Genomic DNA, 110,568 nt, shown 5'->3' with positions numbered 1-110,568 from the left:
GCACCCGAACACCGTGGCTGTTCCACTCGACGGCGTCCCCGGTCGAGAACTCCTGATCGTCCTTCGCCATGAGGCCCCCATTCTCGCTCGGCTCAGCCCCGACTACCCGCCCGCTGCGCCGACAACCGTCCGCGCCACCAGGGGCAAGACGAGCCGACGCCACTCGCCCGCAACGCCGCGTCCAGCGCCGACACGCGGTCGGGCTCAGGTCGCCGACCGCCATCGTGCGGCGGGTTCGGGCGTTGGTCTCTGCATGCGGTGGACCTTCGTCCCTGCCGGGTGGTCGGTGTCCGGTGGTGCGCTGGACCCGACGACTTTGGAGATGATGTGAACGCTCTTGACCTGTCGCGGTGGCAGTTCGGGATCACGACGGTGTACCACTTCGTGTTCGTCCCGTTGACGATCGGCCTTTCGGTGCTGGTGGCCGGAATGCAGACGGCCTGGTACCGGACGCGCGACCCTGTGCATCTGCGGATGACGCGTTTCTTCGGAAAGCTCTTTCTGATCAATTTCGCGGTGGGCGTGGTCACCGGCATCGTGCAGGAATTCCAGTTCGGGATGAACTGGTCGGAGTACTCGCGGTTCGTCGGGGACGTGTTCGGCGCGCCACTGGCGATGGAAGGTCTCCTCGCGTTCTTCCTGGAGTCGACGTTCCTCGGGCTGTGGATCTTCGGCTGGGACCGGCTCTCGCCCCGGCTCCATCTCGCGACGATCTGGCTGGCGGCGATCGGAACGAACCTGTCGGCGTACTTCATCCTGGCGGCCAACTCCTGGATGCAGCACCCGGTGGGCTACCGGATCAACCCCGCCACGCACCGTGCCGAGCTGACGAGCATCGGGAAGGTCCTCACGAACTCGACGGCGCTCGTGACGTTCCCGCACGTGCTGTTCGGCGCGTTCCTCACCGGCGCGCTCTTCGTGGTCGGGATCAGCGCTGTGCATCTGAGCCGGGGCCGCGACACCGTCCTGTTCCGCCGCGCGCTGCGCGCCGGGCTCGTCGTGGGACTGGTGGCCGCCGTGGGCGTGACCGTGTCCGGCGACGTCCAGGCGCGCATCATGACCAAGCAGCAGCCCATGAAGATGGCCGCCGCCGAAGCGCTCTACGAGACGTCGGCGCCCGCGTCGTTCTCGCTGTTCACCATCGGCTCGCTGGACGGCTCGCAGGAGGTGTGGAGCCTGCGCGTCCCGCACGGCCTGTCCTTCATGGCGACCGAGAACCCGAACGGCAGGGTCGAAGGGATCAACGACGTCCAGCGCCGCTACGAGGCCGCGTACGGACCCGGCAGCTACAAGCCGGTCGTTCCCGTCACCTACTGGACGTTCCGGATGATGGTCGGGCTCGGGCTCGCGGCGGCCGTGCTCGCGCTCGCCGGACTGTGGGCGACGCGGCGCGGACGCGTCCCGGGCGGCCGCTGGTTCCCGCGCGTCGCGCTCGCCGCGATGACGCTGCCGTACCTGGCCGACACCGCGGGCTGGATCTTCACCGAGATGGGTCGGCAGCCGTGGGTCGTGGCCGGTTTGCTGCGGACGCGCGACGGCGTGTCGGCAGTCGGATCGGCATCGGTGATCACCTCGCTGGTCGCGTTCACCCTGCTCTACGGCGCCCTCGCCGTCATCGCGGGCGGGCTCATGGTCCGGTACGCGCGGCAGGGACCGCCGCCGGAGACCGAGACGCGCGACGGCGAACCCCTGCCCGCTTTCACGTACTGACCCCCGGGAGAACGACCGATGGAACTCACGACCGTCTGGTTCACGCTGATCGCGTTGCTGTGGACCGGCTACTTCGTGCTGGAGGGCTTCGACTTCGGCGTCGGCGTCCTGCTGCCGCTGCTCGCCCCCCGCCGCGACCCGCACGGCGAGACCGACCGCCGGGTGATGATCAACACGATCGGGCCGGTGTGGGACGGCAACGAGGTGTGGCTGCTGGTCGCGGGCGGCGCGACGTTCGCCGCGTTCCCCGAGTGGTATGCGACGCTGTTCAGCGGCTTCTACCTCCCGTTGCTGCTCATCCTGCTGGCGCTGATCGTCCGGGGCGTGGCGTTCGAGTTCCGCGGCAAGCTGGACGATCCCCGCTGGCGCCGCGCATGCGACCTGGCGATCTTCTGGGGGTCCGCGCTGCCCGCGTTCCTGTGGGGCGTGGCGTTCGCGAACATCGTCCGGGGCGTGCCGATGAACGCCGCGCACCACGTCACCGGGAACCTGTTCGGGATGCTGAACCCGTACGCGCTGCTCGGCGGCCTGGCGACGTTCGCGGTGTTCACGCTGCACGGCGCGGTGTTCCTCGCGCTGAAGGCCGACGGCGAGGTGCGGTACCGCGCGCGTGACCTGCTCACGCGCGCATGGGCACCGGTCGTGGCCGTCGCCGCGGGGTTCCTGCTGGTCAGTCAGATCGAGCACGGCAAGGCGTGGACCTCCGCGGTCGCGGTGGTCGCGGCCGTCGCGCTCGTCGGCGGCGTGGCGGCGGGGCTGCGCGGCCGTGAGGGCTGGGCGTTCGCGGGGACGGCCGTCGCGATCGCCGCGACCGTGACCACGCTGTTCGGCGACCTGTGGCCGCACGTGCTGCCGTCCACCACGTCGGACGCGTTCAGTTTGACCGTCCACAACGCGGCGTCGAGCCACTACACGCTCGGCGTGATGACGTGGGTCGCGGTGGTGTTCACGCCGGTCGTGCTCGCCTACCAGGCGTGGACGTACTGGGTGTTCCGGGCCCGGCTGACCCGCGAGACGGTCCTCGGGACCGCTCCGGGCGCCGGCGGCGTCGCGGGCGCGGAGCACGGGGCCGCGCGGTGAAACCCGTCGACCCCCGGCTGTGGCGCGAGGCGGGCGCGGCGCGCGCCTTCCTCGTGGGCACCTCCGTCCTCGGCGGCGTGACGACCGCCCTGGTGCTGGCGCAGGCGGTGCTGCTGGCGGACGTCCTCGCGGGCGCGTTCGCCGGCCGGACGGTCGGCGCGCTCGGTCCCGCGCTCGCCGCCCTGGCCGTCGTGGTCGCGGCGCGCTCGGCGTCCGCGTGGGCGGGCGAGACGCTGGCGCTGCGCGCGGCGGCGTCGGTGAAGTCGCGGCTGCGGGTGCGGCTGGTCGACCACGCGCTGCGGCTCGGCCCGGGAACGGCCGCCGAGGGGGAGCTGACCGTCCTCGCCACCCGGGGGCTGGACGCGCTCGACGCCTACTTCTCCCGGTACCTGCCGCAGCTCGTGCTGGCCGTCGTCGCGCCGTGCGCCGTCCTCGTCGTGGTCGGCGGCACGGACGTCCTGTCGGCGGTCGTCATCGCGGTGACCCTGCCGCTCATCCCGGTCTTCATGATCCTCGTCGGGCTGCACACGCGGGCCCGCACCGAACGGCAGTGGGCGCTGCTGGAACGGCTCGGCGGTCACTTCCTCGACGTCGTCCAGGGCCTGCCGACCCTGAAGGTCTTCGGGCGGGCGCGGGCGCAGGCCGCCGTGATCCGCGACGTCACCGACGCGCACCGGCGCGCGACGATGCGGACGCTGCGGGTGGCGTTCTTGTCGGCGCTCGTCCTGGAACTGCTGGCCACGCTCGCCGTGGCGCTCGTCGCGGTACAGATCGGCCTGCGGCTTCTGGACGGGGGCGTCTCCTACGAGACGGCCCTGCTCGTGCTGATCCTCGCCCCGGAGGCGTATCTGCCGCTGCGCAGGGTCGGCGAGCACTTCCACGCGAGCATGGAAGGCGTCACGGCCGCCGGGCGCGTCCTGGACGTCCTGGCGACCCCGCTCCCGGCCGTCCCCGAGACGCGCGCCCGCGTCCCGGCCGCCGAGCGGATGCGACTGGAGGACGTGACGGTGCGCCGACCCGGCCGGGACCGTCCCGCGCTGGACGCGGTCACGCTCACGGTGCGGCCCGGTGAACGGCTCGTCGTCGTGGGCCCGAGCGGTGCGGGCAAGAGCACGCTGCTGTCGGTGTTCCTGCGCTTCACCGAGCCCGCCGAGGGACGGACCGGCTTCGCCGACGTGCCACCGGACGAATGGCGGCGCTCGATCGCCTGGGTACCGCAGAATCCCCACCTGTTCGCCGGGACGGTCGCCGAGAACGTCCGGCTCGGCGCCCCGGACGCCGACGTGCCGCGCGCCCTTCGCCTCGCGGGTGCCGCGGAGTTCGTCGCGGCCCTTCCCCAGGGCGCCGACACGCCGATCGGGGAGCGCGGCGCGCGGCTGTCCAGCGGCCAGCGGCAGCGGATAGCGCTCGCCCGCGCGTTCGCGCGGGACGCCCCGATCCTGCTGCTCGACGAGCCGACCGCGCACCTGGACGCCGCGAGCGCCGCCGTCGTCCGCACAGCCGTGGAACGCTTGATGGAGGGCCGAACCGTGGTGCTCGTGACCCACGACCATGCCTGGACGCGCGCCGCCGACCGGATCGCCAAGATCGCCGACGGGCGGCTGACCGTCCGCGCGCCCCAGGCGATGTGGTCATGACCGCGGCGATGAGGCGGGCCCCGCTGCCGCGCCTGCTGGCGTTCGCGTGCCCGCTGCGCGCGGGACTGCTGGTCGCGGCGCTCGCGGGCGCGGCGACGACGGCGGCGGGAGTCGCCCTGCTCGGAACGTCCGGCTACCTGATCGCGCGGGCGGCCGAGCACCCGAGCGTCACCGCGCTCGCCGTCGTGGTCGTGACGGTCCGCGCCCTCGGGATCGGACGGGGCGTGCTCCGCTACGCCGAACGCCTCAAGGGCCACGACGTGGCGTTCCGCGTGCTCGGCGACGTGCGCGTCCGGCTGTACGAGCGGCTCGCGGCCATCGCGCCCGCGGGGCTGCGCGCGTTCCGCTCCGGGGACCTGCTGGCCCGTCTCGTCACGGACGTGGACGCGGTGCAGGACCTGTTCGTGCGCGGCGTGCTTCCCTACACGGCGGCGGTCCTGGCCGGTGCCGGGACCGTCACCGCCTGCGCGTTCCTGCTCGCTCCGGCCGCCGGTGCGCTCGCGGCCGGGCTTCTCGTAGCGGGAGCGGTCGTTCCCGTTCTGACCTGCGTCATCGTCCGCCGATCGGCGGTCCGGGGGGCGGCGGCGCGCGGAACCCTGACTTTGCGCATCGCGGACGCGCTCGTCGGCGCCCGCGACCTCGTCGCGTTCGGCGCGCGGGACGCCGCGGTCGGCGCGGTCCGCGCCGCGGACGCGGTCGCGGCCGCCGGAGAACGGCGGGCCGCCGTCGCATCGGCCCTCGGCGCGGGGCTCGGCACGGCGGTCAGCGGTTTGACCGTGTGGGCCGTGCTGCTGCTCGGCGTCGGCGCGGTCCGGGACGGGACGCTCGACAGCGTGTCCCTCGCCGTCCTCGTGCTCACCGCGCTGGCCGCGTTCGAGGTCGTCGCGCCCCTGCCCGCCGCCACCGCGAGGCTGGCCGAGACGGCCGCCGGGGCGCGCAGGATCGCCGCGGTCCTCGACGCGCCGGACCCGATTCGGATTCCCGCACGGCCGCTGCCCGCGCCGTCCCGGCCCGTCACGGTACGGATGCGCGGCGTCGGAGCCCGCTACGAACCGGACGGTCCCTGGGCGGTGCGCGGACTCGACCTGGAGTTCGTCCCCGGCCGCCGGGTCGCCCTCGTCGGGCCGAGCGGTTCGGGAAAGAGCACGGTCGCCGCGCTGCTGCTGCGGTTCCTGGACGCCGACGAGGGGGCGATCACCGTGAACGGGCACGACATCGCCGCCTACGAGCCGGACGACGTGCGACGCGTCATCGGCGGTTGCCCCCAGGACCCGCACCTGTTCGACAGCACGATCCGGGAGAATCTGCGGCTCGCGCGTTCCGGCGCCACCGACGCCGAACTGCTGGACGCGGCGGACGCCGCCCGGCTGCTCCCGTGGATCGCGGCACTGCCCGAAGGCCTGGACACCCCGGTCGGGGCGCACGGCACAGCCCTGTCGGGCGGGAGCGGGGCCGGCTCGCGCTCGCACGCGCCTTGCTGGCCGACCCCGCCCTGATGGTCCTGGACGAGCCCACCGCGCACCTGGACCCCGAGACCCGCGCCGGCCTGACCGCCGACCTGCTGCGGGCGACCCGGGGCCGCGCCACCCTGCTGATCACCCACGACCTGATCGGCCTCGAAGCGGTCGACGAGATCGTCATCCTGGACGGCGGCCGGGTCGCCGAACGCGGGACGCACGCCGAACTGGCGGCGGCGGGCGGGCCGTACGCGATCGCGCGATGTGACCGAGGCCCGACCGCGCCATGACCTGACGGCGCGCGGTACGGAAGCACCCGTCAGGCGCCCGGCACGGGGACGCAGCGGCCGAAGAACATCTGTCCGCTTCCGCCTCCGGCCGCCGCGCCTCCGCCTCCGTCTCCGGCCGCCGCGCCTCCGCCTCGGGCCGCCGCGCCTCCGCCTCGGGCCGCCGCGCTTCCGCCTCGGGCCGCCGCGCTTCCGTCTCGGGCGGCCGCGCCTCCGCTTCCGCTTCCGCCTCCGGCCGCCGGGCGCTCTGCCTGCCGCCCGCCGTCGCTCGCTTCACGCGCCCAGGACCTGCTGCGCGGCACGCCGACGGTCGAGGACGCGCTGGCGACCGGCGCCGTGGGACCGCATCGAACCACTCGGCGGGCCGTTGGCGCCCGCCGCGCCGTCGGACGGTTCGGCTGCCTCGCGCCGCCGGCTGCTCTGCCTGGCAGCGACCCGTCGGCTGCTCTGCCAACGCCGAACCGGCTGCGGCGACGATTCCGCGCGATGAGATCTTCTGAGATCTTCGCGGCGTTTCGCCGGCTCGGCGAGCACCGCGACGGCCGATTCGCGACGCTCGACGAGTTCGACGCCGAGGAGGCGCCGAACTTCTGCGGCGCATCCGATCGCCGTGTCGAGCGCATGACCGCGATCTGGGCCGCCCGCCCGGGTGTTACTTCGAGCGTTTCCAGAAGGGGCGCTTGGGTGGGTTGGCGGTCTTGTCGAGGTTCGTGATGGCCTTCGTCCACAGGTCGTCCGTGGCTGCGGTCGAGGGGTCGGTGCGGTAGGCGCGTAGGGCCGCTGTGAGGTCGGTCAGCGGCTTCGGGGCCTTGTCGCCCAGGCGTTGAAGGGTCATCTCCAGGAAGGGCAGCAGGTGGTAGAGGAGGTGGTCGCGGCGTTGTGACTCATCGCCGGTGAAGGTCTTCAGCGTCTCCAGTTCCGCGTTCAGCATCGTGCGTGTGGCGTCCTGGTCGGAGTCGCCTGGGCGTGGGGCCGGTACGGGGGTGCGTCGGCGGTCTGCGTTGTGGTTCCGGTCGGGTGTGGCCTTCGGTTTTGCGGAGGGCGGCGCGGATGCGGGCTGGATGTAGGGGGCCGGCGGGTGGGGTGCGGAGCCGGTCGGGGCGGAGGGCGCGCCGAAGGGGACGGGGGGTGCGCCGTACGGGGCGGGGTGGCTTGGGGCGGGTGGTGGGGCGGTCATGGGGGACGGGGGCGCTACCCGGGGTGCTGCCATGGGGTGGGCGGGGATCGGGTGGGCTCGGCGGTGCAGGTCGGCCGCGTGGGGGTTCTCTACGGGCTGGATCACCTGGTGCGGGCGTGTTCCGGTTTCGTTAGCGGTGACCGCGTCGGTGGCGACGAAGGCGGTGAAGCGGCACAGGACGTTGAAGCGCAGCGAGACGCGGACGATCTGTTGTTCCAGCTCGGGGCCGCCCTCGATGACGTAGCGGTCCTCCAGGTCGCGCAGGTGTGCGCGGGCCCAGATCGACGCGGCGGCGCGGGACGGAGCGACCGTCGGGGTCAGGCTGCGGTGCCAGGGGGAGCCGTCGGCGGCGGTTCCGCGCAGGGTCAGGTCGCCGGGCGAGGCGCCCGTGTAGCGGCCCGCGATGACCAGTGCCGCGCCCGGGTAGAGCGCGCCGAGGCGGCGTGGGGCCACGGTGGACGGGTCGATCTCCAGGCCCGCCGGGTCCAGGTGCAGGTCGGTGACCAGGGGCGCGCCGATCCGGTGGTGGACGGACTCCATCGCCTCGTCCAGCCGGTTCTCGGATTCGACCAGTTCGCAGCGTCCGCCGATCGCCAGGCGGTTGAGGAAGCCGGCGTTCACGGCGTGGTCGATCCCGACCGTGTGGACGCGCACGCCCGCCAGGCGCGGCAGCAGGTGGGCGAGGAGCTGGTCCTCGTTGGCGATCTGGCCGTCGGTGATGAGGACGAGCACCCGGTCGCGGGACGTGTCGGTGAGGAGCCCGGCCGCCTCGTCCAGCGGGGTGAGCATCTCGGTTCCGCCGCGTGCGTCCAGGGTCGCGAGGTGTTCCACCGCGCGGAAGCGGTTGCGGTCGGTCGCGGGGGACAGGCCGTGCGGCAGGTCGGGGCGTTCGACCACCGTGTCGAAGGACAGGACGGCGAACCGGTCGTCGGACGTCAGGGTGTCCACGATGCGGGCTGCGGCGCGGCGGGCGCAGACCATCTTCCAGCCCGTCATGCTGCCGGACCGGTCGATCGCCAGGACGACGTCGCGCGGGCGGAGCCGGTGCTCGCCGGACGGCAGGACGGTCAGGGTGAACGTGCCGCCGTCCGCGCCGTCCGCGCCGTCCGGGCTGACGGTGAGCGCCGTGACCTCGCGGGTTCCGTGGCCGAGGCGCAGGACGAAGTCGCGGTCGAGGCGTTCGCCCGGGTCCAGGCGCAGCCTGGTCCGGCCGGGGCCGGACTCCTCGGCGACGACGTGCAGCGCCGAGCGGATCTCGGTGAGCGGCAGCGCGGTCGTGTCCACGTCGACCGTGATGCCGAGCCGCACCGGGTTCGGGAAGCCGGGCAGCAGGACGGGCGGGCTGATCCGGGACGCGTCCGGCGCGGCGCCGGTGTCAGGGGCGGTGCCCTGGCCCGCCGGGTCGCCGGGCAGGGGCGTTCCGGGGACGTAGCGTTGCGCGACCACGAGCGGGAAGCGGAACGTCGTGACGCTTTCGGTCCCGGTCGTCTCGTAGGGGAGCGGCTGGTCCAGCGTGAGCCGGACGGTCACCCGTTCGCCCGGCGGGATGTTCCCGACCCGCAGCGTGAAGACGTCGGGCCGGTCCTCCTCGGCGATGGCGGCCCGCTTCCCGGCGGCGATCGCCGCGTCGTACTGTTGCCGGGCCTGGCCGCGTTCGGCGAGGACGCCGTCGACGACCCGGTCGGCGACCTCCATCCGCAGCGCCGTCACGGCCGCGCGGTCGGGCAGCGGGAAGACGTACGTCGCCTCCAGCGGGACGTCGAACGGGTTGCGGAACCCCTGGACGACCTCCACGCCGGCGGCGAGCCCGGTGATCGAGGCGTGGACGTCCACCCGGTCGAGCGGCAGGTTGCCCCGTTCGGTGGACAGGGCGCCGAGACCGCCGTCGGGGGACGGCTCGGCGGCGGGCAGCGGGACGATGCGCACGGTCACTGGGTACTCCCGGCGGGATGGTCGGACGTGCTGGGTTCAGGGAGCAGGCCGCGCCGGCGCAGCTCCTGGAGGAGGGGACCGGCCGCGGCCCGCAGGGCGTCGAGATCCTCGGCGTCGAGGTCCTCGACCTCCAGCAGGAGGGTGAGGCCGGGGACGAGCCGGACGCCGCGCACCAGCGCGGGCGAGGTGTCGAGCCGCGCCGGGACGTTGAAGGAGATGTCGGGCCGCGCGGCCCAGAACCGCTCCCGTTCCGATGACGCCGTCTCCGGTTCGGCGTCGGCGGCCTCGCCGGCGACGCGCTCCAGCGTCGCGTCGGTCGCGCCGGTGAGTTCGAGCTGGATCTCGGCGATCGTGCGGCCCTGGGCCTGGCGCCGCTTGACCGCCAGCAGCTGCAGGAGGTGGCGGCGCCCGTAGAGCGCGACGCGCCCCCGGCGCCCGAGCGGGGGGTCGAGCAGCCCGATCGTCGTGTACCAGCGGACGAGGCGTTCGTTCGGCAGGTCGCGCACCCGGCCGTTGACCTGCGCGGACGCGCTCGCGGCGAGCTTCGCCGCGGCGTGCTCCGCCAGCTCTCGGATCGTCCAGGTCTCGTCCATGCCGCCCACGATGACACTGTCATGATGACACTGTCAAATTGATCTTGGTTCCGGCGCGTCGCGCGTAATGGTTGACGCCGATTCCCGTAAAGCGCCCTGCATCTCGCGGACCAGGCTTTACCTTTCCCCTCATGGACGACCATCTCCTGGTCGAGGCCCTGCGGACGCACGAGCCCGACGCGCCCGCCGCGGTGTACGACGCGTACGGCGAAGCGCTCTACTCGTACTGCCGGTCGCGGCTGGGAGACGACGGGGCCGCGGCGGTCGCGGTCCGCGACGCGCTGATCGTCGCCGACACCCATGTGTGGCGGTTGCGCGAGCCCGCACGTCTGCGTCCCTGGCTGTACGCGCTGGCCGCCGCCGAGTGCGCCCGCGCGACCCCCGCCCCGCCGGAGCCGCCCGACGACGGCGAGCCGGGACCGCGCCGCGCCGCGCGCCGGGCGGTCGCCGCGCTGTCGGCCGAGGCGCGCGACGTCCTCGCGCTGAGGTACGTCCACGACGTCGAGCCGGGCGACCTCGCGGCGGTCACCGGCGGCGCCGACGGCGGTTTGGAGCGTGCCCACCGGGAGCTGGAGGCCGTCCTGACGGCCGAGATCCTCGCCGACACTCCCTGTCTCGACCGTGACAGTGTCACTCCGGACAAGCCGGGAAAGTATCTCCAGCACGTCCGCGACTGCGCGGTCTGCGCGCCGCGCGCCCCGCGCACGGTCGCCGCCGCGAAGGTGTTCGCGGCGCTGCCGAGGCCGCAGGTGCCGCGCACGCTACGCCCGGAGGTCATCGCGTGCTTCCGCGACCCGGAGATGGTGGGGCGCAGGCTGTTCGTCGCGGGCCGCGTCACCGAGTTCGGCCCGGACGGGTTCCCCGGCCCGTCCCGGCGCCCGTCCGGACGCGGTGGTCGGCGCGCGTTCGCCCTGGTGGCCGCCGCGGCGGCGCTGACGGCGGTCGCGGGCGGGGCGTCGCTGGTGTGGGGCGGCGGGAGCGGCGCGACGTCCGGGGTGGCGCGCAGCCCGGCGGCGGACGACCGCACCGAGTTCCCGGCGGAGAGCCCGCGCGTCCGGGTCGGGGAGCCGGTGCGAAGCCCGCGGACGTCGGCCTCACCGACCGCGCTGCCGGTCTCCGGGACGTTCAGCCAGGGGGCGCAGGCGACGCTGAGCGCGCCGTCCGGACGGTCCCGTCCCGTCCCGGCCCGGCCGCGTCAGCCGCACCGCTCCGTGCCGTCCGGCGGCCCGGTGGGGAGCCGGCCGGAGCCGCCGCCGGAGGACACACCGGTGCCCACGCCGCCGACGAGCGGCGAGCCGAGCGCGTCCGAGTCCCCGTCGGCGTCGACCGCGCCGCAGCGCTCGGCGGGCTGAAAACGGCGCGGGTCCCGCCGCGCCGGAAGCGCGGTGGGACCCGACGGCGGCCCGGGAGCGGTCGGACGGCTCAGTGCCCGCCCTGGTCCGCCCAGCGCTTGCGGGACTTCTCGATCTCCTGCTCGGCCTCGACCCGTCCGGTCCAGCTCGCGCCCTCGACGGACTTGCCGGGCTCCAGGTCCTTGTAGACCTCGAAGAAGTGCTGGATCTCCAGCCGGTCGAACTCGGCGACGTGGTGGATGTCGCGCAGGTGCTCCATGCGCGGGTCGGTCGCCGGGACGCACAGGACCTTGTCGTCGCCGCCCGCCTCGTCGGTCATCCGGAACATGCCGACGGCGCGGCAGCGGATGAGGCACCCGGGGAAGGTCGGCTCCTGGAGGATGACGAGGGCGTCGAGCGGGTCGCCGTCCTCGCCGAGGGTGTCCTCGATGAAGCCGTAGTCGGCCGGGTACTGGGTCGAGGTGAAGAGCATCCGGTCGAGGCGGATGCGACCGGTCTCGTGGTCCACCTCGTACTTGTTCCGCTGGCCCTTCGGAATCTCAATGGTGACGTCGAAATCCACGGTGTCCTCCGCTCCCTGCTGGCTCGCAGTGAATAGTCTTCCAGGAGTCTGTGCGCGCGGGACCGGTCACCTGGACGGGGGTCCCCGGTGACACGGCGGGCATCGCGGCCGTACGCCGCCGCTCCCGATACAAGGATGTCGCACGTTGGCGGGTGCCGAGCAGGAGAGGGGGGTGCAGGCGTCGATGCGGACCCGCACCCTTGCGTTGGCCACATTGTCCCTGCTGAATCTCTTCAGTGTGGGCGCGGGGGTCGCAGTGGCCGATTTCACACCCGGACGCAAGCTCGCGCCGCGTCCCCCCGCCGTCGCGGAGCGGCTGGTCGCGCAGACGTCCGGGACGATCGGGGCCGCCGACACCGCCGCCGCCCGGATGCCGGACGGCGCGACGCTCACCGGCCGCCTCAACGGGGTGCTCGGCACGACGAAGACACCGATCAAGGCCGTTGTCATCGACGCCGCCACGGGACGGGCGCTGTTCGCCAAGGACGCCGACAGCCCCGCGACTCCGGCGTCCACAACGAAGATCGTGACAACGACGGCGGCCCTCGCGTCCGCGGGCCCGGCCCACCGCATCACGACGCGCGCCGTGCGCGGCGACGGTGACAGTGTCGTCCTGGTGGGCGGCGGCGACCCCACCTTGACGGTCCAGCCCCCCGCGCCGGACGCCGGGCACCCGCCGTACGCGTCGCTCACCGATCTCGCCGCGCAGACGGCGACCGCGTTGAAAGCCCAGGGCCTCACACGCGTCCGCGTTGATTACGACGCCACTGCGTACCAGGGTCCGCGCACCGCGTACGGGTGGAAGCCGAACTATCTCCCGGACGGTGAAGTCGCCCCCGTCAGTGCCCTGACCGTGGACGAGGGCCGCGTCGCGCCCGGCGAGCGCGCCCGCGTCCAGGACCCGCCCGCCGCCGCTGCCGCCCAGTTCGCGACGCTGCTCAAGCGCGCCGGGATCCAGGCGGCGGCGGGCCGCCCGGCGCGGGCCGCCGCGACCGCGCCGAAGCTCGGGGCCGTGCAGTCCCCGCCGCTGTCGGCGCTGATCGAGCACCTGCTGACCGAGAGCGACAACGACGTGGCCGAGGCCGTCGCCCGCCAGGTCGCGCTGAGCCGGGGGGCGCCCGCGTCGTTCGCCGGCGCCGCCGCGGCCGTCCGGCAGGTCCTCGCGGGCCTCGGCGTCGCGGACGGCGTCGCGGTCAACGACGGCAGCGGCCTGTCGGCGGCCAACCGCATCACGCCGCACGCCCTGGCCCGCATCGCAGCCCTCGCGTCCTCACCGGAGCATCCAGAACTGCGCTCCGTCATTACCGGGATGCCCGTCGCCGGGTTCTCGGGCACGCTCCGTCCGCCGCGCTATACGACCGCGCAGAGTCTGGCCGGTGCCGGATACGTCCACGCGAAGACCGGCACCCTCGCGGGCGTCAGCACCCTCGCCGGAATAACCGCCGACGCCAATGGACGGCTGCTGGCGTTCGCGTTCATGGCGGGCGACGGTACGGCCCCGGTCGATCCGAGCGTTCTGGACCGCCTCGCGGCGACCGTCGCGGCCTGCGGCTGCTGACCGGGCATCGCCCGCCGGGTGTGGCGCCCCGCCCACGGGAGATAACTCAGGCGGTTGTTCGTTGAGCGACCGAACAGGGGCGCAGCGGCGCCGGGGCCGAGACGTACGGTGGTGTTCATGAGCGCCTCAATGATCGACTGGAACACGGCGGTCCAGGCCGGCACCCGGCTCGTCCGCCCGGGTCCGCAGGTCAGCCATGCCGAGGCCCGCGAAGTGGTGGCGGAACTGCGCGACCTGTCGGCCATCGCGCACGGCCACGTCCGCGAGTTCACCGGGATGGCGAGCGACCCCGATCCGGCGCCCGCGACCGTCGTGGACCGGCCCGGCTGGATCCGCGCGAACGTCGACGGGTTCCGCGTGGTGCTCGAACCGCTCATGGAGCGCATGCAGGAACGGCGCGGCTCCGGGATCCTCAGCGGCGGCCCCGGCGGCGTCATGGTGCAGGCGGTCGGCTCGCGCGTCACCGGGCTCCAGGTCGGCGGGCTGCTCGCGTACATGGCGTCCCGCGTGCTCGGACAGTACGAGCTGTTCCTGCCGCCGGACCCGTCCGGTAGGGCGCCGACGGGACGACTAACGCTCGTCGCACCGAACATCGTCCACGTCGAACGGGACCTCGAAGTGGACCCGCACGACTTCCGCCTGTGGGTGTGCCTGCACGAAGAGACGCACCGCGCACAGTTCACCGGTGTCCCGTGGCTGCGCGAGTACGTGCAGGACCAGATGACCGAGTTCCTGCTCGCGTCCGACCTGGACCCCGGCGCCATGCTCGACCGCATCCGCGACGCCGCCGACGTCGTGGCCGACGCGATCCGGGGCGGCGAGGGCAACCTCATCGACGCCATCCAGTCGCCCGAGCAGCGCGCGATCCTCGACCGGCTCACCGCCGTCATGACGCTCGCCGAAGGGCACGGCGACTACGTGATGGACGCCGTCGGACCCGAGGTCGTCCCGTCGGTGCAGCAGATCCGCGCCCGTTTCCAGGGCCGCCGCGACGGCGGCTCCCGGCTGGACCGGACGATCCGCCGCCTGCTCGGCCTCGACCTCAAGATGAAGCAGTACGCCGAGGGCGCCGCGTTCGTCCGCGCGGTCGTCGGCAGGGTCGGCATGGACGGGTTCAACGCCGTCTGGCGCTCGCCCGACACGCTGCCCACGCACGCCGAGATCGCCGCGCCGGACCGGTGGATCGAGCGCGTCCTCGGCCCGCGCGCGATCGAGCCCGCGCCGGAGCCGACGGACGTCCCGGATGGGTCCTGACCCGGCGGTCGCGGCCGTCCGCAGAGCGGTCCGCGCGGCGCTCGCCGGCCTGCCCGCCGACGTCCCGGTGCTCGCCGCGTGCAGCGGCGGCGCCGACTCCCTCGCGCTCGCCGGGGCGCTGGCGTTCGAGGCGCGGCGCGCGGGACGCCCCGCGGGCGGCGTGACGGTCGACCACGGGCTCCAGGACGGCTCGGCGGACCGCGCGGCGGGCGTCGTCAAGGTCCTCGCCGGGCTCGGGCTCGCGCCCGCCGAGAGCGTCGCCGTGACGGTCGGCGCCGCGGGCGGCCCGGAGAACGCCGCCCGCACCGCCCGCTATGCCGGGATCGACGCGGTCGCCGGACGGCACGGCGCCGCCGTCCTGCTCGGCCACACCCGCGACGACCAGGCCGAGACCGTCCTGCTGGGCCTCGCACGCGGCTCGGGCGCCCGCTCCCTCGCCGGGATGCCGCCCGCTTTCGCACGCGGCGCCGTGCGGTACCTGCGGCCACTGCTGGACATCGACCGATCCACCACCCGGCGTGCGTGCGCAGCCATGGACCTCGATCCATGGGACGACCCTCACAACGACGACCGTTCGTACACGCGGGTCCGCGTCCGGCACGACGCGCTCCCCGCCCTGGAACAGGCCCTGGGCCCGGGCATCGCCGAAGCCTTGGCCCGCACCGCGCGGCAGCTCCGCGACGACGCCGACCACCTCGACGCCCTCGCCGCCGCGGCCCTGCGCGAGCACGGGACGTCCGTCGACGCCCTGGCCCGGCTGCCCCGCGCCGTCCGCACCCGCGTCCTGCGGGACGCGATGATCCGCGCCGGCTGCCCACCGGGTACGCTCGCGGCGGTCCATGTCGACGCCGTGGAACGCCTGGTCACGGCCTGGCACGGGCAGGACCGCGTGGACCTGCCCGGCGGGGTCCGGGCGCTGCGGCGCCACGGCGTGCTGGAATTCCGGACGGGATGATCCCGTCCTCCCCGGGCGCGTTCCCCTGGCGCGCCCGTCTCCCGGGAAGGTGGGGTAGTGGACGAGAAGGACCTGGGTTCCGACCTGGCGAAGGTGCTGATCCCCGAGGATCGGCTCCAGGCCAAGGTCCGCGAGCTGGCGGCGCAGATCGACGCCGACTACGCGGACAAGGACCTCCTGCTCGTCGGCGTGCTCAAGGGCGCGGCGATGGTCATGGCGGACCTGGCGCGGGCGCTGCACAGCCCGGCGCGCATGGACTGGATGGCGGTGTCGTCGTACGGGTCGGGCACCAAGTCGTCCGGCGTCGTCCGGATCCTCAAGGACCTCGACACCGACATCAGCGGTCGGCACGTCCTCATCGTGGAGGACATCATCGACTCCGGCCTCACGCTCTCCTGGCTGGCCAGCAACCTGCGGTCGCGCGGCCCGGCGTCGCTGGAGATCTGCGCGCTGCTGCGCAAGCCCGAGGCGGTCCGCACCGAGATCGAGTGCCGCTACCTCGGCTTCGACATCCCCAACGAGTTCGTCGTCGGCTACGGGCTCGACTACGACGAGAAGTACCGCAACCTCCCGTTCGTCGGGACGCTCGCGCCGCACGTCTACGGCGGGACGACCGGCTGAACCGGCGCGTTCGCCCAGCGCGAACCCGTCCCGGCACCGCGCGAACCGGGCACAGGGAACAACAGGTCACCACGGATCGTTGCAAAGGTGGCCGATGGGTATATCCAACGGATCAGGGGATGGGCGCTGGCTGCGTCCTCTGTAGAAGGCGGTGTACCGTCGATATCCCGGGACGGCCCGGAAGCCACGCCGGAACCGGCAGGGAGCCGGACCGGGTTCGCGGCGTCCCCTCTCCCGCTCGCCGGGCGAGGGGCGCGACACACACGTTGGTCAGGAGGGACGGACCCCGTCAGGGGAGACCGGATACATGGACGTGAAGCGCTATTTTCGCGGGCCGCTGCTGTGGATCCTGCTGTTCGGCCTCATGGTCGCCCTCGTCATGTGGAGCGTCAATCCGGGTCGTTCGTACAGCCAGACCGACACCTCCAAGGTCGTCCAGGAGATCAACGCGGGGCAGGTGCACTCCGCCAAGGTCGTGGACAAGGACCAGAAGATCGAGGTCACGCTCAACAACGCCGACAAGACGCGCCAGCAGGCGTCGTGGGTCGACGGGCAGGGCGTCCAGCTCCAGCAGCAGCTCCAGCAGCAGTACAACCAGGGCAAGCTCCCCGGCGGTTACAACGTCGAGGTCCCCAAGCAGAGCGTCTTCATGAGCCTGCTGTTCAGCCTCCTTCCGATCGTCGTCATCGTGCTGATCTTCCTGTTCATCATGAACCAGATGCAGGGCGGCGGCTCACGGGTGATGAACTTCGGGAAGTCCAAGGCGAAGCTGATCACCAAGGACACCCCGAAGACCACGTTCGCCGACGTCGCGGGCGCGGACGAGGCGCTGGAGGAACTGGAGGAGATCAAGGACTTCCTGCAGAACCCCGCCAAGTTCCAGTCGATCGGCGCCAAGATCCCGAAGGGCGTGCTGCTGTTCGGCCCGCCCGGCACCGGCAAGACGCTGCTGGCCCGCGCGGTCGCGGGCGAGGCGGGCGTGCCGTTCTACTCGATCTCCGGCTCGGACTTCGTGGAGATGTTCGTCGGCGTGGGCGCCTCCCGCGTCCGCGACCTGTTCGAGCAGGCCAAGGCCAACGCCCCCTCGATCATCTTCATCGACGAGATCGACGCCGTCGGCCGGCACCGGGGCGCGGGCCTCGGCGGCGGGCACGACGAGCGCGAGCAGACGCTGAACCAGCTCCTGGTCGAGATGGACGGGTTCGACGTCAAGGGCGGCGTGATCCTCATCGCGGCGACCAACCGTCCCGACATCCTCGACCCGGCGCTGCTGCGGCCCGGCCGGTTCGACCGGCAGGTCACCGTGGACCGCCCGGACCTGGAGGGGCGCAAGGGCATCCTGCGCGTCCACGGCCGCGGCAAGCCGTTCGGCCCCGACGTCGACCTCGACGTCATCGCGCGCCGCACACCCGGCTTCACCGGCGCGGACCTCGCCAACGTCATCAACGAGGCCGCGCTGCTGACCGCCCGGTTCGACCGCAAGCTGATCGACATGGAGACGCTGGAAGAGTCGATCGACCGCGTCATGGCGGGGCCGGAGCGCAAGACCCGCGTCATGTCGGAGAAGGAAAAGAAGATCATCGCCTACCACGAGGGCGGTCACGCGCTCGTGGCGCACGCGCTGCCGAACTCCGACCCGGTGCACAAGGTGACGATCCTGCCGCGCGGACGTGCCCTCGGGTACACGATGACCCTCCCGATGGAGGACAAGTTCCTCACCACGCGGTCGGAGATGGCCGACCAGCTCGCCATGCTGCTCGGCGGGCGCACCGCCGAGGAGCTGGTGTTCCACGAGCCGACGACCGGCGCGGCCAACGACATCGAGAAGGCCACGTCGATCGCCCGCAACATGGTCACCGAGTACGGCATGAGCGAGCGGCTCGGCGCCCGCAAGTTCGGCACCGGGCAGGGCGAGGTGTTCCTCGGCCGTGAGATGGGTCACGAACGCGACTACTCCGAGGACATCGCGTCCGCGATCGACGACGAGGTCCGCCGCCTCATCGAGTCGGCGCACGACACCGCCTGGGAGATCCTGGTCGAGTACCGGGACGTCCTGGACGACCTGGTCGTCAACCTGATGGAGAAGGAGACCCTCTCCAAGGAGATGGTGCTGGAGATCTTCGCGCCGATCCGCAAGCGGCCCCACCAGAACTCCTACACCGGCTACGGCAAGCGCCTCCCGTCCGACCGTCCCCCCGTGCTGACGGCCAAGGAGATGGCGCTCCTCGGCCCGCAGGACGTCGCCGGCCTGAGCAAGAACAACGGGCAGGCGGCGGGCGACGGGGAGCCCGCGGGCGAGCCGTCCCCCGGCGAGAGCTGATCCTGTTGACGAACGAGCACGACGCACCGTCCGCGGCGGAGGCCCTTCCGGCCTCCGCCGCGAACGGCGTTCTCCCCCCGGCGTTCGACCACGCGCGCATCGAGCGCGCCGTGCGCGAGATTCTGCTCGCGATCGGCGAGGACCCCGAGCGCGACGGCCTGCGCGACACCCCCGCCCGCGTCGCCCGCGCCTACGCCGAGCAGTTCGCGGGGCTGCGGCAGGAGCCCGAGGACGTCCTGAACAAGGTGTTCGAGGCCGACCACGACGAAATGGTCCTGGTCAAGGACATCGAGCTGTATTCCGTCTGCGAACACCATCTGGTGCCGTTCCACGGAATGGCGCACGTGGGGTATACGCCGAACAAGAGCGGCCAGGTCACCGGCCTTTCCAAACTGGCGCGGCTGGTGGACGTCTACGCCCGCCGCCCGCAGGTGCAGGAGCGGCTGACCAGCCAGGTCGCGGACGCCGTCATGCGCATCCTGGAACCGCGCGGCGTCATCGTCGTCATCGAGGCCGAACATCTGTGCATGACGATGCGGGGCGTGCGCAAACCCGGGGCGCGGACCGTGACATCGGCCGTCCGGGGCGATTTCCGTGACCACGCCGAGACGCGCGCGGAGGCGATGGGCCTGATCCTCGGGCGGTGACCGGTCCGGCGGTCGCGCGGCGAGGCAATAGGCTGGATGACATGACCAGTGCCGTTGTTCCCGGGATGCCCGAGCCTGGGCGATGTCTCGTGATGGGCGTGGTCAACGTGACGCCCGATTCGTTCTCCGACGGCGGGGCCTGGTTCGACCACGACAAGGCGGTCGGGCACGGGCTCGACCTCGTCGCCGAGGGCGCGGACGTCGTGGACGTCGGCGGTGAGTCCACCCGGCCGGGCGCGCAGCGCGTGTCGCTGGAGGAGGAACTGCGGCGGGTCGTCCCGGTGGTGGCGGCGCTGGCCGGGGAGGGCATCGCGGTCAGCGTGGACACGATGCGGGCCGAGGTCGCGGAGGCGGCGGTGACGGCCGGCGCGCGGCTCGTCAACGACGTCAGCGGCGGGCTCGCCGATCCCGCGATGGCCCGCGTGGTCGCGGCGGCGCGCGTCCCCTATGTGGTGATGCACTGGCGCGGCCACAGCCACGACATGTACACCCGCGCTGTATACGACGACGTCGTCCGCGAGGTGCGCGACGAACTTCTGCAGCGCGTCGACGCGCTGCTCGCCGAGGGCGTGGACCCGTCGATGATCGTGCTGGACCCCGGGCTCGGGTTCGCCAAGCAGCCCACGACGCTCGACAACTGGGCGCTGATCGCCCGGCTGGACGCGCTGACCGCGACCGGTCACCCGGTGCTGGTCGGCGCGTCCCGCAAGCGGTTCCTCGGCAAGCTGCTGGCCGCGCCGGACGGCACCCCGCGCCCGTTCGCGGGCAGCGACGACGCGACCACGGCCGTCACCGCGCTCGCGGCGGCGGCCGGAGCCTGGTGCGTGCGCGTCCACCGGGTCGCGCCCAACGCCGACGCGGTGCGGATCGCGGCGGCCGTCCGGGCCGCGGCGGCCCGCGAGGAGGGGGACGCCCGTGGCTGACGGTCCGCAGGAGGCCAACGCCGAGTACTACGCGGCGTTCGAGGCGGGCGACCTCGACCGGATGGGCGACGTGTGGGCCGACGGCGCGTTCGCCGACGGCGTGAGCTGCGTCCATCCCGGCTGGCCGATGCTGCGGGGCCGCGACGAGGTGCTGCGGTCCTGGGCGCTGATCATGGCGAACACGACGTACATCCAGTTCGTCCTGACCGACACGACCTGCGACGTCTACGGCGACCACGCGATCGTGACCTGCAAGGAGAACACGCTCACCGCCGACGAGGAGGACTCGGGCGGCACCGGGTTCCTCGCCGGCGGAAGCATCGTCGCGACGAACGTGTTCGTACGGACGGACGGACGGTGGCGCCTGCTCGTCCACCACGGATCCCCGATCCTCGGCACCCCGGAGGACGAGTGAGCGACCGCATCGAGCTGCGCGGGCTCCGCGCGCGCGGACGGCACGGCGTGCTGCCCGCCGAACGCGAGCTGGGCCAGGAGTTCGTCGTGGACGTGTCGCTCGCGCTCGACACCCGTCCCGCCGCCGCGACCGACGACCTGGCGCGCACCGTCGACTACGGCACGCTCGCGGGACGGCTCGTCGCGGCCGTCGAGCAGGACCCGGTCGACCTCCTGGAGACGCTGGCGGAACGGCTCGCGGGCATCTGCCTGGCCGACCCGGTGGTGACGGAGGCGGAGGTCACCGTCCACAAGCCGAGCGCGCCCGTGCCGCACCCCTTCGCGGACGTCGCCGTGCGGATCACCAGGAGCCGCCCATGACCGCGCCCGCCCGGCAGCGCGTCGTGCTGTCCCTCGGCAGCAACCTCGGCGACCGGCTGGACAACCTCCAGGAGGCCGTGGACGCGCTGTTCGACGCCCCCGGGATGGAGTTCGTCGCGCTCTCCCCGGTGTACGAGACGGCCCCGTTCGCGCCGCCCGGCGAGACGCTGCCCGAGCAGGGCGACTACCTGAACCTCGTCGTCCTCGCCGACACGCGGCTGGCGCCCGAGACGCTGCTGGAACGGGTATTGAACATCGAGACCTCGCTGCGCCGCGTCCGGGAGGTGCGGTGGGGGCCGCGCACCCTGGACATCGACATCGTGGCGTTCGGTGACGTCACGTCCGACGATCCCCGGCTGACGCTGCCGCACCCGCGCGCCCACGAGCGCGCGTTCGTGCTGGTGCCGTGGGCCGACGTCGATCCGGACGGGCGCCTCGCCGGGCACGGCCGCGTCGGTGACCTCGCCGCGTCGGCCGGGGGCGGGGTCGCCCGCCGCGCCGACCTGACCCTCCAGCCGCCTGCATGAAGCCGACACGTCCCCTCTTCCTCGCCGGCCTGGTCCTCGTCGTCGGAGTGATCACCTGGGCGCTGGTGAGCAGTTCCTACACGACGCTCCCGCCGCTGCCGTGGACGGCCGTCCCGACGCTGCTGCTGCTCGCGCTCGGCGAGGGCTTCACGGGCTGGAACATCCTGCGCCGGATCCGCCGCAAGAAGGGCACGCGGCCGGTGGAGCCGCTGGTCGTGGCGCGGATGGCGGCGCTCGCCAAGGCCAGCGCGCACGCCGCGGCGGTGCTCGCCGGGATCTTCGGCGGGTTCGCGATCGTCCTCGCCGACTCCCTGGACAAGCCGACGCCCCGGCACGACTTCTCGGTCGGCGCGGGGACGGGCCTCGCCGCGCTCGTGCTGGCGGGCGCGGCGTACTTCCTGGAGTACGCGTGCCGCGTGCCGAAGGACCCCGACGAGGAACGCCGCGACCACGGGGCGTCCCGGGCCTAGCCCGCGGCGGCGCCGGACCGGGCGGGAGCCAGGCCGTCCAGGACGAGCGCGACGAGCTTGTCGCGGCGGTCGGACGCGCCGTCGAACGCCTGCTCCCCGGCCCACGCGGCGCCGTGCAGGAGCGCCAGGAACTCGGCGGTGTCGACGTCGGCGCGCACCCGGCCCGCCTCCTGCTCGCGCCGCAGCAGCGCCGCGCCGGTGCGGCGCATGGCCTCGCAGGACGCGTGCAGATCGGACTTCTCGTCCCGCAGCGTGCCCATCAGCGCGCCGGTGAGCCCGCGGTAGGTGGTCGCCATCTCGGCGAGCGACCGCGACCAGTCCAGCAGGACGGGTCGTTCCTCCGGCTCGCGCAGCAGAGCGCGGCCGTGCTCGGTGAGCGCGTCGAACCGGTCCCGCAGGACGGCCTCCAGCAGCGAGTCGCGCGCGGGGAAGTGCCGGTAGAGCGTGCCGATGCCGACTCCGGCGCGGCGGGCGACGTCCTCCAGGGACGTGTCGATGCCGTGCTCGTCGAAGGCGGCGCGGGCCTCCTTGAGCAGCCGTTCGTAGTTGCGCCGGGCGTCCGCGCGCCGGAAGCGGGGCGTCGGGGTTCCGTTCAGCCTTCCTCCCGAGGTTGCGAAGCGGAGCCTGCCTCCATTAGTGTAGCGGACAGATTCGGAGGGTGCCTCCGAATGTCCGAAAGGAGGCGCGATGTCCGTCGAGGACTACCGGCGCAGACTCGGCCCGTACGGCGTCTGGATCACTCCGCAGGCGCTGCTGGCCACACCGGTCGGCGTGCAGCGCGAGCAGTTCGCCCGGATCGAGAAGCTCGGCTACGGCTCGCTGTGGACCGGGGAACCGCCGGCCGGGGCGCCGCCGGGCCGCGAGACGTTCGTGCAGCACGGGCTGATGCTCGCCTCGACGGAGCGGATCGTCGTCGGGACGGGCATCGCCAACGTCACGACCCGTCCGCCGGTCGCCATGCACACGGGGGCGGCGACGCTCGCCGAGCTGTACCCGGGGCGGTTCATCCTGGGGCTCGGCGGGGCGGGGCCGGATCGTCCGCTGACCCGGCTCGCCGAGTATCTCGACGCGATGGACGAGGTGGCCAAGACCGCGCTGCCGCACGTCGAGTACCCGCGCGTCCTCGCGGCGCTCGGGCCGAAGGCGAACCGGCTCGCGGCCGAGCGCGCGCAGGGCGCCCATCCGTTCCTGCAGCCCGTCCGGCACACCGAGGTCGCGCGGGACCTGCTCGGCCCCGAGCCGCTGCTGATCCCGCAGCAGATGGTGGCGCTGGAGACCGACCCTGACAAGGCCCGCGACCCGCTGCGCCACCTCATGAAGGGCATGCCGGAGGGGCCGTACGAGCGCAACTACCGGCGGCTCGGCTACGGCGACGACGACCTCGGCGACGTCCGCAGCGACCGGATCGTGGACGCGACGCTCGCCTGGGGCGACGAGGCCGCGGTCGCCGAGCGGCTGCGCGCCCACCTGGACGCCGGGGCCGACCACGTGCTGCTGACGCCCCGCGCGCCCGACCTGACGTCCCTGGTGGACCGGCTCGAACGGCTGGCGCCGCTGCTGACGGCCTGACCCGGCTACTTGTCGATGTCGCCGACGACGAAGAACATCGACCCGAGGATCGCGACCATGTCGGCGACGAGCGTGCCCGGCAGCATCTCGGCGAGCACCTGGATGTTGTTGTAGGACGCCGAGCGCAGCTTCAGGCGCCACGGCGTCTTCTCGCCGCGCGAGACGAGGTAGTAGCCGTTCAGGCCGAGCGGGTTCTCGGTCCAGGCGTAGGTGTGCCCCTCGGGCACCTTGAGCACCTTCGGGAGGCGCTGGTTGATCGGTCCGGGCGGCAGCTCGGCGAGGCGGTCCAGGCAGGCGTCGGCCAGGTCCAGCGAGGCGTGCACCTGGTCGAGCAGGCACTCGAAGCGGGCGAGGCAGTCGCCCTCGTCGCGGGTCACGACGGGCACGTCGAGGTCGCCGTACGCGAGGTAGGGCTCGTCGCGGCGCAGGTCGAAGTCCACGCCGGACGCGCGGGCGATCGGCCCCGACACCCCGTACTGGAGGATCTGGTCGCGGGTGAGGACGCCGACGCCCCGGGTGCGGGCGCGGAAGATCTCGTTGCCCATGATGAGGTCGCCGATGTCGCCCATCCGGGCGCGGACGTCCGTGACGGCCTGGCGCGCGCGTCCCGTCCAGCCCGCGGGCAGCTCCTCCTTGAGGCCGCCGACGCGGTTGAACATGTAGTGCATCCGGCCGCCGGAGACCTCCTCCATCACGGCCTGGAGCGCCTCGCGCTCCCGGAACGCGTAGAAGATCGGGGTGATCGCACCGACCTCCAGGGGATACGACCCGAGGAACATCAGATGGTTGAGGACGCGGTTCAGCTCGGCCAGCAGCGTCCGGACCCACGTCGCCCGCTCGGGGACCTCCATCCCGAGCATCCGCTCCACCGCGAGCACGACGCCGAGTTCGCTGGAGAACGCCGACAGCCAGTCGTGCCGGTTGGCGAGGACGATGATCTGCCGGAAGTCGCGGGCCTCGAACAGCTTCTCCGCGCCCCGGTGCATGTAGCCGACGATCGGCTCGGCCGTGGTGATCCGTTCGCCGTCGAGCGTGAGCTTGAGCCTGAGCACGCCGTGCGTGGACGGGTGCTGCGGGCCGATGTTGAGGACCATGTCCTCGGTCGCCGGCGCGCCGGGCGTCCCGTCGGACGGCAGCTCCCGCGCGCCCGCGCCGATACCAACGATGCGTTCCGTCGTCATGGTCGAGACCTCATCGCACACCTCACCGCCTGGGCTTTCCGGATCAGCGCCCATCGTCGCATGGCGAGCCGAGCCGGTTTTCCGGTTGACTAGGGGGCAATGAACGCAACCCACGGCGAACCACCACAACTCCCGGCGACGGCCGCGCAGGGGACGGTACCGCACGCCCCGCCGCCGTCCGCCGCCGACTCGGCCTTCGCGCCCGGCGACGGACGGTCCTGGGCGCGCGTCTCCCGGCGCCACACGCTGTCGCGGGGGCTGGCGGCGACCTTCTGGGCGCTCCCGTGCGCCCTCGGCGGCGCGCTGGTCGGCTGGCGCAACGGCGGCGTGCCCGGCGCGGTGGTGCTCGTCTCCCTCGTGGTCGTGGCGCTGGCCGTGACGTGGATCGTGGCAGAACTCACCAGCCGGTCCTACGGGTACGCCGAGCGTGACGACGACCTGATCCTGACCTCCGGGGTGTTCGTCCGGCGGCTCGTCGTCGTGCCGTACGCGCGGATGGAGTTCGTGGACGTGACGTCCGGGCTCGTCGACCGCTGGCTGGGGCTCGCGACCGTCCGGCTGCACACGGCCGCCGCAGCGACCGACGCCCGCATCCCGTCGCTCCCGGTCCGCGAGGCGGGCGAACTGCGCGACCGCTTGGCCCACCACGGCGAACACCGGAGCACGCCGTGACCCAGAACCCCCGCCCCGACCCCCCGAACCAAGACCACCCCACCCCACCCCCCGCCCCGGGCACGGCGACACCGGACGCCGGACCACAAGGCGAGCCCGCTCCCCAAGGCACCCCGCCCGGCCAGAGCACGCCGCCCCAACTCCCACCGGACCAGCAGCAGCCAGGCCCGCCCACCTCAAGCCAGGGCGCGTCGCCCCAACCCCCGAATGGCGCGCCGAGCGCGCTTCCGCCGGGTTGGCAGGCGCCGGGCTCGCCCGTTCCGGGCCAGGGTGCGTCGCCCGAGCCCGCATACGGCGCGCCGAGCCCGTTCCCGTCCGATTGGCAGGCGCCGGGCCAGAGTGCGCCACCCCAGCCCGCGCAAGGCGCGCCGGGTCGGCTTCCTCCCGGCTGGCAGCCGGGCCCGTCGACGCCCGCAGGTCCCGCGCCGGGACAGCCCGCGCCGGGCCAAGCCGGACCGCCTGCGCCAGGACTCGCAGCGCCTGGCCAGAACGGGCAGGGTCAGCTCCCGCCGGGCTGGCAGCAGCCGGGCCAGGGCGCGCCGGGTCGGCCCGCGCCGGGTGCGTCCGGGTACGGCGCGCCGGGTCAGGTCCCGTACGGCGGTGGGGCGTTCGGCGCGGCGGGACTGCCCGCCGGTCCGTACCCGCCGGGGCAGGGCGGGTCTGCGGCGGGGACGTATCCGTCGGGGCGGCCTCCTCAGGCGCCGGGGTATCCCGCGCCGTATCCGGGACGTTCGGTGCCGCCGTCGTATGGGCGGTCGCCGTACGGTCCGCCGGGGTTGCCGTATCCGCCGGCGCCGCCGCCCGTCGGGCCGGACGGGCGGCCGTTCCATGGCGGGCCGCCTCCCATGGGCGCGGGGTACCGTCCGTACGCGCCGCTGTTCCAGCCGCCGTCCTATGGCCCGCAGCCGCAGTACTACATGCCGGGGCCGCCGCCGCGTCCGCCCGTTCGGTTCTCCGAGGGCACGCATCGGCTGCACTGGGCCACCGCGCCGCTGCGCGCGTTCGCGATCCTCATCGTGTACTTCGTCCTGCTCGGGATGCCGCTGCTGCTGACGCGGAGCGACGGCGGCGCGGCCGTGAACCTCGTCCGGTTCACGCTGGTGACGGTGCCGTTCGTGGTCGTCGCCGTCGCCGCGGGCGTCTGGGGCTGGCTGTCGGTGCGGTTCCGCGTCGAGAACGACGACCTCGTGGTCGTGACCGGCGTGCTGCGCAAACGGACGCGGAGCATTCCGCTGTCGCGCGTGCAGGCGATCGACGTCGTCCGTCCGCTGGTCACGCGGTTCTTCCGGCTCAGCGAGGTCCGCGTCGAGGCGGCGGGCGGCGAGCAGAGCGAGATCATCCTGCGCTACCTCGGCCGGGACGCCGGCCAGGCGCTGCGCGCGGAGCTGCTGGCGATCGCCGCCGGGCTGCCGGGCCAGACGCCCGAGGCGCCCGAGCGGCACTTCTGGAAGGTCCGCTACGGGCAGCTGCTCGGCTCGCTCGCGATGCGGCTGCCCGTCCTCGGGACGTTCCTGCTGCTCATCGGCTCGCTCATGTTCATGGTGATCTACGGCGAGCCGGCGATCCTCGCGGTGACCGTCCCGGCGCTGCTCGGCCTGATCCGCAGTGTCGTTGCACCGGCGGTCATGTACGCGGGGTTCCGCGTCGCGGTCTCGCCGGACGGTCTGCGCCTCCGCTACGGCATGCTGGAGACCCGGATGCAGACGCTGCCTCCGGGCCGCGTCCAAGCGGTCGGGATCGTCGAGCCCGCGTTGTGGCGCAGCGTCGGCTGGGCGCGGCTGGAGATCACCGTCGCCGGTTATGCCGGAGACCGCCAGGCCCTGTCGTCCGTGCTGCTCCCGGTCGCGCCGCGATCGGTGTGCATGGGACTCGTACGGCTGCTGTTCATGCTGCGGGACGTGGACGCCATCCCGCTCGTCCCACCCGCCCGGGTCTCCATCGCGCTGGACCATCCCGAGGGTGCGGGCGCCGACGACGTCCTGTTCGTGTCGCGGCACGGCTGGCCGGGACGCCGCACCGACGTGATCCCGGTCGTCCGGGCGCAGAGCGTGCGGATGACGGTCAACCCGCTGCAGAAGATGCTGGGGCTCGCGACCGTCCACGTGGACGCGCCGTCCGGGCCGATCCGCGTCCGGGCCGCCGACCGCGAGCTGGGCGAGGCGCGCGCGATGGTCGAGTCGATCGCGAAGCGGTCGGTGGATCCGCGCAACACCCCGTCGTTCGGCAATTAGGCCAGGTCGGCGAGGACGGACGGGATCGCGATCCCGACCGACTGCGCCAGCCACCCGAAGCCGCCGAGCCCGCCAGGATCGGTCAGTTCGGCGTCCTCTCCGGCCACCGACAGCGCCGCGAGGTAGCCGCGCGGGTCGCGGTGGGCGAGGTCCAGCGGCGGACGCGCGCCCGTGATCCCGAGGGCGCGCAGGGCCGCGCGCTGGGTCGTCAGCACCCCGGCCGTGGCGCCCGCCTGCTCGCCCGCGACCGCGCAGGCGTCCAGCGCGACGTGTGCGGTGACATCACATGATCCGTCCGGGATGGCCGGGACGGTCGAACCGTCCCGGTATCCGGTGATCGTGCCGTAGACGGGCCGCTCCCCGGCGCGGTGCGCGTAGTCGATCGCGACCGCCAGCCCCCGGTCCAGCCGCTCGATCACGCCCGACCACGCCGCGCAGCGCGGGCTCCCGACCTCGGCGCGGTCGCCGTTCTCGCGCAGCGGCCACCAGCGGTCCAGCCAGTCCAGGTCGTCCCGGGACGGCTCCGGGCCGCTGCGCTCGGCACCGCAGCCCGCCTCGACCAGGACCTTGCGCGGGCCCGCCGGGGTCAGTTCCACGACGTCCAGCGGGACGTTGTCCAGCCACTCGTTCGCAATGACGAGGCCCGTAATGTGCGCGGGGGGTTCGTCCCGCCACTCGACGCACGCGGGCACGCCGTCCGCACGCGGCGCCACCTCCACCGCGATCGGGACGACCCGCCGGGCGAGGTCGTCCGGGACGCGTTCCAGCAGGTTGACGAGCAGTTCGCCGCCGCCCGCGCCGATGTCCACGAGGTCGAGCCGGTCGGGACGGCCGAGCGCCGCGTCCACGTCCACGAGCAGCCGCGCCAGCGCGGCGGCGAAGCGCGGCGAGGCGTGGACCGATGTGCGGAAGTGCTCCCGGGGACGCTCGCCGCGCCGGTAGAAGCCGTCCGCGCCGTACAGCGCCCGTTCCATCGCGTCCCGCCACGTCTCCCAAACCGCCACGTCGAGGACGGTACCGCGACCGGGAAGGTCAGGCGGGTAATCCTTGCGGTGGATGCGGTTCCGACTTCCGGTCGATCCCAGGCTGAGCTGGCGGTACGTAGGGTGGCGGGCATGGTCGGACGGATCTGGGAGCGGTGGCGCGGGAACGCCGCGCGCGTCGACGCCGGCTTCCTCCTGCCGTTCGCGCTGCTGTCGGCGTTCCAGACGTCCGATCTGACGCGGAATCTCCCGGTTCCGGGGTACGCCGCGCTGACCATCGGGCTGCTGCTGCCGATGGTCTGGCGCCGCCGGTGGCCCGTCCCGACGTTCGGGATCGTCGCGCTGGTCAGCCTGGTGCAGTGGTGCTTCCATGTGACGCTGCTCCCGGCGAACGTCGCCGTGCTGATCGGGCTCTACACCGTCACCGCCTACACGACGCCGTGGTGGGGGCTGTCGGCGCTCGGCGTCGCGCAGCTCGGCGCGCTGATGGAAGTGATCCAGGTGTGGGCGGGGGGCTGGAAGGACATTGAGAACCCCTGGTTGTTCTTCGCCGTCATCATCTTCGGGGTGTGGATCCTCGGCCTGCACATCCGCACCCGCCGCGAATACCTGCGCTCGGTGGAAGACCGCGCCGAACGACTGGAACGGGAGCGGGAGAACGAGTTGCGGATGGCGCGGGCCGGTGAAAGATCCCGGATCGCCCGGGAACTGCACGACGTCGTGGCGCACAACGTCAGCGTGATCGTGGTGCAGGCCGACGGCGCGTCGTACGCCCTCGACACCGATCCGGTCCGCGCGCGGCAGGCGCTCACCGCGATCTCCGAGACGGGCCGGACGGCGCTCGGCGAGATGCGGCGGCTGCTCGGCGTCCTGCGGGCCGACGACGACGTGTCGGTCTACACGCCGCAGCCGGGGCTCGCGCAGCTCGGCGACCTCGTCGACCAGGTGCGCCACGCGGGGCTGCCGGTGGACGTGCAGGCGTCCGGCGACCCGCCGTCGCTCGCGGAGGGACGGCAGCTCACGATCTACCGCGTCGTCCAGGAGGCGCTGACCAACACGCTGAAACACGGCGGGCCGGAGGCGACGGCCCGGGTCCGGCTCGGCTACGGGCCGGACGAGGTGCGGGTGGAGATCCGCGACGACGGCCGGGGCGCCGCCGCGTCCGACGACGGGCGCGGGCACGGCCTGCCCGGCATGCGCGAGCGCGTCGGCGTCTACGGCGGCGAGGTGCGCGCCGGGCCGCGCGTCGGCGGCGGGTTCGAGGTGGTCGCGCGGATACCGGTGCGCGAGGGGGCGGCGATGAGCGGAGAGGGCGCCCGATGATCCGGGTGGTGCTGGTCGACGACCAGGAGCTGGTCCGGGCGGGGTTCCGCATGGTGCTCGACGCCCAGGACGACATCGAGGTCGTCGGCGAGGCCGGGGACGGTGAGCCCGCGCTGCGGCTGCTCGCCGCGACGCCCGCCGACGTCGTCCTGATGGACGTCCGGATGCCGCGGATGGACGGCATCGAGGCCACCCGCCGGATCACCGGCACCCGCGCCGGGCCGCGCGTGATCATCCTGACGACCTTCGACATGGACGAGTACGCCTTCGCGGCGATCAAGGCAGGTGCCGCCGGGTTCTTGCTGAAGGACGCGGGTCCGGCGCAGCTCATCGCGGCGATCCGGGCCGTCCATTCGGGCGACGCGGTGGTCGCGCCGAGCACGACGCGCCGCCTGCTGGACCGGTTCGCCGTCCACCTCCCCGGCAAGGAGGACAAGGCGCTGGACGCGGTGAAGGGGCTGACCGGGCGCGAACTCGACGTGCTGCTGCTGGTCGCGCGCGGGCTGTCGAACGCCGAGGTCGCCGCGCGGCTGCATCTGTCCGAGGCGACGGTGAAGACCCATCTCGGACGCCTGTTCACCAAGCTCGGGCTCCGCGACCGCGTGCAGGCCGTGGTGCTGGCGTACGAGACGGGCCTGGTGAAGACCGGGCAGCTCCAGCGGCCGGAGTAGCGCGGGCGGGACGGCCGGAAGGCTGACCCGGGGGTCAACCATAAGTCGTACCTCGGCCGCCGGTTGCGACGATCGGCGGACCCGAATCGAAGACGCGAGGTCGATGGCAGGGCGGCGGCGAGTTCCTAGCGTGGAGAACGTCCAGAACCCCCCTGCTAGGAGCCATCGTGACCAGCGCCTTCGCCAGTCCTCCCGGAGCGGCCCCGGCCGTGCCCGGCGCCCCCGCCGTCCGGGCCGAGCGCGTCTCCAAGGTGTACGGAACCGGGGACGCGGCCGTCCACGCCCTGCGGGACGTCGACGTCGCGTTCGCCGCCCGGGCGTTCACCGCGATCATGGGGCCGTCCGGGTCGGGCAAGTCGACGCTGCTGCACTGCCTGGCCGGTCTCGACACCGTCGGCGCGGGGCGGATCGTCCTCGGCGACACCGATCTCGGACAGCTGAACGACCGGCGGCTCACGCTGCTGCGGCGCGAACGGGTCGGGTTCGTCTTCCAGGCGTTCAACCTGCTGCCGACGCTCACCGCCGAGCAGAACATCCTGCTCCCGCTGCAGCTCGCGGGCCGCTCGGCCGACCGTGCGTGGTTCGACCGGGTCGTGGACGTCGTCGGCCTGCGGGACCGGCTCGGGCATCGTCCGTCCGAGCTGTCGGGCGGGCAGCAGCAGCGGGTCGCGTGCGCGCGGGCGCTGGTCTCCCGGCCCGAGGTCATCTTCGCGGACGAGCCGACCGGCAACCTCGACTCGGCGTCGGGCGCGGAGGTGCTGGCGTTCCTGCGCTCGTCGGTCCGCGAGATGGGGCAGACGATCGTCATGGTCACGCACGATCCGGTGGCCGCGTCCTACGCCGACCGGGTGGTGTTCCTGCGCGACGGCGCGATCGTCACCGAGCTGACGGACCCGACGCCGGCGTCCGTCCTCGACCGGCTCGCCGCGCTGGAGGGCTGACCGATGCTGCGGACCACGCTCGCGGGCCTGGTGGCCCATCGGCTCCGGCTGCTGTCCACGGTCGTGGCGATCACCCTCGGCGTCGGGTTCATCGCCGGGACGTTCGTGCTGACCGACATGATGAACCGGGGCATCACCGAGACGTTCGCGCGCTCGGCCGACCGGGTGGACGTCGCCGTCCTGCCGCCCCGGGGCAGCGACGCGGGGATTCCGGCGGCGCTGCTGGCGAAGGTGCGCGCCGCGCCGGGCGTCACCGAGGCGCAGGGGCTGGTGCGCGGCGACGCGCCGCTGCTCGGCGCGAACGGCCGCGTCGTCGGGGACGCGCCGACGGTCGGGCTCGCGGTGCCGTCCGGGCGCCTGCTGCGGTACCGGATGGAGAAGGGCCGGGCGCCGGCCGGGCCGCACGAGGTCGTCCTCGATCCGTGGACGTCGCGGCGCCAGCGCTTCGCGGTGGGGGACACCGTGACCGTCCTCGACGGTAAGAACCGGCCGCACCGCTTCACCGTCAGCGGGATCGTCGACGTCGGCATCGACTCCGAGGCCAGCGTGCGCGGCGCGGTCGGCTTCGCGCCGGCCACCGCGTCCGCGATGACCGGAACGTCCACCTACACCGAGATCGACACGGTGGGCGGCTCCACGGCGGGCGTCGCGGCGGCCGTGGGGTCCGGCTACCGGACGCTCACCGGGGACCGGCTCGCCGCCGAGATCTCCAAGGCCAACGGCGCCGACACCAAGCTGATCGGGGCGGGGCTGCTGCTGTTCGCGCTGGTCGCGATGCTGGTGTCCGCGCTCGTCATCTACAACACGTTCACGATCCTCATCGCCCAGCGGACTCGCGAGATGGCGACGCTGCGCTGCGTCGGCGCGACCCGCCGCCAGGTCTTCCGGGGCGTGCTGCTGGAGGCGGCCGTCGTCGGCCTCGTCGGCTCGCTGCTCGGGATCGCCGTCGGCGTGGGGCTCGGCGCGGGGGCGCTGGCACTGATCAGATCGGCGGGCGGTCAACTGCCGCCCGCGCAGGTGGTGCTGGCGCCGCGCACGGCACTGGTCGCGATCGCGGTCGGGCTGGTCGTGACGGTGCTGGCGGCGATCGTGCCCGCCCGCGCGGCGACGCGCATCGCGCCGGTCGCGGCCCTGCGCGACGAACGCGAGCCGGGCGGCGGACGCTTCCGTCCCGGCGCGTTCCGGATCGCGGCGACCGTCCTGTTCGGCGGAGCGGGCCTGCTGGCGGCCGTCGTCGGGGCGGTCGGGATGCCGAAGGGCGAGACGGCCATGTACGCGGTCGCGTGCGGCGGCGCGCTGGTCTTCCTCGCCGTGATCGCGCTGATGCCCGTGCTCGTCGGGCCGCTCGGCCGCGCGGTGGGCGCGCTGCCGGGCCGGTTCGGCGGCGTGCCCGGACGGCTCGCGGTCGCCAACGCGCGCCGGACCCCGCGCCGCACGGCGACCACGACGATCGCGCTGACCGTCGGCGTCGGCCTGATGAGCCTGTTCGCGGTCGTCGCCGCGGGCGGCAAGGCCGGAGCCGCCCGGCAGGTGGACGACCAGTTCCCGGTGGACTACCAGATCAGGGCGCAGTTCGACCGCGAGGCCGACCGCACGCTGCCCGCCGGGCTGACGGCGGCCCTGCGGGCGCGCCCGGAGTTCAGCGCCGTCCTGGAGGAGCGGTCGAAGGACGCCCGGCTCGGCAACGGCGACGAAACGACCGTCTCGACGCTCACCGCCTCGGCGTGGGGCACGATCATGAAACCGAAGTTCCGCTCGGGCTCGCTGGACGCCTTCGGCCCCGGCACCGCGATCCTGGACGAGGTCGTCGCCAAGAGCCTCGGCCTGCGGACGGGCTCGCGAACGACCATCGCCACCCGGACCGGCCCGACACCGGTACGCGTCGCGGGCGTCTTCGCCGCGGGCGGCCCGCTGTCGGGCTTCGTCCTGCCGGAGGCGGACTTCCGCCGCCACTTCGGCGCGGTCGCACCCGAGCACGTCTACGCGAAGGTCCGCGACGGCGTCGGCGCGGACGCCGGCCGGGCGGCCCTGGACGCGGCGACCCGCGCGTACCCGACCGTCCGCGTGCAGTCGGCGGCGGAATCCAAGGACCAGCTCACCAAGGCCATCGACACGGTCTTCATGATCTTCGGCGGCCTGCTGGGACTGGCCATCGTGATCGCTCTGTTCGGCATCGCGAACACGCTGTCCCTGTCGGTGGTGGAACGCACGCGCGAGTCGGCACTGCTCCGCGCGATCGGCCTGACCAAACGCCAGCTCCGCCGGATGCTCTCGGTGGAGGCGCTGGTGATGGCGGTGATGGGAGCCGTCACCGGAGTGGTGCTGGGCGTGGCGTTCGGCTTGGCGGCGACCGAGGCGATGACGGAGGACTCGATCCTCGCGGTGCCCTACGGCCAGATCATCGCGTTCGTCGCCCTGGCGGGCCTGGCCGGAGTTTTGGCGGCGATCCTCCCGTCCCGCCGAGCGGCGAAGACGTCGATCGTGGAGTCCCTCGCCCACGACTGATCGCCCCTGAGCAGGCGGCCTCCAGAACCCCGCGCTGGAGGCCGCCCCAACTCGACCCGCCATCGCCCGTACAAGCCGCCCGAAACACAACCCGCTCCCAGGCAACCGAACGCTCACACTGCCGCGGTTGCGGCACACTCGCCCCGAAGCAGCCGCACAAAACCCGAAGCCTGTTCAAAGCCGGGGCCAGGCCGAGTCGTCCGCCCTATGCTCGTGAAGGAGCCGGACGGTCGGACGGGGAGAGGCCGACGATGCTGCGGATCAACGCCGAGGTGTCGGTGACCTTCACGCATATCCTGCGCCGGATCTACGCTCCCGGATACGCCTATACGCGATACCAGTCGCATAAGCTGCAGTTCTCCCGACCGGCTTCCGGAAAGATCAAACGGCCAATTGTCTGCCCGGCCTGCGGTCGGACGTTGACCTGCACGATCCGCGATGCCACCGAAACCTTGCGGATCCGCCTGACCTTCGGCCTGATCGCCGTGGTAGCGCTGGTGGGCCTGGTACTAGCCTTCACGGTCGGGATGAGCTGGGCGACGAAGCAGGACGGCCCGGCTATGGCGTTCGCGCTGATCGCCGGATGCCTGGTGCTCTTCTTCACTCTTTTCCGCGCCGGACTATGGGCATTCTTCTACCCCGGCGTGGACCTGAAATATCCGCTGCTCTTCCTGCCGAAACGGCACGAGATCGGCGGCGGCTGACGCCGACGGACCGGCCGGGCCCCGCCCGGGCGCCTAGGGGCGGGACGCAGGAGCCGTGACGGCTCGTCCGTCAGCTCAGCAGCAGTCGGAGCAGCACGCGTCGTCACACGACGGGTTCTCGCAGCACGGGCACATCAGCGCATTCACCTCCCTCCGGCGTGGGCATGTCCGGCGGGCACCAGGTCCCGGGAACCGGATCCGGGCAGTCGGGCCCGGGCATCTGCGTCAGCATCCCGGTGAGCTCGGCCCGCAACGCCGCCAGCCGAGCCATCTCGGCATCGATCTCGGCGACATGACGATGAAGCAGACTCTCAGCCGGCTCACAGGCACAAGCGCCCGTTCAACCCCCACCACCAGATTTCTCCGCAACCCCGCCCACAACCCCGCGCGTTACACCCCCACGTACTCACGACCTACGAGTTAAAAGTCCGGAGCCGAGCCCGAGCACCTGACCACGTAAGCGACCCCAGAACAGCGCCGCGCGGCTGGCGAAGACTCGCCGACGCCACATCCGACGCCGAACATCCCAACCCGCGACAACCTCCGAACACGCTGCACGCGCCCTCACACCACCCGCCCGCGCGTTCCGCGCTCTGCGCCCGCGCGTTCCGCGCTCTGTGACTGTGGGAGGGGTTATTGGGGGTTGGGTTGGTTGTTTGTTAGGGATTGGGTGCCTATGACGTTGAGGAGGCGTAGGGATTCGTGGGACGGGGTGCCGGGGGCGGCTGTGTAGAGGATGATCCACTGGTCGCGGACGGGGTCGTGGAGGGCTTCGCAGTCCAGGTCAAGCCAGTCTACGGATGGGTGGTGCAGGCGTTTGTGGGTTGAGCGGCCGACCTCTACGTCGCCCTCGTTCCATAGGGCTTGGAATTCTGGGCTTGTTGTCAGTAGGCGGTTTATCAGGGATCGTACTGTCGGGGATTTTGGGTAGCGGGCCAGTGCTCTGCGTAGGTCGGCGACCGATTCGCGGGCGAACTGGTAGCCGGTCGCCGGGTCGTGGCGGTCGCGGGCGGCGGGGTCGGTGAAGAAGCGCCAGATCACGTTGCGTTCGTCGGCGGGTGCCGTGACGAGGCCGTGGAGCAGTGCGGCGGCCATCGGGTTCCAGGCGAGGATGTCGTAGACGGCCGAGCAGACGAGGGCGGGTGTGTCGTCCATCCGGTCGAGCAGGCGCAGGACGCCGGGGCGTACGTCGTTGATCGGGCCGGGCGGCGGGCCTGGCAGTTCGCCGACCAGGTGGAACAGGTAGGTGCGTTCGTCGTCCGAGAGTTGTAGGGCGCGGCTGATCGCCGTCGCCATCTGGCGGGACGGGCGTGGGCCCCGGCCCTGTTCCAGCCGGATGTAGTAGTCCACGGACATTCCGGCCAGTTGTGCGACCTCCTCGCGGCGGAGCCCTGGTACGCGTCGGCGCGGGCCGTCCTCCAGGCCGACGTCGGATGGGCGCACCCTTGCGCGTCGGCGGCGGAGGAAGGCGGCCAGTTCCGACCGGTCCGCGTCATTCATCCGTCCAGCATGCCGGGCGGTGTGCGGGCGTCACCATGGGACTCTCGATCCCAGCTTGACGGGTGCTCTCCCGGTTACGGGGCCGTACGCCGACGCTGAAAGGCATGAAGATTGTTCTGATCACGGGTGCCAACAAGGGCATCGGCTTTGCGACGGCGCGTGAGATCGCGCAGCGCGGCCATACGGTCCTGCTCGGCGCGCGCGACGAGGAGAAGGGCCGCGCGGCCGAGAAGGCGCTGGCCGGCGAAGGGGATGTTCGGTATATCCGCCTTGATGTCACTGAGCAGGCCACCATTGACGCCGCCGGCGCGCGGATCGAGGAGGAGCACGGCAGGCTCGACGTCCTCGTCAACAACGCGGCGATCACCAGGCCGCATCCGAAGTCGCCGATCGCGCTGCCCGTCGCGCAGCTCCGCGCGATCTACGAGACGAACGTGTTCGGCGTCGTCGCCGTCACGAACGCGATGCTCCCGCTGCTGCGCAGAGCGGACGGCGCCGTCATCGGCAACGTGTCCAGCGGCCTCGGCACGATGGCGTTCCTCACCGACCCGCCCGCGAACCTCAGGGCGTACGCGCAGCTCATCGGCTACAACTCGTCCAAATCCGCGCTGAACGCCCTCACGCTCATGTACGCCGACGCGCTCAAGGATGAGGGCATCCGCGTGAACGCGCTGTCCCCGGGCTTCTGCGCGACCGATCTGAACAACCATTCCGGCTGGTCCACGGCGGACGAGGGCGGGGAGAGGATCGCCCGGCAGGTCCTCGACGGCGACGCGACGGGCGTGTTCCTCAGCGAGTCCGGCGGCACCTACGACTGGTGAGGGCCGGGCGCCGTCCCGGCCGGGACGCCCGACCACTCCTGCAGCTGTGCGACGAACAGTTTCGCCTGGTCGGGCCAGTGGTAGCGCAGGCGGGCGGCGCGGTGGCCGGCGGTGCCGAACGTCCGCCGCAGGCCCGGGTCGTCGCGCAGCCGCAGCACGGCGGCCAGGGCGGCGGACGGGTCGCCGAACGGCACGACGATCCCGCACCCGTCCCGCTCCACGATCGTGCGGGCGGCCGGGAGCGGGGTCGTCACGACGGGCACGCCGCGCGCCATGTACTCGATGATCTTGGTGGGCACCGAGTGGCGGTAGTTCGGCTCGTCGTGCAGCAGCGACAGCCCGGCGAGCGCGCCCTCGACCAGCGCCAGCGCCGTGTCGTTGGACTGGTAGCCGTGCCAGCGCAGCACGCCGTCGCGCTGGGCGGCGCGCAGCCGCTCGCCGAGCTTGGGGTCCGCGCCGCCGACGAGGTCCGTCCGGATCCCGTGCGGGACGAGCGCGGCGGCGAGCGCGAGCAGGTCCTCCACCCCGCGCGCCGCCGACAGGTGCCCGACGTACACGACGCGGTCCGCGCCGGGCGGCGGCGGGCTCTGCGCGGGCACGTGCGTCGTGTTCGGGACGACCGGGTGCTCGCTGCGGAACCGCGGCCGGTAGCCCTCTTCGGCGAGCAGCAGCCGCAGCCGCCGCTCGGCGATCCGTTCCGCCCAGCGCACCGGACGCCGCAGCAGGGCCGCGAGGAAACCGGGCAGCCACGCCTTACCGGAGAGTGCGGCTGCGGTGTCCTCGTGGACGTCCCACACCGTCGGCGGACGACGCCGGATGAACGGCAGCAGCAGCAACAGTTCGGGGTCGTGCAGCAGCAGGACGTCCGCGTCGCGCGCGTGCCGGGACAGCGCGCGCCGCACGTGCCGCAGCGCGCGCAGCCGGCGCCGGCCCCGGGCGCGCGGGACGTCCACGCCGGTCAGCTCGGGCCACGGCGTCGCGCTGGACGCCGAGAACGGCGCGATGTAGGTGACCTCGTGCCCGGCGGCGAGCAGGGCGCGGATCTGCCGGTGCAGGATGCGGGCGTCCTCGGCATGGTGGACGACCGTGCACACGCACACCCTTAACCGATCGCGGACGACCATCTCAGAGCGCCTCCACGCCGGGCCGCGCCGGTACGGCTCCGCGGGTGTCGAGCAGGAGCCGCGCCCGGTCGGCCAGCAGGGACGTGTCGTAGGCGCGGTGGTGTTGCAGCAGGATCGTCAGATCGGCGTCCGCCAGACCGGCCTCCAAGGAGACGGAGGGCACCGAAGCACCGTCCACCGACCACGCCGTGACATACGGGTCGTGGAACGACAGCTCCGCGCCGAGCGCCAGCAGCCGCCGCGCGACGGGCAGCGCGGGCGATTCGCGCTGGTCGGCGATGTCGGCCTTGTACGTGACGCCGAGCAGGAGGACGCGGGAGCCGTTGACGGCCCGTCCCTCCCGATTCAGCAGCTGCTGCGCGCGGTCGGCGACGTACCGCGGCATCCGGTCGTTGATCTCCTGGGCCAGCTCCACGAACCGGAACGGGTAGCCCAGGGAGCGGACCTTGTACGACAGGTAGTTCGGGTCGATCGGGATGCAGTGTCCGCCGACGCCGGGACCCGGGCGGAACGCCTGGAATCCGAACGGCTTGGTCGAAGCGGCGTCGATGGCGTCCCACAGGTCGATGCCCAGCTCGTGGCAGAACACCGCCATCTCGTTCACGAGCGCGATATTGACGTGCCGATACGTGTTCTCCAGCAACTTGGCCATCTCGGCCTCACGGGTGCCCTTCGCGCGCACCACCTCGTCCACGAACGTCCCGTAGAACGCGGCGGCGGCCTCCGCGCACGCGGGCGTCAGCCCGCCGACGACCTTCGGCGTGTTCCGGACGCCGTAGACCTCGTTGCCCGGGTCGATGCGCTCCGGCGAGAACGCGAGATGGAAGTCGGTGCCCGCGACCAGGCCCGTCGCCTCCAGCAGCGGCTTGACGACCTCGTCGGTCGTCCCCGGGTACGTCGTCGACTCCAGCACGACGAGCGTCCCGGACCGCAGGTGCGACGCCACGGACCGCGTCGCACCGATCACGGCGGTCAGATCCGGGCCCTGGTCGTTGGACAGCGGGGTCGGCACGCAGATGACGACGGTCGAGGCGCCCGCGATGATTCCGGCGTCGTCCGTCGGGTGGAAACCGCGGGCCAGCATGTCCGCGACGTCGGCGGCCGGGACGTCGTCCACGTGGGAGCGGCCGGCGCGCAGCGCGGCGACGAGGCCCGCGTCGCGGTCGAGCCCCGCGACCGACAGCCCCGCCCGGACGGCCTCGCGGGCGAGCGGCAGCCCGACATAGCCCAGTCCGACGACGACGAGATCGACCTTCACCCCGGTTCCTTCCGGCTCAGCACGGGACGTCCAGCGCACGGTAGGCGTCGCGCAGGCGGTCCGTCCCAATGCGCCAGGTTCGTTCGGAATGGACCCAGGCGCGCGCGGCGTCCCGGATCCGATCCGTCCCGGCACCGTAGAGCGTCGAAGTGATCTCCTCCGCGAGGTCGTCGGGATCGCCCGCCAACGTTAGCCGTCCGGTGGCCTCCGGGTCGATGATCTCCCGCAAGGCGGGCAGGTCGCTGGCGATCACCGGCACGCCGCCCGCCATCGCCTCCAGCGGCTTCAGCGGCGTGACCAGGCGGCACACGCGCTCGTCGCGGCGCGGGACGACGAACGCGTCCAGCGCGGCGTGGTACAGCCGGACGTCGTCGGCCGGGACGCGGCCCGGGAACAGCGCGTCCAGGCCGAGGTCGGCGGCGCGGCGCTCCAGCGCGGCGCGCTCGGGGCCGTCCCCGACGAGCAGCAGCCGCACCGGGCGGCCCCGGTCGCGCAGCCGGGCGCCCGCCTCCAGCAGCGTGTCCAGGCCCTCGTAGCCGTAGAAGCTGGTCGTGGTGCCGACGACCTTCTCGTCCGGCGCGATGCCGAGCGACGCGCGCAGCCCGGACGCGTCCGGGAGCGGCTGCAGGAACACGTCGTCCACGCCGTTCGGGATCACGAGCACCTGCTCGGCGGGCACGCCGCGCGCCACGATCTCGTCCCGCATGGCTTCGCCGAGCGTGACGACGAGATCGGCGGCGGTCATGCACGCCGTCTCCAGCTCGCGGCTGAGCCGGTAGAAGTCGCGGCCGGTGTCGCGGCGGGGGTCGCGCGACAGCCACGACTCCTCCAGGAACCCGCGCACCTCGTAGACGACCGGGATGCCGTGCCGCGCCCGCAGCTCCAGCGCGATCTGCGCGTTGACGTGGTTGCTCGCGGCGTGCAGGACGGCGGGCCGCAGCCGTTCGACCAGCGCGGACGCGGCGTCCACGTTGGCGTCGAGCGCGGCGCGGGCGGTCGGCGGCAGCCGCCACGGGATGAGGCGGTGGTAGGGGATGCCGTCCACGTCCACCAGCGGACGGGGGTCGCGGGCGCCCTGTGCGACGGGGAAACCGAGCCGCGTCACCACATGCGGGTCGAGGCCCTGCGCGCGCTGCGCCGACACCAGACGATGGGTGCGGACCGTATAACCGGCGTTCGTCGTTGGCAGCGCATTCGTGACGATGTGCAGAACACGGCCCGGCGTGCCATCGGTGCGCTTGGCGGCGGGCGGCGGCGTCCAGGTGAGGGCGTCGAGACGTCCCGCGAGGTCGCGGCGCACGCGCGCGGGGGCGTGCTCGGACTTGGCGACGGCCTCGCGGAGCCGTCCGTCCTTGGCGGCCAGCAGCGCGCCGAGCCGCGCGCGGTCGCGTTCGGGGAGCGCGTCGAGCAGCGGGCGGGCCGCGTCCGGGCGCTCCACCGCGACCGTGAACGCCGCGAGCCGGCGCAGCCTGCGTGGCCGCGCGTCGGCCGCCGCGCGGGCGATGGTCGCGAGCGCGTCGTCGCGCCGTCCCTGGTCCCACTGGCCGTACGCACTCGGGACAGGTCCGGCACGCAGTAGCATTCCGCGCATCATGCGTCGAATCGGCGCCGGGAGCACGCGCAGCGCGAGGAGCGGCGTTCGGGCCGGTTCCGTGCGCACGTGCCGGACGGCGACCTGTGGCGCGAGGGAGACCGCCTTTGCCCAGGACATGGGCAACAAGTACACCAGACACCGGAGGCCCGATGGCATCGCTCGTCCTTCATGTCATGGGGGCTCGGCCTAATTTCATCAAAGCGGCTCCCGTCGTCGCCGCGCTGCGACGACGCGGATGTGAACAGCGGGTTGTCCACACGGGGCAGCACTATGACGAGCGGATGTCCGCGATCTTCTTCCGCGAGCTGGATCTGCCCGCGCCGGACGTCGACCTCGGCGTCGGATCGGGCACTCACGGGCACCAGACGGGCGCGCTGCTCGCCGCTCTGGAGGACGAGTTCGTCGCCTCCGCGCCGGATCTCGTCGTCGTTTACGGGGACGTGAACTCGACGTTGGCGGCGTCGCTCGCGGCGGCGAAGCTGTGCGTTCCGGTCGCCCATGTCGAGGCGGGCCTGCGCAGTTTCGACATGTCGATGCCGGAGGAGGTGAACCGGCGCGTCGTCGACCAGCTCGCGGACGTGTGCCTGGTCACGAGCCCGGAGGCGATCGGGCACCTCGCGAACGAGGGCGTCCCGGTGGACCGCGTGCATTTCGTGGGAAATCCCATGATCGACACGTTGCTGGCGCATCTCGACCGGTTCGATTCGGCCGCCGTCCGGGAAAAGCACGGACTTCCGGAGCGTTATGTCACGGCCACGCTGCACCGGCCCGCGAATGTCGACGACCCGGAGACCGCGGGCGTTCTCGTGGCCCGGCTGCACGAGGTCGCCGATCTCGTGGACGTCGCCATGCCCGTCCATCCGCGCAGCCGTCCGGCGCTCACCGCCGCCGGGCTCGGCGCGCATCCGAGAATTCACCTGATGGATCCCTTGGGTTACGTTGAGTTCGTCGGTCTGGTGCGCGGCGCGGTCGCCGCCGTGACCGATTCGGGCGGGGTCCAGGAGGAGACGACGATATTGCGCGTTCCGTGCCTGACGTTGCGCCCCAACACCGAACGGCCGATCACGATCACGCAGGGAACGAACCGGCTCGTGACGGCCGGGGAACTCGTCCCGTCCGTCCGGAAGCTCCTGGACGACGGGCCGCCACCGGAACGCGCCGCGCCGCCGCTGTGGGACGGGCGCGCGGGCGAACGCATCGCCGACGTCCTGCTGCGGAGCCTCGCATGACCGATGACGCCGAGATCAAACGACTGCAGGGCCGGTTGCGCAAGCGCGAACGGGAACTGCGCGAGCGCGACCGCCGGCTGCGCGAGACGCAGGCCCGGCTGGCGGCGCTGGAGGCGTCCACGGCGCTGGCGGTCGGCCGCCGGCTCGCCGCCGCCGCGCGCCGTCCCGGCCTCGGGCTGATCGCGCTGCCCCGCGACCTGTACCGGATGGCCAAGGGCCGCGCGCCCGGCGGCGGGACGGCGCAGACGACGCCGGGCCGCGCCGTGTCGAACTGGCCCGAGCTGCGCGGCGAGGTCGGCCAGGACGAACGGCTGCTGTTCGGTGCGTCGCTGCGTCCGTCCGGACGGCCCGTCGTGGCCGGGGTGTTCACCGCAACGACCCGCGAGGCACTGAGCGAGCACGCCCACGTCGTGGCGCTGCGCCCCTTCGATGCGGGGGTCGCCGTGGACCAGACTGATCCCGACGTCGTGCTCTTCGAAGCGGCGGCCTGTGCGGCCGGGCATCCGTGGGCCTACCTCGGCGACGCCGCCGCGGCCGACCGGCAGCGCGCGCTGCTCGCGGTGCGCGAGGCGGCCCGTCCGCTGGACCGGCCCGTCGTGCTCTGGCACAACGCGCGGCCGTCGCCCGGCCTGCCCGCGCTCGGCTGGGACGAGGTCGTGGCCGCGGCCCCCGGCGCCGTCCCGACCGCCGCCGACCTCGACAGGATGATCCGATGACCGAACAGCGGCTCCGCGCGCTCGTCTACGGCGACGTGGACCTCAACCTCATCGACGGGTCGGCGATCTGGGCGCAGTCGATGGTGCGGGCGCTGCGCGCGGCGGGCTGCCGGGTGACGCTGGTGCTCAAGGCGCCCGTCCGGACCGGACGGCTCGTGGACCCGCTCACCGAGCTGGACGGCGTGCTCGTCCGGCACCCGCACGCCGAGGGGCTGGTCGACGGGGACGCGCCGATGACCGTCCCGCAGGCCCACGCGGTGCTCGGCCGTGTGGACGGCGACCATCCGCACGACCTCGTCGTCGTGCGCGGGCGGGCGATCGCGGCGGCGCTGGCGGGCGACGGGGCGTTCCGGAACCGGCTGTGGCCGTATCTGACGGACGTCCCGCAGAACCTCGCCGGGTTCACCCCCGAGATCCACGGCGACCTGCGGCGCATCGCGCGCGCCGCGCGGACGTTGCTGTGCCAGACCGAGGAACTGCGCTGCTTCCTGGAGCAGACGGTGCCCGAGGCGTGCGGGAAGTCGGTGCTCTTTCCGCCGACCGTCGTTGTCCCGCCGGAACTTGCGGACCCCGCGCCGCGCACCGCGAACACCCCGTTGCGGCTCGTCTACACGGGCAAGTTCGCGCTGCGGTGGAACACCTTCGAGATGACCGGACTGCCGACGCGGCTCACCAACGCGGGCGTTCCCGCCGAACTGGACATGGTCGGCGACAAGATCCACGACGAGCGCGACGATCCGGACTTCGCGGACCGGATGCGGCGGGCGCTGGAGTCCGCGCCGGGCGTGCACTGGCACGGCGGGCATCCGCGCGAGAAGGCGATGGCCATCGCGGCGGGCGCCGACATCGGGCTGTCGTGGCGGGCGCCGGAGCTGGACGCGAGCCTGGAGCTGTCCACGAAGGTCCTGGAGTTCGGTGCGCTCGGGCTGCCCGTGCTGCTCAACCGAACGCCGATGCACGAGACGCTGCTCGGCGAGGACTATCCGCTGTTCGCCGCGTCCGAGGACGACGCCGTGGACGCCCTCCGCCGCGCCGCGCAGAACCCCGACCTGTACGCGCTGGCCGCCGCGCGCTGCCGGGCCGCCGCGGACGGCTTCACGCTGGAGCGGGCCGCCGAGCGGCTCCGGGCCGCGCTCGCCGAGGTTTATCCACAGCCTTCGGTCGCGGTTGCCGGGCCGCCGCTGAAGGTGGTCGTCTGTGGTCATGACCTCAAGTTCTTCACGCGCCTGCTGCAGCATCTGGCCGCCCTGCCCGGGCTCGACGTCCGCGTCGACCCCTGGCGCACCCTGTCCGAGCACGACGAGGAGCGCAGCAGGGAACTCGCCGCGTGGGCCGACGTCGTCATCTGCGAGTGGTGCGGGCCGAACGCGCTCTGGTACGCGCGGCACAAGAAGGCACGGCAGCGGCTGATCGTCCGGCTGCACCGGTTCGAGCTGGAGTCGGGCTGGCCGCAGAAGCTCGACATCGACCGCGTGGACCAGGTGGTCTGCGTCAGCCCGCACTACGCCGCGCTCACCGCCGAGGCGACCGGCTGGCCGACGGAGAAGATCACGGTCGTGCCGAACTGGGTGGACGTCGCCCAGCTCGACCGTCCGAAGCTCCCCGGCGCGCGGTTCCACCTCGGGTTCATCGGCGCCGCGCCGTCGCGCAAGCGCCTCGACCTCGCCGTGGACGTCGTCGAGGAGCTGCGCCGCCGCGACCCGCGCTTCACCCTGTTCGTGAAGTCCAAGCTGCCCTGGGAGTACTGGTGGATCTGGAAGCGCCCGGAGGAACGGGCGCATTACGAGGCGCTGTTCCGGCGGATCGCGGCGTCGCCCTCGCTGGCGGAGGGAGTCGTGTTCGACGGCTACGGCGGCGACGTCGCGGCGTGGCTGCGGCGGGTCGGGTTCGTGCTGTCCACGAGCGACGACGAGAGCTTCCATCTCGCGCCCGCCGAGGGGATGGCGTCGGGGGCGGTGCCGGTCGTGCGGAACTGGCCCGGCGCCGACACGATCTACGACCGCCGCTGGATCCACCGGGACGCGGGGGAGATGGCCGACGCGATCGAGGTGATCGTCAAGGGCGGGCGCTGGGACGAGGAGCGCCGCATCGGCCAGGGGCAGGTCCGCGACGGCTACGGGCTGCCGCGCGTGCGGGACGCGTGGGAGGAGATCGTCCGCGGCCGGTGACCGGATCCGGCCACCCGCCGGACCGGGTGTGCCCGATCTTTACCGCAGGTGAACTCGGTGACCGAATTGGCGGGCGCGGCGGCTGGGGACTGAACGCTTTCCAGGAACCGGGCGCGGCGCGCGGTGGACGTCTTTACCCTGTGCTGTATAGGACACCGGTATCCGTTTCCTCAGCATCCCGCACCACCCAGGGGTCTTACGACGTGACGGACATGGCAGGCGGACCGGGGCGGACGCGTCTCGTCCAGCCCGACCGCGTCTACGTGGGCTGGCGGTACGCGCAGGTCCACCCGGAGCCGGGGCCGCCGCCGCCCGCGCCCGAGCGGTCCGTGCCCGCCGCGCCGTCCCCGCCGCAGCGCCCGCGCGGCGAGCAGTTCGCCAACCACCAGCTCCGGATCACGGCGGGCGGGGCGTGCGCGTTCATCCTGCTGTTCCTGCTCTGCGCCGTGGTGGGCGTCCTGCCGTGGGCGTTCGCGGGGGTGGGCGTGCTCGCGTGCCTGATCGTCCTCGGGATCACCGGGTCGGCGCTGTGGCGCGACGAGCAGGCCGTCCGCGCCCGCATCGCCGCGCAGCGCGCCGGGGAGGAGGCCGAGCGCCGCGCCCGCGAACGGGCCGGGGCCGCCGCCGACCGCGCGCACGCCGACGCCTACCGCGCCTGGGACCGGCGCCGCCGCGCCTACGAGGAGCAGCGCGAGTGGTACCCGGTCGCGGTGCCGCCCGGCGTGGACCGGGTGGACGTCGTCGGCGGCACGCTCGCGGGCTGGTCGGCGTTCGTCACGACGATGGGCGCGGCCCGGCTCGCCGTCGGCGCGCGGCTCACCGTCGTGGACCTGTCCGAGGGCGCGGTCGCGCACGACCTGCTGCGGCTGGCGTCCGACCGGGGCGACGACCCGCTGGTCTGGGTGCTGCCCGCCGACCTGCCCCGGCTGGACGTGACGCGCGGCCTGTCCCCCGAGGCGCTCGCCGACGTGCTCTCGCTCGTCGTCGGCGCCGGGGAGGAGCAGGCGAGCACCCGTGATCTGTCCTTCGACAATTCGATCTTGGAACGCGTCATCGAGGTGCTCGGACCGGACGTGACGCTGCCCCGGATCACCGCGGCGCTGCGCGTCCTCGCCCAGGTCGGCGACCCGCGCGACGATCTGCGCCGGGGCCTGCTCACCGAGGAGCAGCTCGAACGCATCGCGACGCTGTTCGGCCGGGACGCGACCGGCCGCATCGTCGTCCGGCACGCGTGGGCGCTGGAGGCGCAGCTCCGCAAACTGGAGCAGATCGCGACCGAGCAGGTCGTGCTGCCGCCGTCGCGGCTGCGCGTCGTGTCGATGGACCGCCGCGCGGGCGTCCTGACGAACCGGGTGCTCGGCACGTACGTCACGACCGCGCTCACGCACCGGATCCGCGAGTCCCCGCCCGGCGGGCGCTGGGAGCACACGCTGCTGGTGTGCGGGGCGGAGAAGCTGCGCGGGGACGTCCTGGACCGGCTGATCGACGCCTGCGAGGCCACCGGGAACGGGCTGGTGCTGATGTACCGGTCGCTGCCGCCGCACGTCCGGGAACGGCTCGGCCGGCGCGGCCACGCCGCCGTCGGGTTCATGCGGCTCGGCAACCCCGAGGACGCCCGGATCGCCGCCGAGCACATCGGCACCGACCACCGCCTGCTCGTCGCCGAGATCACCGACACGGCGGGCGAGACGCCGTTCGACGTCGCCGGGGAGACCTACGCCTCCACCGTCGCCTACGCCCGGACGCGCGGCGACGGCCGCTCCGATCCGCTGACCGAACCCGTCTGGTCGCCGCTGCCCGCCCCGGCCGCCGACGACTCGGCGCTCGTCCAGGGCATCTCGTCCGCGACGGCGTGGGGCCGCACGATCCCACCGAACCTGTCCCGCCAGCGCGCCCGCGAACTCCTGATCGAACCGCCGCAGCTCCAGGAACTCCCGCCGACCGCGATGGTCTTCACCCACGCCGGCTCGACGGGCCGCCGGATCCTCATGGTGGACGCCAACCCCGGCATCATCACCCTGCCCACGGCCCACTCGATCGAGTTCGAGGAGTACATCCGCGAACAACAGGCCACCCTCGAAGAAACACCCCCACAACCGACCGACACCCCGACACCCACCCAGCCGCCCCTGGCAGCCCCCGTCCCCACAACACCCCGCCACGGCCGCCCCCGCGCCGGAACCCCCCGCCTCAGCGCCCCCCGCCGCACCGCCGGCCGCCACGCAGCAGGCCGCGACCGCCCCTGACCCAAACCACCCGACAAACCCGTCGCATCCAAGCGCCATCAGCGCCCCGAGGCACAGCACGCACCCGCAGCCCGCGCCAACCTGCACTAGCGGACGCGCTCGTCCTACGGGCGCTGCACGCACGTCCGCCTGGCACCGGTTCCAGCGAATGCGCCTAAGCGCTGCGCCCACTCAGGCTGGTCGCGGGGAGTGATTTGTGCGGGCGCGGTTGCGGGACTTTGCCGCGCATCGGTGGAGCGGCGCCTTGTTGTGCGGTGGCGGGTGCTTGTTGAGGGGAGTGCGCCCCGCGCGCACGTGGTCGGAGGGTCGTGGTGCTGGGTGTCCGGCCTGGTGCTTGCAAGGCGCGTTCGGGTGGGCGGGTTTAGCGGGTTGGGGGTGCGATGGTCTGGAACCAGCGGAGGGCTTCGGTCAGGCCGTGGCGGCCTGAGTCCATGTGGTGGAGGGCGCCCAGGTCGGTGAGGGTTGCGTTGGGGCCCAGTTGGCGGACGCAGTGCCTCGCGTTCGTGAAGGCGACCTGTTCGTCGGCGTGTGCTCCGATCACGTGGACGGGGATGGTGGTGTGCCAGCCCTTGCAGGTCCGGTCGTTGGTGGTCAGTGCTGCGGCCAGCCTTCCGGTGGGGTGCTGGATCATCGTCAGGGCTTTGGCGGTCAGGAGTTGCTGCGGTGAGTCGGGGAGGCGCGGGACGATCTCGTTCTCGTCGTGGCGGCCGTCGTACAGCGGGGCGACCGTGGTGTCGTAGGGCGTGCGGAAGACCTCGGCGTTGGTGCCGTACAGGTGGTAGAGGCGGTTCCAGGACGTCAGGAAGTACGCGAGGTAGTACGCCGACGCCTTCGGGTCCAGGGTGCCGTTGAAGATCGCCGGGACTTCGGCGCCGCGCAGGTCGTAGGGGCCGCTGACGGGTGCGGCGGCGGCCAGGCGGAAGCGTGGGTCGGCGCCGTTGAGCAGGGCCTTGCCGAAGGCCATGGCCGCCTGTCCGCCCTGGGAGAAGCCGGTGACGAGCAGGCGCGGGTCCAGCGCGCGGCCGGTTCGGGGGGCGAAGGTGAAGGACGCGCGGACGAGGTCCAGCGTCGCCGTCGCCTCGGAGTGCGCGTGCAGGTACGGGTGCGCGCCCGGGCCGACGCCCAGGCCGAGGTAGTCGGGCTCGATGGCCGCGTAGCCGGCGGACGCCAGGAGCAGGCCCTCACCGGAGCGTCCGCCGTCGTCCACGGACGGCGCGTCGGCCGCCGCCGCCATCGTGCCGTGCGCGTAGGTGACGGCGCGGAGCCGGTGCCGTCCGTCGCGCGGCAGGACGAGCAGGCCGCTGGCCGTGGTGGGCTTTCGCGCGGTGTCGATCGTCCGGTAGACGATGCGGTACGCGGTGACGCCGTGGCGGACGCGGGACGCGTCCAAGCCGTCCTTGCGCAGCGCCGTCCGGACGGCGCCCGCGTCGAGGTTCTGCACGCGCCGCGCCGACACGATGGCCCCGCGCCCGCCAACCCGCGCGTCCGCGAGCGCCGTGCCCGCGGGAGTCGGACCGCTCGACGGCGGGCCGTCCTGCGTCAGGTTGACGGGGGCTGTTCCGCGAGGCGTTGGGGTGGGGGTTGCTTGGGCGGGTGGGGTTGCGAGGGCGAGTGCCGTCAGGGTTCCGGCTGTCAGGACGGCTAGAGGTGATCTCATGCGTCGAACTTAGGAACGCGGGCGTGGCGGCACGATGGGTCTGTGGCCCGGTTCTGAGTGTCGGGTGTGGCACTTCGGGGGGTGGTGCTAGGGCCACCCGGGTGGGGTCAGCGGCGCCAGTACTGGGCTCTGATCGAGACGTTCGCTTCGCCGTCGGCGGCGGGGTGGAGTTCGACGTAGAGGTGCTGGTGGGCGCCGCAGACGCCGACGTAGGTGCCGGTGCCCGTGCGGAGCGGGTAGGTCTTGCTGGTGGCGTAGTTGTTGTCGGGGTCGGTCTCGATGAGGCGGAAGGGGTGGTCGCCCGAGACGTCCACCTCGATGACGAACTGGGTGCCCTTCGCGCCGCCGGACAGGATGCCGGGGTAGGCGCCGCCGTCCCCGTGGGCCTTGCCCGTGTCGGAGTACTCCTTGTCGAACTTGACGCGGGCGGTCTGGTCCTTCGTGACGGCCATCGGCTTGCTCAGGCCGAGGCTGACGTATTCCGGCATGTCGTCCTCCTCACCGGGGCCGGCGCCGACGCGCCACTGCCCGTAGTCGCTTTTCACGGCGCGGTCGTAGTCGAGGCCGACGCCGTTGATCGTGTGGTCGTTGGAGTACTGCTGGAGCTGGGCGCGGGCGTCCCATTTGCCGCCGGACCAGGCGTACGTCTGCCAGCCGTAGGTGATCTTGCCGGCGTCGAACGCGCGCCGCATCGGGCCGTAGCCCGCGTACAGGCCGACGCGGTCGCGGCCGAGGACGCTCGCGGCCCCGTCCAGGTAGGCGTTGATGGTGGACTGCTGCCCGGACGAGGCGTCGAAGTCCACCGCGAAGTAGATCGGCCGGTCGCCGGGCATGCCGCAGGCGGCGGCCTGCCGGGCGGCGTCCCGGGCGTCCGCGACGCCGCCGGAGCGGCCCGACAGCGCGCGGCTCGCGGTGCTCTCCCACACGACGACCAGCCACAGGCCCGCGTCGGAGAGCTGTTCCGCCTCGGCTCTCGTGAGGTTCTTGCCGGACGTGTCGTGCGAGAGGTAGCGGCACACGAACCGCACGCCGGCCTTCTTGAGCGCCGCCGGTCCCGGACGGCCCCAGGCGTAATCGACGCCGAACACGCTCATCCGCTCATCCATTTCCGTCCCGCTCGGGACGTCCCGGTCGCCGCCGGTAAATCGGACGAAATACCCCAAAGGTCCGGGGTGTTTCCTCCCGACTCGGCGGCATTCTCGGTGAATTTGCGGGTGACGGTACCAGTCACAGAACGGCACGTCCGGTGATTACGCGAACACCGTCGGCATTTCCGGTGAACTTCCCCCGGCTCAGCCCAGCCCGCCGGACGCGCGGACGTTCTGCCCCGTGATCCAGCGGGCGTCCGGCCCGGCGAGGAAGGCCACGACGGCGGCCACGTCGGGCGGCGTCCCGATCCGGCGCAGCGGCGTCCGCCCGGCGACCTGCTCGGCGGTCTCGGGCGAGGTGACGCTCCGGAACAGATCGGTGTCCGTCGCGCCCGGCGACACCGTGTTGACGGTGATGCCGCGCGGGCCCAGCTCCTGCGCCGCGGCGAGCGTCAGCTGCTCCACGGCGCCCTTGGCCGCCACGTACGGCGCGACGCCCGGCGTCGGCAGCACGGTGTTGATCGTGGAGATGTTGACGACGCGTCCGTCGTCGCGCATGTGCCGGGCCGCGTACCGGAGCGTCAGGAAGACGGCCTTCGCGCCGGCCGTGAGAACGGCGTCGAACACGTCCTCGCCCGTCTCGGCCAGCGGCGTCATGGTGAAGGACGGGACGGCGTTGTTCACCAGCACGTCCAGCCCGCCGAGCCGGTCGGAGGCCGTCTCCATCAGCCGCGAGGCCGCGCCGCGCTCGGTGAGGTCGGCCCGCACGGCGTGCGCGACGCCGCCCCCCGAGGCGACCGTGCGCACCACGTCGTCCGCTCCGGACGAGGAGTGCGCATAGCTGAACACGACCTCCGCCCCGTCGAACGCGAGCCGCTCAACGATCGCGCGCCCGATCCCGCGCGACCCCCCGGTCACCACGGCCGCCTTGCCCGTGAGAATCCCCATGGACGCGAGCCTACGACCGCGATGGATGACAGACCCGGTGCGGAGAGTGTGGTCAAGGACGCTGGCGCGGAGTCACGAGGGACGGTAAGGATGTCCCGTGACCCATCCCCCCGGGATTCCACAGGAGTACCCGCCGTCCGCGACATGGGGAAACCGCGCGGAGCCGGGACTGACCGGACCGTGGTACCGGATCCAGGCGATTCCGGCGCCGCGCCGGGCCGCGTCGGCGGAGGGCGACTTCGTGAGCGTCCTGCCCGCCGCGCTGTCGGCCGCGCGGCGCGGCGAGCCGTTCGTCGTCGGCTGGCTGTCGGCGGGCGGCGGCGCGCCGCTGGAGCTGATCACCAACGCCGGGCCGGTCGGCGAGGCGCGGCAGGCGCTGCTGTTCCCGAGCGGCGCGCGCGGCGTCCGCGTCGGCGAGGAGTGGCTGCGGCAGGCGCGCCGCATGGTCTGGACGCGCTGCGCCGGCCGGCTCGCCCCCGTCGCGCCCGCGCTCGCCGAGGGCGCGGGCCTGTTCGAGTCGACGCTCGTCACGCTGATGGAGCGGCCGTTCGGCTGGTTCGTCGTCGCCGAGCCGTGCGGCGAGCGCGTCCTGGACGACGAGATGCGCGAACTCCACCACGAGCTGCGGATGCTGCGGCGCGGCGAGGACGAGCAGTCCCGCCTCGCCGTCGCCCGCGCCGACGACCGCCTCGCCGAGCTGGACGCGTTCCGCGAGGCCGGGCTGTGGCAGGTCAAGGTCGTCGCGGGCGCCGAGACCGAGCAGGAGCTGTGGCAGATCGCGCCCGTCCTCGTCGGGTCGATGGACCTCGGCCACCACCCGTACCGGCTGCGGTCCGGGCACGGCGCGGGCTCGTTCGCCGAGGCGCTGCGGGCGCCCGCGACCCCGGCGCCGCGCCGGCCGCAGGCGCCGGACGAGCTGCGCTTCCCGTTCACCGCGACGGCGGGCGCGCTCGCGGCCCTCGCCGGGCTGCCGCGCCGCGAGGTGCCGGGGCTGCGGGTGCTGGACGCGGGGTACTTCGACGTCACGTCCGAGACCGACGACACCGCGTCCGGCACCGAGCCGCGCATCGAACTCGGCGCGATCCTGGACGCGCAGGACCGCCGCGTGGGCGCGTTCACCGTCCCGCGCTCGACGATCAACCGGCACGTGTTCGTCACGGGCGCGACGGGCGCGGGCAAGAGCCAGACCGTCCGGCACCTGCTGGAGCAGCTCACCCGCGCGGGCGTGCCGTGGCTGGCGATCGAGCCCGCCAAGTCCGAGTACGCGGCGATGGCCGGGCGGATCGCGGACCTCGGCGGGCCGGTGACGGTCGTGAACCCGTCCGACCCGGCGTCGGTGCCGCTGTCGGTGAACCCGCTCGCGCCCGAGCCCGGCTACCCGGTGCAGGCCCACATCGACATGGTGCGGGCGCTGTTCCAGGCCGCGTTCGACGCCGAGGAGCCGTTCCCGCAGATCATGGCGCAGGCGCTCCAGCGCGTCTACGAGACCAACGGCTGGGACGTCGTCACCGGCGGCGGCGTGCCCGGCTCGCTGATCGAACCGACCGTCCCGACGCTCGAACAGCTCCAGAACGCGGCGCTCCAGGTCATCACGGACGTCGGGTACGGGCGGGAGATGATGGCGGACGTCCAGGGCTTCGTGGACGTCCGGCTCCGCAGCCTGCGCATCGGCTCGGCCGGACGGTTCTTCGAGGGCGGCCACCCCGCCGACATCGGCGGCATGCTGCGCGACAACATCGTGCTCGCCATCGAGGACGTCGCCAACGACGAGGACAAGGCGTTCCTCATGGGCACGCTCATCATCCGCATCGTGGAGCACCTGCGGATGCGGTCGCGCGGCGCGTCCCGCGACGGCGCGCCCGCGCTGCGGCACGTGATCGTCATCGAGGAGGCGCACCGGCTGCTGCGCAACCGCCCGGAGCGGACGAGCTCGCACGCCGTCGAGCTGTTCGCCGGGATGCTCGCCGAGATCCGCGCGTACGGCGAGGGGATCATCGTGGCGGAGCAGATCCCGACCAAGCTCGTCCCGGACGTCATCAAGAACACGGCGCTGAAGGTCGTCCACCGGCTGCCCGCGCACGACGACCGGTTCCAGGTCGGCGCGGCGATGAACCTGGACACCGACCAGTCGCGCGAGGTCGTGTCGCTGCGGCCGGGCGTCGCGGCGGTGTTCGCGGACGGCATGGACCGTCCGCTGCGCGTGCGGATCCCGCTCGGCGAGGGCCGCGAGGAGGAGCTGCCAGGACCGCCGCCCCCGGTGGACGGGCGCCGGTCGGCCGCGTGCGGGCGCGAGTGCCAGTCCGGACGCGCCTGCACGCTGTACGAGCTGCGCGAGGCGGACCTGCTCGCGGGCGGCGTGGACTCGGCGTGGCTGCGGGTGTGGACGGAGACGCTCGTCCTCGCGCACGTCACGAACCGTCCGCTGCCCGCGGTGCCGCCCGAACTGGTCCGCGCCTGGTCGCGGCTGACCGCGCGGCTGCGCGAGTGCACGCTCGCGACGGTCGTGGAGCGGGCGGTGACGCGCCGGTCGTGGGCGCTGCGGACGCAGTACCCGCCCGCCGAGCTGACGGGCGTCGTCGCGGACGTCGCGCAGCGCCTGCTCGGCGGCGCGGGCGACCTCGCCGGGACGTCGCCCGGCCCGCACTGGGTGATCCCGCAGGTCCGCTGGGTGCACGAGCTGGACCGGATCTTCCCCTACGGCGGCGACGAACCCGATCCGCGCGACCCCGCCCCGCCGATGGACTACCAGCTCCCGGGCCTGCGGCAGCCGCCGGACGGGCTGCTCGGCCACCGGCTGCGCGCGTTGCGCCGCCATCCGCTGTCGCCGGAGCTGGCGCGCAACCGTCCGCTGGCGATCACCGCGCTGGCCGGGGACGACGAGAACGCGGCCTTCTTCGCCGACCTCGCCGTCGTCACGATCGGGCTGCCCGAGGACGAGCAGATCGCCGACGTCGCCGCGACCATGCGCGTCGCGGACTGGCTGGAGCCCGTCCTGAGCTGGCCCGAGGGCCTGATCAAACCGTTCGCCGATCCGGCCGGGGGCGTTCCGTTCACGTTGCCCTGAGTGTGGTGCGATGAGTTTCGGACGTGCCGCGGGTCTCTCCCTGTGCACACACGAACTGAAGGGGCATTTGCGATGCGGAAGATCACGGCCGGCCTGTTCATCTCGCTCGACGGCGTCGTCGAGGAGCCGGGGGACTGGCACTTCCCGTACTTCAACGAGGAGATGGGGCGGGCCGTCGACGCCCAGCTCGGCTCGGCCGACACGCTGCTGCTCGGGCGGAAGACCTACGACAGCTTCGCCGGGGCGTGGCCGGAGCGCGAGAAGGCCGGGGGCGACGACGCCGCGTTCGCCACGAAGCTCGGCGACGCCCGCAAGATCGTCGTGTCGCGGCAGGAGCTGACGTTCACGTGGCGCAACTCCGAGCAGCTCTCGGGGGACCTCGTCGAGGCCGTGAAAGCGCTGAAGAACGAGCCGTCCACGGCGGCCATCGGCATGAGCGGGTCGGTGTCGGTCGTGCGGGTGCTGCTGGAGGCCGGGCTGCTGGACGAGCTGCACCTGTTCGTCCACCCGATCGCCGTGCGCAAGGGCATGCGGCTGTTCGCGGAGGCGGACGCGCCGCTGCCGCTGGAACTCGTCGCGTCGACGACGTTCGCGACCGGGGTCGTGCACCTGGTCTACCGCCGGGACGAGGCCGCCCCGACGGGCGATTACGACACCGCCAAGGCGAGCCTGCCGTCCGACTAGATGTCGCCCTCGGCGCGGGACGGAAGGTTCTCCGCCGCGGCCACGGTGCTCCAGTAGCCGAGGAACTCGCGTTTCGCGGCGCTCGCGCGCTCGTTGGCCGCGGCGATGACCGGGTCGGAGTCGGTCGGGCAGCCGGGGGCCTGGTCGAGGTAGCGCGAGTTGGAGTCCACCGACGCCTGGAGCGCGCGGACGAGCGCGTCCCGCATCTCCGCGCCGTTCGTCAGCGCGCCGACGTCGAGGGACTGCGCCTTGGCGAGCTGGCTCTGCCGCGCGTCCCGGACGGCCTGCAGATCGCTGACGGTGCAGCCGTTCTCGATCGCCGAGCCCAGTTCACGGCGGGTGGAGCCCATCTCGGTGAGCAGCGCGTCCACGGCCTGCGCCTGGACGTGGACGTCGCCGTCCGGGGTCGGGCTCTCGGCGATCGTGCTCGCGCTCGGCCCGGCGCTGGTCGGCGCGGCCGTCGCGCCGCCCCGCCCGCCCGGCGACCCGGACGGCCACAGCACGATCCCCACCGCGACCACCGCCAGCACCACGATGCCCGCCGCGAGCGCGATCCACGGGACCGGGCTGCGGCGGCGCGGGGGCGGCGGCTGCCAGATCGGCGGGTGGTTCCACGGCTCGTCGGCGAGCGGGGTCGTCCGCTCCTCGGCGGGCGGGGGCGGCACCGGCACGTTCCACGGCTCGGGCGACAACGCCGTCGTCTCGTGCTTCGGCCCGGCGGGCGGCAACCCGAACCCGCCGCGCGCCCCCTCGTCCCGCGCCGTCGCCGACTCGTGGCCACCGGCCGCCGGATTGAACCCGCCGGCCGACGGTCCAGAATCCCCGGGCGGCGGCCCGTGGCCGCCGGCCGACGGGTTGAACCCGCCACCTGATGGCTCGTAGCCGCCGGGCGGCGGGTCGGTCGCCCAGGGCGGGCGGACGGGCTCGTCGCGCGCCGTCGCGTCGTCGGCCGCGTGCCGATTCGTGTCCAGCAGCGCGCCGCAGTGGGTGCAGCGCGGCAACGCCGGGGTCGTGTCACTGCCACAGACCGGACACCGCATAACCCCACCTCACCATGACGGCCCGCAGTGGAGCCACAACATAACCCCGCGGGGACGCCCCGCGCCGTTCCTTCAGGCGCTCACACCGTGTTCCAGGCGCGGGTGGGGTTCCCGGTCCTGCGCGCGACCGGGTTCCACAGCGCGACGAACCGCTGCTTGTTCTGCGTGGCGCGGCGCTCGGCGTCGGCGCGTCCGGGCGCGTGCGCGGCGTTCGGACGCGGCTTGCCCTTGCACTTGCGCTGGTTGCCCTGCGCCCAGCGCAGCAGCGCCTGGTCCACCTCCAGCGAGGACTGGAACGACTGCCGCAGGTAGCCGCGCATCCGCTCGCCGTTCGGCAGGTGGTCCACCTTGAGCGCCTCGGTGCGCTGGAGCTGCGCCTGACGCCGCTCGGCGACGCGCTGGTACGCGCCGATCGCGGCGGGCAGCGTCTTGCACTTGGCGCTCGCGGCGAGCGCGGCGGTCAGGTTGCGGCGCGCCTCGCCGCTGGTGTTCAGCAGCGCGTTGAGCTGCGCGGCCTGCTGCCGGGTCGGGCCGGAGATCGGCTTCTTCTCCGCGACCGGCGTGTTGGACGTGGACGCGGCGGGCCTGCCGTGCGCCCCCGACGGGTCCTTCTTGCCGTCCGGCCACACGACGACCGCGATCGCCACGACGGCCACGGCGACCAGCACGGCGACGCCGACGAGCAGCGGCTTCGGCGTCCCGCCCCCGCGTTTCCCGCCGCCCGGTGGGTTCGCGCCGCCGTACGGCGCGTTCGGCCCGTACGGATCGTTCGGCGGCCCGTAGGGCGCGTTCGGTTGCCCGAGCGGCGCGTTCGGCGGGCCGAAGCCCGCGCTCGGCTGCCCGTAAGGGCCGTTCGGCGGCCCGTACGGCTCGCCCGGGCCGTTCGGCGGCCCGTACCCCGGCTGCGGCCCGTGCGGCGGCCCGTGCGGCGGCCCGGGGGCGATCTGCGTCGCGTCCGCGCCGGACGCCCAGGGCGACGGCGCCGGGCTCGGCGGCAGCGCGCGGGTCGCGTCGGACTCGTCCTCGGGGGACGGACGGCGCGGCTTGGCGTACCACGACTCCGGCACGATCGACTCGGCCGGCCCGGCGTCGTCCTGCGCCTCGGCCCACGCGGGACGCGCGGGAGGCGCGGGAGGCGCGGGAGGCGCGGACGGCGGCGCCGCGCGGTGCGTGACGTCGTCGTCCTCGTCGTCGTAGGCGTCCGGGTCGAACGTCCACGCGGCCGTGGACTCCGGGTCCTGCGGCCCCCCGCCGAACGAGCCGGGCGCTCCGGCGAACGGCGCGCCCGCACCCGCGGACGCCGCGCCCGGCTGACCGAACGACGCGCCCGGCCCGTCCAGCGGCCCTGCGGGCGGCGCGCCCGCGCCGTTCAGCGGCGCGTGCGAAGGCGCGCCGGATCCGTTCAGCGGCGCGTGAGGAGCGCCCGGCCCGCCGAACGAGGCGCCGGATCCGTTCAGCGGCCCTGCGGGCGGCGCGCCCAGTCCGTTCGGCGGCCCTGCGGGCGGCGCGCCCAGTCCGTTCAGCGGCGCGCCTGGTTCGTGCGGTGGCTCGGACGGCGACGCGTGCGGTGCGGCGGGCGGGGCGTACAGGTCGTTCGGTGGGACGGGCGGTCCGGCGAACGACGCGCCTGCCGTCGCGGGCGTCGTGCCCCATCCGTTCGGTGGCGCGGACGGGCCCGTGGACGCGGTCGAGGCGGGTGAGCCGTTCGGGGGTGCGGCGAACGGTGAGGGCGGTGCGGCCGGGCCGTTGGCGTGGGCGTCGGGGGGAGCCGGCGCCCAGGACGGCGGCGGCGGGACGAGGACGGTGCCGTCGCCGAGTCCCGCGCCGTCCTCCGTGCCGGACGCGCCGCGCCCGTTCAGGACCGGCGCGCCGAGCGGCGCCCCCGCGAGCGGCGTGTTGCAGCGCGGGCACGCCCCGAGCGTCCCGGGCGTGCTCGTCCCGCACGTCGGACAGTGCATCAGCTCGAAACCTCGCTTGATCGCCGGTACGCCCACGTCGCGTGCCCCGGGTCCCGGCGGGGCGCGGGGCCGCTCCACCGGCCGATGGGGACATCCGACAAAGTAACGTGCGGGACCCCATCTCGGGCGCATCACCGGGAAACCGCGCCATGCGCGGACCAACCCGCCCCCGGGTCTGGCACCGAATCACGGGCCGCCGACGAAGGTCAAGAACCTCGACGCGGGTTTACCCCGTCCGGTGTGACGCTCGTCGCATTATCGCGCCCGCAGGAGAACGGCGGCGGAAGAAGAGGGAAATGTCCGTACGGGACCGGTCCGCGCGCTGCCGCGACGATGGAGCGTCCCGGCGACTAGGCTGCCCTCATCTGCGGGGCGGGCCAGTCGGACGCGCCCGGACGCACCACCGGAGAAGACGGAGTTCATGAGCGACCTTCCACTGCGTTCGCAGCTCGCCGTCGCGCTCGGCAAGACGGCCGCGCGGATGTCCCGGCTGGCGGGCAAGGGCGACGGTTCGGTGATCGGCGGGCGGATCGGCCTGCGCCTGGACCCCGAGCTGCTCACCCGGCTGGCCAAGGACCGCAAGCTCGTGCTCGTCAGCGCCACCAACGGCAAGACGACCACGACCCGGCTGATCACGTCGGCGATGACGCCGCTCGGCGAGATCGCCACCAACGCGTTCGGCGCGAACATGCCGACCGGCCACGTGTCCGCGCTGGCGTCCGCGCCGGACGCCCGGTACGGCGTGCTGGAGTGCGACGAGAAGTACGTCCCGATGGTGCTGAAGGAGACCGGCGCGAACGTCGTCGCGCTGATGAACCTCAGCCGGGACCAGATGGACCGCGCCGCCGAGATCTGGCTGCTGGCCGGGAAGTGGCGGCGGGCGCTGGAGGCGTCGCCGGAGAGCCACGTGGTCGCCAACTGCGACGACCCGCTCGTCACCTGGGGCGCGGCGACGGCCCGGAGCGTCACGTGGGTCGCGGCCGGGCAGCACTGGCGCGAGGACTCGTGGTGCTGCCCCGAGTGCGGCGGCCCGCTGGACCGGCAGGGCACCGAGGAGGACAGCGACTGGCGCTGCCGCCAGTGCCACTTCGCGCGGCCCAAGCCCGACTGGGTGCTGCGCGGCGACCACGTCCTCGGTCCGGACGGACGGGCGGTGCCGCTGTCGGACGTCCAGCTCCCCGGCCGGGCGAACCGGTCGAACGCGGCGATCGCGCTGGCCGTCGTCGCGCAGTTCGGCGTGCCGCCCGAGCAGGCGCTGCCGCTGCTGGCGCAGGTCAGGTCGGTCGCCGGACGGTACACGACCGTCGAGCACCAGGGCCGCGCGCTGCGGCTGCTGCTGTCGAAGAACCCGGCGGGCTGGCTGGAGGCGTTCGACGTCCTCGCGCCCGCGCCCGGCCCGGTCGCGCTGTCGATCAACGCGCAGGGCCCGGACGGACGCGACACGTCCTGGCTGTGGGACGTCGACTACCGCATCCTGCGCGGCCGTCCCGTCTGGGCGACCGGCGAGCGCCGCGTGGACCTCGCCGCCCGGCTGGAGGCCGCCGACGTGCAGTTCACCGTCGTGGACGACATCGAGCAGGCGGTCCTCGCGGTGCCGCCGGGACAGCTCGACGTGATCGCCAACTACACCGCCTTCCAGGACATCCGAACGAGGTACGGCCGTGTCGTCTGACCGCATCAAGATCGTCTGGATCTACCCCGACCTGCTGAGCACCTACGGGGACCAGGGCAACACGATCGTCCTGGAGCGCCGGGCGGCGCTGCGCGACATCCCGACCGAGACCGTCCACCTGCGGTCCGACGAGCCGGTGCCCGACGACGGCGACATCTACCTGCTCGGCGGCGGCGAGGACCGTCCGCAGATCCTCGCGGCGCAGCGCCTGCGCGCGGACGGCGGGCTGACGGCCGCCGTGCAGCGCAACGCCGTGATCTTCGCGGTGTGCGCGGGCTACCAGATCATCGGGCACGAGTTCGGCGGCGAGGAGGGCCAGCCGCTGCCCGGCCTCGGCATCCTCGACATCCGCAGCGGGCGCGGGGCGCAGCGCGCGGTCGGCGAGGTCGTCGGGGACGTCGCGGCGGAGCTGAACGTCCCGCGCATCACCGGCTTCGAGAACCACCAGGGCGCGACGACGATCGGGCCGAACGCGCGCCCGCTCGCCAAGGTCGTGTCGGGCGTCGGGAACGGCGACGGCCAGGGCTTCGAGGGCGCCTACGCGGGCCACACGCTCGGGACGTACATGCACGGCCCGGCGCTCGTCCGCAACCCGGCCCTCGCGGACCTGCTGCTGACGTGGGCGGTGGGCATGGAACTGCCGCCGCTGCAGCCGTCCTGGTCCGAGCGTCTGCGCGAGGAGCGCCTGAACGCCGTCCTGACCCCCCGCTGACCGTCAGCCGACGATCGCCGCGACGACCGCGCGGACGGCTTCGGAGTCCGGAGCGCGCTCGCGGTCGGCGAACAGCAGGTGCGCGGTGCCGACGACGGTCAGCGCGAGCGTGTCGACGTCGGCGCCGTCCGGCAGCCGGTCGCGTTCGGCCGCCAGGTACGCGCGGACCATGGCCATGGCCTCGGTGAGCAGCGGGACGCCGGTGGGCCAGGTGCGGCGGAGGCGGGCGCGCAGCTCGTCCCGGAAGGTGATGAGGCCGACCATCGCGACGGCCACCGCATCGAACACGTCCACCAGCGCGGCCGTGAGATTGTCGGCGACAGTGCCCGTCCCGGCCGTGGCGAGCAGCACGGCGGTCCGCGCGTCCAGGCGCGCGACGCTGTCGTGGACGAGGTCGGCCAGGAACGCGTCGAAGTCGGCGAAGTGCCGGTGCAGGACGCCCTTCGCGCAGCCCGCCTCGTCGGTCACGGCGCGGCTGGTCAGCGCGTTCGGGCCGTCCCGCAGCAGGACGCGCTCGGCGGCGGCGAAGAGCTGCTCGCGCGCGTCGCGCAGGGCCACGCCGGTGGGCATGGGACATCCTCTCGCTGGCTAAGTGGGCGCTTGCCCACTAGTGTGGGCGCATGCCCACTCTACCGTCGCGCCCGTCGCCGGACGAGCCGCACCGCGCCCGCCACGTCGCCGAATCGTTCGGCGCGGAGGCCGAGCGCTACGACCGGACCCGGCCGCGCTACCCCGGCGACCTCATCGCCCGCGTCGTCGCCGCGAGCCCCGGCCCGGACGTCCTGGACGTCGGCTGCGGCACCGGGATCGCGTCCCGCGCGTTCGCGGCGGCGGGCTGCCGCGTGCTCGGCGTGGACCCCGACGGGCGGATGGCCGCCTTCGCGCGGCGGCACGGCCTGCCCGTCGAGGTCGCGACGTTCGAGGACTGGGACCCGGCGGGCCGCGCGTTCGACGCCGTCGTCGCCGGGCAGTCCTGGCACTGGGTGGACACGGTCGCGGGCGCGGAGAAGGCGGCGAGCGTCCTGCGTCCCGGCGGACGGTTCGCGCCGTTCTGGTACGTCTTCGAGGCGCCGCCCGCCCTGGCCGAAGCCTTCTCCGCCGTCTACGCCCGCGTCCTGCCGGACTCGCCGTTCGCGCGCGGCGTGATGCCCGGCCTCACCGCCTACTCGGCGATCTTCGCCACGACCGCCGACGGGATTCGCGCCACCGGCGCCTTCTCCGAGCCCGAGGAATGGCGTTTCACCTGGCAGCGCCCCTACACGCGCGACGAGTGGCTGGACCAGGTGCCCAGCTTCGGCGGCCACGCGGACCTCCCGGCCGACACCCTGGACGCCCTGCTCGCCGGCGTCGGCGCCGCGATCGACGCCGTCGGCGGCACCTTCCCCGTCCACTACACCGCCGCCGTCGTCACCGCGTCCCGGAGCACCTAGTACCGGACGTCGCTCTCCACCAGCGGCGGGTACACGGTGGAGGTCTCACCGTCCACGGTGGCCCCGGCGAACTGCAGCATCGCGCGCAGGGAGCCGTTCAGGGCCGCCGGGTAGTTCAGGGCCGGGGCGGACACCTCGCCCAGAGTCCGGAGGTGCTCGGGAGTGAGCACCACGTCCAGCGCGGCGAGGTTGCCGGTCAACTGCTCCACGCGCCGCGCGCCGACGATGGGGACGACCGTGCCCGCGCGGGCGAGCAGCCAGGCCAGCGCGACCGCCGCCGACGTCGTGCCGAGGTCGGCGGCGACGGCGGCGACCGCGTCGATCACCGGGAAGTCGTCCTCGCCGGGGCCGCCGACGAACGCGGCGCGGGCGGACTCGGCCGCCGCCGCGCCGCGCCGGTACTTCCCGGACAGGAAGCCGTTCCGCAGCGGGCTCCACGGGACCAGCGCCAGGCCCTGGTCGCGGGCGAACGGCGCGAGTTCGCCCTCGACGGTGCGCGCGAGCAGCGAGTACTCGACCTGGAGCGCGACCAGCGGCGTCCAGCCCCGCAGCAGCGCCGTCGTCTGCGCCTGGGCGGTGATCCACGCGGGCGTGTTGGAGAACCCGATGTAGCGGATCTTCCCGGCGCGGACGAGGTCGTCCAGCGTGCGCAGCGTCTCCTCGATCGGTGTGTGCCGGTCCCAGTTGTGCAGCCAGTACAGGTCCAGGTAGTCGGTGCGCATCCGGCGCAGCGTCGCGTGGAGCTGGGCGACGATGGACGAGCGTCCGGCGCCGCCGCCGTTGGGGTCGCCGGGGTGGAGGTTGGCGAAGAACTTCGACGCGAGGACGACCCGGTCGCGCCGTCCGGGGCGGGCGGCGAACCAGTCGCCGAGGATCTTCTCCGAGTGCCCGTTGGTGTAGAGGTTCGCGGTGTCGACGAAGTTCCCGCCCCGGTCCAGGTACGTCGCGAGGATCCGTTCCGACTCGGCGACGTCGCATCCGGCGCCGCCGGGGTCCTCGCCGAACGTCATCGCGCCGAGCGCGAACGGGCTGACCCGCAGTCCGGACCTGCCGAGCGTGACGTAGTGGTCGAGTGGCATGAGCGTGGCTCCCGTGGCTCGCTGTTTCGGTGGTCCCATCGAAACGCGGGCGGTGGTCCGCACGGTAGACCGATCCGCGCGGGCTCTTGCACGATCCTGCCGATCTCGCGCGGATCGGGCTTACGCTGAACCGTGCGCACCGACCTTCTGGACGAGATCCGCGGCCTCGTCGCGTCCCATGCCCGGCCGGACCTGCGGACGCCGATCGACGGCCTGCTGCTGTCGCGCGTCGCCGACACCGCGCCGGAGTACTCGCTGACCGAGCCGCTGTTCGTCCTGATGGCGCAGGGCGCCAAGCGGCTCCTGCTCGGCGACCGGGTGTTCGAGTACAGGGCGGGCGAGTTCCTCCTGGTCACGGCCGAACTGCCCGTCACGGGCCACTTCCTCGACGCCGACGCGCGCGTCCCGGCGCTGGGCCTCGGCGTCGCGCTGCGCCCGTCCGCCATCGCGCCGCTGCTGCTGGAGGCGCCGCCGCGACGGTCCCGGGCGGAGGAGCGCCCGCCGACGCTCGCGACCGGCACGGCGTGGCCCGACCTGCTCGACGCTGTGGCCCGGCTGCTGCGCTTGCTCGATCGTCCCGGGGACGCGCCCGTGCTCGCCCCGCTGGTCGAGCGGGAGATCCTCTGGCGGCTGCTCACCGGCCCGCACGGCGCGATGGTCCGGGCGATCGGGCTCGCCGACAGCGGCCTGTCGCACGTCGGACGGGCCGTCCGGTGGATCCACGACCACTACGCCGAGCCGATGCGGGTCGAGGACCTCGCCCGGCTGGCCGGGATGAGCCCGTCGGCGTTCCACCGGCACTTCCGCGCCGTCACGGCGTTGAGCCCGCTCCAGTTCCAGAAGCGCATCCGGTTGCAGAAGGCGCGGTCGCTGCTCGTCACGTCCCCCAACGACGTCGCCGGGGTGGGGCACCTGGTCGGCTATGACAGCCCGTCCCAGTTCAGCCGGGAGTACCGCCGCCTGTTCGGCGCGCCCCCCGGCCACGACGCCGCCCGCCTCCGGGCCCCCGAACCCCGCCTGCCGTGACGGAACGACGGTGCAAAGATGACGTCGGCTGTCAGGTATTCGCGCCATGCTCGGTCGCATGACGAAATCGTTGCAGGGGAAGGTGGCGCTCGTTGCCGGCGGGACGCGCGGCGCCGGACGGGGCATCGCGGTCGAGCTGGGGGCGGCGGGCGCGACGGTCTACGTGACGGGACGCAGCACGCGCGCCCGGCGGTCGGAGATGGACCGGCCCGAGACCATCGAGGAGACCGCCGAGCTGGTGACGGCGGCCGGGGGCACGGGAATCGCCGTGGCCGTCGACCATCTGGAGAGCGCGCAGGTCCGGGCGCTGGTGGAGCGCATCGACGCCGAGCGGGGACGGCTGGACGTCCTCGTCAACGACATCTGGGGCGGCGAGCTGATGTTCAGCTGGGACGCCAAGCTCTGGGAGCACGACCTCGACAAGGGGCTGCGCATCCTGCGGCTCGCCGTCGACACCCACATCATCACCAGCCACCACGCGCTCCCGCTGCTGCTGCGCAACCCCGGCGGGCTGGTGGTCGAGATGACCGACGGCACCGCGCAGTACAACGCCGACAACTACCGGGTCTCGTTCTTCTACGACCTGGCCAAGACGTCCGTGCTGCGGATGGCGTACGCGCAGGCGCAGGAGCTCGGGCCGCTCGGCGCGACGGCCGTCGCGCTCACGCCGGGCTGGATGCGCTCGGAGATCATGCTGGAGACCTTCGGCGTCACCGAGGAGACCTGGCGCGACGCGCTGGCGAAGGAGCCGCACTTCGCGATCTCTGAGACGCCGCGCTTCACGGGACGGGCCGTCGCCGCCCTCGCCGCCGATCCGGACAAGGAGCGGTGGAACGGGCGGTCCCTGTCCAGCGGGGGGCTCGCGCAGGAGTACGGCTTCACCGACCTGGACGGCAGCCGTCCCGACGCGTGGCGCTACATCACCGAGGTGCAGGACGCCGGGAAGCCCGCCGACACGACCGGTTACCGCTGAGACGCAACTGATTTGTGTGTTCCCAGGGTGAGCGTCCCGTGACGAGGAGTAGCGTCCCGTCCATGACGGATCCGTTCCCGCTCTCGTCCGGCGGCGCGCCCCGCGACGTCGGCGACCTCACGATCGACGAACTCCGGGAGCGCACCGGCTGGCCCCCGAGCGTCTTCGACATGGTGCCGCGCGAGGACGTCGTGTCCTTCCTGCGGCGCGTGGAGGGCTCGGCGCCGCTGAACGAGGAGATCGGCGCGGCGCTGGAGTCCGCCGGAATGGACCGGCACGACACCGCGGGCGAGGGGTCCGGCGGATTCCACGTCGCGACCTGGCTGCGCGACGACGGCGTGGTCGTCTCGTGGGCGCTGCGGGGCCGGATGAACAGCGACGGCGACGCGTTCGAGAGCGCGGTCCACGCCGTCATGCACCCGGCCCTGGCCCGGATCCTGACCGCGGCGGGGTTCGACGCGCGGATCATCCCCGAGGACGAGGACGACGCCGGGTTCGTCCTGGTCACCGGCCGCGCGTGACCCCGGCGCGGTAGGCGGTCGGGGTCTCGCCCGTCCAGCGGCGGACGGCCCGGGTGAACGCCGCCGGGGTCGCGAAGCCGAGGCGCGCGGCGATCGCGGTGACGGGCAGCGTCGTCGCGGCGAGCAGGGCCAGCGCCCGGTCGCGGCGGAACGCGTCGGCGAGCGCCGCGTAGGACAGGCCCTCGGCGCGCAGCCGGAGCTGGAGCGTGCGGGGGCTGACCGCGAGCGCCCGCGCGACGTCCGGCAGGCGCGGCGGCGCGCCGTCCGACAGCCGCCGCATGACCGGCTCGATCGTCGCCGACCAGGGCGCCCGCGCCGCCGCGAGCCGCTGCTCGGCGTACGGTTCGAGCATCGCGAGGACGACCGGGTCCGCCTGCCGGATCCGCGCCGCGAGCGCGCCGGGGCCGAGGTCGCAGGCGTCGCGCGGCTGCCCGAACGCGACCGTCCCGAAGGCGGCGCGATGCGCGGCGGGATCGGCGGGCTCGGAACGCCGCAGCCGGACGCGGTCCGGACGCGCCGCGCCCCCCGTGAGCCGCGCGAGCACATGGCACATCACGCCGAAACAGGCGTCGACGGTGTCGGGATCGGCCGCGCCGCCGTCGGGGGACCGGAGCGTGAGCGTCGCGCCCGCCCCGGCGCGCTCGACCACCAGCTCGTTGCGGCCGAGCAGCGGGTGGTAGCGCTGGAGGACGGCGAGCAGCGCGCCGACGTCCGGGCTGTTGGCGAGGATCGGCGGGACGAGCCCGCCCAGCATCGCCGTCTCCGCCCACGCGGCGAACGCCAGCCCCGGCCGCGCGATCCCGGCGGCCCGCAGCGCCCGCCACAGCGGCGCCAGCCAGTCGGCGGCGCCGGCGCTGTCGGCGACGACGCCGTGCGCGTCCGCGAAGGCCCGGAGCTGCAGCTCGACGGGCGGTGCGGACGAAGGCAAAGGCGTTGCGTGCAAGGGGAAGCCCGCCCTCCCGACCCGCCGCGACCGTGGCGGCATGGAACTGCGAACACCGGCCCGGCCGGTCCTGACCTACGGTACCTATCCGTTCCTCGCCGCCCTCACCGGCGCCGTCGCGTGGGCCACGCTCACCCGCCGGGTGCCGCTCACGACGGACGCGGCGGTGGGGCTGCTCGCGCTGACGACCGTCGCCGTCGCCTTCGCGGTGGAGCGGGCGAACCCGCTGCTCGACCGCTGGCGGATGACGAAGGACAGCCTCGTCGGCCGCGATCTCCCGTTCATCGGGCTCTCGTTCGTCACCGAGCAGATCGCCGCGCTCGGCGTCGCGCTGGCGGCCGTCCGCCTGGTGCCGGACGGCGGGTTCGGCCCGGTCGCGGCGCTGCCGGTCGTCGCGCAGGCGGCCGTGGTGCTGCTCGCGCTCGACCTGCTCTGGTACGGCTACCACCGCGCGGCGCACACGCTGCCGCGCCTGTGGCGGGCGCACGGGGTGCACCACTCGCCGTCGCAGGTGTACGTGCTGATGCACCTGGTGTTCCACCCGATCGACCTGCTGGCGTCCCGGTTCCTGATGGCGCTGGTCGTCTTCCGGCTGAGCGGCGCGACGCCGGGGGCGGCGTTCCTGGCCGTGCTCGTCCTCAACCTCCAGCAGACGATCAGCCACGTGAACTCCGACATCCGCACCGGCCCGCTCAACTACCTGCTGGTCGGCGCGGAGACGCACCGCTGGCACCACGGCGCGGGCGAACGGGTCAACTACGGCTCGGTCGTCGCGGTGTGGGACCTCGTCTTCCGCACGTTCGTCCACACCCCGCGCCGCGTGCCGGACGCGCTCGGCCTGGACGACCCGGCGTCCTTCCCCGATCCGCGCGGCTTCCGCGCCGCGCTGGCCTGGCCGTTCCGCCGGGCCGTGGGTCAGCAGGTCGCTCAGTAGATGAGCGCCTGCGTCCCCTCGGCCAGGATCTCCTCGACGAACGTGGGGGCGCCCGCGATCCGGACGCCGTCGATGACGTCGTCGGCGCCGATGCCGCGCCGCGCCGCGCACTGCGTGCAGAGCGTCACCCGGCCGCCCGCGAGGACGGCCGCCAGCAGGTCGGGCAGCGGCGCGGCGTGCGGCAGTTCGAGGTCGGCGGCGCGGCCGGGCAGCGCGAACCAGGCGGACTCGCCGGTCAGCCACAGCGACACCGGCACGCCGCTCGCGACCGCCGCCGCCGCGACGGTGAACGCCTGGTTGCACCGCTCGGCGCCGTCCGCGCCCGCGGTCACCTTGATCACCAGAGACTTGGCCATGCCGGGCACTCTAGACCCGCCCGGTGCGCGCGCCCGGCGGGCGGTAGGGTCGGCGCGTGGGCATGGCGAACGCGATCATCCTCGTGCTGGCGTGCGGGCTCGTCGCGGCGGTGCTGACGCTGCTGGTCGTCCGGCTGAACCGGCTGCGCTAGCCGGACGTGCTAGCCGGACGCGGCGCCTTCGGGGTCCCGCTACGCTCGGACGCCATGGAGCCCGATCTTCATCCCGATCTGAAGCCGCTGGAATTCCTGCTCGGCACCTGGAAGGGCGCCGGGGTCGGCGACTACCCGACCATCGAGGAGTTCCGGTTCGGCCAGGAGGTCACGTTCGGCCACAACGGCAAGCCGTTCCTGATCTACGAGAGCAGGACGTGGCTCATCGAGGAGGACGGTTCGCTCGGCCGTCCGCTCGGCCGCGAGACCGGCTACTGGCGGCCCCGGCCGAACAACGAGGTCGAGGTGACGCTGGCGCACCCGACGGGGATCGTGGAGATCTACGTCGGGAACGTCGCGTTCCACCGCATCGAGCTGCAGACCGACGTCGTCGCGCGCACCGCCTCGGCGAAGGAGGTCACGGCCGGGACCCGGATGTACGGGCTCCTGCCGGAGAAGGACGGCGCGCGCGATCTCGGCTGGGTGTACGAGATGGCGGCGATGGGTCAGCCGCTCCAGGTGCACCTGTCGGCGCAGCTCAAGCGCGCCGGGTGAAGGTCATGTGCGTGACGCCCGCCGGGGACGTCACGGACTCGACATCGAAGCGCTCCTCCATGCCTTCGAGCCCGTCCCACAGCCGCACGCCCCGGCCGAGGATGATCGGCGAGATCACGACGTGCAGGTGGTCGATGAGGTCGGCCGCGAGGTAGGCGCGGACGGTGCTCGGCCCGCCGCCGATCCGCACGTCCAGCCCGCCGGCGGCCTCGCGCGCCTGCTTCAGGACGTCCTCGATCGGCGCGTCGACGAAGTGGAACGTCGTTCCGCCTTCCATCTCGACGGACGGCCGCGGGTGGTGCGTGAGGACGAACACGGGCGTGTGGAACGGCGGGTTGTCGCCCCACCAGCCGTTCCAGTCGTGGTTCTCCCAGGGGCCGCGCTGCGGGCCGAACTTGTTGCGGCCCATGATCTCCGCGCCGATGCCCGGCCCGAACTGGCTGGCGAACGTCTCGTCCACGCCGTGGCTGCCGTCGGACTTGCCCTGCATCGCGCGGAACGTCCGGGTGCCGAGGAACCACGTCATGAGCCGTCCGCCGGCGTGGCCGAACGGGGACTCCAGGGTCTGGCCCTCGCCGGTGGCGAAGCCGTCGAGCGAGACGCCGAAGTTGTGGACGCGTACACGGGACATGTCATCCTCCCTAGGTGATTGCGTTTCGCAATCGCTAAGAGGAGCGTAGACTAGGTGCTTGCGAGATGCAACCACTTGGAGGCGAGCATGGAACCGCGGTCGGGATGCGCGATCAACGCGGCGGTCGAGGCGCTGGGCGACCGGTGGAGCCTGATCGTGCTGCGCGACGTGATCTTCGGGAACCGGCGGCACTTCCGCGAACTGCTCACCCTGAACGACGAAGGGATCGCGTCCAACATCCTGAGCAGCCGACTGAAGGCGCTGGTGGCGGGCGGCCTGCTCACCCACGAGGACGCCGGGCGCGGACGGCGCGGAACCTACAGCCTCACCGAGGCGGGCATCGAGACGGTGCCGGTCATGGCGGCGCTCGGCACCTGGGGCCTCGCGCACCGGCCGACGTCCCACGAACTGGGCGTCCGGGCGAAGCTGCTGGAAGAGGGCGGGCCGGAGCTGTGGAACGACCTGATGGACGAGCTGCGCGAACTGCACCTCGGGGTACCGCGCCCGGACCCGGGCCGTCCGCGCGCGTCGGACCTGCTGCGCGCCGCCTACGAGCGGGCGGTCGCGGAAAAGGAAGAAGCCCCCGAACCTTCCCCGCGGGTGCGGGGGCGATGAGAGGACTGGCTCATCTGGTTCGGAGGCCCGGTGCCTGCCTGGAATTCGCCGGTCGCGTCCACGACCGGTGCCCGTGCCCCGACAGGCGGCTAGCTCGCCTGCAAGAGCGGTGGGTCCGAGGCGTGACGGCGACTAGCGGACAGCCACCTCGCAAGCCCTACTGTCACTCATACCTAGGACCACCTCCTTTCCTGCGTGGCTGCACGTTATGCGACCCGTGCGAGACGAGGCAAGCGTGTTTTCGGCGACATACACTCGGCGCATGGTGGACACGTGGCAGGAGGAGCTGCGGGCCAAGGGATACCGGATCACGCCCCAGCGGCAGCTCGTCCTGGAGGCCGTCGCGGCCCTTGAGCACGCGACCCCCGAGGAGATCTGCGCGCAGGTGCGGCGCACCGCGCAGGGCGTGAACATCTCCACCGTCTACCGGACGCTGGAGCTGCTGGAGGAACTCGGGCTCGTCAAGCACGCGCACCTCGGGCACGGCCCGCCGAACTACCACCTGGCGACCGAGGCCGAGCACATCCACCTCGTCTGCCGGGGCTGCGGACGGGCCGAGGACGCCGACCCGTCCGCCGCGTCCGGGCTGGCGGCGGAACTCGCCGAGCGGTTCGGATTCGTCACCGACGTGCATCACCTCACGGTCTACGGCGAGTGCCGCGACTGCCGGGAGTGAGCGCATAGTCTGGTGACCATGAGGAGTCCGCTGCTCGATCTGCACGGGGCCGTCGCCGCCGACGCGCCCGACCAGGACGTCGCCGCGCACTACGGCAAACCGGCGCAGGAACAGCGGGCGCTCGAAACCGGCGGCGCCTTCGTGGACCGGAGCAATCGCGGGGTCGTCCGCGTGTCCGGGCCGGACCGGCTGTCGTGGCTGCACAGCCTGCTCAGCCAGCGCCTCGACGCGCTCGCCCCGCACGAGCCGACGCAGGCGCTGCTGCTGGACGCCAACGGGCGCATCGAGCACCACCTGCACCTCGTGGACGACGGGGAGTCCGTCCTCGCGCACGTCGAGCCGGGTACCGCGCCCGCCCTCGTCGCCTTCCTGGACCGGATGCGGTTCATGCTCCGCGTCGAGGTCGCCGACGTCACCGCCGAGTACGCCGCCGTGACCGGTCCCGCGACGTTCGCGGGCGTCGCGTTCCCGGACGTCGCCGGGCTCACCACGACGCTGGTCCCGCGCGCCGCGCTCGGCGCGACCGACCTGCGCCCGGCGGGCCTGTGGGCGTACGAGGCGCTGCGCATCGAGGCGCACGTCCCCCGGTTCGGGCGCGACACCGACGAGCGCGCGATCCCGCACGAGATGGGCTGGATCGAGACGGCCGTCCACCTGCACAAGGGCTGCTACCGGGGCCAGGAGACGGTCGCGCGCGTGGAGAACCTCGGCCGTCCGCCGCGCCGCCTGACGTTCCTGCACCTGGACGGCAGCGTCGACCGGCTGCCCGCCCACGGCGACCCGGTCGAGGTCCCCGGCGGCCGGACGGTCGGGTTCGTCGGCTCGGCCGCGCGGCACCGCGAACTCGGCCCGATCGCGCTCGCGCTGGTCAAGCGGAACGTCCCGGTGGACGCCGAACTGCTGGCCGGGGGCGTCGCCGCCGCGCAGGCGGTCGTCGTCCCGCCGGACACCGGCGCCAACGCCGAGATCGCGCTGCGCCGGCAGCCCGCGCGCCGGGCGTAAACCGCCCCGAGTCCGGGCAGATCCCGGGGCACAGCGCGCCCCGGGAGAGGAAGGCACGGTCGTGGACCCCGACAACGAGCCGGCCGTCGGCCGCGCCCGGCCCGGCCGCCGTCGCCGGCGGCGGCGCGAGCCCGTCGCGGTGTGGTGGACGGTCTTCGCGGCCCTCGCGGTCGCGGCCGTCTGGACGGCGTCCTGGCGGCTCGCGCTGTTCGGCGTGCTGCTGTGGTGCGGGTACGAGTTCCTGTTCGTCCCGGCGGTGTGCCGGGTGATGACGCGGCAGGGGTTCTCGTGCCGCGAGCCCGTCCGGGGGCGGTTGTTCGCGTGCCGGGGCGAGCACCAGAAGCTGAAGAACGAGGCGCTGTGGCGGCTGGCGGGGCGCCGTCCGGCCGCGCCGGGCCCCTGGGTGGTGCGGGCGCGGCTCGCGCAGGCCGACCTGATCGCGCTGGTGTCCGCGGCGGCGGGCACGGTGGTGATCCTCGCCGGTACGGTCTACGGGCTCGTCCACTGACCCGTACGATGACGCTCCGTAAACGTCTCGATGAGGAGAGTCATGGGTAACCGGACCGACTATCTGTACCTGCACTCCGCGCCGGACCTCGGCGGCGACGAGCTGCTGGTGCCCGAGCAGGACGGGTGCGTGCCGCTGTCCGCGCCGTTCGTCACCGCGTCGGCCGTCAACCGCTCGCACACGCGCGACGTGCACCTCTTCACCGACGAGGCGTGCGCGGGCGCCCCCGCCGTCGTCGTGCCGCGCAAGACGAGGCTGGACGCGTTCGGCCCGGTCGCCGTCGCGGCGCTGCGCTTCGCCTGACGGGTGGCGCGGCGGCCCCCGGCCGCGAGACAGTCGAGGGCGAGACCGGGAGGCGATGATGCGGCGCGACGAACACGGACTGGAACTGCGGGGGACGGACGAGGCCGTCCGCCACTACGACCGGGCGCTCCACGAGCTGCTGCACTTCCGCGCGGCGGTGGACGCCGAGGCGAAGGCCGCGCTGGCGGCGGACCCGGGGTTCGTGCTCGGGCACGTCCTCGCGGCCTACCTGTCGGTGCTCACGACCGACGCGGCCGAGACGCGCGCGGGCCGCGACCGCTACGCCGCGTTCCGCGCGGAGCTGGACGTCTCCGGCCTGCTGCCGCGCGAGCGCGCCCACGTCGCGGCCGTCGAGGCGCTGCTCGGCGGCGACCTGCGGGCGTGCGGCGCGCTGCTCGCCCGGATCACCGAGGAGCATCCGCGCGACGTCCTCGCGCTCATCGCCGGGCACCAGATCGACTACCTGACCGGCGACGCCCGCGCGCTGCGCGACCGCGTCGGCGGCGCCCTGTCGGCCTGGCACGACGACGACCGGCACCGCGGCCACCTGCTCGGCATGTTCGCGTTCGGGCTGGAGGAGGCCGGGCACTACGACCGGTCCGAGGACGTGGGGCTGCGCGCGGTCGAGCTGAACCCGAAGGACGTGTGGGCGATCCACGCCGTCGCCCACACCTACGAGATGCAGGGCCGGTTCCGCACCGGGCTCGGGTATCTGGACGCGCGGCTCGGCGACTGGTCCACCGGGACGTTCTTCAACGTCCACACCTGGTGGCACTACGCCCTGTACGCGCTGGAGGCGGGCGATACGGCGCGGGCGCTGGAGATCTACGACGCCGTCCTGCACGGCCCGGACGCCGCCGGGATGCCGATGGACCTGCTCGACGCGTCCGCGCTGCTGTGGCGGCTCCTGCTGGAGGGCGACGACCGGACCGAGCGGTGGACCGCGCTCGCCGACGCGTGGGAACCGCTCACGACCGAGCCGTGCTCGGCGTTCAACGACATGCACGCGGTGATGGCGTTCGTCGGCGCGGGACGGTTCGCGGCGGCGGACGCGCTCGTGGCGAACCGCGTCGCGTATCTCGAACACGACCTGGGCGCCACGAACCAGGAGATGACGGCGCGCGTCGGGCTGCCGGTGTGCCGCGCGCTCATCGCCTACGGACGTGGCGACCACGAACGGGCCGTCGATCTACTGTGGCCGGTCCGGCACCGCCTCCACGAGTTCGGCGGCAGCCACGCGCAGCGCGACGTCGTCCTGAAGACGCTGCTGGAGGCCGCGCTGCGCGGCGGACGGCTCGGGCACGCGCGGGTGCTGACGAGCGAGCGGATCAACGTCCGGCCGTGCAGCCCGTTCAACTGGCTCAAGCACGCCGCCGTCGCCGACGGGCTCGGCGAGCGGGGCGCCGCCGCGCTGGCCCGCGCCCGCGCCGCCGACCTGCGGGGGGCGGTCGGAACCGGCTGAGACGCGGCTGCCTATATTGGCGCCATGGGCGTGAATCCGGTTCTGGTCGAGGTCGAGCGGTCCGGGTTCGTGGAGTCGCGGCACCGGGGGAGCGCGGTCGGGCTCGGCGCGGACGGCGGCGTCGCCGCGTCCGCCGGGGATCCGGACCAGCCCGTCTTCCCGCGCTCGGCGAACAAGCCGATGCAGGCCGTCGCGATGCTGCGGTCCGGGCTGGACCTGGACGGCGAGCTGCTGGCCCTCGCCGCCGGAAGCCACTCGGGCGAGGACTTCCACGTCGCGGGCGTCGAGCGGATCCTCGCGGGCGCCGGGCTGGGCGCCGACGATCTCCAGTGCCCCGCGTCGTGGCCGCTGGACCCGGCGGTGGAGCGGCAGGTCGTCCGGGACGGCGGGACGCGGTCCGCGCTGCGCATGAACTGCTCCGGCAAGCACGCCGGGATGCTCGCCGCGTGCGTCGCGGCGGGCTGGCCCACCGCGACCTACCTGGAGCCCGGCCACCCGCTCCAGCTCGCGGTGCGCGCGGCCGTCGCCGAGCTGACGGGCGAGAAGCCCGCCGCGACCGGCGTGGACGGCTGCGGCGCGCCGCTGTTCGCGGTGTCGGTGACGGGCGTCGCGCGGGCGTTCCGGCGGCTCGTCCTCGCCGCGCCGGGGACGCCCGAGCGCCGCGTCGCCGACGCGATGCGCGCCCATCCGCAGTGGACGTCCGGCACGCGCCGCGAGGAGAACACGCTGATGCGGGCCGTCCCCGGGCTGCTCGTGAAGTGCGGCGCCGAGGGCGTGGACGCGTTCGCGTGCGCCGACGGCCGGGCGGGCGCCGTCAAGATCGACGACGGCGCCATGCGCGCCCGGACGCCGGTGACGGTCGCGCTGCTGCGCGCCCTCGGCGTCGCCGGTCCGGACGACCTCGCGGAACTAGCCGCGCCGCTGCTTCACGGCGGTGCCGTACCGGTGGGAGCGATCCGGGTCGCTGCGGGCCTGTTCCTCGGGTGAGACCGGGATCTGGTCCGGCGCGTAGCTGTGCGAGAACATCCCGTGCGATGACTTCTGGAAGCCGCCCTTGACGGGTCCGCGCTCGGGCGCGGGCTCGTGGCCGGGCGAGACGTGACGGGTCCGGACCGCGCCGAGCGCCGTCAGGGCCAGCCAGCCGGCCAGGGCCAGGAACATGACGACCGGCCCGATCCAGAAGAGGGAGTTGAGCCCGAGGCGCCAGCCCTGGGCGTGCTGCGCGGCCATGAGTGCTGCGTTCATCGGTTCTACCTCCCTGCCTAGAACTCTGCCTTCTGCCGTAACCGGAGCGGACGGGCCCAAACGCGGTCGTCCGATTGACAGCGCATTGAGTCATAACCCTATAGTGCTACGACCCTAGATAAATAGAGGTGACCATGACCGCTGTGCTGCGGGCCGAAGGGCTCGGCAAGAGGTACGGGAAACGCTGGGCGCTGGCCGACTGCACGCTGGACGTCCCGTCCGGGCACGTCGTCGGGCTGGTCGGCCCGAACGGCGCCGGGAAGACGACGCTGCTCAGCCTGGCGAGCGGGCAGGCCGTCCCGAGCGCGGGGCGCGTCACCGTGCTCGGCGGCGGGCCGGGACGGCTGGCGCGCGTCGGGTTCGTCGCCCAGGACACCCCGACCTACGCCGGGCTGACCGTCGCCGAGCACCTGCGGCTCGGCGCCCGCCTCAACCCGCGCTGGGACGACGCGTTCGCCCGCGAGCGCGTCGCGCGCGTCGGCCTGGACCCCGCGCGGCGGGCCGGACGGCTGTCGGGCGGCCAGCGCGCGCAGCTCGCGCTGACGCTCGGTCTCGCCAAGCGGCCCGAGCTGCTGTTCCTGGACGAGCCCGTCGCCGCCCTCGACCCGCTCGCGCGGCGCGGGTTCGTCCAGGGCCTGATGGAGGCCGCCGCCGAGCAGGGGATCAGCGTGGTGCTGTCGTCCCATCTGGTGTCGGACGTGGAGCGGGCGTGCGACTACCTGGTCGTCCTCGTGGCGTCGCGGGTCCGGCTCGCGGGGGAGACCGACGCGCTGCTCGCCGCGCACCGCCGCCTCACCGGGCCGCCGGGCGCGCCGCCGCCCGGCTGGCATGTCGTCGCGGCCGTCCACGCCGAGCGGCAGAGCAGCTACATCGCCCGCGCCGACGACCCCGCGCCGGACCCGGCCTGGACGGTCGCCGAGGTCGGGCTGGAAGATCTCGTCCTCGCCTACATGTCGGAGGACCGATGATCTGGCTGACCTGGCGGCAGTTCCGGGCGTCCGCCGCGACGGCCGCCGCGCTGCTGGCCGCGCTCGCCGCCGTCCTCGCGCTCACCGGGCCCGGCATGGCGGACGACTACGCCGCGGGTGTCGCCGCGTGCAAACGCCGTCCGGGCGGATGCGGCAACTTCTACCAGGACTTCTACCACGCGCACATGGCGGCGTTCTTCGGCGTCACGGTCGTCGTGCTGCTGCTGCCCGCGCTGCTCGGCCTGTTCTGGGGCGCGCCGCTCATCACCCGCGAGCTGGAGACCGGCACGCACCGGCTCGTCTGGAACCAGAGCGTCACGCGGACGCGGTGGCTGACCGTCAAGCTCGTCCTCGTCGGGCTCGGCGCGACGGCCGCCGCCGGGATCGGCAGCCTCGCCGTCACGTGGTGGGCCGGGCCGGTGGACGGGAGCGCGGCGCGCAACATCCCGAGCTTCCCCCGGATGGGGCCGCTGCTGTTCGACGCGCGCGGGCTCGTCCCGGTCGCGTACGCGGCGTTCGCGTTCCTGCTCGGCGTCGCGGCCGGGACGGTCGTCCGCCGCACGCTGCCCGCGATGGCCGTCACGCTCGCGGTCTTCGTCGTCGTCCAGCTGGCGCTGCCGCTGCTGGTGCGCCCGCACTACGCCGCGCCGGTGCGGGCGTCGAGGACGATCAGCGAGGCGAATCTGGACGACTTCTTCGTCGGGCGGAACGGCGAGCCCGTCCAGCTCACCGTGCAGGCCCAGGCGCCCGGCGACCCGGACGCGTGGGTGCTGGAGAGCCGGCTCGTGGACGCGGCGGGGAAGCCCACCGGCGGGACGATCAACGTCTCCACGACGTCCGGGCCGTGCGCGCCGGAGCAGAACGCGCCGCCCGGCGGCAGCCGGTCCGCGCAGCCCCCGGAGGGGCGGTCGCCCATCGCCGCCTGCCTCGCCGAGATCAACCGGCTCGGCTACCGGCAGCGGCTCGTGTACCAGCCGTCTAGCCGCTACTGGGCGTTCCAGTGGGCCGAGACGGGGATCTTCGCGGTGCTGGCCGCCGGGCTCGCCGGGTTCTGCTTCTGGACGGTCCGCCGCCGACTGTCCTGACCCCTCACCCGGTCACCTTCGCGAGGAACTCGTCCAGGTTCGCGGTGGTGCGGGCGATCTGCTCCTCCAATGTCAGCGTCTCCTGGAGCCGGCCGCCCGCGCCCACGGTCTTCTTGCGGCGCACGTAGAGCGAGCAGGCCAGATCGGAGCAGAAGTAGGACCCGACCGAATCGCCCCCCTGGCCGCGCTGACCGGCCCGGCGGGCGGTCATCAGCGCGACGCCGCCGCCCGAGTGCGTGGTCAGGCACAGCGAGCACATGCTGCGTCGCAGATGCCCGGCGTGCGGGGACGCCAGCCGCAGCGCGACCCCCGTGAACCCGTCGCCGTTCTCGGCGACGAGGTAGGCGCGCTGCGGGGCGGCGGGGTCGCGCCAGCCGAGGAAGTCCAGGTCGTCCCACGGGCGTTCGGCCAGGTCGCGGGGGACGGCCAGCCGCTTGGCCTCGCCGCGCGTGCAGTTGACGAAGGACGTGCGGATGTCGCGCTCGGTGACGGGTCTCATGCCGTGCAGCGTAGGTCGCCTAAATGTATTAGGCAAACAATTAAAGTGTTTCGGCAGCGCGGGCGGCGGCCTCGACCAGCTCGTTCACCGCCGCCAGGCCGAGCGGGACGCCGAACGTCCGGAACTTCACCAGCGGCACCCCGCGCTGGAGCGCGAGCATCATCGGGGACGTCCGCTCCCCGGCGAGGTCGGGCGCGTCGGTGGCCAGCCGCGCCCGCAGCAGCGGGCCGCCGATCGGGTGGTCCAGCCATTCGCCGAGCGTGGACATGCCGGTGAGCGTCGGCAGATGGCCGTCGCCCGGGGTCGTCAGCTCGGCGGTCAGCCGGATGTCGCGGGACGACGCGCCGATCTCGACCGTGAAGCGGCCCGCCGAGACGGCCCAGGCGCCGCGGCCGGTGGACCACCACGCGAGGTCGCGGCCGGTGAGCGCGAACGTCACGCGCTGCGCCTCGCCCGGCGCGAGGAACACCTTGCGGAAGCCGCGCAGCTCATGGCGCGGACGGCTCGGAACGTCCTCCGCGAACGCCGTGTAGAGCTGGACGACCTCGGCGGCGGCGCGCTCGCCGGTGTTGGCGACGGTCAGCTCGACCGTCCAGGCGTTCTGCCCCGTCTCCGTCACCGCGAGGTCCGAATACTCGAACGTCGTGTACGTCAGACCGTGGCCGAACGGATAGGCGACCTCGGTGTCCAGCGTGTCGTGGTGCCGGTAGCCGACATAGCGGCCCTCGCCGTAGACGACGTGCCCGTCCGCGCCCGGAAAGTGCAGGTAGGACGGCACGTCGGCGAGCCGGAGCGGGATCGTCTCGGCGAGCCGCCCGGACGGGCTGTGCGCGCCGAACAGCAGGTCCGCGACGGCCGCGCCGCCCGCCTGGCCGAGCAGCCAGCCCTCCAGGACGGCCGCCGCCGCGTCCCGCCACTCCGCGACCGACACCACGCCCCCGTTGGCCAGCACCGCGATGACACGCGGGCAGACCTCCGCAACCGCACGGAGAAGGGCGATCTGGTCGGCGGGCAGGTCCAGGGTCGTCCGGTCGAAGCCCTCGGACTCGGCCTCCTCGGGCAGGCCGAGGAACAGCAGCGTCACGTCGGCGACCTCGGCGGCGGCGACCGCCTCGGCGCGCAGCCCCGCGTCCGGGACGCCGTCCAGCCGGTACCCGGCGGCGAAGTCCAGCGTGGCGGCGGTCCCGGCGGCCTGAAGCGCGGTCCACGCGTCGTCCAGCCGGGTCGGGACGACGTGGGAGCTGCCGTGGCCCTGGTAGCGCGGCGTCCGGGCCAGCTCGCCGACCACGGCCACCCGCTGGGACGCGCCGGGATCCAGCGGCAGCACGCCGTCGTTCTTCAGCAGCACGGCCGCGCCCCGCGCCGCCTCGCGGGCCAGCTCGTGGTGCGCGTCGACGTCCCAGCCGTCGAAGCGCTCGCGCCGGTCGACGCGGCGGACGAGCGCGCGCATCCGGTCGGCGGCGCGGGTGACGTCGGCCTCGTCCAGCCGGCCCGCGCGGACGGCGGCCACGATCTCGTCGTCCGTCCGGGACGGCGGCATCTCCAGGTCCAGCCCCGCGCGCAGCGCCTCCACACGGTCGTTGACCGCGCCCCAGTCGGACACGACGAGCCCGTCGAAGCCCCATTCACCGCGCAGCAGCTCGGTGAGCAGCCACCGGTTCTGGCTCGCGTAGACGCCGTTGATCTTGTTGTAGGAGCACATCACCGCGTACGGCCGCGCCTCGGTGACGATCTTCTCGAACGCGGGGAGGTAGATCTCGCGGAGCGTCCGCTCGTCCACGTCGGCGCTGACCCGCATCCGGTCGTGCTCCTGGTTGTTGACCGCGAAGTGCTTCACGCAGGCGCCGACCCCGAGCGACTGGATCCCGTCCACCAGGGCCGCGCCGAGCACGCCGGTGAGGTGCGGGTCCTCGGAGAAGTACTCGAAGTTGCGCCCGCACAGCGGCGACCGCTTGATGTTGACGCCCGGCCCGAGCACGACGTCCGCGCCGAGCGCCGCCGCCTCCCGCGCGAGCGCCGCGCCGACCCGCCGCACGAGCCCCGCGTCGAACGACGCGCCGAGCGCGACGGCGGGCGGGAAGCACGTCGCCGGAACGCTGTGCGTGAGCCCGAGCGCGTCGCCGTCGCGCCGCTCCTGCCGCCGGATCCCGTGCGGCCCGTCGGTGAAGGTGACGGCCCGGACGCCCTCCACCGCCGTGCTGTCCCACGTCGAACTCCCGGACGTGAGCGACGCCTTCTGCTCCAGGCTCAATTCGGACATGCGGCACCTCCGGGGACGTTCCTATCAGTCCCAGGGGGCGTTGTCCTCGCGGGCGAGCGAGCGGCGGGGCTCGGCGGGCTCCTCGGGCAGACCCTCGCGCCGCTCCCAGGCCGGGCCGCCGCGTCCCATGCCGCCGGTGATCGGCCCGCGGTGCGGGACCGTCCACGACGAGGCTTCGGGATAGCGCTTCTTCAGCCCGGCGAGCATCAGCAGGGCGAGCCAGAGGGCCAGCGCCAGGACGACCACGATCGGTCCCGCGACGGCGTACCAGGTCGGCCCGATCGGCGCGGCGGCGATCGGTTCGGTGGCGATCGGTGCGGTCATGCCCGACCCCTACCCCGCCGTCGCGGTCACAGCCCCCGCGACTGGGAGATGGACCCGGACGTCGCCAGCGTGAACACGCGCATCGACTCGGCGAAGTTCGTCAGGTCCCACTCCGCCGGACCTTCGTACCAGTACAGGTTGTCGGCGCGCTCGGCCTGCTCGCCCGCGTCCTTGACCGTCTCGGCCCAGCGCGGGACGACCCCGAACACCACCGCGTACGGCAGGAACCGCGAGAACAGCGCGATCCGCTGCCGGGGCGCGTCGGCCGCGCTCGCGGGGATCTCGCCGCGCTCCAGGAACGCGCGGAAGCCGATCATGTGGGCGAGGACGGTCGAGCCCTGCGCGGTCTTGGCGGGCATGTACTGGCCGCCGTACGCCATCGCCGCGCCCGCGATGATCACCGCGAGCCCGGCCAGCGCGAAGTCGGTGGTGAAGGCCAGCGCGGTCGTCCCGGCGATCCCGAGGACGGTCAGGACGAGCCCCGCGACCGTCCACCGCGACCGCGTCGTGTCCGGACGGCGCGCGAACCAGCCCTGCTCCACGACGTCCGCGTACATCGCCGACCGCACCCGCGCGAGCTGCGTCGCGAACGCGCCGCCCAGCTCCGACAGCTTCACGCTCTCGCGCGGCGTGCCGTCGGGGGCGGTGAACAGCGCGTCGCGCAGGATGCGCTCGTAGGTCAGCAGCTCGTCGTCGGGCCGGTCGAGGCGCCGCAGCGCCCAGTCGGTGCGGCCGGTGACGGCCCGGTCCTCTTCTTCGATGAGCAGGTAGCCGCGCACGGCGAGGTCCACGATCGTGGCGGTGACGTCGATGACGTCGGCCTGCTCGTCGATCAGCGTGCCGATCTGGCCGGGGCGGACGCCGTCCGGCGGCTCGAAGCCCTCGCCCGCGACCGGCGCCTGGTCGCCCTCGGCGGCCTTCTTGCCGACGACCCGGACGTCCCGGCCGCGCAGCAGGTACAGCACGAGGAACCCGCCCGCGAGCAGCACCAGCAGCCCGAGCAGCGCGCCCGCCGTGACCGCGTTGACGGAGAACGCCGTCGCCGCCGTGTGCCGCCGCTCGTAGATCGCCTTCCCGCCGGTCGTGCCGGGCGGCAGGCCCGCGACGACCGTCAGGTGCTCGCCGGGCAGCATCGTCTGCTGGTCGTACACGCCCTGGGTGTGCGTGTGGTTCGTGTAGTACTGCGTGCAGCCGATGACGCTCTCGATCGGCCCGGCGAAGCAGTTGACGTTGCGGATCATGGCGTCGGCGTCCACGGTGACGCGCGCCTCGTCCAGCCGCACCGGCCAGCCGCCGACGGCGGGCCAGCGCAGCTCCTCCAGCCCGCCCGCCGGCGCGACGATCCCGCTCACGTCGTACTGAAGTGTGACGGTGTGCGCGCCGGTCAGCTTCCGGCTGTTCCTGATCTTGACGACGGTGCTGTCGCCGTGGCGGGACCGTCCGGCGAAGCTGAACCCGTCCGCCGCGCCGACGGTGACGTTCGTGATCCGGTACACGCGGTCCTGCGTGACGCTGTGGTGCTGCCGGGTGACGAACCGGCGCTCCAGCCGGTCATTCCCGGTGAACCAGTAGGTGATCGTCTCGCGGACCTTCGCGGTGCCGTGCGCGCCGACCGTCAGGGCCACCTCGTCCTTGACGACGCGCTGCTCGCCCGACGCGGTCGCGACGGCGGCGGACGCGGAGACGGCGGGGGAGACCGTGAGAACGCCCGCAAGGACGGCGACGAGCGTCTTCCGCAAGCGACCCGGGGTCGCGATACCGGACATGGCAGCGAATCGTAGCGGGAAGGCGTGCGATGATTTCGCGCTATGGCAGGCCATCGTCCACCGCAGCCGCCCTACCTCCTGCCGGAGCGTCCGGGCGGCCAGGTCCGGACGTACGCGCACGTGCCGCGCCGCCGTCCGCCGCGCCGCTCGGCGGGCGGGACGATCGCCGGGCTCGTGGGCGGGCTGGCGGCGGTGCTCGTCCTCGGCGCGCTGGGGTTCGCGGGCTACGGCGCGCTGACGCGGGCGTCGTCGGCGGGGGTCGCGGCGGGCGCGCCCGTGCCGCGCCGGGTCGCCACGGGGAACACGCTGTACGCCTCGGGGCGGCTGGTGCCCGTCCGGTGCGCGCTGCCCCGGCTGACGGACGAGGGCCCGTCGATGCGCCGCTTCATGGAGACGCTGAGCGACTGCCTGGACGCGTCCTGGACCGGCCAGTTCCGCCGGAGCGGGATGAAGTACGCCGTCCCGCGCCGCGTGTTCTGGGACCAGCCCGGCCGCAGCCCGTGCGGTTCGTATCCGAGCCCCGGGTCGTCGGCGTTCTACTGCCCGGCCAACAACACGATGTACGTGGGGCTGCGGCACATTGTGGAGACGTCCGGCGGGGAGCCGCTGGAGCACTACGCGGTGTTCGCGCGGGTGATCGCGCACGAGTACGGGCATCACGTCCAGGACAGCGCGGGGATCCTCGCCTACGGGCAGCAGGAGATGGAGAAGGGCGACGACCTCGCCCGCACCGAGGCCAGCCGCCGGATCGAGCTGCAGGCGCAGTGCCTGGCCGGGGCGTGGCTCGGCGCCGAGCGGGGGACGCTGCCGATGACGCGGCTCCAGTACGAGGCGATGGTGAACGACGTCCGGCACCGGGGCGACGACGGCCAGCCGGCCGACCGGCGCGACCACGGGTCCGGACGGCACTACGCGGGCTGGCTGGTCCGCGGCTACCGGGGCGACGGCCCGGCGGTCTGCAACACGTGGACGGCGCCCGCCGACGAGGTTTCCTGACCCGTTTGTGACGGTTTTCACCGCCGGGTGCTAGCTGGAGTGCTTGCAATAGCAAGCACCATGACGCAGGGTGGGGACATGGCAAGTTCCAAGGTCGGCTCGATCGGGGAGTACATCCGGGAGCAGCGCACGCGGGCGAAGATCTCGCTGCGCCAGCTCGCGGACGTCTCGGGGATCTCCAACCCGTACCTGAGCCAGATCGAGCGCGGCCTGCGCAAGCCGAGCGCGGAGATCCTCGCGCAGATCGCCAAGGGTCTGCGCATCTCCGCCGAGGCGCTGTACGTGCAGGCCGGGATCCTCGAGGACCGCGCGGCCGACACGGACGTGCAGGCCTCGATCCGGGCCGACCTGCTGCTCTCCGAGCGGCAGAAGCAGGTGCTGCTGGACATCTACGACTCGTTCCGCCGCGAGAACGAGGCGGACGGATCCGATGTCGGCGCGCCGGACGATCCGAGAGAGGACGAGGTCGAATGACCCTCGCAAGCACCCTCCGAGAGAACAAGGCCGTCTACACCGTCGCGGGCGCGGGCGACCTGGCCGTCGAGAAGATCCGCGAGGTGCCGGGCGCGGTCGGCAAGTACCGCGTCGAGGCCCGCAAGAACGTCGAGAAGTACCGCGGGAGCGTCCGCGAGGCGGTCGAGAAGTACCGCGCCGAGGCCGCGAAGAACGTGGAGAAGTACCGCGCCGAGGTTCGCAAGAACGTCGACAGGTACCGCGAGGAGGCGTCCGGGAACGTCTCCAAGCTCCAGGAGCGGGTGGAGGTCAAGGAACTCCCGAACACCGCCGCCACCTACGTCTCGGGGCTGGGCAACCGGACGGTCTCGTTCATCGACGAGCTGGCCGAGCGCGGCAAGAAGGTCGTCCACCGGACGGCCGCCGAGGTCACGGTGACGGCCGAGGCCGTCGCCGAGGTCGCGGCCGAGGACGCCGGGCAGCCGGCCGCCGCCGAGAAGGCCGCGACGACGCGCAAGACGGCGAAGTCGCAGACGCGCTCCGCCGCGAGCAAGCCCAAGTCGTGACGCGCGACACGCCGGGCGGGGGCGTTCCAGGCCTCCGTCCGGCGTGCGGCGGCGGGGAACAACGGGACGGGTCCGGTCGTCTTCTCCACAGCGGCCCCGTGATCTCGCGGGACGGCACCCGCGCCGCGTAGGGTCGTGGCGGAAGCGATGGACCGGCGGCGTTCGCGCCGCCCGAGACCAGGCAGGAGCGTTGATCGCCGGTGACCGGCTTCGGCGTACTGGACTACTTCTTCTGGCTGCTCCTGATCATCGCGTTCGTGACGGAGGGGTTCGCCCTCGTGGACTCGCTGCTCGTCCCGTCGAACGCCTATCTCGCCGCGGGCAAGCAGAACAAGAAGCTGTGGACGATCCTGCTGGCCGTGGCCACGGTGATCGGGCTGGCGCTGGTCGTGCTGCCGACCCAGGGCGCGTCCCCGATCGCGCTGCTGCTCGGCATCCTGCCCGTCGCGGCGTTCATCGCGGCGGCGGTCTACCTCGCCGACGTCCGTCCGGCCGTGAAGCCGTACAAGGGCAACAAGGGCGGCGGACGCAGCGGCATGGGCCCCTACGGCCCCTGGTGACGCGCGGTCACGCGAGGTGGACCAGGCGCGGCTTCGGGTGCATCAGGAAGTCGTGGTGGGAGATGTTCCAGGCGTAGGCGCCCGCCATCGTGAAGGCGACGACGTCGCCGACGCCCAGCGAACCCGCGTCCGCCCGGCGGGCGAAGACGTCCTTGGGCGTGCAGAGCTGGCCGACCAGCGTGACGGGCTCGGTCGTGCGCGGCTCGGCCGCGGTGCGGCGCAGGACGGTGAACGGCTGGTCGTGGTTCTTCGTCACCGGCGTGCGCAGGTGCATCGTGCCGCCGCGCAGGACGGCGTACCACGCGTCGTGGGCGCGCTTCACGTCCAGCACGTCGGTGACGTACCAGCCGCAGTAGACGGTCAGCGCGCGGCCCGGCTCGATGCGCAGCGTCTCGCCGGGCCGGGCCAGTTTCCGCAGGCCCGCCGCGTATCCCGCCCAGTCGAAGCGGCGTGACGGGTCGGCGTAGTCGACGGCCATGCCGCCGCCCAGATTGATCTCGGGGTCCGGGACGCCGGTCAGCCACGGGCGCGCCCAGGCCAGGACGGCGGCGGACTGGTCGAGCAGCGCCGGGGCGTCCAGGCCGGACGCCAGATGCGCATGGATCCCGCGCAGCCGCAGATGGGGCGCGGCGGCCAGGAGCGGGCGGCATTCCTCGATCGCCGCCGGGTCCATGCCGAACGGGCCGGACATCGCGAGCGCGGCTTTCGATCGGTCGACCGAGAGATTCACGCGCAGCAGGACGTCCAACGGGCGCCCGAGGGCCGCCAGGCGGCGCAGCTCGTGCGGGCTCTCCACATGGACGCGGTGGACGCCGCGCTCCAGGGCCGCGCGAAGCTCGGCATCGGTCTTGCCGGGGCCGCCGAACGCCAGCCGCACGTCCGGCAGGACGGCCCGGACGTGCTCCAGCTCGCCGCCGGACGCGACCTCGACGCCGTCCACCAGCGGCGCCAGCGTCCGCAGGATCGGCGCCTCGGGGTTGGCCTTGGCGGCGTAGTACAGCTCCGCCGCGCCGTCCAGCGCGGCGCGGACCGCCGCCACGTGGATGCGCAGGCCCGCCAGGTCGTAGACGAAGGCGGGCAGGCCGTTCGCGGCCTCCGCCAGCACGCGCTCGCCGAACAACGGTGTCCTTTCCCGGGGAGGCCCTCAGGCTACGACCGCGTATTAAAGAGCCGGCGGGGGCGCCGGTGGTGGCTATGACACCGGCGCCCCCGCCGCAATGCGAGGCGCGTCCCCCGAAAGGTTGCCGACCGTGTGAGGGACGGCCCCGCAGGTCAATGCGCGTCCGCCTCCGTGGACCGCTGGAACAGGACGAACAGCCAGATCATCGACGGAACCAGCACCAGCGCGCCGATGCCGAGGGCGAAGAACACGAACTGGAGCACGGTGTCCTGCGCGGCGGCGGCGTCCAGGTCCAGCCCGGCCCGCTCGACCGCCCCCCACAGCACCGACACGACGGCCAGCGCCCCCGTCGCCCGCACCGCGAGCAGCCGGTGCCGCGCCACGAGCACGAGCGACACCAGCCCCGCGACCGCCGACACGATGATCAGCGGCGACCGGACGTCGATCAGCGCGGCCCCCGGCAGCGCCAGCACGCCGACGACGATCCCCGACAGCAGCGCATAGCCCCGGAAGCGCAGGGCGGCGTCGGCGTCGGCGAGCCGCCGCGCGTCCCAGATCAGGTAGACCGCCGCGAGGTAGGCGCACAGGGCGGTGGTGAGCGCGCCGCCGTAGAGCCCGGCGGGGCTGAGCCACGTGCCGTCCCCGGTCGTGATCGCGGTGGCGACCGCGCCGAAGCAGAACGGCGTGAGCAGCGACGACACCCCGAACACCACCCCGTAGCGGACGTGGTGGTCCGGGACGGCCTTGGCGAACACGAACGTGCTGCCCCGCGCCACGATCCCGAGCGCCGCGAGCGACAGCGGCACCCAGTGCTCGGTCATGACGGACGCGAAGATCGGCGGGAAGGCCGTCCACGTCATGACCATGACGAAGATCAGCCAGACGTGGTTGGCCTCCCACAGCGGCCCCATCGCGTGCTCGATGACCTCGCGGTCCGTGCGGCGGCGGGCGAACAGATGCCACAGGCCCGCCCCGAAGTCCGCGCCGCCGAACAGGAGGTAGGCGGACAGGCCGAGGACGATCAGGCCGAGCGCGACGTCGGCGTAGCTCATCGGGCGCTCCCCACGGGGACGGGACCGGACTGGGGCGTGCCGGCGTCGGGCCGGCGCCGGATCCGCCGCAGGACGCTGATCGTCGCGGCGGCGAGCACGGCGTACACGGCGAGCACCGCGTAGAGGCCGTAGCGCAGGTTGGAGCTGGGGTTGACGGCCTCGGTCGTCCGCATGACGCCGTAGACGATCCACGGCTGCCGGCCGACCTCGGTGGTCGTCCAGCCCGCCTCCATCGCGAGGATCGCGGCGCCCCCGGCGGTCAGCGCGAGCCGCAGGAACCACGGCTTCCAGGGCAGGTCGACGCGGGTGGCGAGCCGTCCGGCCCGGCCCAGCGCGCGCCGCCGGACGAACCAGGCGAACCCCCACCAGGCGGCCAGCGCCAGCAGGAACATGCCCAGCGTGATCATGATCTCGAAGGACGTCTTGACGACCTCGGCGGGCGGCCGGGCGTCGGCCGGGATCGAGTCCATGCCGCGCAGCGTCGCGTGCGCGTCGAACTTGACCATCAGCGACAGCATGTTCGGGATCTCGATCGTCGCGAACTTGAACGGCACCCCGGCCTGGGTGTGCTCGATTCCCTCCATGGCGGCGAACTTGGCGGGCTGGTGGCTCGCTACGAACCGGGACGCGAAGTCGCCCACGATCACCTGGAGCGGAGCGCAGACGGCGCCGAGCGTGAAGGGGATCGCGAACCCGAGCCGGTGGTAGCGGTCGACGCGTCCGGCCCGCGCGTCCCGCAGCAGCGCCACCGCGTAGACGGACGCGACGAGGAACCCGCAGACCATCAGCGAGGCGAGGATCAGGTGCGTCGCCTCGGTCGGCGTCGCGGGGTTGAGCATGGCCTTCAGCGGGCTGACGTCGGTGACCTGACCGTTGACGAGGTTGAACCCGCGCGGCTGGTTCATCCAGGAGTTGACCGTCACGACGAACGTCGCCGACAGGATGCCCGCCACGACGACCGGGATGCCGGTGAGGAAGTGGGCGCGCGGCGACAGTCGGTCCCAGCCGTACAGGTAGATCCCCATGAAGATCGCCTCGATGAAGAAGGCGATGCCCTCCAGCGCGAACGCGCCGCCGAAGACCTGGCCGTACTTGTCCATGAAGCCGGGCCAGAGCGTCCCCATCTCGAAGGACAGGACCGTTCCCGACACGGCGCCGACCGCGAACAGCACGCCCGCGGCCTTCATCCAGCGCCGCGCCAGCTCGGCGTAGACCCGGTCGCCGGTGCGCAGCGAGCGCCACTCGGCGAGCAGGGTGAGCGCCGGCAGTCCGATCCCGATGGACGCCAGCACGATGTGGAACCCCAAGGTGAACGCCATCTGCTGACGCGCGGCCACGAAGTCGGCCGGTGTCGCGGCGCCCTCGGCGAGGAACTGCACTGTGCTCATGCCACGCAATGTAGTACTACGAGCCGTAGTACTAAAGCCGGTAGTACTACCCGCCGTGGTGACTTGCCTCTCAGTGGGTTAGCCTTGACGTCGTGAAGGGTCTTGGAGAGCTTGAACGCACGGTCATGGAAGTCGTCTGGGACTGGGAGGACTCCGGCCGCGGAGCCCCCACCGCGCGTGACGTCAGCCGCGCGCTCGCCGGTGACCGCGACCTCGCCCACACCACCGTCATGACCGTTCTCGACCGGCTCGCGAAGAAGGGCTTCCTGCGCCGCCGCCGCGACGGCCGCGCCTGGCGGTACAGTCCCGCCGAGAGCCGGGAGAGCTATGTGACGGAGCTGATGCTCGGCGCGCTGAACGAAACCGGGGACAGGGACGCCGCGCTCGCCCATTTCGTCCGGTCGGTGTCCCGTGATGAGATGGACGTCATACGTCAGGCCCTGGCCGACCTGACGGCCGACCGCACCCCACCCAAGGAGCCACCGGCATGACCGGAACGGCGCTGCTCGCCCTCATCGCGCTCGCGACGATCGGCGGCGCGCACGCGCTGTCGCGGGCGCGCTGGACCTGGCGCGCGCCGCGCCTCGGCATCGCGCTGTGGCAGGCCCTCGGGCTGAGCTGGGGCGTCGCGACGATCGGCGCCCTGCTCGGCCTGGCCCTGCTGCCCTACCGCAAGGGCATCGCGGGCGGCCTGCCCGGGATGCTCGCCGACCAGGCGGCCCGGATGGACGGGGTCCATCTGGCGGCGCTGCTGGCGGCGGTCGGGCTGACCGGCGTGCTGCTGGCCATGCTGATGGGCGCGGTCGTCCGCGTCGTCCGCGCCCGGCGGCGGCACCGGGCCGTGCTCGCCCTGGTGTCCCGCCGCGACTCCGCCGTCCCCGGCACGCTGGTCCTGGACCACCCGGGCGCGGCGGCGTACTGCGTCCCGGGCGTCCGCTCGGCGAAGGTCGTGATCAGCGCCGGGACGCTCGAACTCCTCGACCCCGACGAGCTGGCCGCCGTCCTCGCCCACGAGCGCGCCCACGCCCGCGAGCGCCACGACCTCGTGCTGCTGCCCTTCACCTCGCTGCGCCAGGTCTTCCCGCAGATCCGGCTGGTCGGCCGCTGTCTGGACGCCGTCGAACTGCTCATCGAGATGGCCGCCGACGACCGCGCCCGGCGGCACCGCTCGGCCCGCGAACTCGCGACGGCGCTGCTCCGGTTCGCCGCCGCCCGGCCCGCCGCCGCGCCGCGCGGCGCGCTCGGCGTCGCCACCGCCGACGACATCCCGGTCATGGCCCGGGTGAACCGGCTGCTGGAGCCCCGGCCCGTCCGGCGCTCGACCCGGCTGGCGACGTTGCTCGCGATCCCGGCCATCGCGATCGTCCCGGTCCTGCTCTACGCGCTGCCGCACTAGACGTTCCACACCGCCGCGACGCGCGGCGCGTCCGCCGCCGCCTGCTCCCGGCCCGCCGCGAACGCCGCCGCCCAGGCGCCCGGGTCGCTCGGATCGGCCAGCAGGGCGCGGGACGGGCCGTCCGGGACGATCCGCCACGGTTCTTCGCCGGGCGGGCCGCCGAACGGGCCGCCGGCGCCCGGTTCCACCACGATCTTGACGTCCGCGCCGTCCGCCAGGTCCTCGTTCGCGCCCCCGCGCAGCGCGCCGTCCATGTACCGGCGGCCGTCGATCGTGACCGCCGGGGCCGTGCCCGGCATCGCGGTCGCCGCCGCGACGGCCGTGGCGAGCGGTGCCGGGTCGGACGCATCCAGGATGCGCGGGACGCCCGTCGCCACGTCCACGACCGGGACCACCAGCCGCTCCGGCCAGCGCTCCGCGCCGATCAGCGCGGCCATCCGGGCGATGACCTCGCTTTCCCGATCGACCTCGCCCGCCGCCTCCGCCGCGAGCCCGAGCCGTCCCGCCCGGCACAGCCGCTCGGCGGGGGGCGCGGCCGGGTCCTGGAGCGCCGTGATGATCTCCTGCATCCGCGCCGGGCTGGGACGGCGTCCGTTGCGGCGGGGGGCGACCGCGCCGAGGCGGGCGGGATCGTCCCCCGAGGCGAGCAGCGCGCCGACGATCGCGCCCGCCGACGTGCCGATGATCCGGTCGGCGGTGCCGAGGTCGACGCCCGCCTCGCGCAGCCCGGCGAGCAGGCCCGCCGTCCACGCCGTCGCCGGGATGCCGCCCGGCCCGAGTACCAGTGCCTTCATGGCGCCCAGTCTCGGACCTCAACTTTCCTTGAGGTCAAGGCCCGTGCCGTGGAGGCGGGTGATGTGCAGGCGGATGACGAGGCGGCGGTCCTTGACGACCTGCTCCAGGAACGCCCGCTCGTCCTCCGGGGAGAACGGCGGTTGCAGCGCCAGGAGTTCGCGGCCGACCGCGTCGCCCGGCTCGCTCGTGACCGCGGACAGCTCCGCGTCGGCCTCCACGATCGCGAACGCCAGGTGGTCGGGCGTGCTGACGTGCAGGACGGCGCGCGGGTCGCGGCGGAGCTGGCGCACCTTCAGCCGGTCCTCGGTCGTGCTGATCCGGATCAGGCCGGCGTCGGCGTCGAACGCCTGGGCGACCGTGGAGAGCTGCGGACGGCCGTCGCGGCGCGTCGTCGCGAGCACGGCGAACGGGTTCTCGCGCAGGATCGTCGCCAGCGCGGCGTCGTTCAGCGGGGCGGGGCCAGGTCCCTGGCCGGGTCCGTAGGCGGTCATCGCACGGTCTCCTTGGTGAGAGCGGGTTCGGTGGTGACAGAGGGGCGCACGCGGCGCTGGACGGCCAGCGCGACGGCGAGGGCCGCGACCAGCAGCACCGCGCCGACGCCGAACGCGGCGCGGTAGCCGTCGTTGAGCGCGTCCGGCGCGGTCCCGGGCGTGCGGCCCGCGACCGTGGACGCGACGGCGACGCCGAGCGCCGCGCCGATCTGCTGGGAGGTGTTGAACAGCCCGGACGCGATCCCGGCGTCCTCGGGACGCGCCCCGGACATGCCGAGCCCGGTCAGCGCGGGCATCGCGAGCCCCGCGCCGAAGCACAGGACCATGAGCGGCAGGACGTCGGCGGCATAGGAGCCGTCCACCGGCAGGACGAGCAGGAAGTACCGCGACGCGAGCAGCAGCACGAGCCCCGCGACGAGCACCGCCCGCTCCCCGAACCGCGCCGAGAGCCGCGCGGACAGCAGCAGCGACGCCGCACCGATCGCGACGGCCGCGGGCAGCATCGCGAACCCCGTCGCGGTGGCGCCGTAACCGAGCACGCGCTGCATGTACAGCGCGATGAAGAACTGGAAGCCGAACATCGCCCCGATCAGCAGCAACTGGGCGAGGTTGGCCCCCCACACATTGCGCGAGCGGAACATCCGCAGCGGCAGCAGCGGGGTCGCGGCGGTGGCCTGCCGGACGACGAACCCCGCGAGCAGCAGCGCCGCGACGCCGCCGAGCGCCAAGGTCCGCGCCGACGTCCAGCCGTGCCCGCCGGTCTGCACGATCGCGTAGACGGCGAGCATCAGCCCGGACGTCGCGAGGACGGCCCCGAGCGCGTCCGCGCCCGCCCGCAGCCCGAGCCCGGCGTCGGCGGGCAGCACGCGCAGCGCGAGGACGATCGCCGCCGCACCGATCGGCAGGTTGACCAGGAAGATCCAGTGCCAGCCGAGCCGGTCGGCGAGCACGCCGCCGAGCACCTGCCCGATCGACGCGCCCGCCGCGCCGACGAACGCGTACGCGCCGAGCGCCCGGCCCCGCTCGCGCGGCCCGGTGAAGATCGTGACGAGCATCCCGAGCGCGACGGCCGAGGCCAGCGCGCCCCCGGCGCCCTGGACGAACCGCGCCGCGACGAGCGCGGCCGGGCTCGCGGCGACGCCGCACAGCAGCGAGGCGAGGGTGAAGACGGCGAGCCCGGCGACGAAGACCGTCCGGCGGCCGAGCAGGTCGCCGAGCCGTCCGGACAGCAGCAGCAGGCCGCCGAACGCGATCATGTAGGCGTTGACGGTCCAGGTCAGGCCGCCGTCGGTGAAGCCGAGGCCGTCCTGGATCGCGGGCAGCGCCACGCTGACGACGCTGCCGTCCAGGATGATCATCAGCATGCTCGCGCAGAGGACGGCGAGCGCGAGCCCCCGGGCGCGGGGCTGGGAAAGGTCCATCGGTCTCTCCTTCGGGAACGACAAGAGAGACCGTAACAGATAGTTCGGTAATAGACGATCTAAAACCGGATCAGGTGCTGCGCTCCCGTGCCCGGCGCGTCGCGGGCGCGGGCGCGGGCACGGCCAGATGCCCGTCCACCAGCCGGTTCAGGGCGCGCACGAACACCGCGCGCTCGTCCTCGGGCAGCGCGTCCAGCACCGCGCCGTGGACGCGGTCCACGATCTCCTGGCTGCGCGCCGCCGCCGCCGCGCCCGCCGGCGTCACCCAGATCACGCGCGCCCGCCGGTCCCGGCTGGACGGCCGCCGCTCGGCCAGGCCCGCCTTCTCCAGCGCGTCCACGGTCGCGACCATCGTCGTCTTGTCCATGTCGCCGATCTCGGCGAGCTGGATCTGCGTGCGCTCCTCCTCCAGCGCGTGGACGAGCACGCAGTGCATCCGCGACGTCAGCCCGACCTCGGCCAGCGCCGCCGCCATCTGCGTCCGCAGGACGTGCGCGGCGTGGTTGAACAGGAAGGACAGGTCCGGCAGCGCCCGGACCGGGGCCGGTGTGGTCATGCCTCCAGCGTAACCGGGACGATCCCGTCCCGGACGATCCGCTTCGGAACGGGCTATCCTGAGCGCATGCAACGCCACGCGTGCCCGACCTGGTGGCCGTCCTAGCGACGGCCACCGATCTCCGCACGCACGGCGGGCCGTCTCGGACGGCCCGCCACAGCTCCCCGCGCGGCGCCCGTCCGGGCACGGCCCCGACCACCGCACAGGGAGCTGATCCATGAACGACCCCGATGACCTCGAACGCCGCGTCGCGGCCCGTCCGTCCGCGTTCCGGATCCTGACCGGCGACCGGCCGACCGGCCCGCTGCACCTCGGGCACTACTTCGGCACGCTCGCCAACCGCGTCCGGCTCCAGCGCGCCGGGGTCGAGCTGTTCGTGCTCGTCGCCGACTACCAGGTGCTCACCGACCGGGACGTCGCCGACCGCCTGGAGGAGCACGTCCTCGGCCTCGTCGCCGACCATCTCGCCGTCGGCGTGGAACCTTCCACGGCGACGATCTTCGCGCACAGCGCCGTCCCCGCGCTCAACCAGCTCATGCTGCCGTTCCTGTCGCTGGTGACGGACGCCGAGCTGCGCCGCAACCCGACCGTCAAGGACGAGATCCAGAACTCGCGGCAGGCGTCGGTGAGCGGGCTGATGCTGACCTACCCCGTCCACCAGGCGGCCGACATCCTGTTCTGCAAGGCCAACCTCGTCCCGGTCGGCCGCGACCAGCTCCCGCACCAGGAGATCACCCGGACGGTCGCGCGCCGCTTCAACGAGCGCTACGCCCCGGTTTTCCCGGTGCCCGAGGCGCTGCTGTCGTCCGCGCCCGTCCTGCTCGGCACGGACGGCCGCAAGATGAGCAAGAGCCGGGGCAACGCGATCGCGCTGTCGGCGTCGGAGGACGAGACGGCCCGGCTGCTCACCCGCGCGAAGACCGACGCCGACCGGCACATCGCCTACGACCCGGAGAACCGTCCGGAGGTGGCGAACCTCGTGCTGCTCGCGGCGCTGTGCCAGGACCGCGACCCGCACGACGTGGCCGCCGACATCGGGGCGGGCGGCGCGGCGGCGCTGAAGAAGACGGTGATCGAGTCGGTGAACGAGTTCTTCCGCCCGATCCGCGAGCGCCGCGCGGTCTACGCCGACGACCCCGAGCAGCTCCACCGGATCCTCGCCGAGGGCAACGCGCACGCCCGCGCCGTCGCCGACCGGACGCTCGCGGAGGTCCGCACGGCGATGGGGATGCCGTACTGAACTACGGCGCGGCGCCTTCTTTGGCCGGCGCGGGCGCGGGCGCGGCGGCCGGGACGGGCGGCTCCGCGCCGGACGGACGGCGAAACCGCGACGGGGCCGTCAGCGCGGCGAGCCCGAGCGCGACCGGCACCCACGTCACGGTGGCGAGCCGGTCGGTCTCGGAGCCGAGCGGATGCATCGTCACGACGACGGCCCCGGTCAGCCCGGCGAGCAGCAGCGGCCAGGCGACGTCGCCGCGCAGCCGGGTGAACAGCCCGGCCGCGCCGAGCAGGTACCCGGCGGGAATGAGCGGATTGTCGTGCATCTGCGGCAGGATCCGGTCGTTCCACAGCTCGCCGGCGAGATCCTGGAGCCGGGGCCAGACGTCCGGGACGTCCGGGTGCCGGTAGTGCCGGGTGAACGTGTCCTGGAGCGTCGCCGACGTCCCCGGCAGGTGCAGCAGCGAGCTGACGAACCCGTTGCCCACGAGGACGATCCCGGCGATCCCCGCGATGGCCAGGCACGCCGGACGCCACCGGGCGAAGAAGAACAGCGGCACCGAGCCGACGAGCAGCGCCGCCGACAGCGCCACGCCGTTCGCGGGCTTGACGACGCAGCAGAACGCCAGGCCCGCCGCCAGCAGCGCGCCCGCCCGGATCCGGGCCGTGTCGCGCAGCAGCAGCACCGCGCCGGTCAGCGCGAGCAGCACGCAGAGGATCATCGGGGCCTCGGCGAGCATCCGGCTCGTCCACAGCCCGGTCGGCAGGAGATAGAAAACGAGTTCGGCGAGAAAAGCCTGCGCCGGCCGCAGCCCGGCCGCGAGCGCCAGGCCGACCACGGCCACTCCGCAGGCGACGCCGAGGAACGCCGTGCCGAGGGCGAATCCGCCCGGGCCGAAGGCCCAGACGAAAGGCGTCGTCAGCAATGCGTAACCGGGCCGCGACGTGAAGATGTCCTCGAACCGCTGCGGCGCCCGCTGCGGCAGCGAACTGCGATAGTCCAGGCACGTGCCGCCGTGCCGGAAACGGCTCGTGGGGCGCGGCGTGCCGTGCGCCATCGCCGAGCAGGTGATCCGGGCGGCGTCCAGCTCCGCGCGCGGTTCCGCGACGCCCGCGAAACGGAACGCGTCCCGCGCGTACCAAAAGGTGTCGGGCGTGGCCGTCGACGGCCCGGCCGACCAGCGGACCAGCCATAACGTCGCGCCGAGCACCACGGCGGCGGCCACGAAAAGGCCGGTCCTGAGCCATCGCCGGTCACCGGGGACGGGACGGGCGAACGGCGTCCCCAGGCCGATCCGCAGATTATTCACCACATGAGAAGGATTCCCAGCGACGATCCCGCGTTGACGGGTTCACCTAACATTTGGCTAATGGCCACTTTGCCGTGCGAAGCGGACACGCCCCTTCCGGGGGAACTTTTTCCGTCACCGTGAGCGGCCGATGACGTTCGGCGTCTCCACCACCCCGTTGTCAGGGGCGATTGGTATGTTCCGCGGGACTGGAAGGCTGTTCCGCCATGACTGATCTCCTCGACCGCCGCGCCCTCAACCGCGCGCTGCTCGCCCGGCAACTGCTGCTGGAGCGCGTCCCGCTCGCGCCGCTCGACGCCGTCGAGCACCTGGTCGGCATGCAGAGCCAGGCGCCGAACCCGCCGTACGTCGGGCTGTGGACGCGGCTCGACGGCTTCGCGTTCGCCGACCTCGCCGCGCTGGTCGAGACGCGCGCGGCCGTCCGGATCCTGCTGATGCGCGGGACGATCCACCTCGTCAGCGCCCGGGACGCCCGCGCGCTGCGGCCCCTCGCCCAGACCCTGCTGGACCGCGTCATCAAGGGGTTCGAGGACGTCCTGCCCGACGCCCTCGCGGCGGCCCGGGAGCATTTCGCGGAGAAGCCGCGCAGCGCGAAGGAACTGCGCGAGATGCTCGCCGAGCGGTGGCCCGGCCATGACGCGACCGAACTCGCGCGGGCCGTCCACTACGCGCTGCCGCTCGTCCAGGTGCCGCCGCGCGGGGTGTGGGGGAAGTCGGGGCTCGCCCGGCACACGAACCTCGACACGTGGCTGGACGGCGTTCCGGGCGAACCGGGCACGCTCGACGGGCTCGTCCTGCGCTACCTCGGGGCGTTCGGCCCCGCGACGGTCCGCGACGCGCAGCGCTGGTCCGGGCTGACCGGGCTCGGCGCGGTGTTCGACCGGCTCGCGCCGCGCCTGCGGAGGTTCCGCGACGCCGACGGCCGCACGCTCTACGACCTGCCGGACGCGCCGCGGCCGGATCCGGACACGCCCGCGCCCGTCCGGCTCGTCCCCGACTTCGACAACCTGACGCTGTCGCACGAGGACCGCAGCCGCGTGATCACCGAGGAGCACCGCAAGCGCGTGTTCACCGTCAACGGGATCATCCGGCCGACGCTGCTGGTGGACGGGTTCGTCCACGGCATGTGGGCGATGGACGCCGCGCGCGGCACGGCGACCGTCCGGGTCGTGCCGTTCGCGCCGCTGCCCGACGCCGACGCGGTCGAGGCCGAGGCCCGGCGCCTGCTCGCCGCCGCGCATCCGGCGGCCGAGCACGCCGTCATCGTGGAGCCGGTCTAGCCGAGCTGCTCGAAGCCGTCCCGCCAGGACGCGATCGACGGCTTCCAGCCGAGGTCGCGGGCGCGGGCGTTGGACACCGGACGGCCCAGCACCGCCGCGTGCCGTCCGCCCTGCGGCGGCGCGGGCGCGTCGAGCGCGGCGCTGTAGACCGGCAGCCAGTCCTGCGCGAGGGCGGGCTCGTCGTCCACGATGTTCACCGGGCCGGCGGGCCACTCCAGCGCCGCGACGGACGCGATCGCCGCGTCGTCCACGTGGACGAACGACGTCCAGCCCGGGTCCTGCTTCTGCTCGCCGCGCCGGACCTGCTCGGCGAAGAAGCCGTCCCGCGCGTACCAGGTGCCCGGCCCGTACAACGCTCCATACCGCAGGACGACGCCGCGCGGCAGCTCGGCGACGGCGGCCTCCAGCGCGGCCACGCCGGCGTACGGCGGCAGCGACGCGTCCAGCGGGTCGGTCTCGACGGCGGGCGTCGCGCCCGGCACGTACACCCACGCGATGCTCTGCGCGACCATCCGCTCGACCCCGGCCGCCTTGGCGGCGTCGACGAGGTTGCGGGTGCCCTCGATCCGCAGCCGCGAGTTGGCGTCGAAGTCGCGGGCGGCGAGGTCGGTGAGCTGGTGGACGATCACGTCCGGCGCGGCCTCGGCGACCGCCGCGCGCGTCGCGGCGGCGTCCAGCACGTCGAGGACGACCGGCGTGGCCTTCTGTTCTTCGATGGACGCCGTGCGGTCGGCGCGACGTGTCGTCCCGACGACCTCATGGCCCGCCTGGACCAGTGCCGGGATGAGCCGGCGGCCCACGACGCCGGTCGCTCCGGCAACGAAGATCTTCAAGGGGGGAACCTCCACGCGATGCACGTCCCTGTGGTCGTCCTGACGGCAGCATAACCCCGGATCAACCCCCGTTTCCCTCCCTGACCGGGTGAATCCGGACGTCGAACGCCGGGCGACGAATCCGGATCCGCCCGGCGCGCCGGGGCCCCGTTTAGGAAACCGGGTTCGTCTTCGGGGACCGCACCCTAAATGCCGCCCCACGGTGAGCGTACCGCCACAGACTGTTTATTGCAGTCCCGGTCGTCTTCATTACAGTCGATGCCGCCCGGGGCGGGCCGAAGCGAAGGAGCGTGTGGTGGGGACGGAGATCACGCTGGTGCTCGGGGACATCACCGAGCAGGAAGTGGACGCCGTGGTCAACGCGGCCAACTCGTCCCTGCTGGGCGGCAGCGGCGTGGACGGCGCGATCCACCGGCGCGGCGGGCCGGAGATCCTGGCGGCGTGCCGGGCGCTGCGGGCGTCGCGGTACGGGGGCGGGCTGCCGACGGGGCAGGCGGTCGCCACTCCGGCCGGGCGGCTGCCCGCGCGCTGGGTGATCCACACGGTCGGGCCGGTCTATTCGACGCAGGCGGACCGTTCGGATCTGCTCGCTTCGTGTTACCGGGAGTCGCTGCGCGTGGCGGAGGATCTCGGTGCGGACACGGTCGCTTTCCCGGCCGTGTCCGCCGGGATCTATGGATGGCCGCTGGACGACGCCGCCCGCATCGCCGTCGGCGCGGTCCGGGCCACCGCCGCGCGGGTCGCGCAGGCGCGGTTCGTGCTGTTCACCGCCGACGTCTACGCGGCGTTCCAGGGCGCGCTCGCGGACTGATCGGGGGGCCGGTCAGTCGTCCTCGCGCACGGGCGGGACGATCAGCGCGGCGCGGTGCGCGTGGTGCAGGACGCGGTCGGACACGCTGCCGAGCAGGACGGACTTCGCCCCCGAAAGGCCGCGCGAGCCCATGATGATCAGGGAGGCGTCGAGGGATTCGGCGACGTCCACGATCGCCGCCCAGTTCGGGCCGTTGGAACGTTCCGCGCGGGCGGTGACCGTGCCGAACCCCGCCTTGCGCGCCAGCTCGGCGCCCTGTTCGGAGATCTGCTCGGCCTCGGTCTGCTCGCCGTACTTCTCCGAGTCGGCGCCCTGCTCGGGCGGGAGCGCCCCGACGGTGACGACGGGCGCCCAGGTGAGCTGGGACAGCAGCGGCTCCCAGACGGTGAGCACGACGGCGGGCTCGTCGGTCTTGACGTGGGCGGCGGCGTATTCGATGGCGGTCCGCGCGTCGTCCGAACCGTCGTAAGCAATCAGAATGGTCATGTTCCGAACATGTCCTGAAGGCTGTTGTTTATGCCCGTACGCCGGAAAAGGTGACCGATCAGGCACCCGGGACCGGGTCGGTGCCGGGCGGCCCGGCGAACGCCTGCGCGATCCCGAGCCAGCGCGCCGCGTCCGGCCCCTCCGCCGCCACCGCGAGGTCGTCGGGGTGCCGCCGCCGGGTCGCGAGCAGGCAGAAGTCGAGCGCGGGGCCGGTGACCCGCTGCGGCGCGTCCTCCGGTCCCCAGGTCCACGCCTCGCCGTCCGGGCCGGTCAGCGCGACGTAGAACTCCTCGGCGGGCGGCTGGAGGCCCCGGCTGCGGAACGCGTTGTCCCGCGTCCGGACGCCGATGTGCGCGACGTGCCGCAGCCGGGCGGTCGGCGCGCGGACGGCCCCGAGCGCGTCCGCGACGTCCTGCCCGTGCGCCCAGGTCTCCATGAGCCGCGCGGTCGCCATCGTCCCGGCGGCCATCGGCGGCCCGTACCAGGGCAGCCGGACGCCGCGCGGGACCGCCGCCAGCGCGGCGGCGAGCGCGGCCCGTCCGGCGCGCCAGTCCGCGAGCAGTTCGGCGGGCGGCCGGGCCGCGCCCCGCTCGGCGGCGCGGTCGACGACGTCCAGGTCGGTGTCGGCGAGGCCCGCGGTGAACGCGTCCGGGTCGGTCGCGGCCTGGAGCGCCACGCCGTCCGTCCAGGTCAGGTGCGCGATCTGGTGGGCGATCGTCCAGCCCGCCGCGGGCGTCGGCGTCGCCCACCGGTCGGCGGGCAGCGGGGCGACGAGGGCGTCCAGGACGTCGCCCTCGGCGGTGAGGTCGGCCAGCAGGCTCGAAAGATCGGGCATGGCGTCATGATCCCGCCCGGCCGCGGCCGGCGACAAGGGGAACCGAGCGTGATTCGGTTCAGCGGGGGAGCAGCGGGCCGAGCGGGCCGAGGTCGAGGTTCAGGTCCTCCGGGGTGAGGTCGTAGCGGTCGCGGAGCTTGGCCATCCGGTCCTCCAGCAGCATCAGCGTCATGCCGATGCGCTCCTCCTCGTCCTCGGTGAGGTCGCCCTCGTCCACCCGGCGCAGCGCCTGGCGCTCCATGAGCTGCCGCAGCAGCTCCACGATCGTCAGGACGAGCTTGATCAGGTCCCGCTCGACCGTGTCCTTGTCGGTCGCGATGCGGTTGGCGAGCCGCTGCCGCGCGTCCATCAGCCGCCTCCGATCATGTCGAACGGCCCGCGCCCGCGCCCGCCCCACGGTGACGGCATGTCCGCCTTCACCGACGAGATCAGCGCGCGCAGCGAGATGTGGACGAGGTCGACGTCCGCGATGGCCAGCGTGATGTCGCCGGTCAGCACGACGCCGTCGGAGAGCAGCCGGTCGAGCAGGTCGACGAGCGCGATCTCCCGGTTCGCCAGCGGATAGTCCGCGTCGTAGGCGGGGGAGCCCGTGTACTCGTCGTAGCCCGGCAGGCCCGCCCTCACCGGACCGCCTCCGGATCGGCCGGGACGGCGAACGAGTACGGCGCCCACGGGCCCGTCACCTCCACCCGGATGCCCGGGACCGCGCCGTCCGCGCTGCGGGCGCGCTCGGCGAAGTCGCGGGCGCCGGCCGCGTCCACCAGGTAGGCGGCGTTCAGGACGTTCTCCCCGCGCGCCCCGGAGAGCTGCGGGTTCTGCGGCCGGTGGTGGCGGGTGTCGACGGCCAGCTCGGCGAGCGCGGCGTCCACCCGGTGCCCGAACTCGGCGGCGCGGCGCCAGACGTCCTCGCGGGAGCGGCGCGCGTCGCGGCGGCGGCGCAGGTAGTCCTTGCCGGTGGCGGACGGCGGCGCGGCCGGTTCGGGCGGCGGCGGCTCGACGTAGAGTTTGACGCCCCACTCGACGCGTCCGTCCAGGTCGTCCAGCGCGGCCGTGAACCGGTCGTAGCCGTCGCGCAGGACCTCCGCGACCCGCTCGTCGCTGCGGTAGACGGTCGCCATGCGCAGCGGGAGCGTCGCGCCGTGCGTCCCGACCGCGTCCACGACCCCGTGGTGGGCGCGGGCGATCGCCTCCAGCCATTCGATGCGCTCCAGCTTGGCCTTCAGCGCGTCCGCGTCGTACTCCTCCAGCGGGACGGCCCCGACGACCGCGACCAGGTCCCGGTGCGCGACGAGATGCACTTCCGTGCCGTCGACGCCGCGCACGCCCGCCACCTGCTCGGGCTTGAGCCCCCGGGTGACGGCGTAGGCGTAGCTCGCCGGGGTCATGAGGTCTCCTTCCCCGCCTCCAGCTGGGCGATCCGGTCGCGCAGCTCCCGGTTCTCGGCCGCCAGGTCCCGGCTCTCGACCGGCTTCGGCGCGCGCGACGACAGCGACGGGTCGTGCTCCCACCAGTCGATGCCCATCTCCTTGGCCTTGTCGACGGACGCGACCAGCAGCCGCAGCTTGATCGTCAGCAGTTCGATGTCGAGCAGGTTGATCTGGATGTCGCCCGCGATCACGACGCCCTTGTCCAGGACGCGTTCCAGGATGTCCGCGAGGTTGGCCCCCGATCCGGGGCCGCGCGCGCTGACGGACGGCGCCCCGCTCTGCCACAGGCTCGCCTCGGTCACGGTGCCCCTCTCCTTCTCGCCTCGCTCGCCTCCAGCAGGTCGAGCAGTTCGTCCTCGCGCCGGTCGAACTCGGCGGCGCCGATCCGGCCCGCGTCGAGGTCCCGGGCCAGCTCCGCCAGCTCGCGGCGGAGCGCGGCCGGGTCGTAGTACTCCCGCTCCGCCGCGTCGATCACCTGGTCGAGCGTCCAGCCGGCGACCCGGACCGGCGCGAGCGGCAGCAGGAGAAGGTTGCTCAGCAGCCCCATCGGGTCACGTCCCGGGCGCCGCGTCGACGAAGCTGTAGGGCGGCAGCGGCCCGTACAGGTTCAGCTCCATGAGCCACCCGATCTCGCCGCGCAGCGTCTCGACCAGCTCGGCCAGCTCGCCGGCCTGCGCGTCCTCCACCAGCAGCGACACGTTGAGGAACGCGCCGTCCACCGGCGGGCCCGGACGCTCGGCGACCGAGTGCGGACGCAGCAGGGCCAGCAGCCGCGCGGCGTCGCGCTCGCGGTGGCCCTCCAGCGCGACGGCCACGCGCTCGCCGAAGTCCATGCGCTCGCGCGCGGTTCCGCCGTCGGCGGCGCGCAGGGCCTCGTTGGCCTCGCGCAGCGCGGTGTCGTGCCGCAGGATCTCGCGCAGGACGGCGTCCTCGTGGTGGGCGGCCTTGATGTTGTACTCGGCCCGTCCGTCCAGGCCGCTCAGCAGCTCGGCGTACGTGCCGGAATGGGCGTTCAGCTCGCGTTCGAGGGTCGCGTCGTCCGGGCTGAGCGTGCCGAACCGCATCGGCAGGACGGTGCCGTCCGCCATCAGCGCCTCCAGCACGGCCTCGTGCGCCTCCAGGTCGCGGCGCTTGGCGCGCAGGCCCTCGGGCGCGTCGCTCACCACGGCCGCGACGCCGTCCGCGCGGACGGCCCGCAGCGGCGCCGGGTCGGCCCCCACCCCGGCGGCGCCGTCCAGCTTCAGCGGATGCGCCGACCGGGTGAGGCCGTAGACGTACGTGCTCATTCCGCGGGCTCCTTGCGGCGCGAGCGCGTGCTGCGGGGCTTGTCGTCGTCGCCGGAGTCGCGGGACGGGCGGATCGTGTCGCCGATCGCCTCGACGGCCCCGGCGAGCGCGCCCTTGGACTTGCCGTGCGCGCCCTTCTCGGTGACGTCGCCGACCAGCTCGGGCAGCGTCGTCGCGTTCCCGTTGTTGGTCAGGTCGAGGCGGTTGCACGCCTCGGCGAAGCGCAGATAGGTGTCCACGCTGGCCACGACGATCCGGGCGTCGATGGTGAGCAGCTCGATGCCCACCAGCGAGACGCGGACGAAGACGTCGATCACCAGTCCTCGGTCCAGCACCAGTTCGAGGACGTCGTACAGGGATCCGCGCCGTCCGGCGCTGGTATTGGGGGTGGTCCTCGCTTCCGTCATCACTGACATGGGGGGTCCTCCTCGGGGGGTTCAGGAACGGTCCGCCTGGCCCCGCGTGTAGCGGTGACAGCGCTCGTAGCCGAGCAGCTCACCGTCGTCGTCGAGCGTCACCCGGTAACTCGCCAGCAGGCTCATCGTGTCCGGGACGCGCGCCAGCTCCAGGACCTCGAACCGGATCTCCCAGCCGTCCTCGGCGCGGCGCAGGGCCGACACCGACTCGGGCTCGTGCCCGGTCAGCTCCACGAACTGGTCGCGGGCCCTGCGCACCCTGGCGACGGCCGACAGCGTGCGGCCGGGGGAGTCGCCGTTCCGTTCGGTCTCGTTCATCGTTCCGCCGGGGTGCCCGGGGACAAAACGCTCAAACACCCCGGGCAAAGAACAACGAGTCGGCCATGTCGCCTGACCTCGTACTCTTTACCGCGATGGCCCCCCGAACCCGGCGGCCCCAGGGCGAGATCACCCGGGGCACGACCGCCCCCAACCGGCTGCGCCGCGTGGACCGCTGGATCGCCGCGACGCAGCGCGCCGCCCTGCGCGCCGCCGACCGTCCGCTCGCCGTGGACCTCGGGTACGGGGCGTCGCCGGTCACGGCCGTCGAGCTGTACACGCGGCTGCGCGCGGTGGCGCCGGGGCTGGAGGTCACCGGCGTCGAGATCGAGCCGGACCGGGTCGCGCGCGGGACGGCGTTCCTCGCCGCGTCCGGCGGCGCCTACCCCGGGCTGGCGTTCCGGCGCGGCGGGTTCGAGCTGCCGGTGGACCGGCCGCCCGTGCTCGTCCGCGCGTTCAACGTCCTGCGCCAGTACGACGAGGCCGCCGCCTGGCGCGCCTGGGACGACCTGCGCTCCCGCCTGCACCCGCGCGGCGTCCTGGTCGAGGGCACCTGCGACGAGATCGGACGCCGCGCCGTCTGGGTCGCGCTCGGCCCCGAAGGCCCCCGGACGGTCACGTTCGCCGCCCGCGTGGACGCGCTGGACCGCCCGTCCGGGTTCGCCGAGCGGCTGCCGAAGACGCTGATCCACCGCAACGTCCCCGGCGAGCGCGTCCACGCGTTCCTCGCCGAGTTCGACCGCTGCTGGGCCGCCGCCGCGCCGCACTCGGCGTTCGGGCCGCGCGCCCGCTGGGTGGAGGCCGTCGCGCTGCTGGCCCGGACTCAGCCGGTGCTGGCGCGGCCCCCGCTCGGCGGGCGGACGCGCTGGCGGCTCGGCGAGGTCAGCGTGCCGTGGCGCGCTCTGGCTCCGTGACGCGCCGCTCCAGCACCTCGACCGTGCCGCGCGTCCCGTCCACCCGGACGATGTCGCCGGTGCGCAGCCGCGCCGTCGCGTCGCCCGTCCCGACGACCGCCGGGATGCCCAGCTCGCGCGCCGCGACGACCATGTGCGACAGCGGCGCCCCCACGTCGGTGATCACCGCCGACGCCCGCGTGAACAGCGGCGACCAGCCGATGTTGGTGACCATCGCGACGATGACCTCGCCGTCGCGCAGGTGGTCGCCGTCCTCGGCGTGCGCGAGGACCCGCACCGGGCCCTCCACGACGCCCGCCGAGCCCGCGAAGCCCGGCAGCGTGCCGCCGTCCTCCTGCGCGGCGGGCTCGGGGCCCTCGTAGACGTCCGTCCGGCGGTCCGGGTCGGCCGCCCACGCGAACGGGTCGAACCGGCCCTTGATCAGCGTCGGGTAGGGCGGCAGCGACCGGTACCGCTCGTAGGTGCGGCGGCGGACGGCGACGCGCTCCAGCGGACGCCGGTCCCCGTCGAGCACCGCCAGGATCTCGTCGATCGGCAGGAAGAACAGGTCGTCCCCGCACCCGGTCAGCTCCCCGGCGCGCAGCACGAACTGCCGGACGGCCCACATCGCCCGCACCGTCTCCGACCGGACCGCCTCCCGCTGGTAGGTCACCCGGGAGAACTTCGCGACGCGGCGCGAGATCCGCGCGGCCTGCCCCGGATGCCGCTCGCGCAGCCGCCACCACGCCTCCCGGCGCTGCCGCTCCCGACTGCGCAGCAGCGTCACGGCGGCGCGCGCCTCGTCCGACACCGGCCCCGGCCACTCGGGGTCCTCGGCGGGACGCGGCGTCGCCAGCTCGAACTCCTCGGGACCCCGGTGCCCCCACCGCTGCCGGTAGGTGTCGCGGCCGATGATCCCGCGCGCGTACCGGGCGAGGCCGACGATCGGGCCGAGCGTCGCCGACGGCGTCCCGTCCGGCGCGGCCACGCCGGTGAGCAGCAGGTTCGCGTCCTCCTCGCCGACGGCGGCGGCCACGGCGGGGTGCACCGCCGACAGCGATCCGGAGCGCTGCCCGCCGGCCGCCTCCTCCATCTCCCCGCACGTCTTCAGGTGCGGCAGGATCTCGTCGTGCCAGAGGCGGATCAGGTCGCGCTCCGTCGGGGCGTCGGCGGCCCGGCGCCGCAGCGTGTCGGACCGGTCCCGCGCCCGCGCCAGGAACTCCTTCACCCGCCGCCGGTTCGCCGCCCCGCGCGCCGCCGACCGGGCCGCCACCGGCCCGACCGCGCGCAGCACCGCGCGGCGCGGCAGCGGCGCGGGCTCGGCCTCGTCCTCGCCGGGCAGCCGGTCGTACAGCGCGGAGGGCGGGCTGGAGCGCCCGAACGCCCGCGCGATCGCGGCCCGGACGCTCAAGTTCTGGTACAGGCGCCCGCCGACGACGCCGAACGTCCGGAACCCCGGCACCGACGTCGCGGGCGCGGACGCCTGGAGCATCAGCCGGGCCAGCGACCACGTGCACGGCGTCATGACGTCCGCGGCGATCTCGCCGGTCGCGCCGTTGCTCCACACGTCGTCGCCCGCGATGCTGTCGTTCCACACCTCGGTGTCGCCGAGGCTGGACACCGGCGTCGCCTGGAGCACCCACGGGACGCCCTCGTGCCGCGCCCACCGCACCATCATCGGCCGCTCGAACAGCTCCTCGACCCGCAGGCCGACGCGCGCCAGCTCGGCGGCGTCCCGGGCGGACAGCACGGTCGCGCCGGACGTGCGGCGCGCCGCGACCTTGCCCGACGAGCGGTCCACGACGATCTGCTCGGCCTCGTGCCGGCCCGCCTCGTCCCGGCTCGCGTTCACCAGCATGTGGCCGGCCGCCTCGCTCATCGGCGCGACCGTGAACAGCGTCCCGGCGGCCGACGGCTCCAGCATCGACTGGACGACGATCGCCATCGCCGCGTCCTCGTGCCGGATCCCGGCGCGCTCGCGGTAGAGGATGGCCTGCGCCGTCCACAGCGACGCCCACACCTCGCGGACCGCCGCCAGCAGCGCGGTGTCGCCGCGCACGCCGAGCCGCGCGAGATAGCGCCCGCCGAACGCCAGGCCCGCGATCTCCTCGGCGCCCGACGCCCGCACCGCCACCTCGTGCTCGCGGTCGCCGAGGTCGGAGTACGCCCAGCGGATCGCGCCGCTCAGCTCGGTCCCCGGCTCGTGCTTAGCGAACAACTCGCCGATCGCGCGTTCGGCCTCGTCCGGGCCGAGGTCGGCGACGGCCGTCAGGATCTCGCCGCCGATCCCGGCCTCGTCGACGTACCGGCGGTACGCCTTCTCCGTCACATGGAACCCGGCCGGGACGCGCAGCCCCGCGATGGCCGTCCGCGCCAGCGCCGCGCCCTTCGCGCCGACGCGGGCGGCGTCGGCCGCGTCCGGATCGGCGAGCGGGAGGACCAGCTCCCGCTCCCAGTCCGTCTCCCACGTCTCCGCCATAGTCCAACCCCCTGGGCCTCGCTTGCGTCCGGGGGCGCCTACCCGGCGGGGACGGTCTGAGTCGTCACTCGCGGTGGAGCCTGTGCGGGGCGGCCTGGGCGCGCGGCTGCACGTCGATCCGGTCGATGTTGACGTGCTCGGGACGCGTCACCGCCCACGCCACGCAGTCCGCGACGTCCTCGGCGACCAGCGGCCCCGGCACGCCCCGGTACGGCTCCTCGGCCCGCGCCGCGTCGCCCCGGAAGCGCACCAGGCTGAACTCCTCGGTCTTGACCAGGCCCGGCGCGATCTCGGTGACCCGCACCGGCTCGGCGACCAGCTCCAGCCGCAGCACCTCGTTCACCGCGTACGCCGCGTGCTTGGCCGCGTTGTAGCCCGCGCCGCCCTCGTACGGGACGTGCCCCGCCAGCGACGTGATGTTCACCACGTGCCCGGCGCCGCTCGCGACCAACTTGGGCAGCAGCGCCTTGGTCATCCGCAGCAGCCCGAGGACGTTCGTCTCGTACATCGTCCGCCAGTCCTCGGGGTCGGCGTCGCGGACCGCCTCCAGCCCGATCGCGCCGCCCGCGTTGTTGACGAGCACGTGGCAGGCGTCCAGTCCGGCGGCGAGCGCGTCCACCGAGTCCTGGTCGGTGACGTCCAGCGTGACCGGCGCGACCTTGCCCGCGCCCGGCAGCGCGCCCAGCTCCGCCGCCAGCAGATCCAGCCGGTCGCGCCGCCGCGCCGCCAGGACGACGTGGAATCCCTCCGCCGCGAGCCGGCGGGCCGTCGCCGCGCCGATCCCGCTGCTCGCACCCGTGATCACAGCCGTTTTGCGCATGCGCCCAGCTTTCCAGGGAAGGGTCCGGACGGCACGACCGGCCCTGCCCGGGTTGGGGCGGGAACACCCGGACGGGTGGATAGGTTGCTCTACCGGAGGTGGTGTCCCGGTGTCGGGTCGAATCAGCCGGATCGCGACGATCAGCGTCCACACGTCGCCGCTGGACCAGCCCGGAACGGGCGACGCGGGCGGGATGAACGTCTACATCGTCGAGGTCGCCAGACGGCTGGCCGCCCGCGGCATCGAGGTGGACGTGTTCACGCGCGCCACGTCCCGCGCCCTGCCCCCGGTCGCCGAGCTGGCCCCCGGGGTGAACGTCCGCAACGTCGTCGCCGGGCCGTTCGAGGAGCTGGACAAGAGCGAGCTGCCCCGCCAGCTCTGCGGGTTCACCTCCGCCGTGCTGCGCGCCGAGGCGTGCCACGAACCCGGCCACTACGACCTCCTGCACACGCACTACTGGCTGTCGGGGCAGGCCGGATGGGCCGCCCGGCACCGGTGGGGGGTTCCGCTCGTCCACTCGATGCACACGATGGCCAAGGTGAAGAACGCCGCGCTCGCCGCCGGGGACCGGCCCGAGCCGGCCGAGCGCGTCCTCGGCGAGCAGCAGGTCGTGGACTGCGCCGACCGGCTCGTCGCCAACACCGCCGAGGAGGCCCGCGAGCTGATCGACCTGTACGGCGCGGCGCCGTCGCGGGTCGCGACCGTCAGCCCGGGCGTCGATCTCGGCATGTTCACGCCGGGATTCACCGGGGTTGTTCGGCGGCGGCTCGGGCTGCCGCAGGACGCGTTCGTGCTGCTGTTCGTCGGACGGATCCAGCCGCTCAAGGCCCCCGACGTGCTGCTGCGCGCCGTCGCCCGGATGCTCGACGACGACCCCGCGCTGCGGAACCGGCTCGTCGTCGCCGTCGTCGGCGGGCCGTCCGGCACGGGCCGGCGCCAGCCCGAACAGCTTCAGAAGCTCGCCGCCGACCTCGGGCTCGGCGGCGTCGTCCGCTTCGAGCCGCCGTGCCCGCAGGACGAGCTGGCCGACTGGTACCGCGCCGCCGACGTCACCGTCGTCCCGTCGTACAACGAGTCGTTCGGGCTCGTCGCCGTCGAGTCGCAGGCGTGCGGGACGCCCGTCGTCGCGTCCTCGGTGGGCGGGCTGCGCACGGCCGTCCGCGACGGCGACTCCGGCGTCCTCGTGCGCGGCCACGACCCCGCCGCCTACGCCGCCGTGCTGCGCGGCCTGCACGACGACCCCGGCCGCCGCGACCGGCTCGCGCGCGGCGCCGTCCGGCACGCCCGCGCCTTCGGCTGGGACGCCACCGTCGACAGGCTCCTCGAGGTGTACGAGGATGCGACCACCCGCTTTTCCAGCCGCTTTCCCACCACGAGCCGCGCGGAGGTGACGGCGTGACCCAGGAGATCGTCGCGACGATCGAGGAGACCCTGCGCGCCGCCGAGCTGGAGTTCGAGCGCCCCCGCCCCGGGGCGTTCTTCGTCAAGCTCCCCGGCGAGCACAAGCTCGCCACCATGACCTGGCTGATCGTCGGCGAGCACAGCCTGCACGTCGAGGCGTTCTTCTGCCGCCGTCCGGACGAGAACCACGCCGACTTCTACCGCTTCCTGCTGGAGAAGAACGGCCGCATGTACGGGATGGCGTTCACGCTGGACGAGGTCGGCGACGTCTACATCGTCGGCCGCGTCCCGCTCGCGTCGGTGTCGGCCGACGAGATCGACCGGCTGCTCGGCTGCGTCCTCACCTATTCCGACGAGAACTTCGACAAGGCCCTGGAACGCGGCTTCAAGACGTCCATCCAGAAAGAATGGGACTGGCGCGTCAAGCGCGGCGAAAGCCTCGCCAACCTGCGCGCGTTCGCGTCGTTCGCCGATCCCGCGAACCGCTGAGCGGGCGGTTCACCCCGCACCGATAGGCTTCCGCCCATGGCGACCCTGGTTTTGCTCCGGCATGGCGAAAGCGTGTGGAACGCGGAGGGACTGTTCACCGGCTGGGTGGACGTCGACCTGTCCGCGAAGGGCGAGGGGGAGGCGACGCGCGGCGGCGACCTCCTGCTCGACGCGGACCTGACGCCCGACGTCGTCCACACGTCCCTGCTGAAGCGCGCCATCCGCACGGCGGAGATCGCGCTGGACGTCGCGGACCTGTCCTGGATCCAGGTCCGCCGCTCCTGGCGCCTCAACGAGCGGCACTACGGCGCGCTGCAGGGCAAGAACAAGGCGCAGACGCGCGAGGAGTTCGGCGAGGACCAGTTCATGACCTGGCGCCGGTCCTACGACGTCCCGCCGCCCCCGATCAAGGACGACGACCCGCTGTCCCAGGTCAACGACCTGCGGTACGCGTCGCTGCCGTCCGAGCTGATCCCGCGCACCGAGTGCCTCGCCGACGTCGTGGACCGGCTGCTGCCGTACTGGTACGACGCCGTCGTCCCGGACCTCGCCGCAGGGCGGACCGTCCTCGTCGCCGCGCACGGCAACTCGCTGCGCGCGCTGGTCAAGCACCTGGACGGGATCTCCGACGACGCGATCTCCGCGCTGAACATCCCCACCGGCATCCCGCTGCTCTACGAGCTGGACGACGACTTCGCCCCGCTCAAGCGCGGCGGCGAGTACCTGGACCCGACGGCGGCCAAGGCCGCGATCGAGGCCGTGAAGAACCAGGGCGCGTCCGCCGGCAAGGCCGAGGCCAAGAAGGGCGGCCGGCGCAAGAAGTGACCCCGGGCCGGGGGCGGCGCCGCGCCGCCCCCGCGCTCAGGTCAGGTCGTCGACGATGTCCTCGGGCCGCTGCCCGGTCACCAGGTAGACGACGTTCTCCGCGACGACCACCGCGTGGTCGGCGAACCGCTCGAAGTACCGGCCCGCGAGCGTGATGTCCACGGCGGGCTCGACGCCGTGCTTCCACTTCGGCGACAGCAGGATGTCGAACAGCTTGCGGTGCAGGCGGTCCATCGCGTCGTCGTCGGCGTCCAGCTCCAGGCCCAGCTCGACGTCCTTGGACGCGATCACGCTGCCCGCCTTGGCGACCATCCGCTCGGCGATCTGCCCCATCTGGAGCACCGTGGCCTGCAGCTCCGGCGGCACGGCCGTCTCCGGGTGCCGCCGCCGCGCCGTCTTCGCGATGTGGACGGCGAGGTCGCCCATCCGCTCCAGGTCGCCGCTCATCCGCAGCGCGGTGATGACCATGCGCAGGTCGCCCGCGACGGGCTGCTGCCGCGCCATCAGGTCGAACACGGTCTCTTCCAGCTCGACGTCGATCTTGTTGATGTGCTCGTCGCCGCTGATGACCTCTTCCGACAGCCGCAGGTCCGCGTCCAGCAGCGCGGTCACCGCGCGGGCCATCGCGGACCGGACGAGCCGGGTCATCTCGACCAGGCGGTCGGAGAGGGAGTCCAGCTCCTCGTGATAGGCGTCGCGCACCGTTCCTTCTTTCCCAACTCGTCGCGGGGGACCATGGGCGTACTCGCCCACGCCACACCTTGCCTTGTCAGGATGAATGCCCACATAGGGCCAGGTGAACTTTGGGGGAACGAGGCCCCGGACGGCTCCCCGGAGTGCTGCGGGCCGGCGCCGGGCGCTTACGATCCGAAGTGTGCAGGTAGACATCGTCGCCGCGGCGCTCACGGGGGTCGCCGGGCTCGCCGTCGGGCTTGGCGCGGGTCTCGCCGTGCGGATGACCGAGCGCTCCCAGCGGCTGCCGGACGACGCGCCGACCGGCTGGGCGCCCGACGCCGGGCTCGCCCCCGGCGTGGCGACCGTGCTCGGCGTGCTGCGCTCGTCCGCCGTCGTCGTGGACGGCGAGGACCGCGTCCTGCGCGCCAGCCCCGCCGCCCGCGCGTTCGGCATGGTCAGCGGGGACCGCCTCATCGTGGACGAGCTGCTGGCGATGGCCCGGCTCGTCCGCCGCGACGGCGAGATCCGCGAGACCGAGCTGCAGCTCGGCGGCGGCAAGGGCCG

111 protein-coding genes and 1 pseudogene (2 of these 112 running past the window's edge) are annotated in these 110,568 nt (G+C 73.6%); 63 read left to right on the top strand and 49 right to left on the bottom strand.

From position 1 onward, the window contains the following. Window positions 1-70 carry the 5' portion of a hypervirulence associated TUDOR domain-containing protein gene (locus GQ466_RS22375; protein WP_161104971.1) on the bottom strand. The gene continues 161 nt to the left of window position 1, outside the view, so only the first 70 of its 231 coding nucleotides appear in the window; it begins with the start codon at window positions 68-70; its stop codon lies off the left edge, out of view. A 257-nt stretch (window positions 71-327) separates the two neighbouring features. Between GQ466_RS22375 and GQ466_RS22370 the strand changes: the two genes are divergently transcribed. From GQ466_RS22370 to GQ466_RS32935, 5 genes are read left to right on the top strand one after another with little or no spacing between them, the layout of a single operon-like run. Further along, window positions 328-1,710: a cytochrome ubiquinol oxidase subunit I gene (locus tag GQ466_RS22370; protein WP_161104970.1), complete on the top strand. Its 1,383-nt coding sequence runs from the start codon at window positions 328-330 to the stop codon at window positions 1,708-1,710. 18 nt (window positions 1,711-1,728) lie between these two features. Then, window positions 1,729-2,790 (top strand): cytochrome d ubiquinol oxidase subunit II, encoded by a 1,062-nt coding sequence (cydB, locus tag GQ466_RS22365; protein ID WP_161104969.1) that lies wholly within the window; start codon window positions 1,729-1,731, stop codon window positions 2,788-2,790. Next, on the top strand, window positions 2,787-4,427 hold the full coding sequence (cydD, locus tag GQ466_RS22360) for a thiol reductant ABC exporter subunit CydD (RefSeq protein WP_161104968.1): 1,641 nt from the start codon (window positions 2,787-2,789) through the stop codon (window positions 4,425-4,427). The genes cydB and cydD overlap by 4 nt, the downstream gene beginning before the upstream one ends. A gap of 8 nt (window positions 4,428-4,435) precedes the next feature. After that, window positions 4,436-5,923, top strand: a complete 1,488-nt coding sequence (cydC, locus tag GQ466_RS22355; RefSeq protein WP_337193579.1) for a thiol reductant ABC exporter subunit CydC — start codon at window positions 4,436-4,438, stop codon at window positions 5,921-5,923. After that, window positions 5,902-6,174, top strand: a complete 273-nt coding sequence (locus tag GQ466_RS32935; protein WP_337193578.1) for a hypothetical protein — start codon at window positions 5,902-5,904, stop codon at window positions 6,172-6,174. The genes cydC and GQ466_RS32935 overlap by 22 nt, the downstream gene beginning before the upstream one ends. Window positions 6,175-6,823: 649 nt before the next feature. On the opposite strand, the gene GQ466_RS22350 is transcribed toward GQ466_RS32935, so the two are convergent. Next, on the bottom strand, window positions 6,824-9,280 hold the full coding sequence (locus GQ466_RS22350; RefSeq protein ID WP_161104967.1) for a VIT domain-containing protein: 2,457 nt from the start codon (window positions 9,278-9,280) through the stop codon (window positions 6,824-6,826). Then, entirely contained in the window at window positions 9,277-9,873 is a 597-nt protein-coding gene (locus GQ466_RS22345) for a MerR family transcriptional regulator (RefSeq protein WP_161104966.1), read from the bottom strand. Before GQ466_RS22345 ends, GQ466_RS22350 begins: the two co-directional genes overlap by 4 nt. 131 nt (window positions 9,874-10,004) lie before the next feature. Between GQ466_RS22345 and GQ466_RS22340 the strand changes: the two genes are divergently transcribed. Then, the gene (locus tag GQ466_RS22340; protein ID WP_161104965.1) at window positions 10,005-11,225 is read left to right on the top strand and encodes an RNA polymerase sigma factor; all 1,221 of its coding nucleotides are present in this window, start codon (window positions 10,005-10,007) and stop codon (window positions 11,223-11,225) included. A 70-nt stretch (window positions 11,226-11,295) separates the two neighbouring features. Here the strand turns inward: GQ466_RS22340 and GQ466_RS22335 are convergent, their stop codons facing one another. Beyond that, window positions 11,296-11,787: an inorganic diphosphatase gene (locus tag GQ466_RS22335; RefSeq protein ID WP_161104964.1), complete on the bottom strand. Its 492-nt coding sequence runs from the start codon at window positions 11,785-11,787 to the stop codon at window positions 11,296-11,298. Between the two features lie 256 nt (window positions 11,788-12,043). Here GQ466_RS22335 and dacB point away from each other — a divergent pair, with 256 nt between their 5' ends. From dacB to GQ466_RS22280, 11 genes are all read left to right on the top strand, one after another. Next, entirely contained in the window at window positions 12,044-13,345 is a 1,302-nt protein-coding gene (gene dacB / locus GQ466_RS22330; protein ID WP_161104963.1) for a D-alanyl-D-alanine carboxypeptidase/D-alanyl-D-alanine endopeptidase, read from the top strand. A gap of 129 nt (window positions 13,346-13,474) precedes the next feature. Further along, on the top strand, window positions 13,475-14,599 hold the full coding sequence (locus tag GQ466_RS22325; RefSeq protein WP_161105218.1) for a zinc-dependent metalloprotease: 1,125 nt from the start codon (window positions 13,475-13,477) through the stop codon (window positions 14,597-14,599). After that, window positions 14,589-15,554, top strand: a complete 966-nt coding sequence (tilS, locus tag GQ466_RS22320; RefSeq protein WP_161104962.1) for a tRNA lysidine(34) synthetase TilS — start codon at window positions 14,589-14,591, stop codon at window positions 15,552-15,554. The genes GQ466_RS22325 and tilS overlap by 11 nt, the downstream gene beginning before the upstream one ends. 57 nt (window positions 15,555-15,611) lie before the next feature. Then, entirely contained in the window at window positions 15,612-16,175 is a 564-nt protein-coding gene (gene hpt, locus GQ466_RS22315; RefSeq protein WP_161104961.1) for a hypoxanthine phosphoribosyltransferase, read from the top strand. 307 nt (window positions 16,176-16,482) lie between these two features. Next, window positions 16,483-18,495: an ATP-dependent zinc metalloprotease FtsH gene (gene ftsH / locus GQ466_RS22310; protein WP_161104960.1), complete on the top strand. Its 2,013-nt coding sequence runs from the start codon at window positions 16,483-16,485 to the stop codon at window positions 18,493-18,495. 5 nt (window positions 18,496-18,500) lie between these two features. Next, window positions 18,501-19,142, top strand: coding sequence for a GTP cyclohydrolase I FolE (gene folE, locus GQ466_RS22305; RefSeq protein WP_202420940.1), 642 nt, complete (start codon window positions 18,501-18,503; stop codon window positions 19,140-19,142). Window positions 19,143-19,183: 41 nt separating this feature from the next. Continuing rightward, window positions 19,184-20,065 carry a dihydropteroate synthase gene (gene folP, locus GQ466_RS22300; protein ID WP_161104959.1) on the top strand — a complete coding sequence of 294 codons (882 nt, stop codon included), beginning with the start codon at window positions 19,184-19,186 and terminating at the stop codon, window positions 20,063-20,065. Next, a complete protein-coding gene (locus GQ466_RS22295; protein ID WP_161104958.1) occupies window positions 20,058-20,480 on the top strand; it encodes a nuclear transport factor 2 family protein in 423 nt (140 codons plus the stop codon). The genes folP and GQ466_RS22295 overlap by 8 nt, the downstream gene beginning before the upstream one ends. Next, on the top strand, window positions 20,477-20,839 hold the full coding sequence (gene folB, locus GQ466_RS22290; RefSeq protein WP_161104957.1) for a dihydroneopterin aldolase: 363 nt from the start codon (window positions 20,477-20,479) through the stop codon (window positions 20,837-20,839). The genes GQ466_RS22295 and folB overlap by 4 nt, the downstream gene beginning before the upstream one ends. Then, window positions 20,836-21,366 carry a 2-amino-4-hydroxy-6-hydroxymethyldihydropteridine diphosphokinase gene (gene folK / locus GQ466_RS22285; protein WP_161104956.1) on the top strand — a complete coding sequence of 177 codons (531 nt, stop codon included), beginning with the start codon at window positions 20,836-20,838 and terminating at the stop codon, window positions 21,364-21,366. Before folB ends, folK begins: the two co-directional genes overlap by 4 nt. Then, on the top strand, window positions 21,363-21,836 hold the full coding sequence (locus tag GQ466_RS22280; RefSeq protein WP_161104955.1) for a DUF3180 domain-containing protein: 474 nt from the start codon (window positions 21,363-21,365) through the stop codon (window positions 21,834-21,836). Before folK ends, GQ466_RS22280 begins: the two co-directional genes overlap by 4 nt. Here the strand turns inward: GQ466_RS22280 and GQ466_RS32930 are convergent. Further along, a complete protein-coding gene (locus GQ466_RS32930) occupies window positions 21,833-22,372 on the bottom strand; it encodes a TetR/AcrR family transcriptional regulator (protein WP_337193603.1) in 540 nt (179 codons plus the stop codon). The genes GQ466_RS22280 and GQ466_RS32930 overlap by 4 nt on opposite strands. A gap of 151 nt (window positions 22,373-22,523) precedes the next feature. Between GQ466_RS32930 and GQ466_RS22270 the strand changes: the two genes are divergently transcribed. Further along, window positions 22,524-23,405 carry a TIGR03620 family F420-dependent LLM class oxidoreductase gene (locus GQ466_RS22270; RefSeq protein WP_161104954.1) on the top strand — a complete coding sequence of 294 codons (882 nt, stop codon included), beginning with the start codon at window positions 22,524-22,526 and terminating at the stop codon, window positions 23,403-23,405. 5 nt (window positions 23,406-23,410) lie between these two features. On the opposite strand, the gene GQ466_RS22265 is transcribed toward GQ466_RS22270, so the two are convergent. Next, window positions 23,411-24,586: an NADH-quinone oxidoreductase subunit D gene (locus GQ466_RS22265; RefSeq protein ID WP_161104953.1), complete on the bottom strand. Its 1,176-nt coding sequence runs from the start codon at window positions 24,584-24,586 to the stop codon at window positions 23,411-23,413. 99 nt (window positions 24,587-24,685) lie between these two features. On the opposite strand from GQ466_RS22265, the gene GQ466_RS22260 reads away from it, so the two are divergent. Together GQ466_RS22260 and GQ466_RS22255 are read left to right on the top strand one after the other, a co-directional pair. Next, window positions 24,686-25,258, top strand: coding sequence for a PH domain-containing protein (locus GQ466_RS22260; RefSeq protein WP_161104952.1), 573 nt, complete (start codon window positions 24,686-24,688; stop codon window positions 25,256-25,258). Window positions 25,259-26,103: 845 nt separating this feature from the next. Beyond that, window positions 26,104-27,489, top strand: coding sequence for a PH domain-containing protein (locus GQ466_RS22255; RefSeq protein WP_202420939.1), 1,386 nt, complete (start codon window positions 26,104-26,106; stop codon window positions 27,487-27,489). Here the strand turns inward: GQ466_RS22255 and GQ466_RS22250 are convergent. Beyond that, on the bottom strand, window positions 27,486-28,493 hold the full coding sequence (locus GQ466_RS22250) for an SAM-dependent methyltransferase (RefSeq protein ID WP_161104951.1): 1,008 nt from the start codon (window positions 28,491-28,493) through the stop codon (window positions 27,486-27,488). The two genes, GQ466_RS22255 and GQ466_RS22250, sit on opposite strands and share 4 nt — an antisense overlap. A gap of 111 nt (window positions 28,494-28,604) precedes the next feature. On the opposite strand from GQ466_RS22250, the gene GQ466_RS22245 reads away from it, so the two are divergent. The 5 genes from GQ466_RS22245 (at window position 28,605) to GQ466_RS22225 (ending at window position 34,616) form a co-directional block, all read left to right on the top strand. After that, complete coding sequence (locus GQ466_RS22245) at window positions 28,605-29,795, top strand: sensor histidine kinase (protein WP_161104950.1); 1,191 nt, start codon at window positions 28,605-28,607, stop codon at window positions 29,793-29,795. Continuing rightward, entirely contained in the window at window positions 29,792-30,466 is a 675-nt protein-coding gene (locus GQ466_RS22240; RefSeq protein ID WP_161104949.1) for a response regulator transcription factor, read from the top strand. The genes GQ466_RS22245 and GQ466_RS22240 overlap by 4 nt, the downstream gene beginning before the upstream one ends. Window positions 30,467-30,633: 167 nt before the next feature. Next, complete coding sequence (locus GQ466_RS22235; protein WP_161104948.1) at window positions 30,634-31,407, top strand: ABC transporter ATP-binding protein; 774 nt, start codon at window positions 30,634-30,636, stop codon at window positions 31,405-31,407. Between the two features lie 3 nt (window positions 31,408-31,410). Beyond that, window positions 31,411-33,912: an ABC transporter permease gene (locus tag GQ466_RS22230; RefSeq protein WP_161104947.1), complete on the top strand. Its 2,502-nt coding sequence runs from the start codon at window positions 31,411-31,413 to the stop codon at window positions 33,910-33,912. 251 nt (window positions 33,913-34,163) lie between these two features. Next, entirely contained in the window at window positions 34,164-34,616 is a 453-nt protein-coding gene (locus tag GQ466_RS22225) for a hypothetical protein (protein WP_161104946.1), read from the top strand. Window positions 34,617-34,719: 103 nt separating this feature from the next. Here GQ466_RS22225 and GQ466_RS33175 read toward each other — a convergent pair. Beyond that, window positions 34,720-34,938, bottom strand: a pseudogene (locus GQ466_RS33175) (hypothetical protein); the annotation flags it as partial. Window positions 34,939-35,249: 311 nt separating this feature from the next. Further along, window positions 35,250-36,116 (bottom strand): helix-turn-helix transcriptional regulator, encoded by an 867-nt coding sequence (locus GQ466_RS22215; RefSeq protein ID WP_161104945.1) that lies wholly within the window; start codon window positions 36,114-36,116, stop codon window positions 35,250-35,252. Between the two features lie 104 nt (window positions 36,117-36,220). On the opposite strand from GQ466_RS22215, the gene GQ466_RS22210 reads away from it, so the two are divergent. Next, window positions 36,221-36,937, top strand: coding sequence for an SDR family oxidoreductase (locus GQ466_RS22210; RefSeq protein ID WP_161104944.1), 717 nt, complete (start codon window positions 36,221-36,223; stop codon window positions 36,935-36,937). Here GQ466_RS22210 and GQ466_RS22205 read toward each other — a convergent pair. From GQ466_RS22205 to GQ466_RS22195, 3 genes are read right to left on the bottom strand one after another with little or no spacing between them, the layout of a single operon-like run. Continuing rightward, window positions 36,925-38,061, bottom strand: a complete 1,137-nt coding sequence (locus GQ466_RS22205) for a glycosyltransferase (protein WP_161104943.1) — start codon at window positions 38,059-38,061, stop codon at window positions 36,925-36,927. The two genes, GQ466_RS22210 and GQ466_RS22205, sit on opposite strands and share 13 nt — an antisense overlap. 1 nt (window position 38,062) lies before the next feature. Continuing rightward, a complete protein-coding gene (locus tag GQ466_RS22200) occupies window positions 38,063-39,319 on the bottom strand; it encodes a nucleotide sugar dehydrogenase (RefSeq protein ID WP_161104942.1) in 1,257 nt (418 codons plus the stop codon). A 16-nt stretch (window positions 39,320-39,335) separates the two neighbouring features. Continuing rightward, entirely contained in the window at window positions 39,336-41,030 is a 1,695-nt protein-coding gene (locus GQ466_RS22195; protein ID WP_378186445.1) for a glycosyltransferase family 4 protein, read from the bottom strand. Between the two features lie 32 nt (window positions 41,031-41,062). Here GQ466_RS22195 and wecB point away from each other — a divergent pair, with 32 nt between their 5' ends. The 4 genes from wecB to GQ466_RS22175 all read left to right on the top strand — a co-directional run bounded on the left by wecB (window position 41,063) and on the right by GQ466_RS22175 (window position 47,272). Then, window positions 41,063-42,142, top strand: a complete 1,080-nt coding sequence (gene wecB / locus GQ466_RS22190; protein WP_161104941.1) for a non-hydrolyzing UDP-N-acetylglucosamine 2-epimerase — start codon at window positions 41,063-41,065, stop codon at window positions 42,140-42,142. Further along, on the top strand, window positions 42,139-42,858 hold the full coding sequence (locus tag GQ466_RS22185; protein WP_161104940.1) for a hypothetical protein: 720 nt from the start codon (window positions 42,139-42,141) through the stop codon (window positions 42,856-42,858). Before wecB ends, GQ466_RS22185 begins: the two co-directional genes overlap by 4 nt. Then, window positions 42,855-45,026 (top strand): glycosyltransferase, encoded by a 2,172-nt coding sequence (locus tag GQ466_RS22180; protein ID WP_161104939.1) that lies wholly within the window; start codon window positions 42,855-42,857, stop codon window positions 45,024-45,026. The genes GQ466_RS22185 and GQ466_RS22180 overlap by 4 nt, the downstream gene beginning before the upstream one ends. Window positions 45,027-45,238: 212 nt before the next feature. Next, window positions 45,239-47,272 carry a hypothetical protein gene (locus tag GQ466_RS22175; RefSeq protein WP_161104938.1) on the top strand — a complete coding sequence of 678 codons (2,034 nt, stop codon included), beginning with the start codon at window positions 45,239-45,241 and terminating at the stop codon, window positions 47,270-47,272. A 361-nt stretch (window positions 47,273-47,633) separates the two neighbouring features. On the opposite strand, the gene GQ466_RS22170 is transcribed toward GQ466_RS22175, so the two are convergent. The 3 genes from GQ466_RS22170 to GQ466_RS22160 form a co-directional block, all read right to left on the bottom strand. After that, a complete protein-coding gene (locus tag GQ466_RS22170) occupies window positions 47,634-48,713 on the bottom strand; it encodes an alpha/beta hydrolase (protein ID WP_161104937.1) in 1,080 nt (359 codons plus the stop codon). Window positions 48,714-49,036: 323 nt separating this feature from the next. After that, the gene (locus GQ466_RS22165; protein ID WP_237418251.1) at window positions 49,037-50,023 is read right to left on the bottom strand and encodes a DUF1906 domain-containing protein; all 987 of its coding nucleotides are present in this window, start codon (window positions 50,021-50,023) and stop codon (window positions 49,037-49,039) included. Window positions 50,024-50,221: 198 nt separating this feature from the next. Further along, a complete protein-coding gene (locus GQ466_RS22160) occupies window positions 50,222-50,965 on the bottom strand; it encodes an SDR family oxidoreductase (RefSeq protein WP_161104936.1) in 744 nt (247 codons plus the stop codon). 97 nt (window positions 50,966-51,062) lie between these two features. On the opposite strand from GQ466_RS22160, the gene GQ466_RS22155 reads away from it, so the two are divergent. Together GQ466_RS22155 and GQ466_RS22150 are read left to right on the top strand one after the other, a co-directional pair. After that, complete coding sequence (locus tag GQ466_RS22155; protein ID WP_337193577.1) at window positions 51,063-54,029, top strand: ATP-binding protein; 2,967 nt, start codon at window positions 51,063-51,065, stop codon at window positions 54,027-54,029. Between the two features lie 72 nt (window positions 54,030-54,101). Further along, window positions 54,102-54,713: a dihydrofolate reductase family protein gene (locus GQ466_RS22150; RefSeq protein ID WP_161104935.1), complete on the top strand. Its 612-nt coding sequence runs from the start codon at window positions 54,102-54,104 to the stop codon at window positions 54,711-54,713. Here the strand turns inward: GQ466_RS22150 and GQ466_RS22145 are convergent. Together GQ466_RS22145 and GQ466_RS22140 are read right to left on the bottom strand one after the other, a co-directional pair. After that, complete coding sequence (locus tag GQ466_RS22145) at window positions 54,710-55,714, bottom strand: hypothetical protein (RefSeq protein ID WP_161104934.1); 1,005 nt, start codon at window positions 55,712-55,714, stop codon at window positions 54,710-54,712. The two genes, GQ466_RS22150 and GQ466_RS22145, sit on opposite strands and share 4 nt — an antisense overlap. 119 nt (window positions 55,715-55,833) lie before the next feature. Beyond that, on the bottom strand, window positions 55,834-57,711 hold the full coding sequence (locus tag GQ466_RS22140; RefSeq protein WP_161104933.1) for a hypothetical protein: 1,878 nt from the start codon (window positions 57,709-57,711) through the stop codon (window positions 55,834-55,836). A gap of 421 nt (window positions 57,712-58,132) precedes the next feature. Between GQ466_RS22140 and GQ466_RS22135 the strand changes: the two genes are divergently transcribed. Both GQ466_RS22135 and GQ466_RS22130 read left to right on the top strand, forming a co-directional pair. Beyond that, window positions 58,133-59,383 carry a Mur ligase family protein gene (locus tag GQ466_RS22135; RefSeq protein ID WP_161104932.1) on the top strand — a complete coding sequence of 417 codons (1,251 nt, stop codon included), beginning with the start codon at window positions 58,133-58,135 and terminating at the stop codon, window positions 59,381-59,383. Continuing rightward, on the top strand, window positions 59,373-60,095 hold the full coding sequence (locus tag GQ466_RS22130) for a glutamine amidotransferase (RefSeq protein ID WP_161104931.1): 723 nt from the start codon (window positions 59,373-59,375) through the stop codon (window positions 60,093-60,095). Before GQ466_RS22135 ends, GQ466_RS22130 begins: the two co-directional genes overlap by 11 nt. A 3-nt stretch (window positions 60,096-60,098) precedes the next feature. Here the strand turns inward: GQ466_RS22130 and GQ466_RS22125 are convergent, their stop codons facing one another. Continuing rightward, window positions 60,099-60,665, bottom strand: a complete 567-nt coding sequence (locus GQ466_RS22125) for a TetR/AcrR family transcriptional regulator (protein ID WP_161104930.1) — start codon at window positions 60,663-60,665, stop codon at window positions 60,099-60,101. Window positions 60,666-60,715: 50 nt separating this feature from the next. On the opposite strand from GQ466_RS22125, the gene GQ466_RS22120 reads away from it, so the two are divergent. Further along, complete coding sequence (locus GQ466_RS22120) at window positions 60,716-61,525, top strand: class I SAM-dependent methyltransferase (RefSeq protein ID WP_161104929.1); 810 nt, start codon at window positions 60,716-60,718, stop codon at window positions 61,523-61,525. On the opposite strand, the gene GQ466_RS22115 is transcribed toward GQ466_RS22120, so the two are convergent. After that, window positions 61,522-62,604 carry an aldo/keto reductase gene (locus tag GQ466_RS22115; protein ID WP_161104928.1) on the bottom strand — a complete coding sequence of 361 codons (1,083 nt, stop codon included), beginning with the start codon at window positions 62,602-62,604 and terminating at the stop codon, window positions 61,522-61,524. The two genes, GQ466_RS22120 and GQ466_RS22115, sit on opposite strands and share 4 nt — an antisense overlap. A 132-nt stretch (window positions 62,605-62,736) precedes the next feature. On the opposite strand from GQ466_RS22115, the gene GQ466_RS22110 reads away from it, so the two are divergent. The 3 genes from GQ466_RS22110 to GQ466_RS22100 all read left to right on the top strand — a co-directional run bounded on the left by GQ466_RS22110 (window position 62,737) and on the right by GQ466_RS22100 (window position 65,124). Continuing rightward, window positions 62,737-63,630 (top strand): AraC family transcriptional regulator N-terminal domain-containing protein, encoded by an 894-nt coding sequence (locus tag GQ466_RS22110; protein WP_161104927.1) that lies wholly within the window; start codon window positions 62,737-62,739, stop codon window positions 63,628-63,630. A 58-nt stretch (window positions 63,631-63,688) separates the two neighbouring features. Next, window positions 63,689-64,603 carry an SDR family oxidoreductase gene (locus GQ466_RS22105; protein WP_161104926.1) on the top strand — a complete coding sequence of 305 codons (915 nt, stop codon included), beginning with the start codon at window positions 63,689-63,691 and terminating at the stop codon, window positions 64,601-64,603. Between the two features lie 62 nt (window positions 64,604-64,665). Next, window positions 64,666-65,124: a hypothetical protein gene (locus tag GQ466_RS22100; protein WP_161104925.1), complete on the top strand. Its 459-nt coding sequence runs from the start codon at window positions 64,666-64,668 to the stop codon at window positions 65,122-65,124. Here the strand turns inward: GQ466_RS22100 and GQ466_RS22095 are convergent. Beyond that, entirely contained in the window at window positions 65,108-66,052 is a 945-nt protein-coding gene (locus tag GQ466_RS22095) for a helix-turn-helix transcriptional regulator (protein WP_161104924.1), read from the bottom strand. The two genes, GQ466_RS22100 and GQ466_RS22095, sit on opposite strands and share 17 nt — an antisense overlap. Before the next feature lie 55 nt (window positions 66,053-66,107). Here GQ466_RS22095 and GQ466_RS22090 point away from each other — a divergent pair, with 55 nt between their 5' ends. Further along, a complete protein-coding gene (locus tag GQ466_RS22090) occupies window positions 66,108-67,001 on the top strand; it encodes a sterol desaturase family protein (RefSeq protein WP_161104923.1) in 894 nt (297 codons plus the stop codon). On the opposite strand, the gene GQ466_RS22085 is transcribed toward GQ466_RS22090, so the two are convergent. Next, the gene (locus GQ466_RS22085) at window positions 66,995-67,357 is read right to left on the bottom strand and encodes a DsrE family protein (protein WP_161104922.1); all 363 of its coding nucleotides are present in this window, start codon (window positions 67,355-67,357) and stop codon (window positions 66,995-66,997) included. The genes GQ466_RS22090 and GQ466_RS22085 overlap by 7 nt on opposite strands. Before the next feature lie 206 nt (window positions 67,358-67,563). On the opposite strand from GQ466_RS22085, the gene GQ466_RS22080 reads away from it, so the two are divergent. Beyond that, complete coding sequence (locus tag GQ466_RS22080; RefSeq protein ID WP_161104921.1) at window positions 67,564-68,064, top strand: heme-binding beta-barrel domain-containing protein; 501 nt, start codon at window positions 67,564-67,566, stop codon at window positions 68,062-68,064. On the opposite strand, the gene GQ466_RS22075 is transcribed toward GQ466_RS22080, so the two are convergent. Further along, the gene (locus GQ466_RS22075) at window positions 68,048-68,695 is read right to left on the bottom strand and encodes a dihydrofolate reductase family protein (protein ID WP_161104920.1); all 648 of its coding nucleotides are present in this window, start codon (window positions 68,693-68,695) and stop codon (window positions 68,048-68,050) included. The two genes, GQ466_RS22080 and GQ466_RS22075, sit on opposite strands and share 17 nt — an antisense overlap. Window positions 68,696-68,782: 87 nt before the next feature. Between GQ466_RS22075 and GQ466_RS22070 the strand changes: the two genes are divergently transcribed. The 7 genes from GQ466_RS22070 to GQ466_RS22040 all read left to right on the top strand — a co-directional run bounded on the left by GQ466_RS22070 (window position 68,783) and on the right by GQ466_RS22040 (window position 74,248). After that, window positions 68,783-69,310, top strand: coding sequence for a winged helix-turn-helix transcriptional regulator (locus tag GQ466_RS22070; protein WP_161104919.1), 528 nt, complete (start codon window positions 68,783-68,785; stop codon window positions 69,308-69,310). Window positions 69,311-69,572: 262 nt separating this feature from the next. Beyond that, complete coding sequence (locus GQ466_RS22065; protein ID WP_161104918.1) at window positions 69,573-69,986, top strand: Fur family transcriptional regulator; 414 nt, start codon at window positions 69,573-69,575, stop codon at window positions 69,984-69,986. 18 nt (window positions 69,987-70,004) lie between these two features. After that, a complete protein-coding gene (gene ygfZ, locus GQ466_RS22060) occupies window positions 70,005-70,988 on the top strand; it encodes a CAF17-like 4Fe-4S cluster assembly/insertion protein YgfZ (RefSeq protein WP_161104917.1) in 984 nt (327 codons plus the stop codon). A 61-nt stretch (window positions 70,989-71,049) separates the two neighbouring features. After that, window positions 71,050-71,496 carry a hypothetical protein gene (locus GQ466_RS22055; RefSeq protein ID WP_161104916.1) on the top strand — a complete coding sequence of 149 codons (447 nt, stop codon included), beginning with the start codon at window positions 71,050-71,052 and terminating at the stop codon, window positions 71,494-71,496. 42 nt (window positions 71,497-71,538) lie between these two features. Further along, the gene (locus tag GQ466_RS22050) at window positions 71,539-71,799 is read left to right on the top strand and encodes a hypothetical protein (protein WP_161104915.1); all 261 of its coding nucleotides are present in this window, start codon (window positions 71,539-71,541) and stop codon (window positions 71,797-71,799) included. A 58-nt stretch (window positions 71,800-71,857) separates the two neighbouring features. Further along, on the top strand, window positions 71,858-73,261 hold the full coding sequence (locus GQ466_RS22045) for a tetratricopeptide repeat protein (RefSeq protein ID WP_161104914.1): 1,404 nt from the start codon (window positions 71,858-71,860) through the stop codon (window positions 73,259-73,261). A 24-nt stretch (window positions 73,262-73,285) separates the two neighbouring features. Next, entirely contained in the window at window positions 73,286-74,248 is a 963-nt protein-coding gene (locus GQ466_RS22040) for an asparaginase (protein ID WP_161104913.1), read from the top strand. Here GQ466_RS22040 and GQ466_RS22035 read toward each other — a convergent pair. Beyond that, window positions 74,171-74,506, bottom strand: a complete 336-nt coding sequence (locus tag GQ466_RS22035) for a hypothetical protein (protein ID WP_161104912.1) — start codon at window positions 74,504-74,506, stop codon at window positions 74,171-74,173. The genes GQ466_RS22040 and GQ466_RS22035 overlap by 78 nt on opposite strands. A gap of 134 nt (window positions 74,507-74,640) precedes the next feature. On the opposite strand from GQ466_RS22035, the gene GQ466_RS22030 reads away from it, so the two are divergent. Both GQ466_RS22030 and GQ466_RS22025 read left to right on the top strand, forming a co-directional pair. Beyond that, complete coding sequence (locus tag GQ466_RS22030) at window positions 74,641-75,474, top strand: ABC transporter ATP-binding protein (RefSeq protein WP_161104911.1); 834 nt, start codon at window positions 74,641-74,643, stop codon at window positions 75,472-75,474. Next, window positions 75,471-76,559 (top strand): ABC-2 transporter permease, encoded by a 1,089-nt coding sequence (locus tag GQ466_RS22025; protein ID WP_161104910.1) that lies wholly within the window; start codon window positions 75,471-75,473, stop codon window positions 76,557-76,559. The genes GQ466_RS22030 and GQ466_RS22025 overlap by 4 nt, the downstream gene beginning before the upstream one ends. 4 nt (window positions 76,560-76,563) lie before the next feature. On the opposite strand, the gene GQ466_RS22020 is transcribed toward GQ466_RS22025, so the two are convergent. From GQ466_RS22020 to GQ466_RS22005, 4 genes are read right to left on the bottom strand one after another with little or no spacing between them, the layout of a single operon-like run. Then, entirely contained in the window at window positions 76,564-77,058 is a 495-nt protein-coding gene (locus tag GQ466_RS22020) for an FBP domain-containing protein (RefSeq protein ID WP_161104909.1), read from the bottom strand. Between the two features lie 40 nt (window positions 77,059-77,098). Then, complete coding sequence (locus GQ466_RS22015) at window positions 77,099-79,318, bottom strand: glycoside hydrolase family 3 C-terminal domain-containing protein (RefSeq protein WP_161104908.1); 2,220 nt, start codon at window positions 79,316-79,318, stop codon at window positions 77,099-77,101. A 24-nt stretch (window positions 79,319-79,342) separates the two neighbouring features. Next, window positions 79,343-79,642 (bottom strand): hypothetical protein, encoded by a 300-nt coding sequence (locus tag GQ466_RS22010; RefSeq protein WP_161104907.1) that lies wholly within the window; start codon window positions 79,640-79,642, stop codon window positions 79,343-79,345. Window positions 79,643-79,668: 26 nt separating this feature from the next. Next, entirely contained in the window at window positions 79,669-81,408 is a 1,740-nt protein-coding gene (locus GQ466_RS22005) for a DUF2207 domain-containing protein (RefSeq protein WP_161104906.1), read from the bottom strand. Window positions 81,409-81,450: 42 nt separating this feature from the next. Here GQ466_RS22005 and GQ466_RS22000 point away from each other — a divergent pair, with 42 nt between their 5' ends. From GQ466_RS22000 to GQ466_RS21985, 4 genes are all read left to right on the top strand, one after another. Next, window positions 81,451-82,404, top strand: a complete 954-nt coding sequence (locus GQ466_RS22000) for a neutral zinc metallopeptidase (RefSeq protein ID WP_202420937.1) — start codon at window positions 81,451-81,453, stop codon at window positions 82,402-82,404. Window positions 82,405-82,482: 78 nt separating this feature from the next. Then, window positions 82,483-82,878, top strand: a complete 396-nt coding sequence (locus GQ466_RS21995) for a helix-turn-helix domain-containing protein (protein WP_161104905.1) — start codon at window positions 82,483-82,485, stop codon at window positions 82,876-82,878. Next, the gene (locus GQ466_RS21990; protein ID WP_161104904.1) at window positions 82,875-83,423 is read left to right on the top strand and encodes a hypothetical protein; all 549 of its coding nucleotides are present in this window, start codon (window positions 82,875-82,877) and stop codon (window positions 83,421-83,423) included. The genes GQ466_RS21995 and GQ466_RS21990 overlap by 4 nt, the downstream gene beginning before the upstream one ends. A 200-nt stretch (window positions 83,424-83,623) precedes the next feature. Continuing rightward, complete coding sequence (locus GQ466_RS21985; protein ID WP_161104903.1) at window positions 83,624-83,983, top strand: DUF2516 family protein; 360 nt, start codon at window positions 83,624-83,626, stop codon at window positions 83,981-83,983. A gap of 7 nt (window positions 83,984-83,990) precedes the next feature. On the opposite strand, the gene GQ466_RS21980 is transcribed toward GQ466_RS21985, so the two are convergent. The 3 genes from GQ466_RS21980 to GQ466_RS21970 all read right to left on the bottom strand — a co-directional run bounded on the left by GQ466_RS21980 (window position 83,991) and on the right by GQ466_RS21970 (window position 87,543). Then, the gene (locus GQ466_RS21980) at window positions 83,991-85,103 is read right to left on the bottom strand and encodes a type III PLP-dependent enzyme (protein WP_161104902.1); all 1,113 of its coding nucleotides are present in this window, start codon (window positions 85,101-85,103) and stop codon (window positions 83,991-83,993) included. Between the two features lie 152 nt (window positions 85,104-85,255). Further along, window positions 85,256-86,155, bottom strand: a complete 900-nt coding sequence (locus tag GQ466_RS21975; protein WP_161104901.1) for a cytochrome d ubiquinol oxidase subunit II — start codon at window positions 86,153-86,155, stop codon at window positions 85,256-85,258. After that, window positions 86,152-87,543, bottom strand: coding sequence for a cytochrome ubiquinol oxidase subunit I (locus GQ466_RS21970; RefSeq protein ID WP_202420936.1), 1,392 nt, complete (start codon window positions 87,541-87,543; stop codon window positions 86,152-86,154). The genes GQ466_RS21975 and GQ466_RS21970 overlap by 4 nt, the downstream gene beginning before the upstream one ends. A gap of 92 nt (window positions 87,544-87,635) precedes the next feature. Here GQ466_RS21970 and GQ466_RS21965 point away from each other — a divergent pair, with 92 nt between their 5' ends. Together GQ466_RS21965 and GQ466_RS21960 are read left to right on the top strand one after the other, a co-directional pair. Further along, the gene (locus GQ466_RS21965) at window positions 87,636-88,034 is read left to right on the top strand and encodes a BlaI/MecI/CopY family transcriptional regulator (RefSeq protein ID WP_103560773.1); all 399 of its coding nucleotides are present in this window, start codon (window positions 87,636-87,638) and stop codon (window positions 88,032-88,034) included. Next, a complete protein-coding gene (locus GQ466_RS21960) occupies window positions 88,031-88,939 on the top strand; it encodes a M56 family metallopeptidase (RefSeq protein WP_161104900.1) in 909 nt (302 codons plus the stop codon). Before GQ466_RS21965 ends, GQ466_RS21960 begins: the two co-directional genes overlap by 4 nt. Here GQ466_RS21960 and GQ466_RS21955 read toward each other — a convergent pair. The 4 genes from GQ466_RS21955 to GQ466_RS21940 form a co-directional block, all read right to left on the bottom strand. After that, the gene (locus GQ466_RS21955) at window positions 88,936-89,733 is read right to left on the bottom strand and encodes a patatin-like phospholipase family protein (protein ID WP_161104899.1); all 798 of its coding nucleotides are present in this window, start codon (window positions 89,731-89,733) and stop codon (window positions 88,936-88,938) included. The two genes, GQ466_RS21960 and GQ466_RS21955, sit on opposite strands and share 4 nt — an antisense overlap. An 18-nt stretch (window positions 89,734-89,751) precedes the next feature. Then, window positions 89,752-90,225 (bottom strand): pyridoxamine 5'-phosphate oxidase family protein, encoded by a 474-nt coding sequence (locus tag GQ466_RS21950; RefSeq protein WP_161104898.1) that lies wholly within the window; start codon window positions 90,223-90,225, stop codon window positions 89,752-89,754. Further along, window positions 90,222-91,646, bottom strand: coding sequence for a DHA2 family efflux MFS transporter permease subunit (locus GQ466_RS21945; protein WP_161104897.1), 1,425 nt, complete (start codon window positions 91,644-91,646; stop codon window positions 90,222-90,224). The genes GQ466_RS21950 and GQ466_RS21945 overlap by 4 nt, the downstream gene beginning before the upstream one ends. A 70-nt stretch (window positions 91,647-91,716) precedes the next feature. Continuing rightward, window positions 91,717-92,202 (bottom strand): MarR family winged helix-turn-helix transcriptional regulator, encoded by a 486-nt coding sequence (locus tag GQ466_RS21940; protein WP_161104896.1) that lies wholly within the window; start codon window positions 92,200-92,202, stop codon window positions 91,717-91,719. Between the two features lie 217 nt (window positions 92,203-92,419). Here GQ466_RS21940 and trpS point away from each other — a divergent pair, with 217 nt between their 5' ends. After that, window positions 92,420-93,442 carry a tryptophan--tRNA ligase gene (trpS, locus tag GQ466_RS21935; RefSeq protein ID WP_161104895.1) on the top strand — a complete coding sequence of 341 codons (1,023 nt, stop codon included), beginning with the start codon at window positions 92,420-92,422 and terminating at the stop codon, window positions 93,440-93,442. Window position 93,443: 1 nt separating this feature from the next. On the opposite strand, the gene GQ466_RS21930 is transcribed toward trpS, so the two are convergent. Then, window positions 93,444-94,733, bottom strand: a complete 1,290-nt coding sequence (locus GQ466_RS21930) for a hypothetical protein (protein ID WP_161104894.1) — start codon at window positions 94,731-94,733, stop codon at window positions 93,444-93,446. 203 nt (window positions 94,734-94,936) lie between these two features. Here GQ466_RS21930 and GQ466_RS21925 point away from each other — a divergent pair, with 203 nt between their 5' ends. Then, the gene (locus GQ466_RS21925) at window positions 94,937-96,010 is read left to right on the top strand and encodes a winged helix DNA-binding domain-containing protein (protein WP_161104893.1); all 1,074 of its coding nucleotides are present in this window, start codon (window positions 94,937-94,939) and stop codon (window positions 96,008-96,010) included. Here the strand turns inward: GQ466_RS21925 and GQ466_RS21920 are convergent. Beyond that, entirely contained in the window at window positions 96,007-96,843 is an 837-nt protein-coding gene (locus GQ466_RS21920; protein WP_161104892.1) for an NAD-dependent epimerase/dehydratase family protein, read from the bottom strand. The genes GQ466_RS21925 and GQ466_RS21920 overlap by 4 nt on opposite strands. Before the next feature lie 295 nt (window positions 96,844-97,138). Here GQ466_RS21920 and GQ466_RS21915 point away from each other — a divergent pair, with 295 nt between their 5' ends. Next, on the top strand, window positions 97,139-97,654 hold the full coding sequence (locus tag GQ466_RS21915) for an O-acetyl-ADP-ribose deacetylase (RefSeq protein WP_161104891.1): 516 nt from the start codon (window positions 97,139-97,141) through the stop codon (window positions 97,652-97,654). 12 nt (window positions 97,655-97,666) lie between these two features. Here GQ466_RS21915 and GQ466_RS21910 read toward each other — a convergent pair whose 3' ends face one another. From GQ466_RS21910 to GQ466_RS21865, 10 genes are read right to left on the bottom strand one after another with little or no spacing between them, the layout of a single operon-like run. Next, window positions 97,667-98,140, bottom strand: coding sequence for a universal stress protein (locus GQ466_RS21910; protein WP_161104890.1), 474 nt, complete (start codon window positions 98,138-98,140; stop codon window positions 97,667-97,669). A 58-nt stretch (window positions 98,141-98,198) separates the two neighbouring features. Continuing rightward, window positions 98,199-98,975 carry a TIGR03084 family metal-binding protein gene (locus tag GQ466_RS21905; protein WP_161104889.1) on the bottom strand — a complete coding sequence of 259 codons (777 nt, stop codon included), beginning with the start codon at window positions 98,973-98,975 and terminating at the stop codon, window positions 98,199-98,201. Window positions 98,976-99,033: 58 nt separating this feature from the next. Further along, window positions 99,034-99,324, bottom strand: coding sequence for a gas vesicle protein K (locus GQ466_RS21900; RefSeq protein ID WP_161104888.1), 291 nt, complete (start codon window positions 99,322-99,324; stop codon window positions 99,034-99,036). Next, entirely contained in the window at window positions 99,324-99,599 is a 276-nt protein-coding gene (locus GQ466_RS21895) for a gas vesicle protein GvpJ (RefSeq protein WP_161104887.1), read from the bottom strand. Before GQ466_RS21895 ends, GQ466_RS21900 begins: the two co-directional genes overlap by 1 nt. Continuing rightward, a complete protein-coding gene (locus GQ466_RS21890; protein ID WP_161104886.1) occupies window positions 99,596-100,360 on the bottom strand; it encodes a GvpL/GvpF family gas vesicle protein in 765 nt (254 codons plus the stop codon). The genes GQ466_RS21895 and GQ466_RS21890 overlap by 4 nt, the downstream gene beginning before the upstream one ends. Beyond that, on the bottom strand, window positions 100,357-100,704 hold the full coding sequence (locus tag GQ466_RS21885; protein WP_161104885.1) for a gas vesicle protein: 348 nt from the start codon (window positions 100,702-100,704) through the stop codon (window positions 100,357-100,359). The genes GQ466_RS21890 and GQ466_RS21885 overlap by 4 nt, the downstream gene beginning before the upstream one ends. Further along, window positions 100,701-100,949, bottom strand: a complete 249-nt coding sequence (locus GQ466_RS21880; RefSeq protein ID WP_161104884.1) for a gas vesicle protein GvpG — start codon at window positions 100,947-100,949, stop codon at window positions 100,701-100,703. Before GQ466_RS21880 ends, GQ466_RS21885 begins: the two co-directional genes overlap by 4 nt. Before the next feature lie 4 nt (window positions 100,950-100,953). Then, complete coding sequence (locus GQ466_RS21875) at window positions 100,954-101,688, bottom strand: GvpL/GvpF family gas vesicle protein (RefSeq protein ID WP_161104883.1); 735 nt, start codon at window positions 101,686-101,688, stop codon at window positions 100,954-100,956. Beyond that, window positions 101,685-102,095: a gas vesicle structural protein GvpA gene (locus GQ466_RS21870; protein ID WP_161104882.1), complete on the bottom strand. Its 411-nt coding sequence runs from the start codon at window positions 102,093-102,095 to the stop codon at window positions 101,685-101,687. The genes GQ466_RS21875 and GQ466_RS21870 overlap by 4 nt, the downstream gene beginning before the upstream one ends. A gap of 30 nt (window positions 102,096-102,125) precedes the next feature. Then, window positions 102,126-102,422 (bottom strand): gas vesicle protein GvpO, encoded by a 297-nt coding sequence (locus GQ466_RS21865; protein ID WP_161104881.1) that lies wholly within the window; start codon window positions 102,420-102,422, stop codon window positions 102,126-102,128. A gap of 95 nt (window positions 102,423-102,517) precedes the next feature. Between GQ466_RS21865 and GQ466_RS21860 the strand changes: the two genes are divergently transcribed. Beyond that, a complete protein-coding gene (locus GQ466_RS21860; RefSeq protein WP_161104880.1) occupies window positions 102,518-103,336 on the top strand; it encodes a class I SAM-dependent methyltransferase in 819 nt (272 codons plus the stop codon). Here GQ466_RS21860 and GQ466_RS21855 read toward each other — a convergent pair. Both GQ466_RS21855 and GQ466_RS21850 read right to left on the bottom strand, forming a co-directional pair. Further along, entirely contained in the window at window positions 103,305-105,794 is a 2,490-nt protein-coding gene (locus tag GQ466_RS21855) for a PEP/pyruvate-binding domain-containing protein (RefSeq protein WP_161104879.1), read from the bottom strand. The genes GQ466_RS21860 and GQ466_RS21855 overlap by 32 nt on opposite strands. Window positions 105,795-105,858: 64 nt before the next feature. After that, entirely contained in the window at window positions 105,859-106,614 is a 756-nt protein-coding gene (locus GQ466_RS21850) for an SDR family NAD(P)-dependent oxidoreductase (protein WP_161104878.1), read from the bottom strand. Between the two features lie 109 nt (window positions 106,615-106,723). Here GQ466_RS21850 and mshA point away from each other — a divergent pair, with 109 nt between their 5' ends. Genes mshA through GQ466_RS21835 form a run of 3 tightly spaced genes read left to right on the top strand, consistent with a single transcriptional unit; the run spans window position 106,724 to window position 109,329 of the window. Then, a complete protein-coding gene (gene mshA / locus GQ466_RS21845) occupies window positions 106,724-108,013 on the top strand; it encodes a D-inositol-3-phosphate glycosyltransferase (protein WP_161104877.1) in 1,290 nt (429 codons plus the stop codon). Further along, entirely contained in the window at window positions 108,010-108,504 is a 495-nt protein-coding gene (locus GQ466_RS21840; RefSeq protein WP_161104876.1) for a YbjN domain-containing protein, read from the top strand. The genes mshA and GQ466_RS21840 overlap by 4 nt, the downstream gene beginning before the upstream one ends. 36 nt (window positions 108,505-108,540) lie before the next feature. Next, window positions 108,541-109,329 (top strand): phosphoglyceromutase, encoded by a 789-nt coding sequence (locus tag GQ466_RS21835; protein WP_161104875.1) that lies wholly within the window; start codon window positions 108,541-108,543, stop codon window positions 109,327-109,329. Window positions 109,330-109,365: 36 nt separating this feature from the next. Here GQ466_RS21835 and phoU read toward each other — a convergent pair whose 3' ends face one another. Continuing rightward, window positions 109,366-110,031 (bottom strand): phosphate signaling complex protein PhoU, encoded by a 666-nt coding sequence (gene phoU / locus GQ466_RS21830; RefSeq protein WP_161104874.1) that lies wholly within the window; start codon window positions 110,029-110,031, stop codon window positions 109,366-109,368. 172 nt (window positions 110,032-110,203) lie between these two features. Between phoU and GQ466_RS21825 the strand changes: the two genes are divergently transcribed. After that, window positions 110,204-110,568, top strand: the 5' portion of a protein-coding gene (locus GQ466_RS21825; RefSeq protein WP_161104873.1) for an ATP-binding protein. It continues 844 nt past the right edge of the window; only the first 365 of its 1,209 coding nucleotides appear in the window; it begins with the start codon at window positions 110,204-110,206; its stop codon lies beyond the right edge, outside the window.

Origin of the sequence: Actinomadura rayongensis, from assembly GCF_009831215.1 — a bacterium.
Lineage (GTDB): Bacteria > Actinomycetota > Actinomycetes > Streptosporangiales > Streptosporangiaceae > Spirillospora > Spirillospora rayongensis.
This window is presented reverse-complemented; position numbering and strand designations above follow the sequence as displayed.

Bases quoted from the DNA above. Each gene is read 5' to 3' on its own strand.
- GQ466_RS22040 (WP_161104913.1), top strand. From the start codon at position 73,286: ATGGGCGTGAATCCGGTTCTGGTCGAGGTCGAGCGGTCCGGGTTCGTG.
- GQ466_RS22080 (WP_161104921.1), top strand. From the start codon at position 67,564: ATGGAGCCCGATCTTCATCCCGATCTGAAGCCGCTGGAATTCCTGCTC.
- GQ466_RS21835 (WP_161104875.1), top strand. From the start codon at position 108,541: ATGGCGACCCTGGTTTTGCTCCGGCATGGCGAAAGCGTGTGGAACGCG.
- trpS (WP_161104895.1), top strand. From the start codon at position 92,420: ATGAACGACCCCGATGACCTCGAACGCCGCGTCGCGGCCCGTCCGTCC.
- GQ466_RS21950 (WP_161104898.1), bottom strand. From the start codon at position 90,225: ATGACCGCCTACGGACCCGGCCAGGGACCTGGCCCCGCCCCGCTGAAC.
- GQ466_RS21960 (WP_161104900.1), top strand. From the start codon at position 88,031: ATGACCGGAACGGCGCTGCTCGCCCTCATCGCGCTCGCGACGATCGGC.
- cydC (WP_337193579.1), top strand. From the start codon at position 4,436: ATGAGGCGGGCCCCGCTGCCGCGCCTGCTGGCGTTCGCGTGCCCGCTG.
- ftsH (WP_161104960.1), top strand. From the start codon at position 16,483: ATGGACGTGAAGCGCTATTTTCGCGGGCCGCTGCTGTGGATCCTGCTG.
- GQ466_RS21865 (WP_161104881.1), bottom strand. From the start codon at position 102,422: ATGAACGAGACCGAACGGAACGGCGACTCCCCCGGCCGCACGCTGTCG.
- GQ466_RS21945 (WP_161104897.1), bottom strand. From the start codon at position 91,646: ATGGACCTTTCCCAGCCCCGCGCCCGGGGGCTCGCGCTCGCCGTCCTC.
- GQ466_RS22225 (WP_161104946.1), top strand. From the start codon at position 34,164: ATGCTGCGGATCAACGCCGAGGTGTCGGTGACCTTCACGCATATCCTG.
- GQ466_RS22075 (WP_161104920.1), bottom strand. From the start codon at position 68,695: ATGTCCCGTGTACGCGTCCACAACTTCGGCGTCTCGCTCGACGGCTTC.
- cydB (WP_161104969.1), top strand. From the start codon at position 1,729: ATGGAACTCACGACCGTCTGGTTCACGCTGATCGCGTTGCTGTGGACC.
- GQ466_RS22195 (WP_378186445.1), bottom strand. From the start codon at position 41,030: ATGTCCTGGGCAAAGGCGGTCTCCCTCGCGCCACAGGTCGCCGTCCGG.
- GQ466_RS21850 (WP_161104878.1), bottom strand. From the start codon at position 106,614: ATGCGCAAAACGGCTGTGATCACGGGTGCGAGCAGCGGGATCGGCGCG.
- GQ466_RS21970 (WP_202420936.1), bottom strand. From the start codon at position 87,543: ATGAGCACAGTGCAGTTCCTCGCCGAGGGCGCCGCGACACCGGCCGAC.
- GQ466_RS22270 (WP_161104954.1), top strand. From the start codon at position 22,524: ATGTCCGTCGAGGACTACCGGCGCAGACTCGGCCCGTACGGCGTCTGG.
- GQ466_RS22065 (WP_161104918.1), top strand. From the start codon at position 69,573: ATGGTGGACACGTGGCAGGAGGAGCTGCGGGCCAAGGGATACCGGATC.
- GQ466_RS21875 (WP_161104883.1), bottom strand. From the start codon at position 101,688: ATGAGCACGTACGTCTACGGCCTCACCCGGTCGGCGCATCCGCTGAAG.
- GQ466_RS21975 (WP_161104901.1), bottom strand. From the start codon at position 86,155: ATGAGCTACGCCGACGTCGCGCTCGGCCTGATCGTCCTCGGCCTGTCC.
- GQ466_RS22280 (WP_161104955.1), top strand. From the start codon at position 21,363: ATGAAGCCGACACGTCCCCTCTTCCTCGCCGGCCTGGTCCTCGTCGTC.
- GQ466_RS21860 (WP_161104880.1), top strand. From the start codon at position 102,518: ATGGCCCCCCGAACCCGGCGGCCCCAGGGCGAGATCACCCGGGGCACG.
- GQ466_RS22140 (WP_161104933.1), bottom strand. From the start codon at position 57,711: ATGCACTGTCCGACGTGCGGGACGAGCACGCCCGGGACGCTCGGGGCG.
- GQ466_RS21870 (WP_161104882.1), bottom strand. From the start codon at position 102,095: ATGACGGAAGCGAGGACCACCCCCAATACCAGCGCCGGACGGCGCGGA.
- ygfZ (WP_161104917.1), top strand. From the start codon at position 70,005: ATGAGGAGTCCGCTGCTCGATCTGCACGGGGCCGTCGCCGCCGACGCG.
- GQ466_RS22120 (WP_161104929.1), top strand. From the start codon at position 60,716: ATGCCCACTCTACCGTCGCGCCCGTCGCCGGACGAGCCGCACCGCGCC.
- GQ466_RS22010 (WP_161104907.1), bottom strand. From the start codon at position 79,642: ATGACCGCACCGATCGCCACCGAACCGATCGCCGCCGCGCCGATCGGG.
- GQ466_RS22025 (WP_161104910.1), top strand. From the start codon at position 75,471: ATGATCTGGCTGACCTGGCGGCAGTTCCGGGCGTCCGCCGCGACGGCC.
- GQ466_RS22265 (WP_161104953.1), bottom strand. From the start codon at position 24,586: ATGACGACGGAACGCATCGTTGGTATCGGCGCGGGCGCGCGGGAGCTG.
- GQ466_RS21905 (WP_161104889.1), bottom strand. From the start codon at position 98,975: ATGCCCGATCTTTCGAGCCTGCTGGCCGACCTCACCGCCGAGGGCGAC.
- GQ466_RS21940 (WP_161104896.1), bottom strand. From the start codon at position 92,202: ATGACCACACCGGCCCCGGTCCGGGCGCTGCCGGACCTGTCCTTCCTG.
- GQ466_RS21925 (WP_161104893.1), top strand. From the start codon at position 94,937: ATGACTGATCTCCTCGACCGCCGCGCCCTCAACCGCGCGCTGCTCGCC.
- GQ466_RS22205 (WP_161104943.1), bottom strand. From the start codon at position 38,061: ATGGTCGTCCGCGATCGGTTAAGGGTGTGCGTGTGCACGGTCGTCCAC.
- GQ466_RS22105 (WP_161104926.1), top strand. From the start codon at position 63,689: ATGACGAAATCGTTGCAGGGGAAGGTGGCGCTCGTTGCCGGCGGGACG.
- GQ466_RS22005 (WP_161104906.1), bottom strand. From the start codon at position 81,408: ATGTCCGGTATCGCGACCCCGGGTCGCTTGCGGAAGACGCTCGTCGCC.
- folP (WP_161104959.1), top strand. From the start codon at position 19,184: ATGACCAGTGCCGTTGTTCCCGGGATGCCCGAGCCTGGGCGATGTCTC.
- GQ466_RS22020 (WP_161104909.1), bottom strand. From the start codon at position 77,058: ATGAGACCCGTCACCGAGCGCGACATCCGCACGTCCTTCGTCAACTGC.
- GQ466_RS22240 (WP_161104949.1), top strand. From the start codon at position 29,792: ATGATCCGGGTGGTGCTGGTCGACGACCAGGAGCTGGTCCGGGCGGGG.
- GQ466_RS22045 (WP_161104914.1), top strand. From the start codon at position 71,858: ATGCGGCGCGACGAACACGGACTGGAACTGCGGGGGACGGACGAGGCC.
- GQ466_RS21890 (WP_161104886.1), bottom strand. From the start codon at position 100,360: ATGACCCCGGCGAGCTACGCCTACGCCGTCACCCGGGGGCTCAAGCCC.
- folK (WP_161104956.1), top strand. From the start codon at position 20,836: ATGACCGCGCCCGCCCGGCAGCGCGTCGTGCTGTCCCTCGGCAGCAAC.
- GQ466_RS22325 (WP_161105218.1), top strand. From the start codon at position 13,475: ATGATCGACTGGAACACGGCGGTCCAGGCCGGCACCCGGCTCGTCCGC.
- GQ466_RS22135 (WP_161104932.1), top strand. From the start codon at position 58,133: ATGAGCGACCTTCCACTGCGTTCGCAGCTCGCCGTCGCGCTCGGCAAG.
- GQ466_RS22210 (WP_161104944.1), top strand. From the start codon at position 36,221: ATGAAGATTGTTCTGATCACGGGTGCCAACAAGGGCATCGGCTTTGCG.
- GQ466_RS21910 (WP_161104890.1), bottom strand. From the start codon at position 98,140: ATGACCATTCTGATTGCTTACGACGGTTCGGACGACGCGCGGACCGCC.
- GQ466_RS22180 (WP_161104939.1), top strand. From the start codon at position 42,855: ATGACCGAACAGCGGCTCCGCGCGCTCGTCTACGGCGACGTGGACCTC.
- GQ466_RS22085 (WP_161104922.1), bottom strand. From the start codon at position 67,357: ATGGCCAAGTCTCTGGTGATCAAGGTGACCGCGGGCGCGGACGGCGCC.
- GQ466_RS22340 (WP_161104965.1), top strand. From the start codon at position 10,005: ATGGACGACCATCTCCTGGTCGAGGCCCTGCGGACGCACGAGCCCGAC.
- GQ466_RS22175 (WP_161104938.1), top strand. From the start codon at position 45,239: ATGGCAGGCGGACCGGGGCGGACGCGTCTCGTCCAGCCCGACCGCGTC.
- GQ466_RS22030 (WP_161104911.1), top strand. From the start codon at position 74,641: ATGACCGCTGTGCTGCGGGCCGAAGGGCTCGGCAAGAGGTACGGGAAA.
- GQ466_RS21855 (WP_161104879.1), bottom strand. From the start codon at position 105,794: ATGGCGGAGACGTGGGAGACGGACTGGGAGCGGGAGCTGGTCCTCCCG.
- GQ466_RS22230 (WP_161104947.1), top strand. From the start codon at position 31,411: ATGCTGCGGACCACGCTCGCGGGCCTGGTGGCCCATCGGCTCCGGCTG.
- GQ466_RS22070 (WP_161104919.1), top strand. From the start codon at position 68,783: ATGGAACCGCGGTCGGGATGCGCGATCAACGCGGCGGTCGAGGCGCTG.
- GQ466_RS22150 (WP_161104935.1), top strand. From the start codon at position 54,102: ATGCGGAAGATCACGGCCGGCCTGTTCATCTCGCTCGACGGCGTCGTC.
- GQ466_RS21955 (WP_161104899.1), bottom strand. From the start codon at position 89,733: ATGAAGGCACTGGTACTCGGGCCGGGCGGCATCCCGGCGACGGCGTGG.
- GQ466_RS21900 (WP_161104888.1), bottom strand. From the start codon at position 99,324: ATGGACGCGCGGCAGCGGCTCGCCAACCGCATCGCGACCGACAAGGAC.
- GQ466_RS22100 (WP_161104925.1), top strand. From the start codon at position 64,666: ATGACGGATCCGTTCCCGCTCTCGTCCGGCGGCGCGCCCCGCGACGTC.
- GQ466_RS22125 (WP_161104930.1), bottom strand. From the start codon at position 60,665: ATGCCCACCGGCGTGGCCCTGCGCGACGCGCGCGAGCAGCTCTTCGCC.
- GQ466_RS22000 (WP_202420937.1), top strand. From the start codon at position 81,451: ATGGCAGGCCATCGTCCACCGCAGCCGCCCTACCTCCTGCCGGAGCGT.
- GQ466_RS22035 (WP_161104912.1), bottom strand. From the start codon at position 74,506: ATGAACGCAGCACTCATGGCCGCGCAGCACGCCCAGGGCTGGCGCCTC.
- GQ466_RS21995 (WP_161104905.1), top strand. From the start codon at position 82,483: ATGGCAAGTTCCAAGGTCGGCTCGATCGGGGAGTACATCCGGGAGCAG.
- GQ466_RS22245 (WP_161104950.1), top strand. From the start codon at position 28,605: ATGGTCGGACGGATCTGGGAGCGGTGGCGCGGGAACGCCGCGCGCGTC.
- GQ466_RS22260 (WP_161104952.1), top strand. From the start codon at position 24,686: ATGAACGCAACCCACGGCGAACCACCACAACTCCCGGCGACGGCCGCG.
- GQ466_RS22015 (WP_161104908.1), bottom strand. From the start codon at position 79,318: ATGTCCGAATTGAGCCTGGAGCAGAAGGCGTCGCTCACGTCCGGGAGT.
- GQ466_RS22090 (WP_161104923.1), top strand. From the start codon at position 66,108: ATGGAACTGCGAACACCGGCCCGGCCGGTCCTGACCTACGGTACCTAT.
- GQ466_RS22160 (WP_161104936.1), bottom strand. From the start codon at position 50,965: ATGGGGATTCTCACGGGCAAGGCGGCCGTGGTGACCGGGGGGTCGCGC.
- GQ466_RS21880 (WP_161104884.1), bottom strand. From the start codon at position 100,949: ATGGGGCTGCTGAGCAACCTTCTCCTGCTGCCGCTCGCGCCGGTCCGG.
- GQ466_RS22185 (WP_161104940.1), top strand. From the start codon at position 42,139: ATGACCGATGACGCCGAGATCAAACGACTGCAGGGCCGGTTGCGCAAG.
- wecB (WP_161104941.1), top strand. From the start codon at position 41,063: ATGGCATCGCTCGTCCTTCATGTCATGGGGGCTCGGCCTAATTTCATC.
- GQ466_RS22255 (WP_202420939.1), top strand. From the start codon at position 26,104: ATGGGCGCGGGGTACCGTCCGTACGCGCCGCTGTTCCAGCCGCCGTCC.
- GQ466_RS22165 (WP_237418251.1), bottom strand. From the start codon at position 50,023: ATGAGCGTGTTCGGCGTCGATTACGCCTGGGGCCGTCCGGGACCGGCG.
- GQ466_RS22050 (WP_161104915.1), top strand. From the start codon at position 71,539: ATGGGTAACCGGACCGACTATCTGTACCTGCACTCCGCGCCGGACCTC.
- GQ466_RS21990 (WP_161104904.1), top strand. From the start codon at position 82,875: ATGACCCTCGCAAGCACCCTCCGAGAGAACAAGGCCGTCTACACCGTC.
- tilS (WP_161104962.1), top strand. From the start codon at position 14,589: ATGGGTCCTGACCCGGCGGTCGCGGCCGTCCGCAGAGCGGTCCGCGCG.
- GQ466_RS22115 (WP_161104928.1), bottom strand. From the start codon at position 62,604: ATGCCACTCGACCACTACGTCACGCTCGGCAGGTCCGGACTGCGGGTC.
- GQ466_RS22345 (WP_161104966.1), bottom strand. From the start codon at position 9,873: ATGGACGAGACCTGGACGATCCGAGAGCTGGCGGAGCACGCCGCGGCG.
- GQ466_RS22215 (WP_161104945.1), bottom strand. From the start codon at position 36,116: ATGAATGACGCGGACCGGTCGGAACTGGCCGCCTTCCTCCGCCGCCGA.